Origin of the sequence: Nibrella saemangeumensis (genome assembly GCF_039541915.1) — a bacterium.
GTDB lineage: Bacteria > Bacteroidota > Bacteroidia > Cytophagales > Spirosomataceae > Nibrella > Nibrella saemangeumensis.
In genome coordinates, this window is record NZ_BAABHD010000027.1 from 56,585 (window position 1) to 171,927 (window position 115,343).

General features: G+C 52.4%; 94 protein-coding genes and 2 pseudogenes (1 of these 96 cut by a window edge). 50 read left to right on the top strand and 46 right to left on the bottom strand.

Translation table 11 applies throughout. The annotated features are described in order from the left end of the window. Positions 1–28: 28 nt before the first annotated feature. Positions 29–2,500 (bottom strand): TonB-dependent receptor plug domain-containing protein, encoded by a 2,472-nt coding sequence (locus tag ABD949_RS12040; RefSeq protein WP_345243765.1) that lies wholly within the window; start codon positions 2,498–2,500, stop codon positions 29–31. 73 nt (positions 2,501–2,573) lie between these two features. Between ABD949_RS12040 and ABD949_RS12045 the strand changes: the two genes are divergently transcribed. The 3 genes from ABD949_RS12045 to ABD949_RS12055 all read left to right on the top strand — a co-directional run bounded on the left by ABD949_RS12045 (position 2,574) and on the right by ABD949_RS12055 (position 5,040). Further along, positions 2,574–3,224, top strand: coding sequence for a Rossmann-fold NAD(P)-binding domain-containing protein (locus tag ABD949_RS12045; RefSeq protein WP_345243767.1), 651 nt, complete (start codon positions 2,574–2,576; stop codon positions 3,222–3,224). A gap of 4 nt (positions 3,225–3,228) precedes the next feature. Then, complete coding sequence (locus ABD949_RS12050) at positions 3,229–4,251, top strand: hypothetical protein (RefSeq protein ID WP_345243769.1); 1,023 nt, start codon at positions 3,229–3,231, stop codon at positions 4,249–4,251. A 96-nt stretch (positions 4,252–4,347) separates the two neighbouring features. Next, positions 4,348–5,040: a porin family protein gene (locus ABD949_RS12055; protein ID WP_345243770.1), complete on the top strand. Its 693-nt coding sequence runs from the start codon at positions 4,348–4,350 to the stop codon at positions 5,038–5,040. Between the two features lie 294 nt (positions 5,041–5,334). Here ABD949_RS12055 and ABD949_RS12060 read toward each other — a convergent pair whose 3' ends face one another. Continuing rightward, entirely contained in the window at positions 5,335–7,818 is a 2,484-nt protein-coding gene (locus tag ABD949_RS12060; RefSeq protein ID WP_425576750.1) for a glutaminase family protein, read from the bottom strand. A gap of 60 nt (positions 7,819–7,878) precedes the next feature. Further along, complete coding sequence (locus ABD949_RS12065) at positions 7,879–9,102, bottom strand: DUF6786 family protein (RefSeq protein ID WP_345243773.1); 1,224 nt, start codon at positions 9,100–9,102, stop codon at positions 7,879–7,881. A gap of 85 nt (positions 9,103–9,187) precedes the next feature. Between ABD949_RS12065 and ABD949_RS12070 the strand changes: the two genes are divergently transcribed. The 3 genes from ABD949_RS12070 (at position 9,188) to ABD949_RS12080 (ending at position 11,377) form a co-directional block, all read left to right on the top strand. Next, the gene (locus tag ABD949_RS12070; RefSeq protein ID WP_345243774.1) at positions 9,188–9,634 is read left to right on the top strand and encodes a GNAT family N-acetyltransferase; all 447 of its coding nucleotides are present in this window, start codon (positions 9,188–9,190) and stop codon (positions 9,632–9,634) included. A 235-nt stretch (positions 9,635–9,869) separates the two neighbouring features. Then, positions 9,870–10,778, top strand: coding sequence for a DUF6588 family protein (locus ABD949_RS12075; protein ID WP_345243776.1), 909 nt, complete (start codon positions 9,870–9,872; stop codon positions 10,776–10,778). Then, complete coding sequence (locus ABD949_RS12080; RefSeq protein WP_345243778.1) at positions 10,775–11,377, top strand: hypothetical protein; 603 nt, start codon at positions 10,775–10,777, stop codon at positions 11,375–11,377. Before ABD949_RS12075 ends, ABD949_RS12080 begins: the two co-directional genes overlap by 4 nt. Before the next feature lie 16 nt (positions 11,378–11,393). Here the strand turns inward: ABD949_RS12080 and ABD949_RS12085 are convergent, their stop codons facing one another. The 4 genes from ABD949_RS12085 to ABD949_RS12100 form a co-directional block, all read right to left on the bottom strand. Further along, entirely contained in the window at positions 11,394–16,142 is a 4,749-nt protein-coding gene (locus tag ABD949_RS12085; RefSeq protein WP_345243780.1) for a two-component regulator propeller domain-containing protein, read from the bottom strand. Between the two features lie 133 nt (positions 16,143–16,275). Further along, a complete protein-coding gene (locus ABD949_RS12090) occupies positions 16,276–17,016 on the bottom strand; it encodes a hypothetical protein (protein ID WP_345243782.1) in 741 nt (246 codons plus the stop codon). Between the two features lie 172 nt (positions 17,017–17,188). Further along, entirely contained in the window at positions 17,189–18,682 is a 1,494-nt protein-coding gene (locus ABD949_RS12095) for an amidase (protein ID WP_345243784.1), read from the bottom strand. A 17-nt stretch (positions 18,683–18,699) separates the two neighbouring features. Further along, on the bottom strand, positions 18,700–20,598 hold the full coding sequence (locus ABD949_RS12100; RefSeq protein WP_345243786.1) for an ATP-binding protein: 1,899 nt from the start codon (positions 20,596–20,598) through the stop codon (positions 18,700–18,702). Between the two features lie 524 nt (positions 20,599–21,122). Here ABD949_RS12100 and ABD949_RS12105 point away from each other — a divergent pair. The 6 genes from ABD949_RS12105 to ABD949_RS12130 all read left to right on the top strand — a co-directional run bounded on the left by ABD949_RS12105 (position 21,123) and on the right by ABD949_RS12130 (position 26,416). Next, entirely contained in the window at positions 21,123–22,028 is a 906-nt protein-coding gene (locus ABD949_RS12105) for a dioxygenase family protein (RefSeq protein WP_345243788.1), read from the top strand. A gap of 15 nt (positions 22,029–22,043) precedes the next feature. After that, a complete protein-coding gene (locus ABD949_RS12110; protein WP_345243790.1) occupies positions 22,044–22,337 on the top strand; it encodes an alpha/beta hydrolase family protein in 294 nt (97 codons plus the stop codon). A 70-nt stretch (positions 22,338–22,407) separates the two neighbouring features. Beyond that, positions 22,408–23,502, top strand: a complete 1,095-nt coding sequence (locus tag ABD949_RS12115) for a serine hydrolase domain-containing protein (protein WP_345243791.1) — start codon at positions 22,408–22,410, stop codon at positions 23,500–23,502. Positions 23,503–23,544: 42 nt separating this feature from the next. Then, on the top strand, positions 23,545–24,681 hold the full coding sequence (locus tag ABD949_RS12120; RefSeq protein WP_345243792.1) for a lactonase family protein: 1,137 nt from the start codon (positions 23,545–23,547) through the stop codon (positions 24,679–24,681). 73 nt (positions 24,682–24,754) lie between these two features. Then, a complete protein-coding gene (locus tag ABD949_RS12125; protein WP_345243794.1) occupies positions 24,755–24,898 on the top strand; it encodes a hypothetical protein in 144 nt (47 codons plus the stop codon). A 195-nt stretch (positions 24,899–25,093) separates the two neighbouring features. Further along, entirely contained in the window at positions 25,094–26,416 is a 1,323-nt protein-coding gene (locus ABD949_RS12130) for a M20/M25/M40 family metallo-hydrolase (RefSeq protein WP_345243795.1), read from the top strand. A gap of 22 nt (positions 26,417–26,438) precedes the next feature. Here the strand turns inward: ABD949_RS12130 and ABD949_RS12135 are convergent, their stop codons facing one another. The 8 genes and pseudogenes from ABD949_RS12135 to ABD949_RS12160 form a co-directional block, all read right to left on the bottom strand. After that, entirely contained in the window at positions 26,439–27,617 is a 1,179-nt protein-coding gene (locus ABD949_RS12135; protein ID WP_345243796.1) for a sensor histidine kinase, read from the bottom strand. 153 nt (positions 27,618–27,770) lie between these two features. Next, positions 27,771–28,457 (bottom strand): annotated as a pseudogene (locus tag ABD949_RS30795) (hypothetical protein); the annotation flags it as partial. Positions 28,458–28,460: 3 nt separating this feature from the next. After that, the gene (locus tag ABD949_RS12140) at positions 28,461–30,329 is read right to left on the bottom strand and encodes a tetratricopeptide repeat-containing sensor histidine kinase (protein WP_345243798.1); all 1,869 of its coding nucleotides are present in this window, start codon (positions 30,327–30,329) and stop codon (positions 28,461–28,463) included. Positions 30,330–30,700: 371 nt separating this feature from the next. After that, on the bottom strand, positions 30,701–33,112 hold the full coding sequence (locus ABD949_RS12145) for a TonB-dependent receptor domain-containing protein (protein ID WP_345243800.1): 2,412 nt from the start codon (positions 33,110–33,112) through the stop codon (positions 30,701–30,703). Positions 33,113–33,399: 287 nt separating this feature from the next. Next, positions 33,400–35,376 carry a tetratricopeptide repeat-containing sensor histidine kinase gene (locus ABD949_RS12150; protein ID WP_345243802.1) on the bottom strand — a complete coding sequence of 659 codons (1,977 nt, stop codon included), beginning with the start codon at positions 35,374–35,376 and terminating at the stop codon, positions 33,400–33,402. Further along, entirely contained in the window at positions 35,373–36,608 is a 1,236-nt protein-coding gene (locus ABD949_RS12155) for a sensor histidine kinase (RefSeq protein WP_345243805.1), read from the bottom strand. The genes ABD949_RS12150 and ABD949_RS12155 overlap by 4 nt, the downstream gene beginning before the upstream one ends. Positions 36,609–36,929: 321 nt before the next feature. After that, positions 36,930–37,226, bottom strand: a pseudogene (locus ABD949_RS30800) (tetratricopeptide repeat protein); the annotation flags it as partial. Between the two features lie 137 nt (positions 37,227–37,363). Beyond that, the gene (locus tag ABD949_RS12160; protein ID WP_345243807.1) at positions 37,364–39,388 is read right to left on the bottom strand and encodes an ATP-binding protein; all 2,025 of its coding nucleotides are present in this window, start codon (positions 39,386–39,388) and stop codon (positions 37,364–37,366) included. A 408-nt stretch (positions 39,389–39,796) separates the two neighbouring features. Here ABD949_RS12160 and ABD949_RS12165 point away from each other — a divergent pair, with 408 nt between their 5' ends. Further along, the gene (locus tag ABD949_RS12165; protein WP_345243953.1) at positions 39,797–40,678 is read left to right on the top strand and encodes a serine hydrolase; all 882 of its coding nucleotides are present in this window, start codon (positions 39,797–39,799) and stop codon (positions 40,676–40,678) included. A gap of 16 nt (positions 40,679–40,694) precedes the next feature. On the opposite strand, the gene ABD949_RS12170 is transcribed toward ABD949_RS12165, so the two are convergent. The 6 genes from ABD949_RS12170 to ABD949_RS12195 form a co-directional block, all read right to left on the bottom strand. Continuing rightward, positions 40,695–41,666, bottom strand: coding sequence for a DUF1259 domain-containing protein (locus ABD949_RS12170; protein ID WP_345243809.1), 972 nt, complete (start codon positions 41,664–41,666; stop codon positions 40,695–40,697). A 45-nt stretch (positions 41,667–41,711) separates the two neighbouring features. Next, positions 41,712–42,287, bottom strand: coding sequence for a hypothetical protein (locus tag ABD949_RS12175; RefSeq protein ID WP_345243810.1), 576 nt, complete (start codon positions 42,285–42,287; stop codon positions 41,712–41,714). 62 nt (positions 42,288–42,349) lie between these two features. Next, a complete protein-coding gene (locus ABD949_RS12180) occupies positions 42,350–43,207 on the bottom strand; it encodes a chromate resistance protein ChrB domain-containing protein (RefSeq protein ID WP_345243812.1) in 858 nt (285 codons plus the stop codon). Between the two features lie 43 nt (positions 43,208–43,250). Further along, positions 43,251–45,824, bottom strand: a complete 2,574-nt coding sequence (locus ABD949_RS12185) for a TonB-dependent receptor (protein WP_345243814.1) — start codon at positions 45,822–45,824, stop codon at positions 43,251–43,253. Between the two features lie 180 nt (positions 45,825–46,004). Further along, positions 46,005–46,268, bottom strand: a complete 264-nt coding sequence (locus ABD949_RS12190; protein ID WP_345243816.1) for a hypothetical protein — start codon at positions 46,266–46,268, stop codon at positions 46,005–46,007. Between the two features lie 24 nt (positions 46,269–46,292). Next, positions 46,293–46,874, bottom strand: coding sequence for a peroxiredoxin family protein (locus ABD949_RS12195; protein ID WP_345243818.1), 582 nt, complete (start codon positions 46,872–46,874; stop codon positions 46,293–46,295). A gap of 489 nt (positions 46,875–47,363) precedes the next feature. Between ABD949_RS12195 and ABD949_RS12200 the strand changes: the two genes are divergently transcribed. The 11 genes from ABD949_RS12200 to ABD949_RS12250 all read left to right on the top strand — a co-directional run bounded on the left by ABD949_RS12200 (position 47,364) and on the right by ABD949_RS12250 (position 59,128). Then, a complete protein-coding gene (locus tag ABD949_RS12200; protein ID WP_345243820.1) occupies positions 47,364–48,143 on the top strand; it encodes a MerR family transcriptional regulator in 780 nt (259 codons plus the stop codon). A 145-nt stretch (positions 48,144–48,288) separates the two neighbouring features. Further along, the gene (locus tag ABD949_RS12205) at positions 48,289–49,164 is read left to right on the top strand and encodes an alpha/beta hydrolase (protein WP_345243822.1); all 876 of its coding nucleotides are present in this window, start codon (positions 48,289–48,291) and stop codon (positions 49,162–49,164) included. Between the two features lie 4 nt (positions 49,165–49,168). After that, positions 49,169–50,050: an alpha/beta hydrolase gene (locus tag ABD949_RS12210; RefSeq protein WP_345243824.1), complete on the top strand. Its 882-nt coding sequence runs from the start codon at positions 49,169–49,171 to the stop codon at positions 50,048–50,050. An 8-nt stretch (positions 50,051–50,058) separates the two neighbouring features. Next, a complete protein-coding gene (locus ABD949_RS12215; protein ID WP_345243826.1) occupies positions 50,059–51,630 on the top strand; it encodes a carboxylesterase/lipase family protein in 1,572 nt (523 codons plus the stop codon). A gap of 38 nt (positions 51,631–51,668) precedes the next feature. Further along, on the top strand, positions 51,669–52,007 hold the full coding sequence (locus ABD949_RS12220; RefSeq protein WP_345243828.1) for a carboxylesterase family protein: 339 nt from the start codon (positions 51,669–51,671) through the stop codon (positions 52,005–52,007). Positions 52,008–52,050: 43 nt separating this feature from the next. After that, positions 52,051–53,292: a carboxylesterase/lipase family protein gene (locus ABD949_RS12225; protein WP_345243830.1), complete on the top strand. Its 1,242-nt coding sequence runs from the start codon at positions 52,051–52,053 to the stop codon at positions 53,290–53,292. Positions 53,293–53,304: 12 nt separating this feature from the next. Then, positions 53,305–54,366 (top strand): alpha/beta hydrolase, encoded by a 1,062-nt coding sequence (locus tag ABD949_RS12230; RefSeq protein WP_345243832.1) that lies wholly within the window; start codon positions 53,305–53,307, stop codon positions 54,364–54,366. Between the two features lie 130 nt (positions 54,367–54,496). Further along, positions 54,497–56,179: a hypothetical protein gene (locus tag ABD949_RS12235; RefSeq protein WP_345243834.1), complete on the top strand. Its 1,683-nt coding sequence runs from the start codon at positions 54,497–54,499 to the stop codon at positions 56,177–56,179. Between the two features lie 26 nt (positions 56,180–56,205). Beyond that, positions 56,206–57,501, top strand: coding sequence for a CitMHS family transporter (locus tag ABD949_RS12240; protein ID WP_345243836.1), 1,296 nt, complete (start codon positions 56,206–56,208; stop codon positions 57,499–57,501). Further along, positions 57,498–58,820: an acyclic terpene utilization AtuA family protein gene (locus tag ABD949_RS12245; RefSeq protein ID WP_345243838.1), complete on the top strand. Its 1,323-nt coding sequence runs from the start codon at positions 57,498–57,500 to the stop codon at positions 58,818–58,820. Before ABD949_RS12240 ends, ABD949_RS12245 begins: the two co-directional genes overlap by 4 nt. Then, positions 58,817–59,128, top strand: a complete 312-nt coding sequence (locus tag ABD949_RS12250) for an AtuA-related protein (protein ID WP_345243840.1) — start codon at positions 58,817–58,819, stop codon at positions 59,126–59,128. The genes ABD949_RS12245 and ABD949_RS12250 overlap by 4 nt, the downstream gene beginning before the upstream one ends. A 12-nt stretch (positions 59,129–59,140) precedes the next feature. Here ABD949_RS12250 and ABD949_RS12255 read toward each other — a convergent pair whose 3' ends face one another. Then, positions 59,141–60,214, bottom strand: a complete 1,074-nt coding sequence (locus ABD949_RS12255; protein WP_345243842.1) for a CHC2 zinc finger domain-containing protein — start codon at positions 60,212–60,214, stop codon at positions 59,141–59,143. A gap of 109 nt (positions 60,215–60,323) precedes the next feature. Between ABD949_RS12255 and ABD949_RS12260 the strand changes: the two genes are divergently transcribed. Then, a complete protein-coding gene (locus tag ABD949_RS12260; protein WP_345243844.1) occupies positions 60,324–60,875 on the top strand; it encodes a DUF3575 domain-containing protein in 552 nt (183 codons plus the stop codon). 201 nt (positions 60,876–61,076) lie between these two features. Continuing rightward, positions 61,077–61,613: a DUF3575 domain-containing protein gene (locus tag ABD949_RS12265; RefSeq protein ID WP_345243846.1), complete on the top strand. Its 537-nt coding sequence runs from the start codon at positions 61,077–61,079 to the stop codon at positions 61,611–61,613. 75 nt (positions 61,614–61,688) lie between these two features. Here ABD949_RS12265 and atpH read toward each other — a convergent pair whose 3' ends face one another. The 6 genes from atpH to ABD949_RS12295 form a co-directional block, all read right to left on the bottom strand. After that, the gene (gene atpH / locus ABD949_RS12270) at positions 61,689–62,228 is read right to left on the bottom strand and encodes an ATP synthase F1 subunit delta (protein ID WP_345243848.1); all 540 of its coding nucleotides are present in this window, start codon (positions 62,226–62,228) and stop codon (positions 61,689–61,691) included. Between the two features lies 1 nt (position 62,229). Next, positions 62,230–62,724, bottom strand: a complete 495-nt coding sequence (locus tag ABD949_RS12275; protein ID WP_345243850.1) for a F0F1 ATP synthase subunit B — start codon at positions 62,722–62,724, stop codon at positions 62,230–62,232. 198 nt (positions 62,725–62,922) lie between these two features. Next, the gene (atpE, locus tag ABD949_RS12280; protein ID WP_345243851.1) at positions 62,923–63,192 is read right to left on the bottom strand and encodes an ATP synthase F0 subunit C; all 270 of its coding nucleotides are present in this window, start codon (positions 63,190–63,192) and stop codon (positions 62,923–62,925) included. Positions 63,193–63,232: 40 nt separating this feature from the next. Beyond that, a complete protein-coding gene (gene atpB / locus ABD949_RS12285; RefSeq protein ID WP_345243852.1) occupies positions 63,233–64,318 on the bottom strand; it encodes a F0F1 ATP synthase subunit A in 1,086 nt (361 codons plus the stop codon). A gap of 19 nt (positions 64,319–64,337) precedes the next feature. Continuing rightward, positions 64,338–64,700 (bottom strand): hypothetical protein, encoded by a 363-nt coding sequence (locus tag ABD949_RS12290; RefSeq protein ID WP_345243853.1) that lies wholly within the window; start codon positions 64,698–64,700, stop codon positions 64,338–64,340. Positions 64,701–64,704: 4 nt separating this feature from the next. Then, a complete protein-coding gene (locus ABD949_RS12295) occupies positions 64,705–64,965 on the bottom strand; it encodes an AtpZ/AtpI family protein (RefSeq protein WP_425576747.1) in 261 nt (86 codons plus the stop codon). A gap of 170 nt (positions 64,966–65,135) precedes the next feature. Between ABD949_RS12295 and porW the strand changes: the two genes are divergently transcribed. The 4 genes from porW to uvrC all read left to right on the top strand — a co-directional run bounded on the left by porW (position 65,136) and on the right by uvrC (position 72,897). Beyond that, the gene (gene porW / locus ABD949_RS12300) at positions 65,136–67,376 is read left to right on the top strand and encodes a type IX secretion system periplasmic lipoprotein PorW/SprE (protein WP_345243854.1); all 2,241 of its coding nucleotides are present in this window, start codon (positions 65,136–65,138) and stop codon (positions 67,374–67,376) included. A gap of 94 nt (positions 67,377–67,470) precedes the next feature. Beyond that, positions 67,471–69,816, top strand: a complete 2,346-nt coding sequence (locus tag ABD949_RS12305; protein WP_345243856.1) for a penicillin-binding protein 1A — start codon at positions 67,471–67,473, stop codon at positions 69,814–69,816. Positions 69,817–69,912: 96 nt separating this feature from the next. Beyond that, positions 69,913–71,043, top strand: coding sequence for a glycerate kinase (locus ABD949_RS12310; protein WP_345243858.1), 1,131 nt, complete (start codon positions 69,913–69,915; stop codon positions 71,041–71,043). Between the two features lie 39 nt (positions 71,044–71,082). Continuing rightward, positions 71,083–72,897, top strand: a complete 1,815-nt coding sequence (uvrC, locus tag ABD949_RS12315) for an excinuclease ABC subunit UvrC (RefSeq protein WP_345243859.1) — start codon at positions 71,083–71,085, stop codon at positions 72,895–72,897. 89 nt (positions 72,898–72,986) lie between these two features. Here the strand turns inward: uvrC and porN are convergent, their stop codons facing one another. The 8 genes from porN to sucD all read right to left on the bottom strand — a co-directional run bounded on the left by porN (position 72,987) and on the right by sucD (position 82,220). Next, positions 72,987–74,054: a type IX secretion system ring subunit PorN/GldN gene (gene porN, locus ABD949_RS12320; protein WP_345243861.1), complete on the bottom strand. Its 1,068-nt coding sequence runs from the start codon at positions 74,052–74,054 to the stop codon at positions 72,987–72,989. Between the two features lie 62 nt (positions 74,055–74,116). Then, the gene (porM, locus tag ABD949_RS12325; RefSeq protein ID WP_345243862.1) at positions 74,117–75,712 is read right to left on the bottom strand and encodes a type IX secretion system motor protein PorM/GldM; all 1,596 of its coding nucleotides are present in this window, start codon (positions 75,710–75,712) and stop codon (positions 74,117–74,119) included. Between the two features lie 133 nt (positions 75,713–75,845). Next, positions 75,846–76,661 carry a type IX secretion system motor protein PorL/GldL gene (porL, locus tag ABD949_RS12330; protein ID WP_345243863.1) on the bottom strand — a complete coding sequence of 272 codons (816 nt, stop codon included), beginning with the start codon at positions 76,659–76,661 and terminating at the stop codon, positions 75,846–75,848. 50 nt (positions 76,662–76,711) lie between these two features. Continuing rightward, positions 76,712–77,815, bottom strand: coding sequence for a T9SS ring complex lipoprotein PorK/GldK (gene porK / locus ABD949_RS12335; RefSeq protein ID WP_345243865.1), 1,104 nt, complete (start codon positions 77,813–77,815; stop codon positions 76,712–76,714). A gap of 262 nt (positions 77,816–78,077) precedes the next feature. Next, on the bottom strand, positions 78,078–79,037 hold the full coding sequence (locus tag ABD949_RS12340) for a PorP/SprF family type IX secretion system membrane protein (protein WP_345243867.1): 960 nt from the start codon (positions 79,035–79,037) through the stop codon (positions 78,078–78,080). Between the two features lie 140 nt (positions 79,038–79,177). Then, a complete protein-coding gene (locus ABD949_RS12345; RefSeq protein WP_345243868.1) occupies positions 79,178–79,963 on the bottom strand; it encodes a uroporphyrinogen-III synthase in 786 nt (261 codons plus the stop codon). 42 nt (positions 79,964–80,005) lie between these two features. Beyond that, complete coding sequence (locus tag ABD949_RS12350; RefSeq protein ID WP_345243870.1) at positions 80,006–81,181, bottom strand: DUF4271 domain-containing protein; 1,176 nt, start codon at positions 81,179–81,181, stop codon at positions 80,006–80,008. Between the two features lie 160 nt (positions 81,182–81,341). Next, entirely contained in the window at positions 81,342–82,220 is an 879-nt protein-coding gene (gene sucD / locus ABD949_RS12355; RefSeq protein ID WP_345243872.1) for a succinate--CoA ligase subunit alpha, read from the bottom strand. 213 nt (positions 82,221–82,433) lie between these two features. Between sucD and ABD949_RS12360 the strand changes: the two genes are divergently transcribed. Beyond that, positions 82,434–83,009 (top strand): DUF6962 family protein, encoded by a 576-nt coding sequence (locus ABD949_RS12360; RefSeq protein WP_345243874.1) that lies wholly within the window; start codon positions 82,434–82,436, stop codon positions 83,007–83,009. A gap of 71 nt (positions 83,010–83,080) precedes the next feature. After that, the gene (locus ABD949_RS12365; RefSeq protein WP_345243876.1) at positions 83,081–84,178 is read left to right on the top strand and encodes a DNA topoisomerase IB; all 1,098 of its coding nucleotides are present in this window, start codon (positions 83,081–83,083) and stop codon (positions 84,176–84,178) included. Between the two features lie 8 nt (positions 84,179–84,186). Here ABD949_RS12365 and ABD949_RS12370 read toward each other — a convergent pair whose 3' ends face one another. Beyond that, positions 84,187–85,071 (bottom strand): helix-turn-helix domain-containing protein, encoded by an 885-nt coding sequence (locus ABD949_RS12370; RefSeq protein ID WP_345243878.1) that lies wholly within the window; start codon positions 85,069–85,071, stop codon positions 84,187–84,189. 159 nt (positions 85,072–85,230) lie between these two features. Here ABD949_RS12370 and ABD949_RS12375 point away from each other — a divergent pair, with 159 nt between their 5' ends. From ABD949_RS12375 to ABD949_RS12405, 7 genes are all read left to right on the top strand, one after another. Next, positions 85,231–85,971 (top strand): 3-keto-disaccharide hydrolase, encoded by a 741-nt coding sequence (locus tag ABD949_RS12375; protein WP_345243880.1) that lies wholly within the window; start codon positions 85,231–85,233, stop codon positions 85,969–85,971. Positions 85,972–85,976: 5 nt separating this feature from the next. After that, positions 85,977–87,314, top strand: a complete 1,338-nt coding sequence (locus ABD949_RS12380; RefSeq protein ID WP_345243882.1) for a Gfo/Idh/MocA family protein — start codon at positions 85,977–85,979, stop codon at positions 87,312–87,314. Next, a complete protein-coding gene (locus ABD949_RS12385; RefSeq protein ID WP_345243885.1) occupies positions 87,311–87,733 on the top strand; it encodes a hypothetical protein in 423 nt (140 codons plus the stop codon). The genes ABD949_RS12380 and ABD949_RS12385 overlap by 4 nt, the downstream gene beginning before the upstream one ends. A gap of 44 nt (positions 87,734–87,777) precedes the next feature. Next, on the top strand, positions 87,778–88,209 hold the full coding sequence (locus tag ABD949_RS12390; RefSeq protein ID WP_345243887.1) for a hypothetical protein: 432 nt from the start codon (positions 87,778–87,780) through the stop codon (positions 88,207–88,209). A 38-nt stretch (positions 88,210–88,247) separates the two neighbouring features. Continuing rightward, positions 88,248–89,036, top strand: a complete 789-nt coding sequence (locus ABD949_RS12395) for a phytanoyl-CoA dioxygenase family protein (protein ID WP_345243889.1) — start codon at positions 88,248–88,250, stop codon at positions 89,034–89,036. Between the two features lie 163 nt (positions 89,037–89,199). Then, entirely contained in the window at positions 89,200–91,377 is a 2,178-nt protein-coding gene (locus tag ABD949_RS12400; RefSeq protein WP_345243890.1) for an outer membrane protein assembly factor BamB family protein, read from the top strand. Positions 91,378–91,549: 172 nt separating this feature from the next. Continuing rightward, on the top strand, positions 91,550–92,455 hold the full coding sequence (locus ABD949_RS12405) for a glycoside hydrolase family 43 protein (RefSeq protein WP_345243956.1): 906 nt from the start codon (positions 91,550–91,552) through the stop codon (positions 92,453–92,455). A gap of 58 nt (positions 92,456–92,513) precedes the next feature. Here the strand turns inward: ABD949_RS12405 and ABD949_RS12410 are convergent, their stop codons facing one another. Next, positions 92,514–93,887 (bottom strand): TolC family protein, encoded by a 1,374-nt coding sequence (locus ABD949_RS12410; RefSeq protein WP_345243891.1) that lies wholly within the window; start codon positions 93,885–93,887, stop codon positions 92,514–92,516. Between the two features lie 115 nt (positions 93,888–94,002). Beyond that, positions 94,003–94,896 carry an HAEPLYID family protein gene (locus tag ABD949_RS12415; RefSeq protein WP_345243893.1) on the bottom strand — a complete coding sequence of 298 codons (894 nt, stop codon included), beginning with the start codon at positions 94,894–94,896 and terminating at the stop codon, positions 94,003–94,005. A 132-nt stretch (positions 94,897–95,028) separates the two neighbouring features. Between ABD949_RS12415 and ABD949_RS12420 the strand changes: the two genes are divergently transcribed. Then, entirely contained in the window at positions 95,029–96,660 is a 1,632-nt protein-coding gene (locus ABD949_RS12420) for an amidohydrolase (protein ID WP_345243895.1), read from the top strand. Positions 96,661–96,806: 146 nt separating this feature from the next. Continuing rightward, complete coding sequence (locus ABD949_RS12425; RefSeq protein ID WP_345243897.1) at positions 96,807–97,469, top strand: hypothetical protein; 663 nt, start codon at positions 96,807–96,809, stop codon at positions 97,467–97,469. Positions 97,470–97,574: 105 nt separating this feature from the next. Here ABD949_RS12425 and ABD949_RS12430 read toward each other — a convergent pair whose 3' ends face one another. Then, complete coding sequence (locus ABD949_RS12430) at positions 97,575–98,714, bottom strand: acyl-CoA dehydrogenase (RefSeq protein ID WP_345243899.1); 1,140 nt, start codon at positions 98,712–98,714, stop codon at positions 97,575–97,577. A 382-nt stretch (positions 98,715–99,096) separates the two neighbouring features. Here ABD949_RS12430 and ABD949_RS12435 point away from each other — a divergent pair, with 382 nt between their 5' ends. Both ABD949_RS12435 and ABD949_RS12440 read left to right on the top strand, forming a co-directional pair. Further along, a complete protein-coding gene (locus ABD949_RS12435) occupies positions 99,097–100,431 on the top strand; it encodes a UDP-glucose dehydrogenase family protein (RefSeq protein ID WP_345243901.1) in 1,335 nt (444 codons plus the stop codon). Next, complete coding sequence (locus tag ABD949_RS12440) at positions 100,428–101,408, top strand: UDP-glucuronic acid decarboxylase family protein (RefSeq protein WP_345243903.1); 981 nt, start codon at positions 100,428–100,430, stop codon at positions 101,406–101,408. Before ABD949_RS12435 ends, ABD949_RS12440 begins: the two co-directional genes overlap by 4 nt. 210 nt (positions 101,409–101,618) lie before the next feature. On the opposite strand, the gene rfbC is transcribed toward ABD949_RS12440, so the two are convergent. Then, the gene (gene rfbC / locus ABD949_RS12445; protein ID WP_345243905.1) at positions 101,619–102,164 is read right to left on the bottom strand and encodes a dTDP-4-dehydrorhamnose 3,5-epimerase; all 546 of its coding nucleotides are present in this window, start codon (positions 102,162–102,164) and stop codon (positions 101,619–101,621) included. A 115-nt stretch (positions 102,165–102,279) separates the two neighbouring features. Between rfbC and pyrF the strand changes: the two genes are divergently transcribed. Then, positions 102,280–103,095 carry an orotidine-5'-phosphate decarboxylase gene (pyrF, locus tag ABD949_RS12450; RefSeq protein ID WP_345243907.1) on the top strand — a complete coding sequence of 272 codons (816 nt, stop codon included), beginning with the start codon at positions 102,280–102,282 and terminating at the stop codon, positions 103,093–103,095. A gap of 150 nt (positions 103,096–103,245) precedes the next feature. Further along, the gene (locus tag ABD949_RS12455) at positions 103,246–104,562 is read left to right on the top strand and encodes a DUF2851 family protein (RefSeq protein WP_345243910.1); all 1,317 of its coding nucleotides are present in this window, start codon (positions 103,246–103,248) and stop codon (positions 104,560–104,562) included. Positions 104,563–104,621: 59 nt separating this feature from the next. On the opposite strand, the gene ABD949_RS12460 is transcribed toward ABD949_RS12455, so the two are convergent. The 3 genes from ABD949_RS12460 to ABD949_RS12470 all read right to left on the bottom strand — a co-directional run bounded on the left by ABD949_RS12460 (position 104,622) and on the right by ABD949_RS12470 (position 107,090). Beyond that, complete coding sequence (locus tag ABD949_RS12460) at positions 104,622–105,254, bottom strand: LEA type 2 family protein (RefSeq protein ID WP_345243912.1); 633 nt, start codon at positions 105,252–105,254, stop codon at positions 104,622–104,624. A gap of 123 nt (positions 105,255–105,377) precedes the next feature. Next, complete coding sequence (locus ABD949_RS12465) at positions 105,378–106,055, bottom strand: outer membrane beta-barrel protein (RefSeq protein ID WP_345243914.1); 678 nt, start codon at positions 106,053–106,055, stop codon at positions 105,378–105,380. Between the two features lie 234 nt (positions 106,056–106,289). Beyond that, the gene (locus ABD949_RS12470; RefSeq protein ID WP_345243916.1) at positions 106,290–107,090 is read right to left on the bottom strand and encodes a M48 family metalloprotease; all 801 of its coding nucleotides are present in this window, start codon (positions 107,088–107,090) and stop codon (positions 106,290–106,292) included. A 183-nt stretch (positions 107,091–107,273) separates the two neighbouring features. On the opposite strand from ABD949_RS12470, the gene ABD949_RS12475 reads away from it, so the two are divergent. Continuing rightward, positions 107,274–109,175 carry a DNA polymerase III subunit gamma/tau gene (locus tag ABD949_RS12475; RefSeq protein ID WP_345243918.1) on the top strand — a complete coding sequence of 634 codons (1,902 nt, stop codon included), beginning with the start codon at positions 107,274–107,276 and terminating at the stop codon, positions 109,173–109,175. On the opposite strand, the gene ABD949_RS12480 is transcribed toward ABD949_RS12475, so the two are convergent. After that, positions 109,172–110,173 carry a phosphotriesterase family protein gene (locus ABD949_RS12480; protein ID WP_345243921.1) on the bottom strand — a complete coding sequence of 334 codons (1,002 nt, stop codon included), beginning with the start codon at positions 110,171–110,173 and terminating at the stop codon, positions 109,172–109,174. The genes ABD949_RS12475 and ABD949_RS12480 overlap by 4 nt on opposite strands. Positions 110,174–110,181: 8 nt before the next feature. Further along, positions 110,182–111,291: a tetratricopeptide repeat protein gene (locus tag ABD949_RS12485; protein WP_345243922.1), complete on the bottom strand. Its 1,110-nt coding sequence runs from the start codon at positions 111,289–111,291 to the stop codon at positions 110,182–110,184. Positions 111,292–111,385: 94 nt separating this feature from the next. Between ABD949_RS12485 and ABD949_RS12490 the strand changes: the two genes are divergently transcribed. From ABD949_RS12490 to ABD949_RS12505, 4 genes are all read left to right on the top strand, one after another. After that, positions 111,386–112,630, top strand: a complete 1,245-nt coding sequence (locus ABD949_RS12490; protein ID WP_345243923.1) for a M16 family metallopeptidase — start codon at positions 111,386–111,388, stop codon at positions 112,628–112,630. Continuing rightward, positions 112,627–113,106: a 2-C-methyl-D-erythritol 2,4-cyclodiphosphate synthase gene (ispF, locus tag ABD949_RS12495; RefSeq protein WP_345243924.1), complete on the top strand. Its 480-nt coding sequence runs from the start codon at positions 112,627–112,629 to the stop codon at positions 113,104–113,106. Before ABD949_RS12490 ends, ispF begins: the two co-directional genes overlap by 4 nt. Positions 113,107–113,167: 61 nt before the next feature. Continuing rightward, positions 113,168–114,304: an amidohydrolase family protein gene (locus tag ABD949_RS12500; protein ID WP_345243926.1), complete on the top strand. Its 1,137-nt coding sequence runs from the start codon at positions 113,168–113,170 to the stop codon at positions 114,302–114,304. A 91-nt stretch (positions 114,305–114,395) separates the two neighbouring features. After that, on the top strand, positions 114,396–115,343 hold the 5' portion of the coding sequence (locus tag ABD949_RS12505; protein ID WP_345243958.1) for a mandelate racemase/muconate lactonizing enzyme family protein. Its footprint extends 153 nt past the window's final position; the window shows 948 of its 1,101 coding nt (coding positions 1–948); the start codon lies at positions 114,396–114,398; the stop codon falls past the right edge of the window.

Sequence of the window (115,343 nt, forward strand, 5' to 3'; positions counted from 1 at the left end):
AGCACCTGGAACTTGAAACAATCGAACGTTACTCCACCTTCATCAACTGCCGGCCAGAACCAGGGAGGCCCTCGGCCGTGGCACCCTCGGTGATGATGCGCAGCGTGGTACGGGCGTCGGAGGCAAAGAAGGAGATGGTGGCCTTGCCGTCGGCACCGGTCTGGATCAGGGGTTCCCAGTGCAGGGTAGCGCGGTAATCGGGCCGGTTATGCTCGGGTCGGGATTCGTCGTAGCGGGGTGCGTAGAACTGCCGCACCGGCGTGAAACCGGGGAGCTTGGCGACCAGAATACCCTCAGCTTTATCCTGGCTGGGGTCGTAGGTCGGGTTACCCCGCTTGGTCATGACATTGATAACCCCACCTCCTGCCCGTGAGCCGAAAATAGCGGCTCCGGCACCCTTCAGGACATCGATATAATCGACATCCATCACCGGCAGCGACAGCACAGCCTGTTTATCCACCGGCATTCCGTCGATCAGGAACAGGGGTTCGACCACCCCGGAGAAATTAGCAGCTCCGCGAATCTGCACCGTCGGGTTCATGGGCGAACCGGAAATGTTCAGTCCGGCCACGCGCCCCCGCAGGAGATCCAGCACGGACATGGCTCCGCCGGCCAGTTGCTGGGTAACCTTCACCGTGGCATCGGCCGAATTATAGATTTTCCGGCTATCCGTTTCAATTCGCTTCGCCTTCACCTTTACCTCCTGTAGCAGGATCTCCCGGTTGCGCCGGATCTGCCGCTCAATTTCCAGGTATTCACCGGCCCGTTTCCGAAACTCGGCCAGTTCGTCGCGTTGCACCACCAGCGGATTGTACGGTACCTGCGTCAGGGTTACAGCTGGCTTTACCAGCTGATCGAGGGTCAGGTTGAGATTGCGGTTGCCTTTCTGGGTAATCGCCTGAATCAGGACGTTGGTCGTGTCGGTAAAATCAAGTCCATACAGCCCGTAAAACCCAGCTTCGTTGGTTTCTTCGGTCAGAAAGCTGCGGGCGCTGTCGCGACTTAAGAACATAAACGTCAGCCGCACTTTGCCGGCCTGTTTCTGGTTAGGCCGGACCACCTGCCCCGTGAGCGACAAGCCCGGCTCCACCGGGTACTTTGGTTCTGCGAGGTTGCCGGCCAATACCTCCGGCCAGGTAAACCGGCGCCAGCCCTGGGTCATCAGCAGCAGGTCCAGCTTTTGCAGGCGGTCACGTTTAGTCGGGTCGAAATAATAGCCGGACTGCTCAATAGTCCCTTTCAGGTCTGACGTCAGCAGCAGATGCGACACCAGGGTTGCGTCATTACTGTCGGGTTCCAGCGCCTGCCGGACATCGGTCACAGCCATGGACAGATTAGCCGCTACGGGTTTATTCTGCGCATCGGTTACGCTCACATCCATCGTCACTTTCTCGCGGGGCTTTACCGAAGGCTTCTGTGGGGTAACCGAAATGGTCAGTTTCCCGCCGTTTTCGGTGTACACCAGCCTTTCACAAACCGGGGTATTGGTTTCGTCGAACAACGTCAGTTGGGCAATGCCGTCCGGAAACTTGTCGCGGGGGAGTTGCACCAGCAACGATTTTTTGCTGACGGCTCCCCTGGCAACCTGAATGATAGTGCCTCGTACCTGGGCCACCAGCGTTACCTCGCCGGCGGTGCTGGCCGGTTTGTTGTTGGTAATAAAAGCACGGATGCTGGCTTTGTTGCTAATGTTATCCACCGTCAGCACATAGCCCTGCGGCCGGGCCGCTGGTAAGGCATAGCGGGCATAGGGCTCGGTTCCCTGGCGCAGGTAGGCCGTATAGGTCTGGTCCGGTTCCGGCTTTAATTTAAAAGCTCCCATACCCAGGTGCATGCTGCTGAGCCCCGCAATGGTATCGTTGCGCGAATTGAGGACAAACCCCTCTGCCTCCATCCCCCGCCCGGTAGCATCCACGACCTTAAAGGCAACCCGGCTATCGAGCCCCATGACCAGTTCACCGCCTTCGGGCATGAATTGAACATCAGGCCGGGCCGCGGTGGGTGCTGCCGTTGGGGACAGCGCTCCACCCGGCGGCAGCACAACCAGGGATTTGGTAAAGTAAAAGTCTTCGGAAAAATTACGCATCCAGCCCGTATAGGCCCGTAGCAGGTAGGATCCGGGCGCTACCGTTTCGGGCAGGGTAAGCTGGCCGGGTGCCTGTCCGCCAACCGCTTTCAGCTGGGCCTGCATCACCAGTTTGCGGGCGGCCGGGTCGATCAGATCAACGTAGAGTACTCCACTGATGGAGTCCACTTCGTGGCTCAGGCCGTCGAAGAGGTAGCCCTTCAGCCAGACCGTTTCACCGGGGAGGTAATAGGTGCGGTCGGTCTGCACATACACTTTCTCTTTGGGAAACCGCCGGTTGTAGGTATCCAGCTGCTCCATCAGCCGTTTGATGAATTCATCATTGGTCAACCGGAAGGCGACAGACACCCCGGCAATCAGCGCAACCGCGACACAGGCGGATAGCGGCCGGACACGTTTGGTAAAAAAGAGCATAAGGTAGGTTTTAGGAGGAAGATGTTCCAATTTTGCTTATCGCGCATAAATTAGCAAAAATTCCTGCCCACGTATGACCTCCCCCACCACAAAAACTGCCTTAATTGTCGGCGCAACGGGCCTGATCGGTGACCTGCTGACACACCGGCTGGTTGACTCGACCGTATACGAAAAAGTAAAAGTCCTGGTACGCAAACCCTTAGGCTGGCAGCACCCGCGGCTACAGGAAGTCGCCTACGATTTCGAGCATCCCAATGGGCTGCTGGTGCAGGCCGACGATATATTCTGCTGTCTGGGTACGACCATGGCCAAAGCCGGCTCCAAAGAAGCATTCCGTAAAGTAGATTATCAGTATCCGATGGATGTGGCCCGGCTGGGGCTCGCCAACGGAGCCCGGCAGTACCTGATCGTAACCGCCATGGGAGCCGACCTGAATTCCCGTTTTTTCTACAACCGCGTCAAAGGCGAAGTAGAGCGGGACCTGGCGGCTTTACACTACCCGACGCTGCTCATCTTCCGACCGTCGCTCCTGCTGGGCAATCGTTCGGAGTCTCGGTTGGGTGAGACGCTGGCAGCCGGGTTTATGCGGGTTGCCGCCCCGCTGATTCCGGCGAAATACCGGGGCATCGACGGCCAGAAAGTGGCTAATACCATGTTTACCACCGCCCAGCAGGGACTGACCGGCCGGCATGTCTTCGAGTCGGACGCGCTCCAGCGCTATTAACGATATGCCCGTTATCACAAAAAAAAAGCTGGTTTACCGCATTAGCGAGCCCTTACGCGAATACCTCGTGCAATACAGCCGCGAACAGGCCCTGCCCATCCAGTACGCTGACCTGCTCCGCTATAATGATTCCATAAACCTTTACGACGTCAAAGGCCAGGATACCCTTTGGGAAACGGTATTTTATACGGCTTCGGAATCGGACGACATTCACCTGGCGCTGAAAGCTACGTATGCTCACCTGAAGGCCGACGGTGATCTATCCATCACCAACCACCTGACTATCGACCGGGTCGATCTGTGCAGTTATGGCAATACCAAACCGTTCCGGGTACGCATCCGGAACTTGGTCAACGACAACTTCGACTATTTCTACATCAAAAACGCCGATGCCTCACGGGTATACGGCCTCGAACTGGAGCATATCCTGTCGCCGAACCGCATCAGCTACCTCACCAGCGGCCAGAGCCTGATTGAAGAGCACATTGCCGGCATTCCGGGCGATATGTTTTTCATGATTCATATCCATGATCCTAACCTGAACCCGATCCGCCTGTGCAAAGAATTCATCAAATTTAACGAGCGCTGCTTCGTACGGCTGCTCGGCGATATGCACTCCAGCAATTTTGTGGTGGACATTACGCCAGACTTTGATGAGGTATATTACCGCATCCGGGCCATCGACTTCGACCAGCAGTCGTACGAGGGGCGCAAATCGGTCTATATGCCGCAGTACTACAAACAGAACCTGCCCATCATAGAACTGGGTATGAAATATATGACGCCGGAGAGCGTGCGGCAGTATCAGATTGAAGAACGGTCGCTGATTGCCGGACGGCTTCGCGTGGAAACCGCCCGGATCAGCGATCTGATGCAGGCGATGCGTATTGATCAAATCTCGTTACCCGATAATGTGGAGCAGTTGAAGCACGCCCTCATGCGCCATTACCATCACACCGACTTCCTCCGCTGCCGGACCATGGGCGATCTGGTCTGGAAAAGCTTGGAAATGGTGCAGATGCATTGATTCGGTCGACCGTGAATATTTCCTACTTTTTACTAAATGGTCATAAGAAGATCTCTATTGCTGCTTAACTTAGAATAGTTTCCAAACTATTATATCATGATGCCCTTAAAGTACTTATTTCCTCTTCTAATTTTTCTAATTTCGATGTCTTCTTTACAAACTAAGGCTCAGAATCGTATTGGACTGAGATCTGGAATAAACTGGTCACAAAAGCGGTATCTCCATACTTCAATTCAAAAAGATATAATAGGTGAGCAAGTTCCTTTTGTTATGGGATGGAACATTGGAATACCGTTGGAATTTAGATTATCGAAACACTTTGCTCTTCAACCTGAAGCTACGCTTGTCTCTAAAAGTTTTCAAACCAACGGCCAAACTTTTAGTATTGCTCCTCCCCACGAAAATATTAGTTATTACTTACTCACAGTTAGGCGTACTAGTTTAGAAGTCCCTATTCTGCTCAAATACTACATTTCCAACTCTTCCAGAGGGCTCTATATACTGGCAGGACCCTCATTGGAGTGGTTCTTACGTCAAAAGGACCAGTATCTGACCTTTCCCATTCCACCAGGAGATAATATTTATCAAGTGTTCAAAACCTCAAATATTTTTGACCGTTTCAAAATTGGTTATGGATTTGGTCTCGGCTTTACCGAGCAATTAGGTACTACACCTATTTTTGGAGAGATACGGTATCAAACAAGCTGGATTGATCCTAGTCGCCAACACAGATATGATTCCAATACTAGTTTTACAGTCTCCATAGGGGTTATGCTACCAACTTTGTAAGCGGGTACAAGCCAGTTTAGCTACCGTCTTTCCCACTGAGGTTATCTTTTTTATTCTCTATTAGGCAGTTACATAAGTAGAGTAATGAGCTTCTCGTAACTATAAAGCTTCGATAGGAGCGTAGCCACCAAGCGGCTAATTACGTTCCTGTCGAAGCTTTATAGTTACGAGACTTACCTGAACTGCCGATCTAGAGGCACTAAAAAAGTTGGCACGAATTTCTGATACATGTTCCACAGCTTAACCACCTCAAGGTAAAGCCTGTAGTGAACCACTTATAAATCTTTAGTTCTCTTACTTCTTAAGCCTCCCCTCCAGCATCTTGATGAAGTATCCACCGACAACGGACCGGGCGCGGAACCCGACGTGTTTGCCGTTGGTGGTTTCGTGCCAGTCGCTGAGAGGAATACGGTCGGGGCTTTCGTTCACAAAACGGTATACGGGTTGGATAAACGCGTCAAAGTCGGCCGGACGGTCAGCGAGAGTAGCGGTCCATACAATCCAATCCGACTTGGTGTAGGTTTTGCGGCTGTCCAGCGGCAGGCCGTAGGGCTGCTGTTTGGTGAGGTAATACTGCACTTCTTTCTGCGCCACTTCTTTCGGGAAGATATTAAGCCCGAGCAGTTTATCCCAGACCAGGTTATACTTCTGACTCCACGAGTCTTTTTTGTCGAAGGTAAGGGCGTAATGGTCTCCATCCTGTGCCATATCCATCCACTGTCGGGCCATACTCCGGGCCACTTTGGTATACTCGTCAGCCACGGCCTTCTGACCGAGCATGCCGGCCAGTTTACCGTACGACGCAATGCCCATGATGGCTTTTACCGACAAGTTGGCGTTGCGGGCAAGGTGACCGGCAAAGTCGTCGGTGCAGAGCTGGTTGGCCGGGTCGAAGCCTTCTTTTTTCAGGTACTCCACCCAGGTAGTCAGTGTAGGCCAATGCTGGCGGGCGTAGTCGGGCTTGCCCTCAATGGCTGCTATAGCAGCCGTCAGGATTAGCATGTTGCCGCACTCTTCTACCGGCATATCTTCGCCGTAGGTCTGGCCGTTGGCGATCGGGTAAGTACCTACGTCGTGGGCCGCAAACGGTTTGGTCCACTTGCCGCTTTCTGAATAATAAAAGATCGGCTCCAGCATACCTTTCAGCAGCGTGGGATTGTACAAGAGGAACATTGGAGCCGATGGATACGTCACATCCACCGTACCGATGGAGCCGTTACTAAAGTTCTCTTTGGAGAAGAACAACGGAGTACCTTTCGGATCGGCAACCAGTTTATGAGCTGCAATGGCCTGGCGGTAAGCTAACACGCAGAGGTCGGCGTAAGCATTACCCCCTGCTTTCTGCGCATCGCTGTAAAGTTGTTTGTCAAACGCATCGCAACGGGACCGCAGCGCTGTGTATTCTGATTCAGCCGCCTGCAAAGCCTGTTCGATTGTTTTCTTGCCATCACGTCGCCACCAGGCATTCAGCGGCTGCTGAAAGTATTCTACGGATTTCACATCATCATACCCTACCAGCCAGTGCCGCTCAACAGCCTGCGCGGCTACCTGACCCAGATCAAATGTGGTAGCCAGCACCAGCAGACTGTCCGTTACGGGCCGGGGCATCCGGCTATCATCGGCCCCCGAAACGGTACCCTGCCGGCCGAACTGCGCCAGCGTCGATGTCAATGATCCCATACGGTTGTCAATACCGGCGGCTTTGGGTGTAGCGACGTACAGATGCCCCCAGTCAATGCGAACGTTATCGCCTTTCCGACCCAGTACTTTTTGATCGCTGGTGCCCACACGCATGAAGTTGAGGTTACCGGTTTGGCCCCGGTTCCAGGCCACCGTCTGGTCAGTCGAATTCACGGCCAGTTCAGCCGAAGCGCTGGTATAGAGCTGAACGCTATGCCGCTTGCCGTCTTTAGACCGGGCTTTATACGTGACGTATTGCACCGGACGCGACAGCACATCCAGGTTATCCATCAGCAGGGGAGCCAGAAACGTTACCGTGAGTTCAACGCCGTTGGCATCAAAGGTATACTCCGACTGCGTAGCGGTCAATCGGCGACCCGTCTGGGTGGCAGCGGGTATGTTCAGGTCGTATTCCTGCACCAGCCCCACATCCACAAACCCTTGTCCGCTAAAGTTCTGGCTATGCACGGCAATCACGTTCGGGCCCGGTTTCAGCAGTTCAGATACCTTCCGGTTGGTAGCGGCCATTTCGTAATCGGCCGCGACACCGGCTACGCCCGCTACCCGGACACCGTTGATGAATACCTCGTAATTATCATTGTAAATGGCTTTGACCAACAGTTTACCGTCGGGCACTTTGTCCAGCGTCACCGTCCGGCGCAGCCAGATTTCTTCGGTCTTCCACGGCGTTTTGTCGGTATTGCGGGTTCCGAAGGTTCCCTCCCCGATCTGCCAGGTACTGTCGTCGAAGCCGGGCTGCGCCCAGTTATCCGAGACCGGTTTTGTGGTCAGGTACTTAGCCTGGTAGCGGGCTTGCTGAGTGGTCGGTACAATAGTGCCACCCGCAAACGTGGGGTTGCCCATAAAGCGGAAAGTCTGACCATCAACGCGTACCAGACCGTTCAGTTGGTGCGTCCGACCGGTCCAATGGCGGGTTGGTTCACCGGTCAACTGCTCACCATACGACCAGATGCTGGTGTAGGGATCAATGGTGATCAGCGGTGTTGCCGGTGGGTTTAGCGCCTGCCTGGATTGCGCTGCTCCGGGACTCTGGCTCCCCAGGGTTACTGATGCAAAAATCCACGCAGCTTTAATCATAAGCCGCTTCGCTGCCTTTACTCGGGTGTGCATTGGGTATTCGGTTAGAGAACAGGTAAATTATTGAGAAAATACTTGCTGGATTGCCGGCAGCGACGCGCCCAGCAGCCGCTGTGCAATCGGAGCCAGCTGAGCTTCACTGCCCTGAATATGCATGGTCGTGTGGGTATGGATAAGTCGATTGCCGGGGGCTAAAGCAGCGGCCGGTGAGGAGGTTTCCAGTTCGTAAAACTGGCCCATCTGCGGTTGTCCGGGTTTCATGGGGCCATCGTTATAGGAATTGACGACATCGCCCCCATACGGGTTTTTCTGCTGCTCCCACATAGAGTTGACATACTGCCGGTTAGCGGGATCAAAGGTATACGTTACCAGTGTCAGTGTCTGGGTAGCCGGATCATAGCTGCCCAGCCAGTTTTTGGCACCATCGGGCGACACGCCGATCTTGCTGCGCAGTTTAGCGTCGGCTTTGAAATACGCCACCGTGTCTTTCAGCACCAGCCGGTCCACGGGCACCTTACCAAAGTAGCTATCGTTGATGACTGCTCCTGATCCTTTCCGGAACGGCACGATCACCGTCGTACGCGGAGACGCATTGAACATGCCCAGAATCCAGACCGACAACAAACCCTTATCGGGTGTCCAGGCCTCCTGGCCGCGATTAATCAGGGTATTGTTGGATTGAACACCCACCATTTTTAACCCATCGGCGGACGGGATTTCCAGGAGTTGAGCCAATTCAGGACGGGACAACAGCCGGACTTCCCGCTCTAACCCAACGTTGAAAGCGGTACCGGCGTAATTGGTTAGCTGAAAATTGCGGGAGAACCTGGCCGAACGCTCATTGCTGGTCACCAGCGTAAACGGCTCCGAATCGATGGGCGCGGGGGTTTGCCAGTTGTCACCCGTAAATGCATCGCCTTTTTTGAAAAAGATGGCGTACTGGCCACCTTCCGGCCCCATCCAGAAGCGGTCTTCGCCCCCGAACGCGTTCATGTGCGGCAACAGTTTGCCGGAACGGATGAGGTCGTAGTTGATCCAGCCGTAGCTGGTCTTACCGTCGGCGGTGCTGGTCATGACCCGCCCCTGGTAAGCCGGGAGCACCAGCGCCTGCGCGTCGCCGTCACGCAGCACCACCACATCTTTATGGTGATTCTGCAGAAAGACCTGATCGTAGGCAAACGTGCCCACGGGTGGCCCGGCAACAGTCTGCTCGGTCTTGGTTTTTGACCGGCAGGCGGCCAGACCCAGCAGCAGTGCGGAGCCGGCAATTAGTACTTTTTTCATGGTCGGGTTCAGGATTCGTCGGAAAATCCCGAAATTAACCACACTTTAGCCATATCCCGAAAATCATCGCTATCTTTCTTTGGTCATGAATCCGATTGTCAGCATCCGACCTGCCAAAAGCCAGGATGTGGATATTATCTATGAGTTTATCTGCACGCTGGAAGAAACCGAGCTGGACTATACTCAATTCCGCTCTATCTTTCTGCATAACCTGACCGACCCCCGCGTTCATTACCTGGTTGCCGAAGTGAAACACGAAGTTGTCGGCTTTGTCAGTTGTCACATCCAGTACCTGTTGCACCATGCCGGCAAAGTGGGCGAAATTCAGGAGCTGTATGTGCAGCCGGAATACCGGAATCAGCAGATAGGCACAAAACTGGTGGAGGCCCTGGAGCAGATCGTCATACGGGAGAAGGTGGTTAATCTGGAGGTAACTACCAATCAGAAACGTACAGACACCCATCGGTTCTACGAAGACCTGACCTTTGAGCCCTCCCATTACAAGTTTGTGAAAGGCATGCAGGAATCATAAGCCTTCAGCTAAACAGGTATCGAGATACGGTCCGTCTCGCGATAAATCTGCTCCGGCAGACCGGCAGACGAACGGGGCAATAATTTCCATAATCCGACGGAGACATCAACGTATTGAGCAGGTTCTGTGAGGAGTACAAAAATATACCTAAACAGGTATTGACTTTGGCGTACAAATCACTAAATTCCATATGTAATCCGCTCATTGTACGACACTTACATAACCGCCGGAAATCATGCGATACATTTATCAATTCAGTATACTTGCTGGATTACTATTACCGATACGGTATACGTATTCGCAGAAAATTAACGACTACCTGGACGCCTACCAGGGACCGAACAGAGAGGGGTATCTGCAACCCATGGCCGATCTGGTCATTTCAGGTTTCAACACGGGTCTTCAGCCGTCCGTCAGCATTGATAAACGTTTTTACGTTCGGCTCAACCTGACCGCCCTGGGCGTCATGCCCGTGACGTCGCAGAAGACGTTTACGGCGACCACCGAGGGGAACTTTACCCTTCAGCAGTCGGCAATAGCACCGACCATCGTTGGCGAGAACAGACCCGTTTCGGTGCAGGGTACCAGCGGACTGACCTACGTTTTTTCGGGCGGTTACGGTCTGAAGGCGCTGGCATGGGCGGTGCCGCAACTTAGCATCGGCGGCTTTTACGGCACCGAAATATCGGTCCGGCTACTGCCTTACGATTTTAAGGGTGATTTTGGCAAACTCAACATTGTGGGCGTTGGTGTCCGGCACGACGTAGGACAATATTTCCTGAAGAACTCCCCGCTGGTCCTCAACGTCGGGTACGCCTACAACAAATCGGACATCGGCAACTACGTCGCGCTACAGAGCCACTACGGGTACGTTCAGGCCGGTATTATGGGAAAAACGGCGGGCGCTTTTGTCTGGGCCGGCTATCTGGCTGGTACCTTCGACGTATCCTACACCTACACGGAAAATAATACGCCCCAACCGATAACCGCCAATCTTAAAGTCAAACAGCCATTTCTGGGAGGCATTGGTGCCCACGTGCAGTTGGGTTTCTTTTCGCTGGGAGCCGGCGTAGGCGGACCTGCTCCGCTAACGGGTTACGGCACGATTGGTTTCCGGTTTCAATCCAAAGCTAAACCATCATGAAAAATATAATCTCATGGTTGATGCTGTCCGGCATTCTGCTGCTGACGGGCTGTGAGAAGGAAAAACTGCGGTACCGATTTACGATTCACGACCGGAAGCCGCTGAGTTACGGTTTTAATGGTACAGGCGCGTTCAACGGAAGTGCCTCTTTCCGGGTAGACGATCTGGTAGACCAATTGAAGCGTTACGATAATCCCAAAATCGAAAAATACACGCTAAGGGCTGTCAGGGTGACGCTAACCTCCCTCAGTCAGGGCACGGGTTCCATCAGGCTAACGGGCCTGTACGGAAACGGTACAGTGGTCAATCCGTTTTTCGAGAACTTAGAGATCAGCCTGGACCAAAAAGGAAGTACCCTGGTCAATACTTATTTAAAGGAGGTTGGTGTCAAAGAACTAAGTCAGGCTATTGAAGCCTCCCTGCTCGCACCCACTCGTCCGCCTGTGTTGTTCCAGGTTCAGGGCACGACCATTCCGCAGAGCAGGCGGGTTGTCTTTACCATGAATCTGGACTTGGAATACGACCTGGTGTATACCCGTTGCATAGAAACCAACAGTGGATTAATCTTTTTAGATGATTCCGTCGGCTTCTGCGACTGACAGGGAATTGAACCAACTACCCTGCTAACCGATTGACAAATTCAGACGGCGTGTACTGGTAAAACTCTTTGAAGGCTCGGGAAAAATACTGCGGACTCTCAAAGCCCACCTGATAGGCCGTCTGCGCCACCGGGTAGCCCTGCCGCAACAACTCGGCTGCCCGTTTCAGCCGGTACTGCCGGATCACATCCCCGGCCGATAACTCGATCAGCGTTGTCAGCTTGCGGTGCAGCGTCCGCCGACTCATCGCCAGACCTTCGGCCAGTTGATCCACACCAAAGGTGGAGTCATCCAGGTGAGCGTCCAGCAAACCATACACCTGCTGCAGGAAAGGGTCCTGCACCGCTTCGGGCTGTAGTGGCTCCTCGACCGCCGAGAGCTGACCGGCGTAATACCGGCGCAGCTTCTGCTGATGGGCTACGATGTTGCGCACCCGCATCTGAAGCTCTCCTACATGGAAAGGCTTGGTCAGGTACTCGTCGGCTCCGTACTGAAAGCCTTCCAGGCGGCTCTCCTGCGAGGAGCGGGCCGTCAGCAGCACCACCGCCACATGGTTAGTGGCCGGGTGGGTCTTGAGCTGCCGGCAGAGCGCATAGCCATCCATGACCGGCATCATGATGTCACTGATGACCAGGTCGGGGATCTCCTGCTGGGCCAGTTGCCAGCCCTCCTCCCCGTTGGCGGCCGTGATGACCCGGAACTCGGCAGAGAGGGTCTGGGCCATAAACTCCCGCAGTTCGGTATTGTCCTCGGCCAGCAGTACCACCGGCTTACCCGGTTCGGTTAACGCGTTACTGGTTACTGGTTCATGGGGCAGTACCGGACTGCCATTCATCGGCTCTGGTGCGGTAACGGCGGCTGGTGCAGGCAATTCCTGAGCCGGCCGAACGGGCATAATCAGTTCTACCTGAGTACCCTGATTGACCTGGCTGCGGACGGTAATGGAGCCACCCAGCAGATCGGTGAGTTCTTTGACCAAAGCCAGCCCGATGCCGGTACCCTCGTAGGTGCGGGTGCGGGAATCGTCGGCCTGGTAGAAGCGGTCGAAGATGTGGGGCAGCTTATCAGGGGCTATCCCGATGCCCGTGTCGCTGATGGTTAGCCGGACACTGGTTTCTGTATCGGCTCGCAAACTGACCATAACCGTACCCTGCTCGGGGGTGAACTTAAGGGCGTTGGCCAGCAGATTACTGATAATGCGTTCCCACTTGCCGGCATCAAAGATGTAGTCACCGGGCAGGTCATCAACAGCAAACGTCAGGGTAAGCTGCCGTTGCAGGGCCATGGGCCGGAAGGTCTCGACAAGCTGGCCGACAAATTCGGATAGATTACCCTGTCTCTCAGAGACTGCCATTTTGCCCGCTTCCAGCTTGGAGAGATCCAGTAACTGATTAATCAGGTTCAGCAGTTGCTTCGCGTTGCGTTGGATCGTTGTCAGCAATCCCTGTTTGGCCGGGAGCGTTTCTCCTTCCAGGAGGGTTTCCGTCGGAGCCATGATGAGCGATAAGGGGGTGCGGAACTCATGGGTGATGTTGGAGAAGAAACGCGTCTTCAACTCATCCATCGCTCGCAACTGCTCGGCCTCCCGCCGTTTAAAGGCCATCTCCTGCTGCTGCCTGCCCTGCTCTACCCGATACCGGATGAAGGCCAGCACCAGCCCACCGAAAGCCAGGGCATACAAGGCATAGGCCCACCAGGTCTGCCACCAGGGCGGCAGCACCACCACCTGCACCGATACACCTTTCTGGTTCCACACCCCATCGGCATTGGCCGCCTTGACCCGGAACGTGTAGGTGCCCGGAGCCAGAGCCATATACCGCACCTGCCGGGCCGTACCCAGGGCTACCCAGTCTTTATCATAAGGCTCCAGCCGAACAGCATAGCGGCACTCAGCCGGGCGGGTGTAATGCAAAGCGGCAAAGTGGAAGGTGACATCGTTCTGGTCATGGGCCAGCGTCAGCTTCTCGGCAACGGAAATATGTTTCTGCAGGGGCTCATCGGGTCCTATAGTTGCTTTCTGGTTGAAGATGTCCACCTCGGTCAGCGCCAGCCGGGGCGGCTGCGGATCATCATAGCGTTGGTCAGGGGCCAGGGTGTTGATACCGTGTTCACCCAAAAAAAACAGGGAACCGTCTGCACTCCTGAAGGAGGGGTACCGGAAAATCATCCCGCTAAGCCCATTAGCAGTGGTGTAGGTGCGGAACTGCTGGGTTTTAGGATCAAAGCGGCAGATGCCGTTGTAGGTACTCAGCCATAGCTGCCCTCGCCCATCCGCCTGGATGCTCGTAATGCTGTTGTGGGAAAGACCATCGGCTGTCGTATATTGATTGACGACACCATTGTCAGGATTATGGCGAAAGAGGCCGTTCATATTATCGCCTAACCAAAGAATACCATTGGAGTCCTCGTGGACAGACCTAATACTCACCAGATTGTTTAGCGTGTCGCGATAATGGATAAACCGGCCGGTGCGCGGCTCGAATTGATTCAGACCATTATTGGTACCGATCCAGATACGCCCCTTTTTGTCCTGATGCAGCGCCTGGACAGACCAACTTGACAAACCGTTGTACATCCATCTTTTCTTTAATCGATTCAGGCTATCGGCTTCGGCAGGCGTAATGCGCACCAGTTGAATCCCCCAAAGCTCAGGATAATATGAAGTTGGCTCTGTAGCATAGCCGGTGGCGTTTTTTCCCATGCCCGGAAATATCCGGCTTTTGTAATGCAGGTAGTAGCTACCGGCCCGCAGATGAATGGCGTCAATCTGAATCCGTTTCCTCCGTCCCCCCATCCGGGTCTGTTTATAATTCAACTCCCAGATAACGCGACCAGTAGCGTCCTCCAGCCATCCGTGCTCATTCTTCACGGACGGATAGACAGCTCCCAGTGCCGAAATAGCTACATCAGATGGCTCTTTCAGGGAAAATGTCTGTATAATTTCCGGAGTGACCTCAGAGTGCCGGATCGATGCCAGTTGGCGAACGGGTACCTGAACAGAAGCCAGTAACCGAAACAGGGCCGGATGATACGTTGTATCAGCTTTACCGTAATACGTAAATTGCTTCGTCGTTGAGTTATAGTGATCTAATCCAGTGTTTGACCCAATCCATAAGGTGCTGTCACGGGCAGCCAGCAGCGCCGTGATAACATGGTAGTGCAACCGGTTCGACCTCATCGGATCCTGCTGAAAATGGGTGAAGGTTCCCCGCCGACGATCCATAAGGTACAATCCATTGGTCGTTGCTACCCAAAACTGCCCTCTGGCATCTTCGGTTAACGCCGTGACCCGATTTACACTGTTGATATTAATATGGGTAGCCAGATCAAGCCTGTACTGGATAATTTTTCCGGTTTTCCGGTCAAAACGGTCGAGCCCTCGGGTGGTACCAATCCAGAGTACCCCAGGCTCTGAGGGAGCTTCATAGACTACACTCACCGCCGAAGTAGGGCTATTCCCCTGATCCGTAGCCCGGCTGAGCAAGGGTGTAAAGCGTGTTATTCGGCTTTGCCGGTTTAACCCTGCAAGCTGAAACCCAACGGTCGAAGCCCAGATCAGGCCAGACTTATCGACCAGAAATTTAGAAATTAACTCTCCAATTAATCCCCCCGGATAACCGGCATTCGTTTCATAGCGGGTAAACAGACCGGTCTGCGGATTGTATTCGTCCAGACCACCGACGGTCGTTGTGAACCAGATGTGTCCATTAGCTGTCTCCTCAATGGCATCAACCACCATATCGTGCGGGGTATGCTCATTGGCAGGCTCATATCGATGATGCGTGAAAATGCCAGTTCGGGGATCAAGTTGGTCGAGTCCCTTACGCGTTGATACCCAGAGGTAACCGGCACGGTCTTCATAAACCGTTCGCACCGAATCGCATAATAAACTGCGGTCGTCCCCCGGTACATGCCGGTAATGCGTGATAACCCGGTTGGCAACCGGATCTACCCGCAACAAACCATGCTTGAATGTAGGCACCCATAACGTACTCTTCCGGTCAAAGCGAGGATATTTAATGAATCGGAAGACAGAATCTGACGCAGCTATCCCCTTAGGAAAATAGGGTATAAAGCGATCGTGTGCCCGGTCATAGCGATGCAGGATCGCTTCCGCACCGTCTATTGTTGCAGTCCGGGTAACTACCCAAATGGTACCCAGGGCATCTTCCAGCAGGCAGTTTCTGATATGGCCTGTTGCCGACATGTACAGCACCTGATTATGCATCAGACTGTTGGGGTCGCCTTCCCGATGGCGGTAGTGTGTCCAGGTATCTGTGGTGGGCTCATATCGACTCAGTAACCGTTGCTCTTCGTCGGTATTCACGATGACTACCCAGATACTACCGTTTTTATCTTCATGAATAAATTGTACACTTTGGCGGGCAGCAATGGCGTCTTTCCCTTTGGGTGAATACGAAATAAAGCGTTGGGTTGACCGCTCAAAACGATATAGGCCGCCCCAACAACCTACCCAGATGTTGCCCTGGCGGTCTTCGTATAAACAGGTCACAATTCGCCCTTTCAAACTAAACGGATCACGGGGATTATTCTGAAAAACGGTCATGGTCACGCCATCGTAGCGGACCAGGCCATTTCGTGTTCCCAGCCACATAAAGCCCAGATGGTCCTGCAGGATCACATTAACGGAGTTGTCGGGCAGGCCGTCGGCGGTGGTGAGCTGCTCAAAATATACTCTAGGCTGCTGCCCAACGGCAGTGAGCCAAAAAGAGAGATACACCAGGAGAAAGGATAGCAGACGCATAAACGGCGAGAGGAAGAAGCTTCTATTTTTCTGATACCCAGTACACTACTTACAAGGTACTGATTGACAAAGAGAATTGCTAATGAACAGAGTAAGCGGTAGCCTGCTCCGTTCAGAAGGGCATTAATTTATCTTACTTGCGGGTTATGAGCTGCTGCGGAGCCGTCGGCCAGTCGGTGCCCATGAGCTGCACCAGAGCATCGCGTGAACCGTAGGAAAGTGTAACCGGCTGCTGGTACTGCCGGGTCGCGCTCTTCACCCGAATCTGGTACGTGCCCGCCGGCATGCCCGCCAGATTGATATGGTGGCGGCTAGCGGTCAGGTGGGTGATGTGTTCGTAAACGGCGGTGTGATCTTCTCCCAGCACCGTAATGGTCAATCGCTCCTGAGTCGGATTTACCAACACCAGATGCACGGAGGGTTTGGCGGCCTGGGTGTACCATTGCACTCGTCCCCCGGTCGCGTCCGGCGTATTCGTTACCTCCGGTTCAGCAGTAGCGGGTTTCGGGCGGCTGCGCCGGGTTACCGGTTCGGAGCAGGTAACAGGTATGCCGGAGACCGCAACGGCAGAAGCCACCAACTGATTGTCGACCAACCGGGCCAGCGTCTGATCCAGCCGGCGGGTATTGGCAGACGTGAGTTTAATGTACCGGTTGGGCATTGACTCCTGATACACCAGTTGGCTATCGCCATTGTAGAACCGGATCAGCGTACCCCGGATGGTATGATCGGTTTTAAGATTCCAGTACCCACGGGCGGGTTCGGCGGCTTGGGTGTAATACCCATTGTGCTGCGCCTGAGCGCTTACGGCACAGCCAATAAGGAACAATACACGGATGATAACCTGGTTTGAAAAAGAGGATAACGGTTTCATGATGGTGACCGGTTTATGTGGAAGGACTACCGGACAATATTCCTGAATTAGCCGCTAACGGATGTGTAATCCGGGGACAAAGACGTGTACTTTTGGGCCATCAGTGCTCCATCTGTATAAATCTCATCTATAGGATGCTCCAGCTCTCTGGAAAACACTGAGCATAATACCCTTATTTCAAACTTAGCAAGCCATTTGGATGCTGTTTATGCCAAATAGTGGCTTGCTGGTATTGATTGGCGACAGCCAGCACGATAGCTTCCCCAAAGCGCGGGCCAACAATTTGCAGACCAATGGGCAAGCCATCTGGCGAAAAGCCACAGGGGATGCTAATAGCCGGTAGACCAAGTCTGTTAAAAGGCGATAAGTACTCCAGGGAAAGCGCTGCTGAGCTTTTATCGGCACATTCAAAAATAGAAAGAGGAAGTGTCAGTAGTGTTGGCAACATCAACACATCAACATTCCGGAAAAGGCTGTTAGCCGAATGACGAAGTAGGGCTAACTCCTGATAACCCTGCATCAATTGAACCGGGGTAATGTCCTTGCCCCGACCAATCAGAGGTAATATTTTGGGATGGACGAGCGCACTCTGCTCTTGAACGATGGTGTTAAAAATTGCCCCCGACTCGGCAAAGAGCAGGTTAGAGAGATTCCGCGTGTTTGGCAGCACCGGTGCTGTCTGAATACTAGCCCCAAGACCACGATACACTGATACTGCTTCAGTAATCCGTTGCTGAACAATGTCCATAGTTTTCGTTTTATCCATTAACAGGCCAATCCGAAGGGCAGATTTCTTTTGATAAAGAAAAGCAGGATAATCAACCCTATTTGCTTCTGTACTGGCCGGATCAAGTGGATCAAAACCCACTGATACCTTGAGCATCAAAGCCGCATCCTGCGCCGTTCGGCAGATTAGTCCGACGTGGTCGAAGGAGTAGCTAAGCGGAAAAATACCCCGAACGCTGATTAAACCATAGGTAGGTTTAAGACCGGTAAGATTACAGATCGATGCAGGAATACGGACCGATCCGCCTGTATCGGTTCCAATTGCCGCGATACACATACCGGCGGCCAATGCGGCCGCCGATCCACCGGACGACCCACCAGCAATGTAGTCCGGATTCCAGGGATTATGCACGGGTCCGGTGAAGCCCGTCAGCGAGGTCGAACCATAGGCAAATTCTTCCATACAGGTCTTACCGATCAGTACTGCCCCGGCTTCTTTCAATCGACGAATTACCTCGGCATCTTCCGTTGGGATTCGATCTTTAAAGACAGCACTTCCTACCGTTGTCCGAATGCCTGCCGTATCGATATTATCCTTTATTCCAATCGGGATGCCATGCAAAGGTCCCTTATACTTGCCCTTCCTGATCTCGTCTTCCGCCTGTTTGGCCTGCGCCATTGCCTGTTCGTCCATTATGGTGATAAACGCATTGAGTTTGGGATTTAACAACTCAATCTGTTTTAAACAGGCCTGAGTTAGTTCCACAGGGGAGACTTTCCGGCGATGCACTAAGGTGGCGGCTTCGGCCAGGCTAAGAAACGCCAGGTCAGGTGGCGACGAATGGGCAAAGGAAGAAGGACCCATTAGCGAGAGGCCAACGGCAGCGGTGGTAGATTGACGGAGAAACTCGCGTCGGGAGGAGTAGAAAAAAGGCTTCATATAGACAGCTTTTCTTTTCAATCTCTAGGTAAGTACCTTCCCACGTAATAAGGCTCTCGTTCGGTTGGCAGACTGATGATAAACTCTGTAAACTCCCCTGTCTGTGATTCAACGGTCATAGCTCCACCATGCCCTTTGGTGACAATATCATAACTCAGCGACAGCCCCAATCCTGTACCCTGCCCTGTTGGCTTAGTGGTAAAGAAGGGTTGGTAGATTTTGGTGAGAATCTCAGGCGGTATACCCGTGCCGTTGTCCTTCACTCGCAGTTCCACCCGACCATTCTCCCGGTGCGTACTCACCTCAATCTGCGGTTGGTATCCAATTAACACCTGCTTTTGCTTTTCCTGAATGGCATAAAAGGCGTTGTTGTAGAGGTTAAACAGTACCCGACCCATATCCTGGGCCGCTATATTGACCTTACCTAGACCAGAATCCAGATTCAGTCGCAGGTCGGCGGTGAAACTGTCGTCTTTGGCTTTGAGATTTTGGTAAGCCAGCCGCAAGTACTCATCAGCAAGGGCGTTCAGATCAGCAGGTTCTTTCTGGCCACTACTGGCTTGGGAGTGTTGCAGCATGCCTTTGACAATGCTGTCGGCCCGTTTGCCGTGGTGGTTTACCTTTTCGAGGGTTTCTTTCAAGTCTTCGGCCAATTCCAGTGCATCGTCGGAGTGACCAGCCCGGACTTCATCGATCAACTCTCCGACTAGTTCGGTGCTGACCTCGGAAAGATTGTTGACGAAGTTCAACGGGTTCTGAATTTCGTGGGCGATACCCGCCGTTAGCTCCCCCAGACTGGCCATTTTCTCGCGTTGGATGAGTTGTTGCTGCGTGGTTTTCAACTCAGTGAGGGCGGTTTCGGCTTTAGCTCGCTGGTGATTAATTTCTTCTTTTTGCCGATGTAGCAGCCAATTGGCTTTTTGCTGCTGCCGATTGTTTCGATACAGAATAAAGGCAATGAGCAGTAACACGCCTAACCCCGCCAGCAACGCATATTGCCGGACCTGATTCTGATAGGCTATAGTCCGGGCTTCGATTTCGCGCTGACGTTCTTGTTCATCGGTGACCAGCTTTTGCAGTTCCTGAATCTTCTCGGCCCCATATAGGTCTTCATTAACCGATTTGGCAATTTTTACATACCTGTAAGCCTCCCTGATATTATCGCTGGATTCAAAGACTTCGGCTAACAAGTCGCTGGCCGTTAATACACCCTGGCTATAAGAAAGGCGCTGTGCCTCAGTCAGCGATGTTCTGGCGTAGTAAATGCAGGAATCCTGCCGGCCTGCCTCTCTGTAAAGTTGAGCCAGCTTCAAATCAACGTCAGCCAATGCCCGGCGGTCATGGTTCTGGATAGCTAATCGCCTGATTTTGTGAATGAGTTGAAAATCGGGCTGTTGATTTCCATACTGATTTTGGATATTAACATAAGTCGCCAGAACACCTAAACTTAAACGGGGTGACAGGGGGAATCGGGTGCTTTTTTGGTAGGCTAGCTGGCTATAATATAAGGAGGAATCTTTCTGCTCTAATTTAGAATAAAGTACAGCCAGATTCATGAATGTCGCGGCCAAACCTTCTTCGTTACGAATGGCCTCATATCTCTGTTTAGCCTGTCTGTAGTAAGCTAAAGCGTTAGCGTAATTCTTAATATCACGGTTGATGTTGGCAATGCGCATCAATGCAAACCCGGCATCCAGATCAAGATGATTATCCACGGCAATCTGTAACGATTTTAACTGAAGCTGGAGTGCCTTTGGTAAATCTCCACCTTGTCTCACCACAAGAGCGATTATCCCTAATGCTCTGGATTCTCCTTTTGCAAACTTTATTTTCTCAGCCAGCTTCAGTGCTTGCTGAGCATACTTCATAGACGTATCCGGATTGGCTATATAATAGTCAAAAGCAATGTCTGCCATAGTCAATATCCGACTAGTGTCTGGTTGGGGCTGCGTAAGCAGGCGTCTGAGACTGTCGGTTCGGGCGTTCTGAGCCGGAGCAACGAGAACAGGAAAGATCCACAAAAAGAAGAAAATCGGCAATCGTTTCATGAAGAATACAGCACCGGCAGTGGTGGGTCAAGGAAAGGATTCGTAGCAGCAGGGATAGATGCTGTCCGGCGACAATCCCCGTGTCACTAGCCGGCAGCCGTAGAGCAGGTAACCAACGCGTTACTGTCTTCTAATGTATACATTTTCAGGCAAATAAAGGCAGGCGCGTTTATTAATCGGCTACGGGTCGACTTATTTTCATTCTCCGTCATTAATTCGGGCCGAAACGTTACCATTTTGACCTGAATCACAACATAAAACTTTCATCTTCAGACAGTTGACTTGCATCAACTATTTTGTACATTGCTCTTAAAACTTGAATGTACCAATAGCATTTTTGAAATGCTTCCGGTATTGCTTCCTTATGTTTTCGAACCTTTACTCTTCATTTTATGCAACGCCGAACCTTTCTTCAAAACACCGCCCTGTGCGCCGTAGCGGTTAGCACTACCGGTTTTATCCATTTCAACGGACAGCGTTACGCCGGTGACTGCGAGACTACCACCGACATTCTTGGCCCTTTTTACCGACCCGGCGCTCCACTCCGTACCAACCTGCTCGTACCCGGCGCTCCTGGTCAGGAAGTTGTTTTGCGGGGAACCGTAAAGCACAAAGACTGTGTCACCCCTTACCAAGGTGCCAACGTGGAACTTTGGCACTGCGACGCCAATGGCCAATACGACAATGCGTCGCCCGACTTCCGCTACCGGGGCGCAACCGTCTGCGATGACCATGGAAGCTACGAGTTTCTCACCGTAATGCCGGTCCCCTACGACGATACCGGCAATGGCCAGTTCCGGCCCGCCCATTTTCATTTACTAATTTCGGCACCAGGGTATCAGAGCCTTGTTACCCAGCTCTACTTTACCGGTGATCCCTATCTGACTACGGATGTCTACGCAGCTTCGTCAAAGGCTAAACAACGGGTTCTGACCGTCAAACCAACGGCCAACAACCGAAAACTCGTATCGTTTGATGTGACTATGACCGAAAATCTACTGGCAGAACCCGCAGCTATCGACCGATTAGCAGGCACCTACCTTGATGAAAAAGATAGGAATCTGAAAACGGAATTCTTTAAACGCGACGGTCAGTTATGGCGTAAATCCGGACGTGTTGTTTACGGAATAAACTACGAGTACATCGGCAATAATACGTTTGCCCAAAGCGGCTTACCTCCCGGACTGATCCGCACCTATCTGTTTGAACCCCAGGCTGATGGTTCAGTAAAAGTAACCTCTACCAACATTGATGCGAAGGGTAATAAAGTAGTCACCGTTTCCTTCAAAAAACCATAATCCGATGAAATCTCAATGTCTGAAACTCACCGGCTTTTTATGGCTGATGGGTTTGATACCTATCAGGAAGCTTTCCCGTTGTATTATGTCACCAGTGATGATCCGCCGTTCCTGCTTATCCACGGCGATGCCGACGAGACGGTTCCGATCAAAAACTCCGAAGTCATGGAGCAGGCCCTTCGGAAAGCGGGTGTACCAGTTAAGCTGATCTCCGTTCCCGGTGGGAAGCATGGTCAGGAATTTCCTGGACCCACCTATTACATGCGGGAGATGCCACGCTGGTTCGACCAGTATTTGCTGAAAAAATAAGACACTAAACTTCAAGCAGTATAGAATAGGGTTTAAAATCACCTACTGCCCATTTCAAGCATTTACCATCATGCGACCGACTACCCTCATTCTGACGTGTATCAGCATTTTCATGCTTCAACCGCCAGCCATCGCTCAATCTCAACCTACGAATACCTACCCCGGAAACAGTTGGCAAAAAGCCGATAACAAAGCACTGGGCTGGTCGGACCAGAAACTACAGGACGCGGCTGCCTATGCGCAATCCCTGGGACCGGGTGGACTGATGGTCGTCGACGGTGGACGGGTTGTTATGGACTGTGGTGATACCGATTACCGGAGTAAAATTGCTTCGGTCCGTAAAAGCCTGCTGAGTGCGTTGTACGGGATTCACGTCAGGGCCGGCCGCATCGACTTGAATAACACCCTCGACCAGTTGGGCATCGACGACAATGCGCCTTCACTAAGTCCAACCGAAAAGCAGGCGACCATCCGGATGCTGCTACAGGCACGGTCGGGTATCTATCATAACTCGGTCGGTAATACGCCTTCAATGCAGGCCACAAGACCCGGGCGGGGGAGTCATTTACCTGGCACATTCTGGTATTATAATAACTGGGACTTCAACGCATTGGGCACCCTTTTTGAGCAGCAAACCCACACCAAAATCCCAGTTGCATTTCTTGAACAGATTGCCAGACCACTACAAATGCAGGATTTTACTATAGATGATTTTTATTATTCTCCAGGCGACGAATCTATTCATCCAGCCTATCATTTTCGGATGACCGTGCGCGACCTCGCTCGTTTTGGCTATCTCTACTTGCGAAAGGGGAAATGGCTGAACCTACAAATTATTCCCGCAGACTGGATTCTGGAAAGTACCCAACCCTATTCGGATGCGGGTGAAAGCGGTGGGTATGGATATCTGTGGTGGGTAGCCCAGAATGGTAAGCACTTTCCCGGTGTAACGCTGAAAGACGGGAGTTATAGTGCCTGGGGGGCTGGTGGTAAATTCATTGTGATCCTCCCTGACCGTGACCTGGTTGTGGTCTATTGCACTAACGTTGATTATCCCGACCATGCCGCTCAAATGGCTGCCGCCGATATTCCTAAAGGCGTAAACCGTTCCGAAATGGGTCATTTGCTGAACCTTATTTTTCAGGCAAAGCTAAAACAGTTTTGAAGCACCTATAAAGCAACCCCCAACCATGCCACTGTATACCTCATGAAAAAACTTTTCCTCTTTGTTCTGCTCAGCTACACCGTTTCGGCCCAATCACTGTCGAAGCGCGAATCAAAGAGTACTACGGAATACCATTTATACGTCGGCACCTATACGCTGAGAACCAGCGAGGGCATATACGTGTATCGGTTCAATCCGCAGATCGGCGACTTTGCCCCGGCCGGTGTAGCCAAAGGCATTAAAAATCCATCGTTTCTGGCTATTAGCCCTAATCAGCAGTTTCTGTATGCGGCCGAGGGCAAGTCCGGCGAATCGGTTCGCTCGTTTTCGATTGACCGGCAATCGGGCCAATTAACGTTGCTCAACGTCGAGTCGTCCGGTGGTTTAGGCCCAACCCACCTCATGGTTGATAAAACAGGGAAATGGCTGCTGGTTGGGAATTACACTGCGGGGAGCCTGAGCTGCCTGCCCATTCAGCAAGATGGCCGGTTGGGAAAAGCCGTGCAAACGATTCAGCATACGGGGAGTAGCCTTCACCCCGAACGGCAACGGGAACCGCACGTCCATTCGGTCAATCTGGCTCCCAATAACCGGGATTTGTTTGTACCCGATCTGGGAACGGACAAGATTATGACGTACCTGCTAAATGATCAGACCGGGCAACTAACTCCCGGCAGCCCACCCTTTACGACGGTGGAACCCAGCTCCGGTCCGCGTCACTTCGACTTCCATCCGAACGGCCGATATGCGTATGTAATTCAGGAAATGGGAGGTCTTATCACGGGTTTTCGATATAAGCCAGGTGAACTAACTCCTTTTCAGACCGTAAAAACGTTGCCTGACGATTACACGGGGCTTAATACCAGCGCCGACATCCATATTTCGCCCGACGGACGCTTTCTGTATGGCTCCAATCGAGGACACGAGAGCCTGGTTATCTATAGCATCGACTCTGAAACCGGACAGTTAACCTATGTGGGTCATCAATCTGTCAACGGCAAAACACCACGCAATTTCACCATTGATCCCACAGGCAACTATGTGCTGGTAGCTAATCAGGATACAGACAACATCACCCTTTTTAAGCGCGACCACTATACGGGCAAACTTACTCCGACCGGGAAAGAAATTAGTGTGTCGATGCCTGTTTGTTTGAAGTGGCTACCCGCTATACCCTGACCTTCTTTGAAAGGTCGTCAACATCAACAGCGGCACCCTCAACCTCGAAGGTGTTTGGCAGGTCGACAAACTGATGGCGGCTGAACTGGATAAACTCGGATTCAAAACCGAGTGGGTGTCGATGTCCGACGCGCTCAACCGGGTGGGCCATCTGGTAGCCACCTGGCAGGGCACAAGTGGATGGGCACTTACGGTCAAAGCCCGTTCCGGCCATTAGACGCAGTTAGGCAGGAGAGCGCACAGCATCGAAGAGGCCATTAACCCCAAAGAATGTCTGCTTCTGACCCAGCGGACCGCCTGTTTATTTACCGACTGACGCGGTGAGGTTATTGATCTGGCGATAGCCTCATGCTAAAAATCAGTATCTTGAGATCCGAAAATCACTACCATCAACTAATACTGTAACTGTTTAATGAGAATTTCAACCACCGCATGGGTTACCGGACTACTGACCTGTTTCATTTTATACGCTCCTAATACCAATGCTCAGGAGCTGGAACCGGGCAAAGCCGGCAACGTAGATGCCCGGTACACCAAAGAAATCGACCAACTGGCAAAAGACAAATCCATTCAGAAGGCGTTTCAGTTCATTGCCGCCCAGCAAAAGCAGAACCGTGACGAGCTGATTATGCTCACCGAAATTCCGGCTCCCCCGTTCATGGAAGACAAGCGCGGTGCCCGTTTTGCGGCCATGCTCAAAGAAGCCGGTGCCGACTCGGTCTGGACCGACAAAGTGGGCAATGTACTTGCCCTGCGCAAAGGCAAACCGGGCAAACGCACCGTGGCGCTGGATGCTCACCTAGATACGGTATTCCCGAAGGAGACCGACGTAACCGTCAAACAGAAAGGCGATACCCTATATGCACCGGGCATTGGCGATGACACGCGGGGGCTGGTAGCGGTTGTGGCCGTGTTGCGGGCGCTGGAAAACGCCGGTATCGAAACACAGGCCGATGTGTTGTTTATTGGCTCAGTTGGCGAAGAAGGCCTGGGCGACCTGCGGGGTGTAAAATACCTGTTCAGCGACCAGAGCCGAAAGATCGATTCCTGGATTTCGATTGAAGCGGGTGATATGGGGCGCGTCAGCAACATGGGACTTGGTTCCAACCGATACCGCATTACGGTCAAAGGCCCCGGTGGGCACTCGTGGGGCGCTTTCGGGTTGGCCAATCCACAACACGCCCTGGGTTCGGCTATCCATTATTTCTCGAAAGCGGCCGATAAATTCACCCGAACCGGGGCTCGCACCAGCTTCAATGTGGGCCGCATCGGCGGAGGTACATCGGTCAACTCCATTCCTTTCGAATCGTGGATGGAAGTGGATATGCGCTCCGAGATTCCGGAGAACCTGGCCCTGATCGATTCTCTCTTAAAACAATCTGTTCAGCAAGCCTTGACTGAGCATAACCAGATGCGCCGGTCGGGGCCGGCCCTTACGGTCGAGTATCAGCGAATCGGCGAGCGGCCATCCGGCGAATTACCCGAAACCCTCCCGTTAATTCAGCGGTCGATGGCTGCGGTAGCCTATTTCGGGGTAACACCCAAGACCGGACGCGGCTCTACCAACGGCAACACCCCCATCGCCAAAGGGATTCCGGCGGTTACTATTGGGCAGGGCGGCACCACCGGCGGGAATCATGCCCTCAACGAGTGGTGGTACGATAACGGAGCTTACAAAGCTATTCAGGCCGCGCTGCTCACCCTGGTGGCCGAAGCGGAGATGGCCAAAAGGTAGTCCGATAGTCCAAGTCAACGGTTTACGGCAGATTCTGACCGGAGCTGCCGTAAACCGTTGATTGCGGCAGCTTTATACTAAATATAGTCTGCTCGCCGGCCTGACTCTCCACCGTCATCTCCCCGCCATGCCCTTTCGTCACAATGTCGTAACTCAGCGATAAGCCCAAGCCCGTGCCCTGCCCCGTGGGTTTGGTGGTAAAAAAGGGTTGATAAATTTTATTGAGGATTTCCGGCGGAATACCCGTGCCGTTGTCTTTCACCCGCAGTTCCACCCGGCCATTCTCCCGGTAAGTCGTCACTTCAATCTGCGGCTGATAGCCATTGGACACTACCCTGGCTTTTTCCTGCACCGCATAGAAAGCGTTATTGTACAGATTGAGCAGTACTCGGCCTAAATCCTGCGGAGCTACATGGACGTTACCCAAGGTTGGGTCCAGATTTAGTCGCAGGTCGGCGGTAAAATTATGATCTTTGGCTTTGAGATTCTGATACGCCAGCCGCAGGTACTCATCGGCTAAAGCATTCAGATCGGTAGGCTCTTTCTGGCCGCTGCCGGCGCGAGAATGCTGCAACATACCTCTGACGATGCTGTCGGCCCGCTTGCCGTGGTGGCTAACTTTTTGTAAGGTCTCCTTCAGATCATTTGTTAACTCCAGCACATCGGCGGTATGGCCGGCTTTGGCCTCTTCTTCCAGTTCTTCCACCAGTTCCGTGCTGACTTCGGAGAGATTGTTGACGAAGTTCAACGGGTTCTGAATTTCGTGGGCGATACCGGCGGTGAGTTCACCCAAAGAAGCCATTTTTTCCCTTTGAATGAGTTGGGCCTGAGTAGCTTTCAGTTCGGTGAGAGCGGTTTCGGCTTTCTCGCGCTGACGGCTGATTTCTTCTTTCTGGCGTGAAAGCAAGCCATTGACTCTTTTCTGCTGCTTGTAGTTACGATATAAAATAAACCCAATGAACAACGATAACCCCAGCACTGCCAGCAAGCTGTATTGCCGCAACTGGTTCCGGTAAGCTACCTTTTGCGCTTCAATCTCATTTTTACGCTGATGATCCTGAACAAACATCTGCTGAATAGCCTGCAGGTTGCCGGCACCATACAGGCTATCTTTGTTGGTAGTTGCCATTTTGTAATACCGAAATGCTTCTTTCGTATCCCTCGGCTCGTACAGTTCCGACAGTAGTTTGCTGGCTACCATAACAATTCGTCTGTTCGAAATCCGTTGGCCTTCAGTCAGACCAAGTTTAGCGTAATAAATGCCAGAATCTGGCTGGTTTATTCGTTTATAGAACAGGCCTAAATCGGTTAATGTAAAAGCTATACCGAAGTGAAAACCTCTTTTTTGTGCTATGCTGAGTGATTTATAGGCATACTTAAAAGCTGTAGAATGATTACCCAACTTACTGTAAATACGAGCTAAATTTCGGTATACTAAGGGGTTAACCTGGTTGCTATCCTTACTCTCGACAAACATTCCATTGAAGGCCTGATTTTCGTAGTATAAGGCTGAGTCTAACTGATTTAATTCTTCGAAAGCTCTGCCTAATTGCATTTTTTCGGTAGAAATACCTGCCTTAATATGAGACTTTTCATACAGAGCTAATGATAGCTTATAATATTTTACCGTCTTTGAAAAATCATTTAAATAAGTATACAGATTGCCTATCTGATTGAATGTTAATGCCGACTCCTGGTCCATCTGATTCTCTTCAGCAACCCGCAGAGAATTTAGTGCCATTTGAAATCCTTTCGGGAGATTACCTAATTCGGCATAAGCACGAGCTAAATAGCTCATAGCGCGAATCTCACCCTTCGGGTAGTTGATTTTACGGGCCAGACTCAGGGCTTGCTCACCAAAATAGCGGGCAGAGTCTGTAGAACGGTAGCTATCACATAGCGCTATCATGATCAGCACCCGGCTAGTATCCTGATCGGCAGCAGCCAACTGATGCCTTAAACTATCTACCGTCATCATGTAGGTTTGTGCATTGGCAACGGTTTCATAAAGCAAGGCTATAGCCCAAAGAAGCGATTTCATAAATCAAGCGGGTTTAGCAACTGGCAAGGTGATGACAAACTCTGTATACGTATTTTCCTGACTTTCCACCGCCATCTCACCCCCATGCCCTTTCGTGACAATGTCATAGCTCAGTGATAAGCCTAAGCCCGTGCCCTGTCCCGTCGGCTTGGTGGTGAAGAATGGCTGATAGATTTTGGAGAGAATTTCCGGGGGAATACCCGCGCCATTATCCTTCACACGCAGTTCGACCACCCCATTCTCCCGATGCGTACTCACCTCAATTTGGGGCTGATAGCCATTGGCAGCCGCCCTGGCTTTCTCCTGAACGGCATAAAAGGCATTGTTATACAAGTTGAGCAAGACCCGGCCCAAGTCCTGAGAAGCCACGTTAACTTTTCCTAGATTAGGGTCCACGTTTAGTTTCAGTTCGGCGGTGAAGTCCTGGTCTTTGGCTCTCTGATTCTGGTAGGCCAACCGTAAATACTCGTCAGCGAGGGCGTTCAGGTCAGTAGGCTCTTTCTGGCCGTTGCTGGCCTGCGAGTGTTGCAGCATTCCCCTCACAATAGCCCCGGCCCGCTGGCCGTGGTGGCTAACTTTTTGTAAGGTTTCCTTCAAATCACCCGTCAGATCAAGGGCGTCAGCCGTATGGCCGGCCTTAATTTCCTCCGCTAATTCCTCTACCAGTTCCGTACTGACTTCGGACAGATTGTTGACGAAGTTCAGCGGATTCTGAATCTCGTGGGCGATACCGGCCGTTAGCTCACCGAGGGAGGCCATTTTCTCGCGCTGGATGAGTTGAGTTTGGGTGGCTTTGAGGTTTGTCAGAGCCGTTTCAGCCTTGTCACGTTGACGGTGAATTTCTTCTTTCTGGCGCTGCAGGAGATGATTGGCTTTCTGCTTCTGCCTATTACTGCGGTAGAGAATAAGTGCAATCAGTCCAATTACCGCCAGTCCAACCAGTAAGGAATAAAGCCTTACCTTATTTTGGTATATCTCCTGAGCCGCCAATAACACCTGCTGTCGGTGTTGCTCTCTGAGCGTCAGCAGTTGCAGCTTCTGAAACTTTTCGGGGCCATACAAACTATCACCGGCCGCAGTGGCAATTTGTAAATAATGATAAGCACTGTCGAAATTATTTCTCGATTTGTACACTGACGCCATTAATCGCGCCGTTCGGGGTATATTGGTTTTGTACACAAAGCGGCTGTTGAGGAGCGCCTGCCGGCCATACAACAGACAGGAATCCGGCTGATGAAGCCCCCAAAACAGATCAGCCAGGAAATATTGAATCTGCGACCGGTTCCGGAGATTGTTATCTTCATAGGTAAGCCGAAGCGCCTGCCGGTAATCCGGTAAGGCTGACTGCGGGTTACCGGTCAGAGCTTTAAGGCGTCCCCGATTTCTGATTACCGAACTCTTAACAACGGATTCGGGCAAGTCTTTAACCAAGGGGTAAGCCCTTCGATTGGTAAGCTGGGCCGAATCCAACAAACCCAGACGGATATACACACTCGTCATGTTGTTGAGTTGTATGCCAATATTTCGCTTCTCGCCTAAGTCTTCAAACAGCTTTAAGGCCTGCTTATAATAGGTAAGGGCATTACGATCGTCCCCCAGGTTAACATACACTACACCTATACCATTGATGGCAGAAGCCTTCTCGCTTATCTCACCGATGGCTGTGGTCAGATTGAGGGCTTTGTAAGCATATTCCATAGCTTCAGGTAGCCGCCCGTGCTCACGAAGCGCATACCCCACAGCGTTCAGGGATCGGGCTTCCCCTTTTTTAAAGCCAATCCTGCGGGCCAGGGTCAGGGCACGCTGGGCTATTTGCAGGCTTGAATCGACCGAGTATATGGTGTATGCGCTGGATAACCGCGCTAAGATCATAACACGACCTGTGTCTTGCCGGGTGTGAGCCAGCACACGTCTGAGGCTATCAATCTGGGTATTTTGCGCCGTAGCTAAGGATACAGAAAATATCCACAGACAGAGGAAAATGGGCAGGCGTTTCATAAAGAGGCAGCACCGGCAGGTAATGGGTTAAGGAAAGAGGAAGTATCGGCAGGGAAATATGCTGTCCGGCGACAATCCCTGTGTCAATTAACCGACAGCCGTAGAGTACGTTACGTAAAGCTTACTGTTACCTAATGTATACATTTTCAACTGAATATAGGCAATTACAGGTGCAGAACTTTTTTAGGAGAGTCTGCACCTGTAATTGCCTGAAGCTGAGTATGGCCAACCGCTGAATAAACGCGTTAGTTGTTTACCCTCCGGCGTTCGTCGTCGGAGCCGGTGACGCGGCTGCTGTTTACTTTTATTTTCTGATTGCCGAAGGTCCGGGTGTAGGTCAACCGCAGCAGCCGGTTATGATAACCGCGTCCTCCGGAATGAACCGAGTACCCTTGGGCCGGATTGCTGACGTCGATCACCGCGTAGTTGGTCCAGAAGACATCTTCACCCGATAGGCGCAGGGACCCTTTATGGTTGGGCAACTGCTTTTTGACCCCCAGATTCAGCACCCCAAACGGACGACGGACCATCACGCCGATCAACGTCCGGCTCTGGTAAAAGCCCGACACCTCGGCGGAGAACCCACTCGGCAGCATAAACGTCTGCGTTGACGTTAACCGTCCAAAAATCTGCTGCTGCCGGCGTGTAATCCCCTCCTGCGTAAACTGGTTAGCCTGCCGCACGCTCAACAGACTCGTCTGCATTTGCCACCACTTGGTGACCGCCAACGGAAAACTGAAGCTCACCGATAGGTTACGGGCCTGATCCAGGTTTTCCGGGCTGGTTATTTGCCGGTTCTCGGCCGGAATAACAATCGTGTTATACGAAATCGGGTGATTAAACCAGGTGTGTTCGACAGTGAGTTGGTAGTTTTTCTTAAATCGGTAACTGGCCTGAATATTTGTCGCCAGCGTGGGCAGCAGTCGTTCGTTACCACCGCCGGAGGTAGTCGGGTCAACGAAGTACAGGAAAGGAGCCAACTGACCAAACGAAGGCCGGCTGATACGCTGGCTGTACGCCAGTCGGAAACTGCTCGACGGGCTCAGCGTACGCATCCAGTACACGGTAGGAAACCAGTTGCCGTAATTCCGGTAAACCAGAGGAGTGCCTTCAATCGTCCGCAGATCAGTTTGGGTGTGTTCATACCGGAGTCCGGCCTGCACAACGTCCTTCGGTGTCAGCTTGCCGTTCAGATTGACATACCCGGCCCAGATAGTTTCGTTCATTTGCACGTGCTGGCTCAGGCTGGAATCTATCAACCAGCTATTCTCGCGCAGGTTCTCAAAACGGATCTTATTGTCGAAATGGGCAAGCGTACTTTTTGCACCCAGACTTAGTTTAAATGCTTCGTTCAGGTTTAGGCTGTAATCGGCTTTTGCTACCCAGAGCCGGATGGGTGTCCGCTTTTCATTGCGAACCAGTTCGCTGGTCGTTCTGCCTTCCTGCAAATAATCCGTATCGAACTGATAGCGGTGGGGATTATTGTTGAAAAACCGGATGAAGTCAATGTCGGCGCTGATCTCTCCTTTTTTGAGGGTATGCCGCAGGTTCACATTACCGGTATAAACCCAGGTATCGTTCAGTTCGTCATCGTCAATGTAAGTCTGGGTAAATGGTTGTCCCTCCCGTGTGACGCTGGCGGTGTTAGAACAATACTGGTTCGATTGGAAATTGTATAAGGTAAGCAGGCTGCTGAAGCTCGTACGGCGGCTCAGATTCCACTCCAGGCCGGCCTGCCCATTGTGAATCCAGTCGCGCTCGTCGCGCCGGATCGTTATGTCGGTCCGTACCGGTACCGGTTGGCTAATCAGGCGGTAGGAGTCATAGAGCCGGATCACGTGGTTCATCTGCCCGGAGTAATCGGCAAACAGGCTCAGTTTCTCCGTCCGGCGATTGATGTTTCCCGACATCCCGGCCCGCTCCCAGCGTCCATACCCAAAATTAGCCGACCACGACCCGTTCGTTCCCAAATCCGGACTGCGCTTCGTTACGATATTGATGAGTCCGGCATTGCCTTCGGCGTCGTACTGGGCGGGCGGGGTGGTAATCAGTTCAATTTTCTCGATGTTACCGGCATTCATACTGCCTAACATCTGGATGAGACTGGTCAGCGGAATGCGGGAAAGTTTCCCGTTGAGCATGACCATGACGCCCTGCTTGCCATTCATGGACAGGACTTTGTTCGACCGGTCGACGGTGACGCCCGGCGAACGTTCGAGCACATCGAGGGCCGTGCTGCCGGCCGCCATAATGCTGCTCTGCACATTGATGACCATGCGGTCGATCTGCTGCTCATACAAAGGTTTCTGGGCATTTACCGTCACTTCGTTCAGCGTTCGGGAGGCTTCGGTCAGCGTCAGCGCGGGCACGGTCACATCAGCGGCCACGTCGAACACACCGGACTTCTGCTTCTGGTAAGCCACCGAGGAAGCCGCAATCACATACCGGCCATTGGGCACATTCTCAAAACGATAGCTACCCTGTTCGGTGGTGACAGCCCCTTTGGCCAGGGAAGAGTCCTTTGCATGAAGCAGGGCGATACTCACAAACGGCAGGTCTTTGCCCGTAGGGTCTTTCACGGAGCCCTGCACCCGGTGCTGCGCAAACGTAGTCAGTGATAGCTGGCTGAGGAGGAGAAAAAAGAGGAGAGGTTTCATAAGCTAACCAATTTGAATGGTGATGCAGCCCTGTTTTCAGGCAGGACATACAGGCGGTTTGCCTATGACGAAGATTATAAACGCCTGGGAATAAGATGGTTAATATTGAGACAATTACTATCACTTTTGGGACAGGGTTCAGGAATTTAGAAAAAAAGGAGCAGTATCCCGAATTACATTCCGGGAGCTAATACCAAGGTATCCGACAGCTGGAATTACATCGCTCTGGCGACCCGGTACGGGCTACTCTGTCGCCGGCCTGACTCCGGCCATGGTATGGGAGATTATTAGGCCGGTAAGGCAATGACAAACTCGGTAAATTCACCGGTCTGTGTGTCAACCCGCATCTCTCCCCCATGCCCTTTGGTCACAATGTCATAGCTCAACGACAAACCTAATCCGGTACCCTGCCCGGTAGGTTTAGTGGTGAAGAAAGGCTGGAAAATCTTATTGACAATCTCCTCAGGTATACCTGTGCCGTTATCCTTCACCTGCAATTCTACCCGCCCATTCTCCCGATGGGTCGTCACCTCAATTTGGGGCTTGTAGGCATTCGTGCCCCGGCCGTTATGGGTCAGCTTTTGCTTTTCCTGCACCGCATAGAAAGCATTGTTGTAAAGGTTGAGCAGCACTCTGCCCATGTCCTGCGGAGTTATGTTGACTAGTCCTAGAGTAGAGTCCAGATTTAACCGTAGGTCGGCCGTGAAGCTGTCGTCTTTAGCTCTCAGGTTTTGGTAAGCTAAGCGCAGATATTCATCCGCTAAGGCATTCAGATCGGTAGGCTCTTTGGTACCTCTACTCGTTTTGGAGTGCTGGAGCATGCCTTTGACGATGCCGTCGGCCCGCTTACCGTGGTGATTCACTTTTTCCAGGGTTTCCCGCAGGTCACCCGTCAGGTCAAGCGCATCCTGGGTATGGCCGGCTTTAATTTCCTCCTCCAGTTCCTCCACCAGTTCTGTACTCACTTCGGAGAGATTATTAACGAAGTTTAAAGGATTCTGAATCTCGTGGGCGATACCGGCAGTTAGTTCTCCGAGTGAAGCCATCTTTTCGCGTTGAATCAATTGGGCCTGAGTGGCTTTGAGGGTTGTCAGAGTTTGTTCGACTTTGGCCTTTTGTTCACCGAGGAGTTTATTGGCCTGGTGTTTCTGCCGGTTGTTCCGATAGAGGAAAAAGGCAACCAGCAGCACTACGGCTAACCCGGCTGCAAACGCAGATCGTTCAATCCGGTTTTGATAGGCCATTGCCTGAGCCTGTATTTCGCGTTGCCTGTTTTGCTCATTGATTATTATTTGCTCAACGGCATGAACGTTGGCCTTGCCGAACAGACTGTCCTGGGCTCCGATCATCATTTGCTGATACCCAAAGGCCTGTTCAAAGTTCCGACGCTGCCGGAAGTACTCGGCAAGCAACGTACTAGCGTGTAATACGCCCTCAGTGAAGCCAATCTCATTGGCTTCGTCCAACGCTTTCCGGGCGTAGTAAAAGCAGGAGTCCGGTTGGTGATGCTGTCGGTATAGATAAGCTATGTTTATGTAAATCTGACTACTGTTACGGTGGTCTTGCTGTCTGATCGAGGCTTGAATTCCCTTTCGGAAATAGTACAGCGCTTTATCAGACTGTTTTTTTTTGACGTAACACCGTCCCAGCACATTTAGTACCAGCTGAAGTGCCGTTGTTTGTGAAGACCTAAGCCGAGTTATAGTCCGGTAAGCCGAGTCGGCATAAGCCAAAGCCGAATCTGGCTGATTTAGCTGGATAAAATTGTAAGCGATGTTGCTTTGTGCAATCGCTATATCATGTTCATTCCGTTTCGCTCTAAAAATTCGGAGAGCCTGATAATAGTATTGGCGAGCTTGTTGGTGATTTCCTAACGCATTATTAATTGACCCAAGCCGGTTCAGGGGCCAATCCATCTCGTCGGGCAGGTTGTTTTCCTGGGCCAATTTCAGTGCATCAAACTGGTATTGCAACGCTTTGGGCAGGTTGCCCTGGTCCTGAATGATGCGCCCCAAATTGGTTAAAGCACGAACTTCGCCTTTTACAAAGCCAATTTTACGAGACAGTGTGAGCGCCTGTTGGGCAAAATATAGTCCAGAATCGGGCGACACCACCCGGTAGCTATTTCCTAATTGGGCCAGCACCCAAACTTGACCGGTATCGGTCCGGGTTTGGGCAAGCAACTGTCGTAAACTGTCAATGCGCGGTGTTTGGGCAAAAGCTATATGGCCAAATAACACGATCAAAAGCAGGAGCCGTTTCATAATCCGTTGGAGGTAGGTAAGGTGACAACAAACTCCGTATACGTATTTTCCTGACTATCCACTATCATCTCTCCGCCATGCCCTTTGGTGACAATATCATAGCTGAGAGACAAGCCCAGTCCCGTACCCTGCCCGGTGGGTTTGGTAGTGAAAAACGGCTGATAGATCTTATTGAGAATCTCCGAGGGTATACCCGTGCCATTGTCCTTCACTCGCAATTCGACCCGCCCATTCTCCCGATGGGTAGTCACCTCAATCTGGGGCTGAAAGCCGTCCATGGACTTTCGGGCCTGCTCCTGCGTGGCATAAAAAGCATTGTTGTAGAGGTTAAGCAGCACTCTCCCCATGTCCTGAGGAGCCACGTTGATTAACCCCAGATTAGGGTCAAGTGATAACCGCAGATCAGCCGTGAAGCTGTCATCTTTGGCTTTTAGATTCTGGTAGGCCAGCCGTAAATACTCATTAGCTAAGGCGTTCAGATCGGTAGGCTCTTTGGTACCACTACTCGTTTTAGAGTGCTGGAGCATACCTTTTACGATGCCGTCGGCTCGCTTGCCGTGGTGGTTCACTTTTTCCAGGGTTTCCTGTAGATCGTCGGCTAATTCTAACACATCTTCGATATGGCCAGCTTTTGCCTCCTCCTTCAGTTCTCCGACCAGCTCAGTGCTTACCTCCGAGAGGTTGTTGACGAAGTTCAATGGATTCTGAATTTCGTGGGCGATACCAGCCGTCAGTTCGCCTAAAGAGGCCATTTTCTCGCGTTGGATGAGTTGCGCTTGCGTAGTTTTGAGTTCGATAAGAGTGCGCTGAATCTCTCCGTTCTTTTGCTGGAGAAGTTCATTGGCCCTATGTTTCTGACGGTTGTTGCGCCACAGTATCAAAGCTAGTAAGACCAAAACGCCCAGCCCGGTCAGTACAGCGTAAAATCGCACCTGATTCTGGTACTCTTTTTGGGCTAGGATTAACTCCTGTTGACGCTGTTTTTCAGCGATAGCCAGTAATTGGAGTTGCTGAATTTTCCTGGGGCCGAACAAACTATCGCTGGAGGCTCTGGCTATTTCCAGATAATGAAAGGCGCTATCAAGATTGTTTTTGTCTTTATAGAGCCTGGCCAAAAAATAAGTGATAGACGGAGTTACTAAATTATTGGCCTGCTTACTATTGATAAGCGCCAGATGGGCATAATACAGGCTGGAATCGGCCCGGTGAAGCTTATTGAAAAGTTCAGCCATTGCCAGTAGAAGAGTTGTGCGGTTCCGCCTATCATTAAGGACATAGGTTATCTGCAAAGCCTGTCTGTACAACTGGAGAGCCCGGCTGTTGTTACCTGTAAAAGTCTCAAGACGTCCAGAATTCCTCAGTATACTAGATCTGGCAACCAAATAAGTAAACCTGTCAACTGATTTAGGAAAATGATTACTCAGCCAGTCTGCCTTTTGGTGAACGATACGAGCCGAATCGGGTAAATTCAGAGCGAGAAATGGTCTAACCATATTCCCGTATTCTCTCATAAGCCCATACGTATCACCATGATATTCAGACAGTTGTCTCGACTGCTCAAAGTAACTAAGCGCCTGCTGGTTTTCACTCAGAGCACTATAAATTATTCCAATAACATTCAGTGATTCTACTTCCAGTTGCCAGTCACGAGTATCGCGGGCGATGGTGAGGGCTTTAAGGGCATAATCAAGGGCTTGAGGTAGATTCCCAAGATCCCTTAATGTACCACTATAGTTTCTTAAAACCCTCCCGACTCCTTTAGCAAAACGTATCCTGCGGGCAAGTTGAAGGGCTTGCTCAGCTAGTTTCAAGCTGGAGTCTGTCGAATATATATGATAACCATAGACCAATTCAGCCAGTATCAGTACCCGGCTGGTGTCCTGGCGGGTTTGAGCCAGCAGACGCTTCAGGCTGTCCAGATGCGCATTTTGACCTAACGCAACGGGCAGGCACAAAACCCACAATAGTAGAGTGGCAAACAAGCGGTTCATAACAGATTGGAGGTGGGTAAGGTGACAACAAACTCCGTATACGTATTTTCCTGACTATCCACTATCATCTCTCCGCCATGCCCTTTGGTGACAATATCATAGCTGAGAGACAAGCCCAGTCCCGTACCCTGTCCCGTCGGCTTGGTGGTGAAGAATGGCTGATAGATTTTGGAGAGAATCTCCGGGGGAATACCCGCGCCATTATCCTTCACCCGCAGTTCCACCCGCCCATTCTCCCGATGGGTAATCACCTCAATTTGGGGCTTGTAGGCATTCGTGCCCCGGCCGTTATGGGTCAGCTTTTGCTTTTCCTGCACCGCATAGAAAGCATTATTATATAGGTTCAGTAGCACCCGTCCTATATCCTGAGCCGCAACATTGACTTTGCCCAAACTGGGGTCCAGATTTAACCGCAGGTCGGCCGTGAAGCTGTCGTCTTTTGCTCTCAGGTTCTGGTAGGCGAGCCGCAGGTATTCATCCGCTAAGGTATTGAGGTCGGTGGGTTCTTTCTGCCCACTGCTGACGCGGCTGTGCTGCAACATACCTTTGACGATGCTATCGGCCCGCTTGCCGTGGTGATTCACTTTTTCCAGGGTTTCCTTTAAATCGGCCGTTAAGGCTAAAACGTCCTCGGTATGACCAGCTTTGGTCTCTTCTTCCAACTCCTCTACCAGTTCCGTACTGACCTCCGAAAGGTTAGTGACGAAGTTGAGCGGATTCTGAATTTCATGGGCAATGCCAGCGGTCAGTTCTCCTAAGGAGGCCATTTTCTCGCGTTGGATAAGTTGCGCTTGAGTAGCCCTCAGGTCGGAAAGTGCGGTTTCGGCTTTGTGGCGTTGGAGGTTGATCTCCTCTTTTTGCCGTAAGAGCAACCGGTTGGCTTTTTGCTGCTGACGGTTGGTGAGGTACAGGATAAACGCAATCAGCAAGACGACTACCAGACCTGCCAGTAGGGTATAGATCTGTACTCGATTCTTAAACTTTTCCTGGGTTGCCACCAATTCCTGCTGCTGCTGTTGTTCGTCGAGCAGGAGTAATTGTAGCTGCTGAAACTTTTTAGGCCCATATAAACTATCGTTGGCGGCTCTGGCTATGTCCTGGTAGTACAGAGCACTGTCGGCATTAGGGATAAACTTAAACAGCTGTGACAGTAGATTGCCTGCTTTTAAAACATTGGCTTTGTAGTTTAATTTTTGGCTATTACCCAGGGCAAGGCGGGCATAATGCAGACTGGAGTCGCGTTGGTGAGTCTGGTTGAACACCTCTGCCATATACAACTGAGTCGTAGACTGAATACGAATTTCATTAACCAATAAGGACAGGCGCAACGCTTGCCGATAAAAGCCAATAGCCTCTGCATAATACCCTATTAAGGCAGCAAGTCGTCCCGAATAATTTAAGTTTGTACACTTTAGTGCGTTGTTTTTTGGGAATTGACTGAGCAATTGATGTGCCTGCTTATTGACAATCCTGGCGGAATCCAGTAAAGAAAGGCTTATGTAGGCGTTAGTCATATTAGTCAACACAACAGCAACGCGCATTTTATCAGAAATAGCTTCATGAATTTGCCTGGCTTGGTTATAGTAGCCAAGCGCTTTGCGACTTTCTCCCAAATCGAAGTAAATAAGGCCAATCTGGTTTAGCCGCTGTCCTTCTTCTGAAGGGTCATGTATAGTTCTGGCGATGATCAGCCCTTTATAAGCATACGCCAACGCTTGCGGCAGGTCACCGCGTATCCTTGATACGTTAACCATACGGCCTAAAGCCTGTCCTTCACCTTTCATAAAGTTGCTGCTGTGTGACAGTTTCAATGCCTGCTGAGCCAGATTCATAGAGGAGTCAGGAGAAAAGAAGCTATAAGCATTAGCCAGTTTAACCAACAGCAACACCCGGCTGGTATCCTGGCGAGCCTGAGCCAGCAAACCTTTAAGGCTGTCGATTTCGGCGGGATCAAAGTTCTGCCCCAGAGTAAAGGATACAGAAAGTATCCATAGAAAGAGGAAAACAGATAAACGTTTCATGAGGAGACAGCACCGGCAGGTGACGGGTTCAGGAAAGAGGAAGTAGCCGAAGGGATTCATGCTTCCCGGCGACAATCCCCATGTCATTAGCCGGCAACCGTAGAGCGATAACCAAAGACGTAACTACCACCTAATGTATACATTTTCAGAGAAATAAAAGCAAAAGCACTTACTATTCGGTTCCTGTTCAGACGCTGTTCAACCGAGGAGGATTTGTACACCAGCGCGTGAGCCGGCATAAAAAAGTCAGGTCGCCTTCCTGAGAAAATACGCGCCGGCCTTGTAAGTTTATAGAGCGTTATTGTAAACTCACCGGCGTAACGATTGAATCACCCAAATTCTATGCGCAAACGCTTTACCCCTGCCCTGTTTTTACTGTTCACAATTATTGGTACATCAGGCTGGTATATGGCTCTGGCACAGCACTCCTTTGTGGGTGTCACCAAAGGAGACAAAAAACTGACCCGCCAGATCCAGGAACTCCTGAAAGGTTTCAACGGCGATGTGGGTGTGTATGTGCGCAACCTGAAAACAAACCGGGTCGTTATGGTAAATGCCGATACGGTGTTCCCTACTGCCAGCACCATCAAGATTCCTATTATGTGCGGAGTGTTCGACAAAATTCACCAGGGCGAACTCTCCTACCAGCAGGAACTGGTGTACCGCGACTCGCTTCATTACGACGACGGCATTGTCGGCTCACTGAAAGACGGGGCCAAAATCCCGCTTAGTTACGTAGTGATGCTAATGGAAACTATTAGCGACAATACCGGTAGTCTCTGGTTGCAGGCACTGGCCGGCGGAGGAGCGACCATTAACAACTGGCTGGCAGCAAACGGCTTTCCGCAGACGCGGGTCAACTCCCGCACGCCCGGCCGCGAAGCCAACCGCTCGCGCTACGGCTGGGGCCAAACCACACCCCGCGAACTGGGCGAACTGCTGGTGATGATCCGGCGGGGACGGGCCGTCAGCCCCGACGCCAGCGACCGGATGTATCGCAACCTGGGCCGGCAGTTCTGGGATGGCGAAGGCCTGTCGCAATTACCGCCGGACATTAAGGTAGCGGCTAAAAACGGAGCGGTGAATCAGTCAAAGTCGGAGGTCGTGCTGGTACATGCTCCCCACGGCGAGTACGTGTATTGCCTGATGACCAAAAACCAGAAAGATGAACGCTGGGTCCGCGATAATGAAGGGTATGTGCTCCTGCGAAAACTGGCGACCCTGCTCTGGAGCTACTACGAACCCTCCAGCCAGTGGAAACCGGCCGAAGGGTACGAGAAATGGTGGTAAACGGGGGCTGATACCCTCAGTGCTGCATACCGCTTGTTTTGCCCTTACCTAACTGGTCCAGCGCGGCCCGGAAGCCTTTGGCCAGATCAGTCGCCGGTCCCCGGCCATAGTAGTGCAGAAAGATGGTTCGGGGCTGTTCGCCCAGCATATGGTGGTGCAGGGCTACTATCTCCAGATTATGCTGTCGCAACGCCTTCACAACATTGTTAACCTCCCCGTCGAGCATGGCGATATCGCCCGCAATGTGCGCGTCGCTTTGCTTACCGGCAAATGACGCCCATGAATTCAGTCCAATGGCTGCCGTCATCTCGGCTCCCATGGCGACAATCTGTACGTCGTCGCGCCCAACGGTATACTTATACGTCGGTCCGTTGACAACCCCTTTGTACTTGACCACACCATCCAGAGCAGCTAAATCGAATAAGTCTGAACCCGTTGAGGCCGGGGCACCGGCGGTAGCGCCCCCACTGGCCTGGTTTGCCGGAAATAGTTTGGTGTTGCGGATGGCTTTTGCATACTTCTCCGCCAATGCGGCTGTGTCGCCCATGCCGTGCAGGTGCATGTAGAAGATGCGCGGCTGCTCGTAAAAAAAGTGGTTGTGAATAGCCCCGACCTCCAGCCCGGCTGCGTGGGTAGCGTCGATGAGCGGATTCACCTCAGCCTCCAGCAGTACCGTATCACTCATCATAACGGTCTGTTTGCCGTCGAGCGTTTTCTTGAAGGCCACCCAGCCCCCAAAACCGAACGGAATCGGTACCGGATTATTCTTAACGGTAACGGTCAGGTCATTGCGGGGCAGCGGTACCGAGTAGGTAGACTGCGCTTCGTTATAAGTTCCCTTCCTGCCTAATGCCGTGGCAATGGCATCCTGTTCCTGCGTCGTTAAAGGCGGTGTTTTCAAGGGCATCCCCATCTGACCGACCGGTGCGCCACAAAAAGGAATGGCACCGGCTACCCCCGCTGTTTTCAAAAAATTTCTCCGTCTCATAAAAGGGTTTGTTTCGATAACGTTAATCAGCCCCAAGCTAGCTATTTAGAAAACAATACCAAACTGGAAGCCCAGGGTTACCGAAGCAGCCCGGTTGTTGCCAAACCGGGCCGGAATGGGCACCGCGACAAAGTAACTGTTGGTCTTCGTACGCTTCACAATCTTGTTGAGGACCGGCGTTACCCCATACCGGCCGGAGGTTTCGAACGCCAGCCGGCCGGCGAAGGTAAAATCATGGCCTAAATTGACCAACACGCCCGGATGGAACAGCACGTTGGTCACCCGGCCAGTTCCGTTTTCGGCCCGGATAGTAGGTACTATTTCTACCGAAAAGCCCAGTTGCTGCGTCTTCCAGATGTTCATTCCGATGGGGAAACCCACTACATAATGGCTGCTGAAGTTGGTTTCACTCCGGTTTCGCTCGACAGTCACCAGCGGATGCAGAACGCCCAGGTAACCGGCCATACGGGGATAGACGTGAGCCGGGAGTGTAGTAACCGGGGAGGTAGGGGCTGGGGTGGTCTGCGCCAGCGTACGGGATGTGGTCAGAGCGGAGAGTAAAGCAGCAAGGAAAAATACAGCTTTACAAGAAATCCTTCTTAGTTGGTAAAAGCCAGACATAGGTGCTAATTGTGTTATAACCGCAAGAATACCGCCCACTGAAACCGGAAAATAGAACGCATTTAACCTTTTGCATCCGCTTTACCTTTTTGCCGTTTTTTTCGGTATTCGGACGGGTTCTGGTTCATCAGCTTCTTGAAAATCCGGGTAAAATGGCTCTGGTCCGAAAAACCGGTCAGGTACGCTATTTCGGAAAGCGTGTAAGACGTTGTCTCCAGCAACTGAACGGCTTTCTCAATCCGGAGCTTCCGGATGTACTCACCAAACGACAGGTTGTCGAAGTAGCGGGAGAACACTCTGGATACGTAGGCCGGATTGACCGCTAAACTATCGGACAGGTCGGTCAAGCTCAGCGACAGGTTCGTATCAATCTGGTCCTGAATGAGTTCCTTCAGCTCACTCACCCAGGCCGGTGTTCTGCGTTTTTCGGCCGATTGCTGATAGGTATGGAGCACTTCCAGCAACAGCCGTTCGGTTGGGCTTTGGGTGTGCTTTTCCTGCTGTAGGTACCGGGCCCAACTGTACAGCGCATCGTAGAGGAGCATGCCCCGCTCCAGCAGTTCATGGTCGTTGCGGATGTTAAACGCCAGTCCCGCCGAGATGGCCCACAGTCCGGCAGCCTGGGGAGCCAGCGCATGCGTGTCGGTATCTGCCCCGCGTACAATGGGAGCCAGCACGTGCAGCGCCGGATCTGTAAGCGCATGTTTCTGCAACAGATAATCGAAGGTGCAACGGTCTTCGTAATGGGTATATTCTACCCCCGGCACATCAAACGGAATGGCATCCAGCTCCTTTGCCTGGGGAATAACCTCCTTATCGGAGACAAAGAAAAACTCGGCTGCCGGATCAATAAACCGCCTGATGAGCCAGGGGCAGGCAATTCGGTCAATCTTGGGGCGTTCGCGGGTAATCCATTTCATAGGTTTTCGGCCGACTGCCCAAAATTAAAAGTGTATCCCGGATTTAGAATGAGTACCGCAGCGTTACCCCATACGTTCTAGGGTCGCCCAACACCCCGGCGTAATGACCGGCATTGCCGGCCGCCGGCAGCAGTTGCTCAAAATAATCCTTATCCAGCAAGTTACGTCCCCAGAACAAAAGCGACACCCCGTTTGAGGCCCGGAATCCCAGCCGGGCATTCACCAACGCATAGCCGTCTATGTTCAAATACGCCGAGGGCGACGGACTCGATGAGAACGAAGAGCGGTAGTAGTTATCAATGGCCAGGAAGAACCGGCCCTCCTCATTCAGAAACTTGCCGTAACCGCTGATCTCTCCCCCCAGTGAGCCAACCCATTTGGAGATACCCGGCAAAGCACCGCCCGAGATGTCCTTAAACGCCGACTCACCACCCGTTTCTTCCAGAGGCACCGGTGCGTTTTTAAATGAGATGTATTTGCCGTCGGTATAAGCTACTGCCCCATAGAGGGTTAAAAAGTTATGCACCCGGAGGTTTCCGTCCACCTCAACACCCACCACCCGTACACGCTCGGCATTGGCCAGGTAGCCCCGGTTTACCCCCACCTCGGCCGTCTGTACCTGCGTCTGGTAATCCCGGATGTCGGTGGTATGGAACACCACATTCAGCGTCGATTGCGGTGTCGGGCTGGTCTTCACCCCCACCTCATAATGCGTAACGTACTCCGGCTTAATCCGCGCCAGTTCGGTCATCACCCGGCCATTGGCTGTAGGCAGTCCACCCAGGTTGACCCCAACCGGCTTATAGCTATTCGAATACGTGGCAAAGGCATTGAAGCGTTTGGCGGCTTTGTAAGACAGCGTGAGTTGACCCGACAGGTTACTTTCGTCGACATCAGCCGCAAACGCCTGGTTGGTATAGACCGCATTCTTCAGCGCAATCAAGGCCGGATCGGTGGTTTGCAAACCGCCGTAAGTCTGCCGGTTAAAGTCGACCTTCTTCTGGTCATAGTTGTACCGAAGACCGGGCAGCAGGTGCAACCGGCTGGTAATGGCCCAGTCGACCTGGCTGAACACTGCCGCCCCGAAGGACTGCAGCCGGGAGGTAGTCCGGATACCGTAGCCGTCGAAAAGGCCCGGTGTCTTCCACAGCGCACTGGTCGAACTCTGCGAGAAGCGCCACTGGGTTGCCCCCGACTCTTCGGTGTGAACGGGGTCGGTTTTGAGGTCCTGCCCAATCAGAAAGACGCCCACAACCCCGCTTAGGCGCGAAGACAGATTACCGGCGTAGCGAACCTCCTGAGTCCATTGCTGGTGCCGGGAGGTAGCTGCCGATCTGGAGAGTACCGGCAGGCCGGTAAAGTCGCGGTCATTGGAGGGGTCCCAGTTCCAGTACCGCCAGGCGCTGGTCGAGGTCAGCGTACCCGGTCCTACTTTGGCGTCGACGTTGAGCGACACGCCACCGAGCTGGTTACCCGAGCGCCACGGTGTGTCATGGTCGATAAGGCGGTCGAAAGGATTCTGGCTGGGTAGCTGATAGCCTAAATCGGCAATGATCTGGTTGAACTGCCGGTAAGCCGGACGTTTGGTGGGGGCCACACCCGCCACTACCTGAGCAAAGCCATCCGGCTTCTGATCCGACACATCACCGGCCAGCGTAATCCGAATCTGGTCGGTAGGGGTAAATAACAACTGACCACGGAAACCCAGGTTATTGAGAGTGTTGACGTACTTCTCCGTTCTGACGTTGTAGAGCAACCCGTTGCGGTGCGTGCCTGAGAAGGAAATCCGACCGGCCAGGTTTTTACCCAGAGGACCGGTAAGGGCACTCCGGGCTTGAATGTAGCCATAGTTGCCATAGCTGACCTCGAAGGTACCGCCCGACTGAAAACTCGGTGCGCGGGTGGTAATGTTGAAGGCCCCGGCCGTGGTGTTCTTGCCGAAAAGGGTACCCTGTGGGCCACGCAGCACCTCAATCTGCTCAATATCGATGAAATCGAGCGTGGTAGCCGCTGGCCGGGCGAAGTACACGCCGTCGACGTAAAAGCCGACACCGGGGTCAATACCGTCGTTGGTCAGGCCGAAGGTCGAGCCCAGCCCCCGAATATTGAGCGTCGTGTTGCGGGGGTTGGAGGAATAGAGCTGCACGGTGGGCACCAGTTCCTTCATACGATTTACGTTGAAGGCCCCGGCATCCTCTACCAGCGGCCCCTTAATCACGGAAATAGGAATGGGTACCTCCTGCGCCGACTCCTGCCTGCGCCGGGAGGTGATGACTACTTCCGAGAGTACTTCGGAGCTCTCCTCCAGCTTGATTTCCACAAACTCTTCGCTGACGAGGACTTCTTTGGTTTTGTAACCAAGGTGCGAAACCAGCACGGTAAACGGCAGTTTCTGGCCGGTAATCAATCCGAACTGGCCGTTTTGGTTAGTGGGCGCACCGTTGGTTGTGCCTTTGATAGCAACAGTAGCCCCCACCAGCTTTTTGCCGGTCCGGTTGTCGATAACCCGTCCGGAGACGGTGGCGTTGATCACGGGGTTGTTCTGAGCGGCCAACAAGAAGGAGATGAACAGGAAGCTGGCCAGAAAAGCTGCCCGCGTGAGTACAATTTTTTTCATTACTTTGTATTGGTTTTGTGAAAGATGAGGCCGGCCCGACGCGTCGGTGCCCGTGCCTTGTTTAAAACCAGCCGCTACGGCGGTCCGACGGAACGGTTGCCGCCGTTCCGTCATTTTTATGGGTACTGTACCAGTTGCCGCTGGTACAGTACCGTAATCAACAAATTGATTTTAATACGCTTACTGAATTTCATTCACGCTAACTACCCCACGAACGGCCAGCAGCCGCCGGGTAATCCCGGAAAGTTGCCGGTTATCAGACGAGCGCACCGTCAATTGTCCGCTGACCCGTACGCCGTCACTCTCAAAACGCAGTTCCGCCAGGCGGCAGGTTTCATCCTGCGGTACAGCCTCCGCTACATCGCTTACAAACGCCAGCCGCTCGAAGCCGATGACCTGAAAGACCGTCTGGAGCCAGTCTTCGGTAGGGTGGGTTGCTTTCATCGGGAAGGTTTGTTGATGGTTTGGTTACTGCGTTACCAGCACTCGCCGGGCTGCGTCAACAACCGCTTCGGTCGGGATAGTTTTGTCAAAATCCTCGTCCAGGAAATGGTACGTAATCTGACGCTCCCCACCAATCACGTAGAGTGCCGGGGTAAAGACATCCTCCGAAATACCTGATACCCGGTCCCAGATGGGATTCGCTTCGGAATACACCCCGAACTGACGGGCCACCGTAAAGCCCGCGTCGTAAACGACCTGGAAGTTCAACTGCGGGAACTGAAGCAGCAGCGAGTTTACCGGTTCATTGGAAAAAACGAGCAGACTAGTTCCCTCCGCCCGCAGTTGCTCCGCGAGTTCGATGAGTTGCAGCAAATAGGGGCGGGCGTAGCGTCCCCAGCACGGGCAGTAAAAACTGACCACCAGCGGCTGCTCGTCGGTTGGTTCAGCCACCTGTACGGGCGGGTGCCCATTGGCAGCAAACGCAGCAAAGCTGGCGAAAGGGGCTTTCTCGCCCGTTATGAGCGGACGGACATGCGGGGCCGACTGCCGGTCTATCGAGACGACTGAACGGATGTCGCCTAATTCGTTTTCAAATTCAAGAATCATAAGACTAACTGGTTTACGTGTTCATTAGTATTAATATATTATCTATAGAATATATAGATTAATACATTAACTTAAAATTTATGGGTACCATAAGCAGCCGATGGCTACTTAGTTGAGTTGATTTATTTCCTGACGAAGGGAAAACGGGAGACCTGAGGAGGTCGGGAAATTACATACAACAACAGAAAACCGCCGACATTCGGTGGAACGAAGCAGGATTCATGCCGATACGTCCGGGCGATGAATGAAGTTGCTGCGCGATTTTCATGGGTACTAATGAGTTGGTGTACTACTCCGGTTGATTGATGGGCAAAGGTGAATACACAATTTTAGTTTTCCAAATTATTTTGAAAAAATTGATTATCAGCCATTTAACTAATAGTCTATCTAGTTTAAGGACTAATAAATTGTAAAAAGTGAAAATTTCTCTTGACTCTCCCCTTACGTCATAGCCTACCTTTCGCCCGTCAACCAACAAATTACCTGACAATGAGACAATACACGGTCCGGCAACTGGCAAAACTGGCGGGCGTGAGTGTGCGCACACTCCACCACTACGACGAGTTGGGCCTGCTGAAACCTTCCATTCGTACGGAAGCGAAGTACCGACTCTACGGCCCAAAAGAGCTCATCCGACTGCAGCAGATTCTCTTTTATAAGGAGCTGGACTTTGCACTTGTCGACATCAGGCAAATTCTGGAAGACCCGAACTTCGACGTGCTGACGGCCCTGCACAGCCACAAGCAGGCCCTACAGGCACGAAGAGACCGGTTATCCGAATTGTTGGTGACAATTGACAAAACAATTTCAACCTTAAACGGAGAACAAACTATGTTAACTGACGACGAACTGTACCAGGGTTTCTCTAAGGAGCAAGCCAACGCGTACCGGCAGGAGGCTGCCGAAAAATACGGCCGTGAAGTGGTCGAAGAATCGGAAAATAAGCTGCGTGGGATGAGCAAGGAGGCATTTGCACGGCTGGGTGCCGAAAGTAAGGAAGTAGCCCTGAAAATAGCCAACCTGATGCACCTGGAACCAACCGACCCGGCCGTGCAGCAGCTAATAGCCCGACATTACGCCATTATCCGGCAGTTCTGGGGCGACTCGGTCGGTCAAAACGGCTCCATCGCTGACGCCTACAAAGGGCTGGCGCAGACGTACGTTTACGACCTTCGTTATACGGCAAGCTACACGGGTGAAGAGAATCCGGCTTACGCGGCTTTCATCAGCAAAGCAATGATTCACTTCGCTGACACGCAACTAAAATAACAGAACTGGATTACAGGAGAATTGGGTATTGGCTCAGTTCTCCTACTTTATAGGGTTATACATCGTCATTAAATTTTGCAATTATACCGTTGCCGGTTTGTTACGTATGCATTCTTTATGTACTTTTGACATAAAGAACCTAACCATGCGTTTACCTCGTCTATTTCTCGCTCTTTTTCTGCCTCTCCTTCCTCTGGTTGCCTTCAGCGCCAAAGTTGATACGCTCGATGTGCCGAGTGCCGCGATGAAGCGTAACCTGCGTGCGGCTGTGGTCCTGCCGGAGTCGTATGCGAAGAGTAAAGCCAACTATCCCGTACTATACCTGCTGCACGGAGGTGGTGATCAGTTCAGCGACTGGCTGAAAAAGACACCCGACAAGTTGCTGCTGCACAAACTGGCCGACCAGAATAACCTCATCATCGTCACCCCCGAAGGCGACCGACTCGGCGGATACCTGGACAGTCCGGTTCAGAAAGACAACCTGTTTGAAACCTACATCGCCAAAGAAGTCGTCGAGAAAATTGATAACACCTACCGGACCATACGCGACCGCAAAGGGCGGGTCATTACCGGCCTGAGTATGGGTGGCCACGGAGCCATGTACTTGGCGGCCCGCCATCCGGAGCTGTACTGTGCAGCCGGCACCATGAGTGGCGTGATGGACCTGAATTACAAAACCTGGCGCATCGACCCAACCTTTGAAACGAGGATTCAGCCGGGATTTGCCCGTATCCTGGGCACGCTGGGTTCAACACCCGATTACTACGCGGCTAACTCGGTGGTCAATATGGTCGACAAGATTAAAGCCAACGGCCAAAAACTGATTATCGACTGTGGCGTCGATGACTTCCTGATTGAGCCGAACCGTGAACTGCACCGGCGGCTGGTCTACAGCAAAGTTGAACACGATTATACCGAACGGCCCGGTGGTCATACCTGGGATTACTGGCAGAACTCCCTGCCCTACCATGTGTTATTTTTTACCAATATCCTGAAAGCTAACGGCGCTGCTGTTCAATAATCCAATGCTCAGATTACCCGTGAAAACCCTACCCTTACTGCTTGGCTGCCTGCTGTCGCTGTCTGCAATGGCAGCCAAAGTTGATACCCTGGATGTGCCAAGCGCCAGCATGAACCGCACCCTGAAGGCCGCCGTGGTACTACCGGAACGGTATAAGAAAGCCATACAACCCCTTCCGGTATTATACCTGCTGCACGGCGGGTCGGGCAGTTTTCGGGATTGGCTCACCAAAACGCCCAACAAAACGCTCTTGCACCGGCTGGCCGATCAATATAACCTGATCATTGTAATGCCCGATGGTGACCCGACCAGCTATTATTTCGATAGCCCACTGGTTAAGACCAGCCAGTTCGAGACCTTCATCTCGAAAGAACTAATCGACAAAGTTGATAATACCTACCGTACCATTCGGGAGAAGAAAGGGCGCGTAATCGCGGGTTTGTCCATGGGTGGACATGGGGCTATGTTTATTTCGTCGCGCCATCCGGAGTTGTTTGCAGCCGCCGGGAGCATGAGCGGAGTAATGAATATCAATACCGCTACCTGGAAAGTACCCGCCGATTTTGCCAAGTCCCGATCAGAGAACTTTGCCAAGCTATTGGGGCCACCCAAAGAAGGCGAGGCACCTTATCCGGGTTACACGATGGTCACGCTCGCTGACCAGCTGAAAGCCAATAACCTGCCCATTATCCTGGATATTGGCGTAGATGATTTTCTCATCGAAACCAACCGTGACCTGCACCGCAGACTGCTTGAAAACAAGACCCCCCACGATTACATCGAACGTCCCGGCGGCCACACTTGGGAATATTGGGAGAATGCCTTACCTTATCAGGTGCTGTTTTTCAGCAAGATTCTTAAAGCAAACGGAGTTACTATACCCTAATCTGGCTTATGAAAACGACACTTTCCTTGTTTAGCCTCGCTTTGCTGTTGTTCGTGGGCGTTGTGGCATTTGCACCCGCAACCGGTGATCTGGATACCGTAAACGTTACGGGTGGCCGTATCTCCGGCACCACCAGCAAAGACGGCAATGTGCAGATTTTCAAAGGCATTCCCTTTGCCGCTCCGCCCGTTGGCAACCTGCGCTGGAAAGCTCCCCAGCCCGTAATTCCCTGGTCGGGTGTTCGTAAAGCTGATACTTATGGGCCAAGCCCGATGCAGAATTCACCGTCTCCCTTCGGTCCCTGGAGTGCAGAATACCTGATTCCGAAAGAGCCGATTAGCGAAGACTGCCTGTATCTGAACGTGTGGACGGGGGCGAAATCCGCTAAAGAAAAACGCCCGGTCCTGGTCTGGTTGTACGGGGGTGGTTTCAACAGCGGAGGCACCGCCGTACCTATTTACGATGGCGAAGCGACCGCTAAAAAGGGAATTATTTATGTCAGTACGAATTACCGCGTAGGGCCGTTCGGCTTTTTCTCTCATCCGGAACTGAGCAAAGAATCTGGCCATAACGCATCAGGTAATTACGGACTGATGGACCAGATTGCCGCTCTCCAATGGGTGAAGCAAAATATCGCCCAGTTTGGTGGTGACCCCAACAACGTCACCATTGCCGGGCAGTCGGCCGGTTCCATGGCTGTTAGTTGCCTGGTGGCGTCTCCGCTGGCGAAAGGCCTGTTCAACAAAGCCATTGCCCAAAGCGGAGCCGGTTTTGGCCGACGCTACCTGCCGCTTCAGCAGGCCGAGGAAAGCGGCCTGAAAACTATGCAGACGCTGGGAGCCGCGTCGCTGGCGGAGCTACGCGCTAAACCCGCCGGGGAAATTCTAAAAAAAGCCCAGGGCCGTGGTGTTGTCATCGACGGCTACGTCCTGCCTCAGCCCATCGCCGATATTTTTGCGGCCGGTAAACAAAACAACGTAGCGCTACTTACCGGCTGGAATCAGGATGAAGGCCTTAGCGGTGCGCCTAAAAGCGCGGAAGAGTTCCGGAAGCAACTGGAGCAGCAATACGGTAAAGACGCGCAGAACCTGATGCTTTACTACCCCGCCAATTCCGATGCCGAAGCGGCCAAATCGCAGAATTATCTGTCGCGGGATATGACCTTTGGTGCGCAGAACTACACCTGGGCCAATGTCGCCAGCAGCAAGGGTGGCAAGGTGTACGTGTACCGCTTCACCCGCGTGCTGCCTGCCACCGGTGAATACGCCAAATACGGGGCTTTCCACACCGGCGAAGTCGCTTACGCCTACGATAACCTCAAATTCATTGACCATACCCTGCGGCCATTGGATGCCGCCGACACCGAACTGGCCCGTCATATTTCTACGTACTGGGCAAACTTTATCAAAACCGGTGACCCAAACGGGAACGGTCTGCCGCCGTGGCCGGCGTACTCAGCCCAGGACAAGCGGGTGATGATGCTGGGCGATATGATAAATGCCAAGCCGTTACCGGATGCAGTTGCACTTGATTTCCTCTCCGGATTACTGAGTAAGGGACAGCCTACCCAAACAAAATAACAATTAATAACCAGTACCTAACCTCAATTTATCAGTTGATGCATACCAAGTCCATGTTATTTTCGCTGGCCGTGCTTGCACTGCCGCTGCTTTCTGTTGCCCAGGCCCCCAAGTCAGCCACCACCCCCATCGTGGCCGGCAAAGACATCGCCGTTGTTTCTACCGAATCCGGCAAAGTGCGCGGCTACATCCACAATGGTACCTATACGTTCAAAGGCATTCCCTACGCGAAAGCAGAACGGTTCCTGGCACCAACCAAGCCGGATTCGTGGACGGGCGTCAGGAGTTCAATGACCTATGGTCCGGTTTGCCCGACGGATCCTACCACCACCGTTAATGATGTAATTGAGTTTTCGTTTCAGCTGTCAAAGCCTTAATGTCTGGAGTCCTCAGTTAACAGACGCCAAGAAACGTCCTGTGATGGTCTGGCTCCACGGGGGTGGGTTCACGGCGGGTTCATCGGTTGAGCTACCGTCATACGATGGCGAAAACCTGACTAAAAAGGGCGATGTGGTCGTTGTTACGGTGAACCACCGCCTGAACGTACTGGGCTATCTGGATCTATCGGCGTTCGGAGAGAAGTACAGGAACTCGGCCAACGCCGGTCTGATGGATCTGGTCATGGCCCTACAATGGGTGAAGCAGAACATCACCCAGTTTGGTGGTGATCCAAACAACGTAACCATTTTCGGCCAGTCGGGCGGGGGCGGTAAAGTAACCAGCCTGATGAATGCGCCTTCGGCGAAGGGTCTGTTCCACAAAGCCATTGTGCAGAGTGGCAGTTACATCACCAGCTTTACCGAGAAAAAACTGGCTCAAAAAGTCGGCGCAGCCCTTCTGGAAGAATTGAAGCTGCAACCCAATCAGGTTGACTCCCTGCAGAAGATCTCCTATGAGCGCCTGAACGCAGCTAGCAAAAAGGCGCTGCGCAAAGTGAGTGAGAGCCTGAAAGGAGAAGGTCGGCCCGCCTTTGGTATAGGCTGGGGGCCTGTTCTTGACGGCAACTTCCTGCCTTACCAGCCTTCAGAGCCGGCTGCCATTGAATTATCAAAGAATATTCCGCTGCTGGTGGGCACGACTAAGACCGAATTTGGCCCGTTCAATCCGGCTAATCGCGCAAATACTATGGAGGAAGTCAAAACCAGTCTGCAAAAGCGTTACAGCGACAAGGCCGATTCGTATATGGCGGCCGTTAAAAAAGCCTATCCGGAAACGTCGAAGCCCTCCGACTACCTGGATGTAGAGATTGGCTTCCGGGCGGGTGCTATTCGGCAGGCGAACCAGAAAGCGGCCGTTGCCGGAGCGGCTCCGGTGTATATGTACCTCTTTACATGGAGTTCACCGGTAAACGACGGTATGTATAAGTCGATGCACTGCATGGAAATTCCGTTTGTGTTTAACAATATCAGCCGTTGTGAAGAAATGACCGGGGGCGGACCCGAAGCCCACGCCCTGGCAGATAAAATGAGCCTGGCCTGGATAAATTTTGCTAAAACCGGTGACCCTAACCATAAGGGCTTACCTAAATGGCCGCAGTACAATGCCGGGAACGGTTCCGCTATGATATTCGACACTGCAAGCCAGGTAAAAAATCACCACGACAAAGAACTGATTGACATTGCGACCGGCAAACCTGTAGTGGCCTCAGCTGCTACCCGATAACTACCTTATTTTATGAAATTTCTGACAATTGTTTTTGCCTTTGTTTCCATAGCCGTTACCAGTTGGGCCCAATCCCGTCCGCAGGCATCGGTTAGTGTCAGCCAACCGCCGGTAAAAGAGCGTTTCATCAAAGTCAGTGATATTGTCTGGGCCTCACCCAAAGGACAAAACCTGACGATGGACATCTACACCCCGAACACGGGCAAAGCCAGTTACCCGGTGATTGTTATGTTCCACGGTGGGGCCTGGCTCATCAATAACAAGAGCATCATGGAAGAAGCATCGGCGTATCTGGCCAATAATTCAGACTATGTCGTTTGCAATGTAAATTACCGGCTGCTGCCCGACCAGAATAATACCGTGAAACTAAACGAGGTTGTGGAGGATGTTTTTGGAGCCGTACTGTGGGTAAAAGACAATATCGCCAGATACAAAGGTAATCCCGGTCAGGTTATTGTGACGGGCGACAGCGCGGGTGGACACCTGGCGACAATGATTGCTACCCAGGGCAATAACCTGGAGTCTGACGGCTTTGCCGGGCCTACGCTGGGCTTTACACCAACCTATCTGCCTAAGGGAAAAACAGCCGAACAGGTAGCCAAAGAAAACGGTCTGGCTGTACAGGCTGCTATCATCAGCTACGGCGCTTTCGATCTGTATGGCAGTGCCCTGGGTGGTTTTGAAAAAGACTCCAACTTTTTCTGGGCGATGGCTAAGGCTAAGTCCAGAGGTTTGTTTGGCGATGGCATCAACGCAACCGATAATCCCGCTCCGTACAAGCAGGTATCACCGCTGTATAACATACCCAAAGCCAGCGAGCGCAAACTGCCACCGCTGTTATTTACCGTGGGATCGAAAGACAATCTGACCACCCCGGCTTCCATTGAAGCGTATATTGCCAAACTAAAAGAAGCAGGGCATACGGAGATTGAGTATTGGGTGCATGAAGGCCGGCCTCATGCTTATCTGGATTCAGGGTCGAATGAGTTCTTAGGAATAAGTTTTAAGAAAGACGCGCCCCAGGCTCTCGACAAAATGATTGCCTTCCTGAACAAAATCTTTTACCAGGGTTGACGTTTCAACCGGCAGGAAAGCGGTTTGGTGGATGAAATATGAACGGTAGATGGGTACGGTTACAGGCGATGTTGTAACTTGTTCACCTAAACAACGACCTTGATTTTCATCCACCAACTCCTCTTTCGCTATGAAACGTTTCTACCGCCTTTGTCTGTTGCTGAGCCTTGTTCTGTTTGCTCAGCACTCGTTTAGCCAGGCACCGCTATCGGCTAGCCTTAAACAGATAGCCACTCAGCTAAAACCGGTCCATGGCTCGTCTCAATCCTTTGAGCAAAGCATGACGTTCGACGCGGCCCGTCCGTATCTGATCAGTGCTTCCGTCAAAGAAACGGATAAAAAAGGCCAGGCTACAGTCAGCGAGTACACCTTTAATCTGGCCGACATAGACCCAGGTAGCATCAACTTTGAAGCGAAGAAAGAGTTGATGACCCTGACGCTGAAGACCCGCTCCAAAATGGCGTTTATTGGCCTGAAAGAAAATGGCACCCAGAAAAATAACACCGCTCAACTGGTTTTATACGGAACCGACGCCGACAATGCCCGCGCCTTAGTCGAACTGTTCCGTAAAGCCGTACCGCAGGCCGACGCTCAGTTTCTGGCGGATATAAAGCTGCCCGAAACATATGAAACCCTGGTAAAATGGATTAGCAGTAATCTGGATTCGGCACCCGGTGGTTCCGATGGCCTACAGCAATCCACCGAGTTGGATAAAGCAAACCCACTGTTGATGAAACTGGTACAAAAGCGTTCCGAAAAGGGAAAATCAATTGAGCAACTGTATCAGTTCAACGCAGCGGACCTGAGCCCGCAGCGCGTTACTCTGGATGTAGATGGTTCGGTGATCCTTGTGAAGCTGGAAAATAAAGACCGCTTTATCCGGTCGCAGAAAAACGGGCAATGGGAAAAGAATACAGACGTGGCAGAAGTGCGGTGCCTGACTGCCGACAAGGCACGGCGGATGCAGATGGCCTGGCAGAAATTACTGCCGCTAGCAAGTAAGCAGCTCGATGCCCAACGCGCAAAATATATTCAGTACGCGTCGCTGAACGATGGCCTGAAGCGGGTAGCGGCCGCCGTGCAACCAGCCGACGATGGTACGGAACATATTGAGCAGCAGCTCACTCCCACTTGCCTGTCCACTCTTAGCCGGAAACTGTCGGGGCGTAAGTCACTCGGCCAGACGTACCGCTTCTACTGGAGCGACCTTGATGGTCAGAATGCCAGAGTTCGTTCCGACGGTAACGCCTTTGTACTTGCTGTGCCAACCAAAGACAAAGGCAAGTGGATCACTACGACCCAGAACGGGCAGCGCGGCAGTTACGAAAACACAGTAGAAATCAGAAGCAACGATCTGGAAACGATTCGATTTGTGCCGGCGCTGCTGGCGAAACTGACGTCTGAATGCCAGAAAGCAACAGCCGCTTCGCTACCAGCCGGGAGAATGACCTGGGTAACGGATAAAATAAATGCTGTTCAGGACCCGAAAGGACAAATGACGTACCAGTTTCAGAAGGTAGACAACTGCAACTATACCTATACCGCCCGTCAGAATGGAGGTAAGAAAAGCACTGAACTCCGCTGGGACATCAACCTGGCCGATCTCAACCCATTAGGGGTGAAAATTAATGTTTCAGGCAGTGAACTGGCCATAGACCTGGCGACGAACGGCAAAGACAAATTGATTAAAGCCTATAAAGACGGGCAGCCCACCAGTTATGCCAACCAATTAAGTCTGCTGATCAATGACCTCGAAGTTGCCCGCCCGATGGCCGATATTTGGCAGCAGAGTATTGCGGGATGCCGCCGGTAACCAGTCCGATTTCCTAAACCTAACCTATGCTCTCTTTTTTCGGCTTTGCCACGATTGTTGTTTTTCTGACACTGATTTTCACCAAGCGGCTATCGGTCCTTACGGCACTGGTGATGGTACCTCTGGTGATGGGCTTACTGGCCGGCTTCACGCCAACTGAATTAGGAGAAATGATTCTGGCCGGAATCAAACAGGTAGCCCCTACGGGTATTCTGCTGATGTTTGCCGTGCTGTACTTCGCCACCATGCTCGACGCCGGCTTGTTTGACCCCATCATTGCCAGCATCATCCGCTCTGTAAAAGGCGACCCGCTGAAGGTAATCATCGGTACCGCCATTCTGACGATGATCGTTCACCTCGATGGAGACGGAACGGCTACATTCATGATTGTGATGTCGGCGTTTCTCCCGATCTACCGGCAACTAAAAATCAATCGGTTGATCTTGCCGGGCATTGTGGCGCTCAGTGTCGGACCGCTTCATCTGGTCCCTTGGTCCGGTACATCGGCGCGGGCCATCTCAACGCTGAAGACGGACGCTACCCAACTATTCAACCCGAATATTCCGGCTATCCTGGCAGGTATTGGCTGGGTGCTGGTGGTAGCCTACTGGTTTGGCCTGAAAGAACGGAAACGTTTAGGCGTTGCCGACCTGCAATACGTCCATCACGAAAGCCTGACCGATGAGCAGCGGGCGTTTCGTCGCCCAAAACTCTTCTGGGTAAATGCTGTGCTGACGGTGGGGCTGATTGTTACGCTGATGAAAGGCTGGTTTCCGGCTCCGGCCTTGTTTGTGGTGGCTGGCGTAGTGGCGCTCGTGATCAATTACCCCAGACTGGCCGACCAGCAGAAAGTGTTGCGGAGTCACGGTAACAATATTTTTATGGTATCGAGCATGATCTTCGCGGCCGGAGTGTTCTCGGGTATCCTGACCGGCTCCAGGATGATTGACGCCATGGCCACATCGCTGGTGTCGTTGATTCCGCAGCAGCACGCGGCCTGGCTACCGACGCTCACCGCCATTACCAGTATGCCGTCCAGCCTGCTGTTTACGCCTGATGCCTATTATTTTGGGGTAGTGCCCATTCTTAGCAGCACAGCTACCCAATTTGGCATTGATCCGCTGGAGATCGGTCGGGCGGCTCTGCTGGGACAAATGACCGTCGGCTTTCCGGTGAGTCCGCTCACAGCGTCTACCTTTCTGCTGGTCGGTCTGGCCGAAGTAGACTTGGGCGACCACCAGAAGTTTATTCTGAAATACGCTTTCGGTACCACGCTGGTGATGACGCTGGCTGCACTCTTAACCGGGTCGATTCATTTATGAAAGAACACGTACGCATCGGCTGCGGGGCCGGATTCTCCGGCGACCGGCTTGAACCGGCCGTCATTTTGGTGCAACAAGGCCAGTTAGACTACCTGGTGCTGGAATGTCTGGCCGAGCGAACCATTGCGCTGGCCCAAAAGCGGAAGCGACAGGACCCCACGCAAGGTTACGATCCGCTGCTGGAGCGCCGGATGGAAAGTCTGTTACCCCATCTGCTGGAGAAAAAGGTGCGCCTGATTACCAACATGGGAGCCGCTAACCCTTTAGCAGCCGCCGAAAAAGTTCTGGCCATAGCCCGCAGACAAAAGGTATCGGTAACCGTAGCGGTAGTAACGGGCGACGATGTACGTAGCCAACTAACGGGTGACGAACCATCGCTGGAAACGGGGAAACCCCTGAGCGATTCAGGAACGTTGATTTCAGCCAACGCTTACCTTGGTACAGATGCTATTCTACCCGCTCTGGCTACTGATGCCGACATCATCATTACAGGCCGCGTAGCCGACCCTTCTCTTTTTGTAGCTCCACTGGTGCATGAGTTCGGTTGGTCGATGGATAACACCAATCAGATTGGGCAGGGAACCGTAATTGGACATCTGCTGGAATGCGCCGGCCAATTGACCGGTGGCTACTTTGCCGACCCTGGCCGAAAGGATGTACCGGATATGGCTCACCTGGGGCATCCGTTTGCTGATGTTTCGCCGGATGGCATGGCCGTTTTCAGCAAAGTGGATGGCACAGGTGGCGTAGTTAGTGCCGCAACGGCCAAAGAACAACTCCTGTATGAAGTAATGGACCCCGGCCGCTACATCACCCCCGATGTAATTGCCGACTTTACGCAGGTACGGTTAGCAGAAACTGGCCCTAATCAGGTCAGGGCTACAGGGGGTCGCGGGCAAACCCGCCCCGATACCCTGAAGGTTAGTGTGGGCTATGACGCAGGGTTCATCGGCGAAGGGGAAATATCTTATGCCGGTTCCAACGCATTGGGCCGGGCAAAACTGGCGGGTGACATTATTCAGGAGCGACTACAAGACCGTTTTCCTGACCTTCGCGTTGATTACATCGGCAGCACTTCCGTGCACCGAACAAGCTTCGGCCATTATCCCGACCCGTACGAAATCAGGCTGCGGGTAGCCGGCCGGGCCGCTACCGCCAAAGATGCAGCCCTGGTGGGCGAAGAGGTGGAAGCCCTCTACACCAATGGTCCGGCCGGTGGCGGAGGAGCCCGGAAATATGTGCATGAAATTGTGGGTATCATCTCAACCCTCATCGACCGAAACAAGATTACCTCCAACGTTACTGTACTACATACATGAAAACCAAGCTACATGACGTCGCCCACAGCCGGGCTGGCGACAAAGGCAATACATTAACGCTTTCGCTTATACCCTACAAACCTGACGATTACACGCTGCTGTGTGACCAAGTAACGGCCGAGGCAGTAAAAAACCATTTGCGGGACATTGTAGCCGGCGAAGTCACCCGCTATGATTTGCCCAACCTGCCTGCCCTTCAGTTTGTGTGTCAGCGGGCACTGACGGGTGGCGTCACGACCTCGCTCACTATGGATACGCACGGCAAAAGCCTGAGTTATGCCTTGCTGGAGATGACGATCGACATCTAATTCTTCCCTGCTTTAGAGGAAATCGGGTTTTGGCCGGTTAGTGAAGTAGTCATTGACATCTTTATAGCCATCAGGTACCGTTCGAGGTTGGGTGTGGATGCTGATGCCATGCTGTGTAAATGTCCCGGAAAATTCGATGGCGGCCTTTTTACCAGCGTCATCGTTGTCAAAATAGAAAAAGACTTCTACCCGCCTAAAGAGTTTAGCCCATTCGCGTTTGAACATGGTTACACTGCCCAGGCTCACAGCATGAAGGCCCAGCTGAGTCAGCGTCATACAGTCGAAGGCCCCCTCAGTTACGTATACCCTGTTTCTCGGCCCAAGTTTAGGCAGAATATCCTGGTTGAACAACTCAACGGGCACTCCGCTCAGAAACTGGTACCGGGAAATAGTGTCGGCGGGAGCGCCAATGACCCGTGCCTGCAAAAAGACAATACGGCCGTTGCGGTAATAGGGTATAATAATGGGGTGACGGTAAAAGATCAGATTACCCCGCTCATTATAAAGGCCACTCTCCTGTAAATCCAGCAAGCTAAAGGTATTGCGGAGATGTGCGTGCACGGTCTCATAATCCGTCACCACAAAGATCCGGAAATCGCGGAGGGTCTTTTCAGTAAAGCCCCGGCTCTGCAGATAGTCTATTGCATCAAGACCAATCTGGTGAGCGGGCTGCCGGTCGCAGATGCGCTGAAATTCTTCGTAGATGTCGCTGTGGTATGACCGGTAGACATAAGTACCAGCATTGGGTGTCGCTATCTTCTTCGCTCTGACGCGCTCCGGGGCTACCTTCTGCAACCCTTTCTGCTTATACCCACCGATCTGGTACCCTGGCAGGTAATTAGCGGCCAGTTCATGCATAGCGGTGCGGTATTCCTGTTTTGAAATATCGGCGTAAAAGCTCACGACATCGCCATGCTTCCCGCAGCCGAAGCAATGAAATGTGTTGGTCTGGGGGTACAGCACCAGTGAAGCCGTGTTCTCGTCGTGAAAGGGACAAAGAATTTTGCGATTGAACTGCAATTGGTAGCCCAGGTCGGTGGCTACCTGTATAATGCTGATGTCGCGAACTTGCGCCAGAAGGTCCATGCAATAAGTCTCCGTTTGTAAATGCGCCAATCTATAACCCCTTACAGATTTTGTTGGTTATTGACTCATGAGCACCGCAGACGCTTTCCAAGATACAACGATTGCCGGCATGAAAAAAACAATTCACAGACTTATGCTTACCGGGTTGGCCATGCTTTGCAGTACCGCTTTTGCCCTGGCACAGTCTGTTTTGAAAGCAAATCTGATCAGCCCCTTCTTCCGAACGGCCAATGTATCTTTCGAAAAAGTAATAAAACAGGACCGAAGTCTGCAGGTTGGCTTTTACTACACCGGACTGCGGTATAAAAACACCCGCTTTAACGGCTATGGCGTTACGCCCGAATACCGCATGTACCTGTCCGTTGACCGGAAAGATGCCCCCCAGGGATTTTACCTGGCCCCTTTTCTCCGGTACCAGCAATTCAGCCTGACTCAGGTAGACACCCGTGTTGGCGGCTCATTAACTACCTACGGAGGTGGCGTAACAGCCGGTTACCAGGCTTTATTCAGCGACCGCATCACCCTCGACGCTTTTCTGGGCCCCTCTTACAATAATGGTCGTGTCCGGGCTGATGCCGGTCTTGTGCAGTCACCATTCGCTATCAGTATTTTTACGGGTTTTCTGGTACGGGGCGGCTTAAATATAGGCATAAAGCTGTAATTGTATTCTTTAAAGAGACTCTCATTTTTTACAACGATACTTATTCTATTACTCCTGCAAACTATGCTTACAGGGAGTGATATTTACCGATTACTAAATCAGGATTCCATTTGCCAGTTCCTTCTTGTATTTGTCTTTTTCCCAGATGATCTTTGTCGCAGAATTTATCATATACTAAATATCCACATCATGAAAAAGCTAATGAGATCTGCACTACTGGCCGCAGGTGTATTGGGTAGTGTGTATACTGCCAACGCACAAAGCCAGACTGTTATAAAAGCTAACATCTTCAGCCCGCTTGTTCGCACCGGTAACTTTGCCGTTGAACGTGCCCTTAGCGAAAACCACAGCTTCCAGGTTGGCTTCTACTTCACCGGCTTCAAAGTCGATGACACCCGTTTTAACGGAATTGGGGTAACACCGGAATATCGATTCTATCTATCTGAGTCCAAAGATGCGCCAGCCGGCTTCTACGTCGCCCCTTTCCTACGGTATCAGAACTTCAAGCTTACCAGCGTCAACAATAGCGCAGAGGGTTCTTTATCTACCTTCGGCGGGGGTGTTACAGCCGGTTATCAGGTGCTGCTGAAAGATCGGATAGCGTTCGACTTCTTCCTGGGCCCATCCTATAACGCAGGTTCTGCCAAATCCAAAGACGGGTCAACAGAGTCTTTCTCCACCGGCCTTTTCAGTGGATTTGGTCTGCGCACCGGTATCACCTTTGGGATTGCTTTTTAAAACTATTTCAGCCAAAAAGAAAGTCGCTGCCCCAGTGGGGCAGCGACTTTCTTTTTGGCTGAAATAGAAACCGGCTTAGTGCATAAACTCCAGCCGGATCTCATTCAACTGGTGACGAATCGACGCATCGACCTGCCTGTCACCAATTCGGAGAATATACCCGCCAATCAGTTTAGGGTCAATCTTTTCCTCCAGTTGTACGGTTTTACCGGTAGTTTTTGCCACCATCTCCGTAAACTTCCGGCGCAACTCTTCTGTGAGCGGTACTGTCGTAACGACCTGAGCTTTCTGGATACCCTTTAATTCGTTATACAACCGGATAAATTCGTCAGCGATGGCATCGATGATCGACTCCCGGTGTTTACGGGTGATGATCTCAAAAATTGCCATCGTCATCGGGTTCAGGCGATTGGCGAAAATTGCCTTCAGCACGGCGTACTTCTTATCCTTCCGGACGATTGGGTTCTTAAACATCAGCAGTAACTGGCGATTTTGGGCCAGCGTCTGCCGGAAGAACTGCATATCTTTATGGATCTCTTCCGTCAGCCCTTTTTCTTTGGCTAAGTCGATCAGCGACTTGGCATAACGGAACGCTACCGATGATTCAGATGCCATTTTAATTCAGATTGGATTCGGCTACGAGATTTTGAACAAGCTGCTCCTGGGAAGATTTGTCCCTCAATTCTTTGCGAAGTACCTTCTCGGCGATGTCAAGGGACAGGGCGACCACTTCTTTCTTCACCTGCGCCATCATAGCCTGCCGTTCCGTCTGCATAGCTTCCCGAGCCTGCTCCAGCATCCGCTGTCCTTCGGCCTGTGCTTTTACCTGAGCGTCGGCCACCATTCTATCGGCAGTTTCTTTGGCTCCGCGCAGGATGGTATCCCGCTCAACACGAGCCTGCGCCAGTAACTTCTCATTATCTGACTTCAACTGCGCCATTTCGGTCCGCGTCTTCTCAGCCAGATCAAGGGCGCTCTGGATGTTGTCTTCCCGCTCTCTCAGACTTTGAGCGATGGGCTTCCAGGCAAATTTGGTAAGCACAAACAACAGAATCAGGAAAACAACTAACTGCCAGAATAAAAGACCAATATCCGGGGTAAGTAAGTCCATGGAGGTATAAAAATGATAAGTGTATGCTAAATCAGTTGATTCAATCTTTTGCTACTAGCCCACCCTCGCAGGCTGGGTTTGGATGGGCCCGTCAGCCGACTAATCCGGTCTGACGGGCGTTCTCCGATTTTTTGGGCTTCCCGGCCAGTGCCTAATGCAACCGACCAGCCCGTAACGTTTTACCGACTCATTTCCTGATTACAGGTTGAACGAGATCAGCAGACAGATTACCGCTGCAAACAGGGCCACGGCTTCGATAAGAGCCGCGATGATCAGCATGGCAGTCTGGATACGGCCAGCCGCTTCCGGCTGACGGGCGATACCTTCCATGGCACTACCACCGATACGGCCGATACCCAGACCAGCACCGATCGCTGCCAAACCCGCACCGATACCGGCGCCCATTACTGCCAGACCTACGCCGTTATCGGCCGCCTGCAACAAGATTGATAGCAACATTGCTAACATGATAAACAGATTTATTTAGGTGAAACAAAAGATTGCATTATTAATGATGCGGCTCCAGACCAGCTTCCAGGCCTGAACCGCCACCGTGGTGGTGCTCTTCAATGGCGCTGCCGATATACATCGACGTCAGCAGCGTAAAGATGAACGCCTGCAGGAACGCGACCAGTAATTCGATCAGGTTCATGAAAATCGTAAACGGCGTTACGATCAGACTGACGCCCCAGCCCGTGCCAGGTCCACCCAGGTTACGGGCAATAAAAATCAGGCCCAGCAAACTCAGGATGATAATGTGACCCGCCGTAATGTTGGCAAACAACCGGACCATCAGCGAGAAAGGCTTCATCAGAACGCCTACTATCTCTACCGGAATCATGATCGGCAGCAGTGCGATGGGTACCCCCGTTGGTTTAACAAGGTGCATCCAGTAATCTTTATTGGCGCTGAAATTGACAATCAACGCGGTGATGACTGCCAGGGAAAGGGTAATGGCAATGTTGCCGGTTACGTTGGCACCACCGGGCAGCAGACCCAGCAGGTTATTGACCAGGATAAAAAAGAACAGCGTGAGCAGATAAGGCAGGTACCGTTCGTATTTCGGACCCAGGTTCGGCCGGGCAATTTCGTCCCGCACAAATAGGATGATCGGCTCCAGGAACGACTGCAGGCCTTTCGGCGCGCGTCCCTTGTTTTTCTCATATCCGTTCCGGACCGAGAAGAACACCAGCAGCAGGATCAGCGCACTCAGCAGCAGCGACGCTACGTTCTTGGTAATCGAGAAATCGTAGACTTTTACGCTTTCATCAGCCTTACCATCGGTACCGGCGCGGTAGATGTGACCATGATCCTGGATGTACCCATTGTGCGCATTATCACCATGGAAATTGGCCGAAGAAAATACCTCCACACCCCGGTCCTGGGTATACAGAATAACCGGCAGCGGGATGATCAGGCCGTGAGCGAGTTCCCATTCGTGGGCGTCTTTAATGTGGTGCATAATCATCTCACCAACATTGAAATCTTTGCCTTCGGCGCCTTCTTCGTGGGGGTCTTCGGCCTGTACCGCAGCAAACGTGCTCATAACCAGGGCAGAAGCGAGGAGAAACTTATGAAACAACGAGCGAATCATATGAAATTGGGGTGCGGTCTTACAAATCGCGTCGCAAGTTACGACTCAAACCGTATATTTCAAAACCCGTGTAACATATATATAGTACAAGAAAGGTAACGACAAAGAGCTGTTTCTGCTCCACCTGCCGGTATAAGTAGAAGGCAACAAAGGCAATACTGAGCAACAGCCGCACTACGATAGATGCCATGTAAAACTGGACGAATTTCTCGCGTTTGTTCTGAAAACCAGTCTCCATCAGCCGGTGCAGCAGGAACGAAACACTCAGAAAAAAGAGAAGGATTATCTTCCAGGCCGGATGCACCCACCGGGCCTGCATAAAATATTCGGCTGCGAAAAATACAATTGCCAGGACCGCCGTAAACAGGACACTTCGCCACATAGGGTCAGGGCTGTTTGGGTAGTTGGCGGATAAACAGATACAGCGATGCACCGATGGAGGTAAGCGACAGGATGATGGTCCAGATCGGATTTTCATTACCCTGCCATTCGTCCAGCTTCATTCCGCCCCAGACACCCAGGCCAATGGTACCAAGCATCTGAAAGGCGATACTGCTGTAACGGGCGTACATCGACGTTTTGTCGCGGGCATCATCAAACTTATCTTTATAGTTTTTATTCTCCTGATTACTAGGTTCCTCAGCCATGCAACGAAGGGATTATCTGGTAGTTTTCCGTAAAAATCACTAATTTAGCATAATTTCAATACGGGATGCCGGGCCAAAAACGTTTATGTTAAGGCGTTGCGAAGGTACTGCCCCAGCGGTAGGTTACCAAGCCGTAGCGGCACAATCCATCCGAACCAATGCGAGGTACAATGAATAAACGGGCAGGCCAAATGCTGGCGATGGCACTAGTCATGGCAGGCGTCTGCAATGGCTTGCTCTCCTGTTCGCAATACAGTAACAAGCCCATCAGTAAAGCTTATCATAACCTGACGGCCCATTATAATGCCTACGTTATTGCCAGGGACCGGCTGAAGGAAGCAGAAACGATCCTCTTTAAAACCCGGCAGGAAAATTACAACCAGATTCTCCCAATCTATCTGCCCCTTGATTCCACGGTCAGCCAACCAGTGAAAGCCCAGCTGGATGACGCTATCAAGAAAGCCTCAATGATCGCGGAGCGGCACCAGAACAGCAAATGGCTCGACGACGGCTTTGTCATCATTGGTAAAGCCCGGCTCCATAAGCAGCAGCTTGATGACGCCATGGAGGTATTCAAATACGTCAATACCCGAGGCACCGATGAAAACGATAAACACCAGGCCCTGATTGGTCTGATGCGAGCTTATGTCGAGACCGGCGATTACGGAAACGGTCTGAACGTGGCCGAATACCTGCGGGCGCAGCCGCTTACCAAAGCCAATACCCGCGACTATTACCTGACCAAAGCCTACCTCCATCAGAAGAAAGGCGAATACGCTGTGGCTGCGGCCATCCTGGACGCTACCTTCCCGATGCTGAAGAAAGGCGAAAGCACCGCCCGGCTCCACCTGATTGCGGGTCAGCTCTACGATGTAATCGGACAATCCGCTAAAGCCTCGGAGCATTTTGCCTCCGTACTGCAATCCCGGCCTACTTACGACCAGTCGTTCTACGCCAATATCTACCTGGTGCAAAGTCAGGGCCTGACCAGCGACGGCAAACGGGCCGCTCAGGCAACGAATACGTTTAACCGAATGCTGGAAGACCGCAAAAACGCCGACTTACAGGATAAGATTTATTACACAATGGGCCTGGTGGAAGCCCGTCGGGGGAATTACGACAAGGCCGTTGACTACTACCGCAAGTCGATCCAGACGACTACCACCAACACCGCCCAGATCCCCTATACCTACCTGGAACTGGGAAAGTTGTATTTTGAGCATAAGAATGACTACGTCCGGGCGCGAATGTATTACGACAGCAGCCTGGCGCTGCTACCGGCGCAGGCTCCGCAATTTGCCGAGGTTGCCAACCGGAAGAAGGTGCTGGACGAGTATGTCGACTATTACACGACCATTCAGACACAGGACAGCCTTCAGCGCCTGGCCCAGATGAATCCGGCTGCCCTGGATAAATTCCTCGATAACGTCATTGCCCAGCGCGAGCAGCAAAGTCGCACGCAGGCCGCCCTGGCCCAACAGGCGGCCAACCGTCCGTCGAATGCCAACAACGCGCTGGCCACCACGTCCGATCTGCAACCGAATGAGCGGTGGTATCTGTACAATCCGGTGCGGCTCTCGCAGGGCCGTCAGGAGTTTACGCAGCGCTGGGGTAATCGGCCGCTGGAAGACAACTGGCGCCGGAGTACTAAAGAAGCATCAGCAGCCCTGGCTGGTGATAATAACCCCCTCACGGGTGCAAATCCCGCCAATGCGGTTAACCCAGTTCCGGCTATAACGGCCAATCCCGCCACCGATGGAGTCGCCGGAGGACAGGGCGCGGCTGCCAGAACACAGCGAGATGCCTTATACGCGCAGATTCCGCTCACGCGGGAAGCGATGGAGCAATCGAAGTTCCGAATGGAAAACGCGTACTATGGCTTGGGAAAACTCTACAAGTTTCAACTAAACCAGCCGGCCGACGCCATCAGCACGTTTGAGCAGATGCTGACCCGCTTCCCGAATTCAGGCTACAAACCCGAAGTGTATTACCTGCTTCACCTGTCCAATGAACAGGCTGGCCGGACATCAGGCTGGAAAGAAAAACTGCTGGCCGAGTTCCCGAATTCATCGTACGCCCGGCTGGCGGGTCGCTCGGCGGAGGGTACCCCATCGGCTAATTCGGAGATAAAGGCGCAGCAGGTGTATACCGATGCGTACGCGCAGTACAAAGCCGGAAATTATCCGGAATCGCTTTCGCAGGTTCAGAGCGCCCTGGCTACCTTTGCCGGTAGCCATGTAGAAGATAAGTTGGCGCTGTTGCGCGTAATGCTGATTGGCCGCGTAGACGGTGCTGATGCGTACCGGCAGGCGCTGTCGGAGTTTATTCGTGATTACCCGGCCAGTTCGCTGGTGCCTCATGTAAAGGAGTTGCAGGCGGCCGCCGACGGGCCAACCGCCAAGCGGAGATAAGCCGAAAAAACGTTTTTGTATACGAAGCGGTAAACACGGCCGGCTGCTTACCGGCGGCCAAACGGTTACCCAACTATAAACTTGATCGTAAAGAATGATTCAACTACAGCCTGGTCTGTACCGGAATGTCATCCGAAGTCTCTGGAGAGTTACCCTGGTTGCTATTACCCTGCTAATTTTTTATGTGGTGGCTGTCAGTTACAACTTTTTGTACCTGTTTGGCGGCATGCCGAGCCTGAAAGCCCTCGAAAACCCCCAAAGTGAATTAGCCTCGGAAGTCTACACCGAAGACGGACAGCTCTTGGGAAAGTATTACCTGGAAAACCGGACGCCGGTGGAAATTACGCAGGTATCGCCCAACGTCATCTCTGCCCTGATTGCCACCGAAGATGCCCGGTTTGTGAAGCATTCCGGCATCGACCCCCGCTCGGTGTTCCGGGCGGCTTTTGGTTTTATGCTGGGCAGCAGTGGTTCCGGGGGTGGAAGTACCCTGACGCAGCAGGTAGCCAAAAACCTGTTCGAAACCCGTAGCGAGAAGTACAGGGGTGTCCTTGGCAATATTCCATTGATACGGACCGTCATTGCCAAAACGAAGGAGTGGATTCTGTCGGTCCAGCTTGAACGCAACTACACCAAACAGGAAATCATGATGATGTACCTAAACACGGTGTCGTTTGGCAACAACACATTCGGTATTAAGACAGCAGCTAAAACCTACTTTAACAAAGAACCCTGGAAACTGGATATTGAAGAAGCTGCCCTGCTGGTAGGGATGCTGCAAAATCCGTCTAGGTTTAACCCGCGACTGTATGAAGAGCGGGCCCTGCAACGCCGTAACGTAGTGCTGGGCCAGATGCGCAAATACAAGTTTCTCAACGACGAGCAGTTTGCACTCTTCCGGCAGAAGCCCATCAAGCTGGATTTCAGCATTGAAAACCATAATACGGGTATGGCGGCTTACTTCCGGGCGGTTATCAAGGATGATCTGATCAAGTGGGTGGATGAATACAACGAGAACAACCCGAACGCCGAATTGGACCTCAACACCAGTGGACTGAAAATCTATACCACGATCGACTCCCGTCTGCAGGCCTACGCCGAGGCTGCGGTGATGGAACACATGCGGACGCAACAGCGCCTGTTTTACGAGCATTGGCGCGGCCGCAATCCATGGGTATTCAAAGACAAAAACGGCAACTGGAAAGAACTACCGAATTTTATTGAGCAGGTAGCCCGCCGGACCCCCCGGTATGCGCAACTGAAGAAAGAGTTTGGCAAGGATGAACAGGCTATCTGGCGGGAGATGCGAAAGCGTAACAAAATGAAAGTATTTGTTTACGGGGGCCCGCGTAATGAGAAAGATACGACCATGAGCTCTCTGGACTCAATCCGGTACTATAAGCGTTTGCTGAGTACTGGATTTTTGTCGATGGACCCCAACACCGGCTATGTGAAGGCCTGGGTAGGTGGTGTAAACTTCAAGCACATGAAGTTTGACCACGTTCGTCAGGGACGCCGGCAGCCCGGCTCTACCTTTAAGCCATTCCTGTACCTGGCCGCATTGGATAAGAACTTTATGACCCCCTGTGACCGCCTGACCGACCAACCGGTTACCTTCGCGCATGGGGAGGATAATAACGGCGGCCCATCCTGGACTCCCCAAAACTCAACCGGTCGATATAGCTACCGGGATTTGTCATTGAGGGAGGCTTTAGGGCAGTCTATTAACTCCATTAGTGCGCAGTTGATCAAGAAGACAAAGGCCCGGTCCGTTGTTGAATACGCTCGTAAATTAGGTATCGAAAGCGACCTGCCGGAGAACCCGACGCTAAGCCTGGGAACGGGTGAAGTTTCCGTCTATGAAATGGTAGCGGCCTACTGTGCTTTTGTCAACGGCGGGCATCGGGTAAAACCGCTGACGATTCTGCGCATCACCGACAAGAACGGAAACATCCTGAAAACCTTTTCGCTGGAAGCCAATCAGGTCATCAGCGCCGATAAGGCTTACGAAATGCTGTATCTGATGCGTGGTGCGGTCGAAGAAGGTAATGGCACAGCCGCCCGGCTCCGCTTTATGTATAAACTCCTGGAAGGCGGTAACCAGATTGCGGCCAAAACGGGCACTACCTCAAGCTACTCCGATGGCTGGTTTATGGGTATGACCCAACACCTGGTATCGGGTCTGTGGGTCGGTGGCGATGATCGCAGTATCCACTTCCGGAGCATCGAGTTTGGTCAGGGAGCCCGCCTGGCCATGCCGGCCTGGGCGCTGTACATGAAGAAGGTGTACGCCGATCCCAGTCTGCCACGTTATAAACCGGAGCCTTTCCGCAAACCCAACAATTTTCAGATTGATTGCGGAGGCTACTACATCGATTCAACCCAAAAATATACGCCACCTAAGGTGGTGCCGACGGAAGAAGAGGAAATTTTAAACTAGTAGGCTGTACTCAGTAGGCAGTTGGCAGATTGGGTTGAGCTAACCTCTTTGTTTGCCTATTGCTAACTGCACACTGCCTACTGCACACTGCCCACTATGAAACTCCTCCTCGCTCCCGATAAATTTCGTGGCTCCCTGACCGCCCGGCAGGTATGCGATGCTATGACCGAAGGCATCCGGCTGGTTAAGCCTGACGCAGAAATAGTAGCGCTACCACTAGCCGACGGTGGAGAAGGAACGGCTGAGGTACTGACCGACGCGACAAACGGCCACTGGCATACCGTTCCGGTGCTTGATCCGCTCGGCCGGAGTATTCAGGCTGGGTTCGGTGTTTCGGCCGATGGGCAAACGGCGTTCGTTGAAATGGCGCAGGCGTCGGGCTTAAGACTGCTGGACCGGTCTGAGTACAACCCGATGCAGACCAGTACATTCGGTACGGGGCAGCTGATTCAGCAGGCGGTGGCGATGGGTGTCCAACATATCGTGCTGGGTATCGGCGGCAGCGCGACAAATGACGCGGGCATCGGGCTGGCCGCAGCGCTGGGATGGCAATTCCTCGATCAGCATGGACAAACGCTTACTCCTTGCGGTGCTGCTTTACAGCAGATTCGATCCATTAAAGCACCCATATCGTCTCTCTTACCCGACAATTTGACGGTGTCGGTCGCCTGCGATGTCACCAATCCGCTATACGGGCCTAATGGAGCAGCCGCCATCTATGGACCGCAAAAAGGGGCATCTCCGGCAATCGTAGCTGAGTTGGATGCCGGTCTGCACCACTTCGCGGAGGTAATAAAGCAGCAGTTTGGCACAGACCTGGCGCAGGTCCCCGGCGCCGGCGCTGCGGGAGGCTTAGGGGCCGGCGCCTTATTTTTCCTGAATGCTGAACTGAAAGAAGGTGTTCGCCTGATCATGCACGAGGTACAGTTTGACCAGCATCTCGCCGGCTCCCACCTGGTGCTGACCGGTGAGGGAAAAACCGACCGGCAAACGCTTCAGGGTAAACTGCTGAAAGGCATAGCCGACCGGGCCAACGCATCTGGTATACCCGTGGTAGCTTTGTGCGGTACGCTGGAACTAACACCCGAGGAAGTGGCCGCCACCGGGCTGACAGCCGCTTTTTCTATCCTGAACCGGCCTCAACTGCTGGATGAGGCCCTTCAGCATGCCTACACCGATGTACGACAGGCAACCTTTCACATCTGCCGCTTGTTTTTACAACGGTAACCTGCCCAGCTACTCGTTTCTGGTAGTTACTAGCCGCTTATGTCTGAAGCATTCGACTATAAAAAGGAATTAGCCAAATTACCCGAAGAACCCGGCGTTTACCGGTACTTCAGTGCCGAGGGAGAAGTTATTTACGTCGGTAAAGCCAAAAACCTGAAAAACCGGGTTAGCAGCTACTTTACCAAATCCAGTCAGCACGACCGAAAAACGCTGCGGCTGGTCAGCCAGATCCGTAAGATTGAGTTCACCATTGTGCACACCGAGTTCGACGCGCTGCTGCTGGAGAACCAGCTCATTAAACGCTATCAGCCAAAGTACAACATTCTGCTGCGCGACGATAAAACCTACCCGTTTATCTGTGTTACCAACGAACGTTTTCCCAGGGTAATCACCACCCGACGCATCGATCGCAAGATGGGAACATTCTACGGCCCTTTCGCCAACCTGAGGCCAATGTATACAGTGCTGGAGATGTTCAGCCAACTGTTTACTATCCGCACCTGCAACTATAACCTGAGCCCGGAGAATGTTGAAGCCGGCAAGTTTAAAGTTTGTCTGGAATACCATATCGGCAACTGCAAAGGCCCCTGCGAAGCCCGGCAATCAGAAGAAGACTATAATAAGGATATTGAACAGGTGCACTCCATTTTGAAAGGACACCTGGGACCGGTACAGAATTACTTTAAAGGCAAAATGGTAGAGGCTGCCCAGGAACTGGCCTTTGAGCAGGCCCAGCAGTATAAAGAGAAGCTTGATGTGCTGCAGCGCTTCCAGAGCAAATCAACGGTCGTTAATCCCAAGATCGCCGATGCTGATGTCTTTACCATCGCGTCGGATGAATCGGCGGCTTATATCAATTTCATGAAGGTGGTCAACGGCACCATTATTCAAACCCATACTGTAGAAGTAAAAAAGAAGTTGGATGAAACTGATGCCGACCTGTTGGCCATGCTGATTATTGAGTTCCGGGAGCAGTACGGCAGCGACGCCAGGGAGATTATTACCAATATCCCGCTTGATATGGATCTGAAGGCGGAAATCACGCTGCCCCAGATTGGTGATAAGAAGAAACTGCTGGATATGTCGATGAAAAACGTGCTGTACTTTCGACGCGAACGGGCTGAGCAAGCTAACGCCGAGGCTACTGCCAACGCCAGTAAAAAAGACCGGGTGCTGATCCGGCTCAAGCAGGATCTCCAGTTGAAGAATATTCCCCGCCGGATCGAGTGTTTTGATAACTCAAATATTCAGGGCACGAATCCGGTCTCGGCGATGGTCTGCTTTATTGATGGCAAACCGTCCAACAAAGACTATCGCCATTTCTCGATCAAAACCGTTATCGGACCAAATGATTTTGCCAGCATGCATGAGGTAGTTACCCGCCGGTACACACGCGTTCTGGAAGAAAACTCAGATCTGCCTGATCTAATCGTGATCGATGGCGGTAAAGGGCAACTTAGTGCCGCCTGTGATGCGCTGAAAGAACTAGACCTATACGGCAAAATCCCTATCATCGGCATTGCTAAGCGGCTAGAGGAAATTTACTTTCCAGAGGATAGTTTGCCGCTGTATATCGACAAAAAATCAGAGTCCCTCAAATTAATCCAGCGTATCCGCGACGAAGCACACCGCTTTGCTATTACCTACCACCGCGATAAACGAAGCCGCAACAGCCTGATTAGCGAACTGGAAAACATTGAAGGCATTGGTAAGGTGACAGCCACTAAATTGCTAAAGTACTTTAAAGGGGTCAGAAAGATCCGCGAAGCGCCGTTGGAAGAAATAGCCGAAGTGGTCGGCAGCGACAAGGCTCAGAAGATCAAGCAATACTTTGAAACGCTTGCCGCTCTATAAGCATTCGTTGTAAAACAGACTATCGGCGGCAAATTGATTATAAATAAAAAAGGCAGCTTTAGGCTGCCTTTTTTATTTATTTTATGCTGTTAGTATTCCCACAGGCCATGCTCCATCTCCATCAGATCATGTTCAATCTGATAAGAACGAAGCAACCCTTCTTTGTCGCCAAACATCCCAATCAGGTCTCTGTCTTCAGGGTTGGATACTTTCGTAATCCGGCCGTAGAACAACCGCAGGTCAAAAGCATCAGCCAGGTTTCTGTGCTGTGCCTGGTTCTGCGGGTTATACCAGATAAACTTCTTCGGGTCGCTGCGGAACAGTTTTTCCAGATCCTTGTATTTAAAAGAAGCAACCGGAACTTCCAGACCAGCTGGGTTCTTGTCAGCAGGCAGATACAGCGTTACGGTCTGGACATCATACACTAGCCGTGAACGCTTGCGATCAAAAATCCAGTCTTCCTTGATTTCCAGAATATTCAGGTCACGGGCAAAATACTCATCACCCTGAATAGCAGGAGCCTTAGCTACTGTATCTACTTTAGGCTGCTCAACCGGTTGGGTCGTCTTGGCACCCTTTTTACCTTTAGCGTTCTTGGCAGTTGCCGTCGACTTTTTAGGTGCCGGAGTTCCCCAGCCGTCATCTACCGGACCTGTGGTAGCCTTCTTCAATGAAGGTGTACCCCAACCGTCATCAACGGGCGGTTTTTTAGCTGCATTCTTATCCTTCGGTGCGTCGCCCCAACCATCATTGGCTTTGGCACCTTCCTGACCAAAACCAGCCGCGATTTCTTCCGCCGACAGACCACCACCCGTATTAGGCATGATGATTTTCTGCTGGAATTTCTCCGGCGTCATTTTGGTCTTCACCGAATCATTTTCGTAAGCATCCAGCAGACCCGCTTTCACGGCTTCCATCAGATACTTCGATAATTCATTATTCTTCGAAAACATCGATTGATTCTGCTTCTCCTTCAGGTCGATCCGACGCCAAAGAGTCTTCTTCATCATGATGTCCTGATCGTTGATCGGCCGAACCGACAGATCGTTCGCGCTACTGGTAGGCTTCTCCTGCGCCATCACACTCCCACCGGCCATAGCCAGCAACGCAGCGGCTACGGCACCTACAGAAAACCGCAATGTTTTCGTCTGCTTCATTGTCAATTCAGTCTCTTTATTCGTGCAATGTATTAACGAATCTGTTGCCTGTTTAGTGCAACTTAGTTCAATGGAATGTTAACAATCGGACGGCCCATCGGCACATCACTGATTTCACCCCGGAAGTTGCGACGCTGTACACCTTCAATCTCCACTACATAGCGGTCACCTGGCTGGGCTTCGGCAGCTAAGCTTCCCAAAGAGCCTCCACCGGAACCTAACGTAACGGGGTTACCCACCCGCCGTGAACCACGGGCCAGAGAGACCGTAACGCTGGATACCCGGAAGTTGGCATCATCCGGTGAGTAGTTGCGGAAACTTTCGTCGGCGATCGCCTGTACCCGAACACTACGGACGGCAGACGCCGGCATACCCCGGCGCTCATCTATTTTAGAGCCACCAGCATAGACTTCCAGCGTCGGCCGTGGTACGCGGTTTACACGGAAGCGCTCGGTACCTAACAGGTTTCCACCGTTGCTGATATTCAACGCTACCTGAGCAGAGCTCGGCACAATAGTAATTTTGCCCCGCTCACCGCCCGATAAAACATCAGCGCCATTAGCCGAAAAGTTTGGGTTCCACAAAGCGCCTAACTGCGGGCTCTGAATACTCAACTTGTTGGCACAGCCCAGGTATAACGGCGGCATTGTTCCGGTTTCGATCTGGTAAGACGGCTTAGCCACAAAGTACTCCTGCTGCAGCGGTACCGTTTTAACCTCACCATTTGGCGCCTGGTACGAGATAGAGCCTGTCAGCACCCGACGTGCCAGACCGTTCTTATCATAAGCGCCACCCTGTGCGGTAAACTCAATAAGACCACGTCCATCCTGCACCCGCACGGCCCCACCGTTCAGGCTCATCCGGGGAGTAACCCCTGATGATGAAGCCGCCAAGAACATTTCACCTTTTACTTTTGTCCCGGCAACAACGACCTTTGACTCCATGCTCAGCATGGCCATAATCTTGTCGAACTTAACGTCCTGCGCACCTACTTTAGACGCCAAAACATCAAGCACTTCACCTTCCATCCGGCGAATGTCCATCTGCCGCTGGCTCAATACGGCCAACGCAGCCGGAACCGGCGTCTGCGCAAAGTTCAATTCGGCAAAGTCCTTGTTACGCTGCTCCGGAGCCCGACTAGCGATGGGGTCATCCTTCGCGTCCAGCGCCAACGGCGTAAACTTAGCGGTAGAATACTTTGATAACTGCTCAACGTACTGGTTAAGCTTGTTTTTCATCTCGTACGCTACGCCATTTTTGTTGCCACCGATCATAATGATGGCTACTTTATCTTCTTCGTTCGGGTTTTTGATATTACCCTGTTCGTCGAGACCGCCACCAGCTTCGGTAATGAGCCGCTGTTTTACGGCATCAATTTCGCTGACAACGCCTGAGGTTAACTGACGAACTTCTTCGGCTTGTTTAACAATTGCGAGGTCAGCTGCCCGGTTTCCGGACTTCTCAACTGTACCTTTAATGTTTTGTAAGGTGGCCTGGTTTACCCGGTTAGCGGCCCCCGTAGACGTCTCCAAACTATTGTTGAGCAGGATGAATTTCTCCAGCAAAGCCGAGCTGACCTGCAAGGCCAGCATCGCGGTCAATACCAGATACATCATCCCGATCATTTTCTGACGGGGTGTCTCTTTTGCGCCTGCCATAAATTATGGTACTTGTTACTTTTTAAGGTAGTTTCAGAATTATTTCAGATTTCAAGTTTCAGGTTTCATGTCCGGATTAGCCTACTAGCCCAACCCTGGAACATGAAACTTGAAACCTGAAGCAAATAGAAGATTACTGTCCACGCATGGCAGTCAGCATGCTGCCGTATACGTTGTTCAGAGAAGCCAGATTGCTGGTCAGTTTGGCCATTTCATTCTTGAACTGCTGCGCGTCACGGCTGGCATCGGCCATATTTTCCATCGCGGTTGTCAGGTTTCCGTAGAACGCATTCATGGCCTTCAGGTGCTTATTGGTATCCTGAAGCTCCAGTTCGTACACGGCGTTCAGCGCACCCATGCTCTGAGTAACCTTCTGGAACTGGGTCCGGTAATCTTTGGCATCCGTGGTTGCATCAGCCATCGAGGTCATTGCCGTAATAGCCACACCATACGACTTGTTCATGTCATTGATAGACTGAGCAGCCGTCTTTACATTGCGGGCGTACTCATTGGTAGCTACAGTAGCATCGGTAATATCATTCATCTTGGCAACTGTATCACTCAGGCTCCGGAAGCCGGTACCCAGGCGCTCAAAAATATCCGGCGTTACTTTCGCATCGGCCAGCATTTTATCCAGCCCGACCGTCAGGCCGTTGCTCTGACCGTTAGCCTTGGCACGTGAAGGCAGTTCGCCCTGATAATCGTCGGCCAGTTCAGGGTATACACGGGACCAGTCCGGCTCTCGTTGAGCAGGCTGGGCAAAGGTTTGAAGAGCATAAAGGGCAAAAATGGCAGCCTCAACCATAAGACCAATGGTTAACATGGTTCCACCACCTTCCCAGTGTTGTATTTTAAAAAGAGCGCCTAATACAACGACAGCCGCTCCTAAGCTATACGCAGTTGGCAAAAATTTGTCAAAGAAAAAACTTGAACCGTTACTCTTAGCCATGTTACAAAAATTGAATTGGGATGTATTGAATTGTATTTTAGATTAAGTTACTAGCGACGCTTAGCGTTAGTCCGAACGCCCCGGTTGCGGGCAGATGCTGTCCGGCCCTCCAGGTTATCCATCACACACCGGAAACCAATGTAAGAGCGCTTCTGATTTTCGTACTCGTAGTAACGCGTACCGGTTTCCAGATAGTAAGCAATATCTTTCCAGGATCCACCACGCACCACTTTACGCGGCTCATCGGGATTCTGGTTATCCGGGTTCATATCCCAAACAATGGCATTTGAGTTTTCGGCAAAGGCATCGCGGCACCACTCAGCTACGTTACCTGCCATGTTATACAGACCATAATCGTTTGGATTGTAGGCATTGGCCGGGGCCGTATACGGATAGCCATCGGCGTCGAAGTTACCCCGCTGTGGTTTGAAGTTAGCCAGGTAACAGCCCTTGCCGTTGGCTACATAGGGATTACCCCACGGGTATTTGGCACCAGGCTTACCACCACGGGCAGCCCACTCCCACTCGGCTTCCGACGGCAACCGGAAACGGGGTGACAGCACCATACTTTCTTTGGTCCGGTAGTCATTATACAGATTCGTACGCCATTGGCAGAAGTGCTGGGCCGATTGCCAGCTGACGCCTACAACCGGATAGCTATCAAATGCCGGGTGAGCAAAGTAATACTCCAGCATCGGGTCACCATTGTGGTAGGTAAAGTCATTTTTCCACACGGTGGTATCCGGATAATACTTGGCAATGATTTCCTCCTCACCCATCACTGACACCGAATCAGCCATCAGGGCATTCACGTACTGCCGGTACTCATGGTTGGTAATTTCCGTATCGTCCATATAGAACGAACTGATGGTTACCCGGCGGTTCATGTTGATCTGAGTGGCCGCCACATCTTCGTCGGCCTGACCCATGATAAATGAACCCGAAGGAACCAGCACCATACCATACGGTGTCGTTTGCTTATAGCCTTTTCGGGCCGTAGCGGTAAGTTCACCATTGGTAATTCCCACATCACCACCTTTTCCTTTACCGCCACCAAACTTGGACTTCAAAAACCCGCAACCCTGCATGAGCAGAACCGTAGCCGCGACCAATAACACACGAGTTGCGTAAATAGTATAACCGTTGTACTTCATAATTGTAGTGTACATTAAGAACCTGTGCAAGACCAGTCTAAAAACGAAAATCCGTTGGGTTATTGTATGATTACTTTTTTTTTGGTTAAAAACGTAACAAGGCCATTCAAAAGTATGCGTTCGCCGACTACGGTTGCTTAGTTTTGACGAGTTAGTATCCCCAAAAATACAACGTTATCTGCAAACTGCCTAACAATAAGGCAGCCAAATTGTTAAGCGCATAAAATCACTTCTAAGTAGCCTTCTGTTTTTTAATTGTTTATTAATACCGGAAACGAGGAGTACGAATAATCGGCTTCCGGCGGGGGTCCGGTGCCGGTAACGAATAGCTAAGCAGAACCTCGTGAGACGTCGGACTTTTCACATCCTGACCGCCAACGGTAAAATCAAACGCATACCCAAAACGTAACGCGTTGTTTCGCAGCATACTAAGCCCTATGGTTGCAATCAGCGCGTCCTGCTGGCGATACGACAGGCCGGCCCAGTAGCGGTTTTCGTAGGTAGCAATTACGCTTCCCTCAACCGATACGGTATTCAGGTCGGTCTTCACCAGCAGCGAGGGTTGTACATCCAGGTCGTAGCCGATGCCCAGCCGGTACCCACCGGTCAGGTAAGCGGTACGGACCTGCGGATTAGTACCCCGCTCGGTGCCCAGCCGGTATCCGGCCTGATTGATATGCATCATACTAACGCCAAACCAATAGTCTGTCGTATTATAATAAACGCCGGCTCCCAGATCTGGCTGCGTCTCGGCAATCCGGCCGGTTTGAATCAGCGGATCACCACCTTCACGCGGCCGTAGCCGCCCATAGTCAATTGCCTTACTGTATACCCCACCCTGAACACCCAGCGACAGCGTCCCGTTTTTCAGCGCCATCCGGTACGCATACGACACCTGCAATGCCTGATTGGTCATCGGGCCGAGCCGGTCGTTCATTACGTAGAGGCCCACTCCGCTCTTGATGCGTGCCAGGGGCATGTTAAAGGAAAACAACTGCGTACTCGGTGACCCGCCATCGTCGAAGGTAGGCTGATACCCCGCCCACTGCGTCCGGTGCATGAGCTGAAAGCGCGTGACGCCTTCGGAGCCGGCTGCGGCCGGGTTGTAGTACAGCGGGTTGAACATATACATACTAAACTGAGGATCCTGCTGCCCAAAAGCAGCGCGGCCCGTCAGAAGTACGAACAGAAAAAACGCAGAACAGTAAAGCTTACAAATCATATGGAGCCGAAGCGAATGGTGCTAGTCGTATTTTTTTTTGCCTTGGCCGGCATTTTATCAAGTAAACGCCGGATATGCAAAATTATTGAGACAAAAAAAGAGGCTGGACGTCACGCCCAGCCTCTACATAACCTGTCCGTTCAAAGATTGTTGGCTTTTTTGATGTACAGCTCCAGCGCCCCCGTCATGGACGGTGCGTTGGGTAACGGAGCCTGAATATCAAGGATTAACCCGCCATCGGTAACCGCTTTGGCCGTCGTTGGCCCAAAAGCCGCGATCCGGATCCCGTTCTGCTTAAAATCCGGAAAGTTGTTGAACAACGATGTCACTCCCGACGGGCTGAAAAAAGCGATAATGTCGAAATTATGAATAGTCAGATCAGATACATCTGACGAAACCGTTTCGTACATCACTGCTTCGGTAAAATGCAATCCACTGGTGTCCATAAATTCCGGAATATCATTGCGCCGGATATTGGAACATGGAAACAGAAACTTCTCATTCTTATGCTTTTTGATCAGATCAAATAATTCCGAAGCTGTTTTAGTTCCCGAAAAAATCTTCCGTTTCCGAATCACAATATACTTCTGCAGGTAATTGGCGGTTTGCTCAGAAATACAGAAATATTTCATATCAGCCGGCACCTCAATGCGGGCTTCCTGACAAATGCGAAAGAAATGGTCGATGGCATTCCGGCTGGTGAAAATAATTGCCGTATGATCGAGAATATTGACTTTTTGCTTACGGAAATCTTTAAACGATACGCCGTCGATCTGGATAAAAGGTCGGAACTCGATAGTTAGATTGTACTTACTGGCTAAGTCGAAGTAGGGAGAATTTACGTCGGCCGGTCTGGACTGGGAAATCAGGATATTGGAAACTTTGGTCATCCGCTCCTGCGCATTCTGCGTGCTTGTTTCGTTCATTGAATAAACCTCGTTTAAGGGTCGAAGCTGAACCCGGTTGCCTTACAGCGCGAACCGTACACCGATTATCAGCGGGATCAATTCAATGATGCAAAGGTACGAAAATAAATAGAGATTTTTAATGGAAGTTACATTTGTGATAACCAGATACAGCAGGGCAAGCCGGGTCAGGTAGAATGTAACAAACGGAATCATCAGGTAGGCATTGAGCCAGGAAATGTCAGGCACATTGTAAGTAATGATGGTCAGCAGAAGGACAATGGCGGTAAAGAATAAAAGTGATGATTGTAAAGCCTTGAAATAGTGAATATTAGTGATTCCTTCCAGACGATACAGATTCCCCAGCGCATAAAGCACGAAATATTTACTGAGCAATAAAGCAAAAGCAACCGCACTAATCAGGAAGAAATCGGCAATAAGTTCAGGCAGTTGCTGGCCCGCTAACAACAGCGACCGCGACGAAAAAAGATTGATATTACGGCTCTGCACAAACATCACCAGAAAAGCCGAAACAAAGCTGAGATTCAGCAGAAACAGCATAGTAATCCGGCTCAACGGCTTATTGATCAGAAAGGTTTCTTCCCTGACCCGCAGCGAGAGCAGATCCCGAAGGCTGTAAAAACGCAGGAACGCCCGCCGGTTAAAACTATACAAAAAGGCGTGGGTGGCCAGTAAAAAAACCAGACATAAGCCGAAAAAATCATCGTAAACGGATGAAGGTCGTGGACGGATATTCAGTCCCTCATCGCTGAGCACGACCGGATTTTCCGTCGCCGATTTGGGGTAACCGAGGAAGAGTTGCTTGCCCTCAATACCGGGCGATCCGTAAATAGTCAGAAATATCTCCGGCTGGTGATAAATCTGATAGAGACTATCAATGTTGAGAACCTGCCACTGATTAGCTGGCAGCTTGCGCTTGAGTGCCGCGTTAATAAAAAGATAGGCGTCTTGCTGAGCAGACAGCAGAATACTATAGTTCCGGTTGCTCTCCAGATCAATAAATACACTGGTTGCCGGTATGGTGCTATGCTGCTCGTTCAGAAAAGGTACATAGGTTTTAAACGACTCATCGTACACCAGGTAATCGTCGCGGAAGTCGTAGACCGGATAGAAGCTTCGGTCGGGGCCGATACCCTCCTGCGTCTGTGCCAGCAAAGACGGTGTGAGGCCAACCCAGGCCAGTACGATAATCCAGAAAATTTTTACTCCAGCAGGCATACGAAAAAGCCGGAACGAACACACCGTTCCGGCTATCACAAAATTATATAAAACTTCGAAAAGTCTCCCCGATTCCAGCCACTACCCAGTTTCTCTGCCCGATCAAACCTGGGTCAGACCGCCGTTTCAACCAGGGTGGCAAAACCGGCTCCACATTGATTTATGCCTGGCCCAGCGCCTTCAGCATGGTTTCACCGATCAGCGCCGGCGATTCGACGACGTGAATACCGCACTCGCGCATAATGGCCATCTTAGCCGCAGCGGTATCATCGGCTCCGCCGATAATAGCACCGGCATGGCCCATCCGGCGACCTTTCGGAGCAGTCTGACCAGCAATGAACCCGACGACCGGCTTTTTATTACCATTCTCTTTAATCCAGCGGGCGGCTTCTGCTTCCATCCCACCACCAATTTCGCCGATCATGACAATACCTTCCGTTTCAGGGTCACTCATCAGCAGTTCAACGGCCTCACGGGTAGTCGTACCAATAATGGGGTCACCACCGATACCGATAGCCGTAGTCTGACCCAGACCGGCTTTGCTCAGCTGGTCAACGGCTTCGTAGGTCAACGTACCGGATTTTGAAACGATACCAATTGTACCTTTCTTGAAAATAAAGCCGGGCATGATGCCTACTTTACACTCTTCGGCGGTCATGACACCGGGGCAGTTGGGGCCGATCAGGCGGACATCTCTACCCTGCAGGTAATTCTTCACGGCCACCATATCCTTGGTTGGAATACCTTCTGTAATGCAGACGATCACCCGAATACCGGCGTCGGCAGCTTCCATAATCGCATCTCCGGCAAAAGCGGGGGGTACAAATATGATGGATACATCGGCCCCGGTTTGCTCCACAGCATCACGAACGGTGTTGAAAACCGGTCGGTCGAGATGCGTCTGACCACCTTTTCCGGGCGTTACCCCGCCGACTACATTGGTACCGTATTCCAGCATCTGCTGCGCGTGGAAGCTCCCCTCGGAGCCGGTAAATCCCTGAACTATGACCTTTGAGTTGCGATTGACTAAAACACTCATGACAGTTGGTAGATCGTTGGCGATAATTCTTCGCTGAAGAAGGATATTGTAAAACTGGCGTAAAAGTAGAGCGAAACTGCCAAAGTACAAAAGTATTATCCGGACTTGCGCACCAACCGGGGATCGTATTTGGTTATAACTATTGTTGGTCGCCTGTCATATAGTATAGCGTTCCGGCGGTTTTCTTTTACTGGTAAAACCCTAACTGAAGAAATGATTTTTTCCCATGTTTTGTCTGAAGCGGTCCTGGCCGGTACCGGTTTCGGCGTTTTCTGGCATTATTATCAGCGCATGGCCCGGTATAACCGACTCCTGTGGGGCTTCTTCTTACTGACGATTTCGCTGGCTGCCGTGGCCGGTCTGTTGTGGTTTGCCGGTTACCATCCCATCGAACAAATTTATCATTCCCTGATTACCCTGGCCGGAAGCCTGGGGATTGTCAGCGTCGTGACGGCGGTATGGGCGTTGCTTAATAACCTCACCGTTGGCGTCCTTAGCTTTGCCATAACCCTGATTCTGGGCCTGGTCCTTTTTATTGTGCTGCGCCTGCCGCCAATCAGCGATTTTGCGCCTGTGGTTACGGCCCTGTCTATCCTGATTGTCATGCTGATGGCGGTTTATGGCCTGATGCGACGAGATCCCCGCTCTGTCTGGATTATTTTTGCCGTCATGCTGATGGGCCTGTCCACCAAAGCGCCCTCGTTCTACCGATACATCCATCCTACCGATTTTTACCATTATACGGTAGCCCTGTCGCTGCTTTGTTTTGGGAAGGCCGCCGAGATGTAGAGAGTTTAAAACCTCCGCCTGGCATAACCAGTTATTAGCAGGTCAACGTATGACTTGCTTTTTATTTTTATATGGATTTACTGGAACTGGCCAGCGACCCGGTGAAGGCGGCAAAGGCTGTTAAACTGGTTTATGTGAACGATATCATGCCCGGCATCAGTCGCCGGCAGGAAAGGGACCGCTTTGTTTATCTGGATAGAGAGGGCCAGGAAATAGACGATGAAGAAACACTGGCCCGCATCCGGAAGATGGCCCTGCCGCCAGCCTGGACCAACGTATGGATCTGTGCCAAACCAAACGGCCACCTGCAGGCCACGGGCACCGATACAAAAGGCCGGAAGCAATACCGCTACCATGCCGACTGGAACGCGATCCGCAGTGAAACCAAGTTCTTTCGCATGATCTCCTTCGGCGAAAAACTACCGCTACTCCGCACCCGTATTGTAAAAGACCTGAAGCAACGTGAACTGACCCGCGACAAGGTAATTGCCATTGCATTAAGCGTGATGGAGCAGACACTGATCCGGGTAGGAAATGCGGCCTACGAAAAAGAATACGGATCGTACGGCCTGACTACCCTGAAAGACCGGCACGTAAAGACCGAGGGCAGCGCCATGCGCTTTGCGTTTAAAGGAAAGAAAGGTATCTACCACGATATAACCTTGGAAGACCGCCGGCTGGCTAAACTCGTGAAGGCCTGCCGCGACATACCCGGCCGTGAACTCTTTCAGTATTATGACGAAGACGGGGAGCGCCGGAGCCTAGACTCCGGCATGGTAAACGAATACCTGAAGGAAACCATGGGCGAGGATTTCTCGGCAAAGGACTTTCGGACCTGGGCGGGCACCGTTAACGCGCTGCGGCTGCTGGTCGACCTTGAACCCTGTGATACGGAGAAAGAATTAAAGAAGAACGTTAATTCGGTATTGGATGAGGTATCGCACCGGCTGGGCAATACCCGCACCATCTGCCGGAAGCACTATGTTCACCCCCAGATTCTGGAAGCGTATGAATGTCAGGATCTGAACCCCTACATCCGCAACAAAAACCGCTACCGGCAGACGAGCGCTCATGGCCTTGATGGTACGGAAAAACTACTCCTGCAATTCCTGAAAGACCAAGTAAAAAAAGTGGTAAAATCACCGGCTGTTCGCAAAGCAGCCGCGTAAGTGAAGCCTTACCCCAACGATAAATTACGTAACCTTTTCCGGTACACCGAGGGGGCCTCTCCCATTACCAGCCGGAACGAGTGGTAAAAATGGGAGAAGTTGGGAAACCCTGCCTCAAGGGCCACCTGTGAGATACTCATGGTGCTTTCCAACAGCAGCCGGCACGCATAGGCGATCCGCACTTCGGTCAGCACCTGCGTAAAGGTCTTCCGGGTCTGGGCTTTGAAAAAGCGGCAGAAGGCAGCCTCGTTCATACAGGCTATCTGAGCGACATCGGCAAGTGCGATGGGATCACTGATATGCCGGTGAATGTAATCCAGCACCCTCGTCAAACGGTCCCCCTCCTCAGATAAACCCTGCCCGCCGTACTTCTTTTTCGACAACGGGCGCACATCCGCCTGACCAGCTAAATTTTGGAAAATTAGGAGCCAGAGCGCCAACCGTTCGGGACCCTTTGCGCTTACTAATCGCTCCAGCAATGGCTGCACTTCCTTAATGGCTTTTTTTCCAAACGACAGGCCATGCCGGGCCCGCTCAAACAGCTGTTGGATGGATGTCATCTCGGGCAGTTTCAAAAACTCCTTCCCAAATACATCCGGCCTGAACCGAAGGATAATAGCCTGCGCCACCTCGTGCTGCGGATTGTCGTAATAAGGCTGATGATTCCGCCAGAAATGAGGTACCTGCGACCCAAGTAAGATCAGGTCGCCCGGTTCAAAGACTTCAATGCTGTCGCCTACAAAGCGAAGGCCCTGGCTCCCGATCACCATCGTCAGCTCCAGTTCGGGATGGTAGTGCCAGGGATTGTTGAAAAAGCTGGCTTTCTCCCAACGAATGTGAAACGAATGATCTTGCCCGGCTTCAACCGGCAAAAGGACAGGGGCAGCCTTCATATAGTGTCTAATTTGCTGATACCCGACATGACAGGCAAATATAGTACATACTATGGCAAACCCAATGCAAGTAAAACAGCAGGTAGCATCGGAACTTTGCAAGCAAATCTTAGAAAGTTTCAATATATTTACTAAGCCCCTCCTATCCTCCCTACCCGTATGCTCGATCGGATGCTAATTTCCTGTCTGCTGTTCGTCACTGTGACCGCACCGTCGGCCCGGTCACAGACAGACCTGAATCAATTAACCCGCCAGGAACAGCGCGAGGGTTGGCAACTTCTGTTCGACGGAAAGACGACCCAGGGCTGGCGCGGAACGTACGCAGAGACATTTCCCGCCCGGGGCTGGCTTGTCAGGGATGGCGAATTGCGGGGTGAGCTAACGGAAGGAGCCGAGTCGGGCGATGCCGGCGATATCGTCACCCTGAAAAAGTACCGCCACTTCGATCTTCGCTTTGAGTGGAAGCTGGGACCGGGAGGCAACAGCGGGGTAAAATACTTTATAGAAGAGCGGCTACCCAAACCGCAGCGGGGTTCGCAGGTGGGCTACGAATACCAGCTTATCGACGATGCCAACTACATCTACAATGGCGAACACCTGCCCGCCGACCTGAAAACGGCGTCGATTTACGATGTAGTGCCAGCCCGGAAACCAGACGTTCAGACCGGTGTCTGGCACCAATCGCGCATTAGGGTGCAGGAGAACCGCATCCAACACTGGCTCGACGGCGTGAAAGTGCTGGACGTTGACCGCCGGTCGGAGGCCTTCCGCCGGGGCGTAGCCGACAGCAAGTATAAAGATTATGCAGGCTTTGCTGATATACCCGAGGGCCATATTCTCCTGCAGGATCATGGCCACAATATTGCTTTCCGAAACCTAAAGATTAAAGAACTCCCTTAGCTTTCATGCAACGACGACAATTTCTTACCCAGGCCTCTCAGGCCGCAGCGGTACTCGCACTGCCTACCCTGGTACCGGCGTCGGTGCTGGGCAAACAGGCCCCTTCAAACCGAATTACCGTCGCCCTGATAGGCACCGGCCGTCAGCTCATGGGTGTCAATCTGCCGCAGTTGCTGGCCTTACCCGATGTGCAGGTAGTTGCCGTTTGTGACGTAGACAGCTGGCGTATGAACGGAGCCAAACAGGCGGTGGAGGCCCACTACGCCCAGCTTACCAAATCCGGGCAGTACAAAGGCTGTCTGGCGGTGAGTGATTTTCGGGAACTGCTGCAACGGCGGGACATCGATGCCGTGATGGTGTCTACTCCTGACCACTGGCACGTGCCGATGGGGGTAATGGCCGCCCGGGCCGGAAAACACCTGTGCATTGAAAAACCGCTGAGCTTAAGCGTAGCGCAGGGTCGGCTGCTGACGCAGGTGGTGGAGAAGCAGCGGATTATTGCCAGGGTCGATAGTGAGTTTCGCTCCCTCCGGCCGTACAACCAGGCAGTGGAATGGGTGCGGAACGGGGCCATTGGCACCCTTAAGAAAATAGAGATCGGCCTGCCGTCGGACCCGGAGCCGGTTCGGGTGGTACCCGATATGCCTGTTCCTAAAGAGCTGAATTACGAAGCCTGGCTGGGGCCCGCGCTGGTAGTACCCTATACCGAAGCCAGGGTGCACAAGCCCTTCGATGTAAAAGGGCGACCCGGCTGGATGCGCATCAGCACATACGCCCAGGGGATGATTGCGAACTGGGGAGCCCACCTGTTCGACATTGCTCAGTGGGCCAACAACAGCGAGTACACGGGTCCCGTCGAGGTAGAAGGGAAAGGTAAATTCCCGCGCGGGCTGTGGGACACGATGATAAACTTCACGGTCCGCTACCGCTACGCCAACGGCGTTGAAATGACGGCCCAGCAGCAACCCGATTACCATCCTTTCATCCGGTTTGAAGGCACCGAGGGCTGGCTATTGCTGGATGGCTACCCCCCCAAGGTATCCGCCAGTAATCAGGCCCTGCTCGCCCGCCAGCCAAAAGCAGGTGAACTAAACCTGGGCGGTACCTTAGGCGACAAAGCCGACTTCATTGAGGGTATTAAAAACAACCGGCAAACGCTTGAGCCCATTGAAGTCGGGCACCGGACCATCACCATCAGCCAGCTTGGCCTGATTGCCTGCCAGGTGGGTGAAAAGCTCAACTGGAATCCCGAAAAAGAACAATTTACCGGCAATAACGCAGCAAATGCCCTGCTGGCGGCACCGCTGCTCCGGGAACCCTGGCGCATCAACGAAAAGGTATGATCGTACGCATCTGGATACTGGCAATCAGCCTGATTAGCTATCCCCTGCTGGCTCAGCAGAACGCCAGGCTGGTGAGAAATCCCTTCTTTACCCTGCACAACGGTATTCGGGGCGATTCGATTTATAACACGCCGGCCAGACAAGTCAAACTTGCCAAAGAGCTTGGCTACGACGGCATGGAGATCAACCAATTGGAGAGTTTCCCGGCGTTCAAAGCCGAAATGGACCGCCAGGGGCTGCCGGTAACCTGTGTTTACTTTAAAGTAGACCTGGACGAACCAACGCTGGACGTCCGCCTGCCGGAGTATATCCGGTCGCTCCGCAACAGCGGCACCATCCTGCTGCCGTATGTCATCAGCAGTAAAAAGACGTATGCCCCATCGGATACCAAAGGTGACTCCGTAGCCGTCCGGCGCTGAGTGAACTGACCGATCTGGCTCAGGCTAACGGATTACAGGTAGCCTTGTACCCCCATATCTGGTTCTGGCTGGAACAGGTGCCCCATGCTCTGGCGCTGGTCCGGCAGATCAACCGGCCACAACTGGGTCTGGCTTTCAACCTGCCGCATTACCTGGCATTGACCAACCGGGAGGAGCAGCGTGCGCTGACCAGCCTACTCACCGAGTGCAAGCCTTATCTGAAGCTGATGACGATTTGCGGAGCTACGCCCACCGATGAAACTGACTCCAGGAAAATTTGGAACTACCTGATCCAGCCCCTGGGTCAGGGTAGTTTTGACACCTTCGGGCTGGTGCAATTTGCTATCCGGGAGGTTGGTTTTAACGGTCCAATAGGACTGCAGAGCTATAACCTGAAAGGAAACAAACCGAATAATATGCGCCGGTCTTTAGCGGTATGGAATACCTGGAAGCAAAAACTGGAAGCCCAGCCTTAATCAACTCATCTACCACTCCGATTTGACAGCATACGCGTATGACGTTTACAACTGAACACCTGGAAGCTTATCACCGCGATGGCTACGTGATTGTCCGCAACCTGTTTTCACGGGAAGAAGTAGACCTGCTGTACGCCCTGGCCGTAAACGATCAGGTCCTGCGCCAAAAGACCTACGCCCGCGTTGATGCCAGTGGCCTCCAGACCCGACTGGCCCTGTGGTATACCCTCGACAATAGCCTCTACAGCAAATTTGCCCGCTCGGCTCGCATCGTTTCGGCCGTAGAGCAGATTCTGGGCGGAAAAGCCGCGCACTACCATTCCAAACTGATGCAAAAGGAACCCCGAACGGGTGGGGCCTGGGAGTGGCACCAGGATTACGGCTATTGGTACAAGAACAACGGCTTCCTGTTTCCCGACATGCTGTCGGTGCTGACAGCCTTAACGCCGGCTACGCAGGAAAATGGTTGCCTGCAAATGATCAAAGGTTCTAACAAAATGGGGCGGATAGAGCACGGCTTCTCTGGTGAGCAGGTAGGGGCCGACATGGAGAAGGTGGATGAAGCCCTGAAGATAATGCCGCTGGAATACCTGGAAATGGGCCCCGGTGATACGGCCTTTTTCCACTGCAACACGCTGCATGCTTCGGCGGCCAATCTGTCGGATAAACCCCGCTGGTCAATTATTACCGCATACAATCTGGCAACCAATAAACCTTATAAAGACATCCACGAAAGCAGTTATACCCCCATTGAAGCCTACACGGGCAACCTGCTGACCGAGGCAGCCGCCGGCATTTCTCAGGAAGCCGACTTCCTGGTCAAGTGACATTATTATGTTAGGGATAAATCAGTTTAGTCCCCCGGCATTGCCGGGGGATTTTCTTTAAGTATGCGACAGGGATTTTATTCTTTAGTAGAAAGCTGGGGATCTTTTTCAGAATTTCTGGGAGCTATCAGCCAGTTAGCCGCGGAGTAACCCGCTTTACTTCATGTTCCGAAACCTTCTCTATTTCGTTTTGCCGGCAACGGTGACGTTCCTGCTGATCAGTAGCCAACCTGATCAGCATGCCCCCGTGGCTGCGACCGCTTCCGCTAAATCGACCCCGGCCGACCCTGGGCATGATTGGCCGGAGTACAATGGCGGCCCCGACCGGAATCACTTCTCTCCGCTTACTCAGATCGACACCGGCAATGTCTCAAAACTAACGGTAGCGTGGGTATACGCATCAGGTGGTGCTGATACGGTCAGAAATACCACCCAGATTCAATGCAATCCGATTGTGATTGATGGAGTACTCTACGGCGTATCGGCCGGTTCCCAGGCCTTTGCCCTGAATGCCGGTACCGGGCAGGAATTATGGAGAACAGCCTTCACCGAAGAAACCTTCAGCATGACCAGCCGAGGGTTAACGCACTGGACCAATGGCCGGGAAAGTCGTATATTCTTTGCCTACGGCTCCCACCTCTACGCGCTGAACGCCCGTACCGGCAAACCGATAACTTCGTTTGGAACTGGCGGGAAAATAGACCTGAAAGAAGGCCTGAACCGCCCCGGTGCCGACGACTACGTCATCTCAAATACCCCCGGTGTCATTTTCAAAAACTTCATTATTATGGGTACCCGCGTCAGCGAGAACGCGGCGGCTCTGCCGGGCGATATTCGGGCCTATGACGTCAGGACCGGCCGTCTGGCCTGGACGTTTCGGACGGTACCCCGTCCTGGTGAGTATGGCTATAACACCTGGCCCAAAGATGGATATAAAAATGTAGGGGCGGCTAACAACTGGATGGGAATGGCTATCGACCGGAAACGGGGCATCGTTTATGTACCAACGGGATCGGCCGCGTCTGATTTTTACGGAGGCAATCGTCACGGAGCCAACCTGTTTGCCAACTGCCTGCTGGCGCTGGATGCCGCCACCGGCAAGCGGCTGTGGCACTACCAGACCGTTCACCACGACATCTGGGACCGTGACATTCCGGCTCCGCCCAATTTGTTTACCGTTACCCATAACGGCCCCGACGGTCGGCCCCGGCAGATTGATGCGGTGTCGGTACTGAGTAAGCAGGGCTTTCTGTTTGTCTTCGACCGGGTAACGGGTAAGCCGCTATTCCCCATTGAAGAAAGACCCGTCCCGGCTTCGGACATCCCCGGCGAGCAGGCCTGGCCAACACAACCCATTCCGCTGAAACCCGCCCCCTTTACCCGGCAACGTTTTACCGAACAGGACCTTAGCCCCTATTTGTCCGATAAAGACAGAGAAGAAATACTGGCCGAAGTACGAAAGGCAAGAACAGGGCAGCCGTTCCTTCCCCTGGGGCGGGAGCGTACCATCTTCTTTCCGGGTACCAGCGGAGGTCCGCAGTGGGGCGGTGCAGCCGTAGATGAGAACAGTATTCTGTATGTACCGGCCAAGGAAAACCCCGTGTATACCTCCCTTAAGGAATCGCCTGTCCAGGAGGCTGTCGGGCGCTCACTTACCGGTAAAAAACTCTATGAAGTGAACTGCGGGTCATGCCACGGCACTACCCGGGAAGGCAGCCACGACGGTACTTATCCGTCCCTCGTGAACGTATCCGCCCGCCAGAATGAGCCAGCGGTCCACCAGCTATTGGTAAAAGGACGCGGCATGATGCCAGCGTTCACCCACCTGAAAGAAGCCGAGCGGAAAGCTATCGTCGATTTCCTGTTCGGGAGAGAATCAGCCGTTGTGGCAGACGCCCGTCCGGTCCACACAACGGTGCCCTATTCCGCAACGGGCTACAACCGTTGGTACGACTCCAAAGGTTATCCCATAAGCCGGCCGCCCTGGGGTACCATGACAGCCATCAATATGCATACTGGCGCACACCTCTGGCAGGTAACCCTGGGCGAATACCCGGAGTTAACGGCAAAAGGGATTCCTCCGACCGGTACCGATAACTACGGCGGGGCAGTAGTTACCAGGGGGGGCCTGCTTTTCATTGCGGCCTCCCGCGATGAAAAAATTCGGGCTATAGACCGCAGGACCGGCAAGACCCTCTGGCAGGCCCCCCTGCCCGCTGCAGGTTACGCGACACCGAGTACCTATTTTGCCAATGGCAGGCAGTACCTGGTCATCGCCTGTGGGGGCGGCAAACTCAAAACAAAATCAGGCCATAAATACGTGGCCTTTGCCCTACCCTGATTTTTACCCTGCAAGTATCCCGGAAGCCCGCAACCAGTTAACTATTCGCATAAAACAACCATTGATGAAGACGTTTTTATTGATTTCCTTTCTGTTCGGAGCAATGGTTCCGGCCTTTTCTCAAGTGCCGGCACCCGTCCGTCAACCCGCTAATTCACCAAAGAACAAAAACATGTCGGGCAATCCGGTCTTTCCCGGCTGGTATGCCGACCCCGAGGGTATCGTTTTTGGAAAAACGTATTGGATATATCCCACTTACTCGGCTCCATATGAGCAGCAGGTCTTCATGGATGCCTTTTCATCGCCCGATCTGGTTACGTGGACAAAGCACAGCCGCATAATCGACACGACAGCCATCAAGTGGGCGAAGCGGGCAATGTGGGCCCCGGCGGTAGTCGAAAAAGGCGGAAAATATTACCTGTTCTTCGGGGCTAACGATATTCAGAACGACAAAGAGATGGGCGGCATTGGGGTAGCCGTGGCCGATAAACCAGCCGGCCCCTTTAAAGATCACCTGGGCAAACCGCTGATCGCGCAGTTTCACAATGGTGCCCAGCCCATCGACCAGTTTGTGTTTAAAGACAAAGACGGCCAGTACTATATGATTTACGGTGGGTGGCGCCACTGCAACATCGCCAAATTAAAAGACGATTTCACCGGTTTTACGCCCATGGCCGATGGCACCACGTTTAAAGAAATTACACCGAAAGGTTACGTAGAAGGGCCATTTATGTTTATTCGCAACGGCAAATACTACTTCATGTGGTCTGAAGGTGGGTGGGGCGGTCCTAACTATTCGGTGGCCTATGCCGTGGCCGATTCTCCTTTTGGGCCTTTTGAGCGTGTAGGCAAGATTCTGCAGCAGGACCCGACCGTAGCGACCGGGGCCGGGCACCATTCGGTGATTCAGGTTCCAGGCAAGGACGAGTGGTATATCGTTTACCACCGTCGGCCGCTGACGGAAACCAAAGCCAATCATCGCGAAACCTGCATCGACGAACTCCGGTTTGACGAAAATGGAGCCATTTTGCCGGTTAAAATCACGGTTGAGGGCGTACCAAAAAGACCCCTTCGTTAATACAGTAAACAAAAAGTGGGGCCATCCGGCCCCCTTTTTTGTTTAGAATGCGCTGCCTCTACCGGACATTCTGCACAATGGTGCTGCTCAGACGGAGGAGTTCAATTTCGGCGGCTTTGGCGTTAAACAGGGCGTCTATAAGCCGGGTCTGGGCGGCCACGGCGTTGCGCTGCACATCCCGGAATTCAACGGCCGTAGAGTTGCCAACCCGGTAGCGTTCGTAGGCGATATCGACGTTCTGAATCGCAATCTGGTAGTTCTGTACTTCCAGATTTACCAGCTTCAGGCTGTTCTGGTACTGGTTAAACGTCTGATCGAGTTGCGATTGAAGCTGGAGCCGCTGATCGGCTTCCTGGTACTCGGTGACCATGGAGTTGATCTTGGCATTCTGGATCAGTCGTCGCTGATTTAAACCATTGAAAATGGGTACCGAAATCCGGATACCATACGTCAGCACATCATTACGTGCCTGCCGGATCCCGAAGCCTGCTTCGTTGTTCTGGGCAATAAAGTTATAAGTAGCCAGCAGATCCACCTGCGGCAACTGCTGTGCCTGCAGCAGGCGTATGTCATGGTAGGCTACCCGACGGTTCAGCGCAGCGACTACCAGTTGCGGATTGTTGGCGAGAACAGACTGCCGGAGGTTCTCCAGCGCCAGGTCTGTGCGCACAAGAATGGTATCCCGCACCGCAAACTCAGTGTTCGGGTCGCGCACCAGCAGGGTATTCAGCAGGATTTTTGAATTACGGACGGCCTGTTCCTGCGCAATGTAAGCGGCACTATCGGCATTGTAGTCGACCTGCGCACTCAGAAAATCCACCCTAGAGCGGGTTCCTACTTCATAATTCGCCTTGGCCAGTTCGAGTCGATCGCCGGATATGTCGAGCGCCTGTCGGAATGCCAACAGCCGCTGCAACTGCCGGATCACGTCGTAATACGCCGTGGTGATATCGGCAACGGTTGCTTCAACATTGGCGCGGGTATTGGCTTCACCCAGTCGCACCAGTTCATTCAGCCGGTCATAGGCGATAAACATACCCAGTCCATTGAAGATGGTCCACTGGACAGACGGCCCAACGGTCAGGTTGTTGTTGTTTACCCCGTAAATCCGCTGCGGGGGTTGCAGGGCATTAAAAAATTCCTGCCGCAGATTCTGGTTAACGTAGTTCCGTTGGAGGTTAGCCGTCACCAGCGGAAAAAAGCCGGCGTTGCCGTAGGTATTGTTGTTGTTGGCGATCCGCTCCTGAGCGCGGGAAATCCGGATCGAATAGTTTTTTTCCAGGGCCGACGAAATTGCCTCCGGCAGGGTAAGCTGTTCTCCCTGCTGCACCAGCGTCGTTTGCTTAACCGCCCTTTGGGCTGGATTTCTTAGTTGCTGGGCAACAAGAGCATATGGAGAGACAAGTAGAAAGAGAATTAAAGAGAAGCGCATCCGTGCAATATAGTTGTAGTTAACGGGCAAATTTACACTTTATCTGACCACGCCTACAAATAAGAAGCAAGAGAGAATTATATACTTGAATTTTTTGATGATATCAGGCGGATCTTTACCCGACAAATACCGGCTTTCGATTTTTGTGCGCCGGTTCGTAAATGATCCGCAAAAACGAACTAAGCCGCTGATCCTGCCGACTAAACGGTATACCCGCCACAATCCCGATCAGCAGATTATCGGAAACACCTAACCGGAGTTGCGGCCGGGCTACCCCGTTTACCTTATTGTGCGCAATATTTTTGTTAAACTCGATTCCCAGAAAGTTACGTGTTCCAGGAATCATCAGGTGAAAATTGGTATTGATTTCGTAAGATCTATGCCATTCTCTCCTACCGAACAGCCGCTCAAATCGGGGGCCCGTGTACACCAGCGTGTGAAAATTGTTCCCCCACCGTTTGGCGGCAACGAAGAAAGGATTGAACTCATTACCCATCAGCACCGGCTCGGCGCGCAGGCGCGCAAGGTCAGTAAACTTCAGCTCATTGATGTAGCCAAGGGCCAGCGTCGTTTTCATCCGCTCCGATACCAGAAATGACCACTGAATGGCCGTTTTCAAACTCTCAATACGGTCGGAGGGCCTGCTTTGGTTCGGCTCGTTCAGCGTGTACAGCGTAATGGGGATCTCTACCTCGAACCCTACCCGGTTTATCGGGGCAAACTCGTACTCAATCAGGGCCTGGTACGTATCAAACCGGAGGTTGTCGATCAATCCCAAACCGATGTTCCATTCACGTTCGCCTTTTCGGGCTCCCAGATCCCGGATCAGGTCAACGTAAAGCGGCTCGGCATGCAGAACCTTGTCGGGCTCCTTGCGGTCTTCTACCTCATAAATATACCGGCTGTCCAGCTCCTCATTGGTGACCTTGAGGGAATCAGCCGAAACCTGAGAAAACACCTGAATTGAACTACCTGCTACCAGAAAAAACAGAAGGACAAACTTCTTCATAACGCTACTAAATTCGATGATGTGCTTCCTATTTGGAACGGTCGGTTGTCCGGCAGATTGCCCAACGGGACTAAAATTGACGGTTTCCCTCGCAACTTTTGCTTACTTTTAGCCCACTTCAAGAAACCCACAATGAAACAAACTCACTACCTGCTACTTGTACTAACCACCTTATTTTTCAGTTGTTCAACCAGAAAAAAAGCGGACCTGATCGTCCGCAATGCCACCGTTTATACGGTCGACTCTGCCTTCAGCACCGCCCAGGCGTTTGCCCTTCAGGACGGAAAGTTTCTGGCCGTCGGCTCCAATACGGATATCCAGAAGCAGTACGAATCGGATAGCGTGGTAGACCTCGGCGGCAAACCTGTATACCCCGGCTTCTACGACCCCCATGCGCATTTTATGAACCTCGGGCAGGTGCTTTACCAGGCCGATCTGGTGGGAGCCACTTCATACGATGAAGTGATTCAGCGGCTGAAAGAGTATCACCGGCAGCATCCCGACGCCATGTGGATCATTGGCCGGGGCTGGGATCAGAACGACTGGCCGGAAAAGCGCTTCCCAACCAAAGTAAAACTGGATGCTGCTTTTCCAAATATCCCGGTGGCCCTGACACGGGTAGATGGCCACGCCCTGCTGGTCAACACCAAAGCCATGCGGCTAGCACAGCTCACCAGCGGCTCCCGGGTAGCCGGCGGAGAAGTGGTGCTGGAAAACGGACAACCCACCGGCGTGCTGGTGGACAACGCCATGCAACTGGTCCGGCGGGTGATTCCCCAACCCGACGCAGCCGACAAGGAGCGTATGCTGCTGGCCGCCCAGAAGGCTTGTCTGGCACAGGGTTTAACTACCGTATCGGACGCCGGCCTGAACCGCCCAGACATTGAACTGATCGAACGCCTGCAGAAAGAAGGTAAGCTGAAAATCCGGGATTATGTCATGATCAGTCTCGGTGAACCTAACCTCGACTACTACCTGAAGCGGGGCCCGTTTCAGACCGACCGGCTGACGGTCCGCTCGTTTAAACTCTACGCCGACGGGGCGCTGGGCTCACGCGGGGCCTGCCTGCGGGCACCCTACAGCGACCGGCCCGACACACAGGGTTTTCTGCTGCTGAGCCCCAAAGAATTGGAGCGAGTTCTGACCTTGCTGGCCGACAGTAAGTTTCAGGCCAACACCCACTGCATCGGCGACTCAGCCAACCACCTCATTCTGGATCTGTATGGCAAGTTGCTGCAAAAGCAGAACGACCGGCGCTGGCGCATTGAACACGCCCAGGTGGTAACGCCCGATGATTTCTGGAAATTTAATCGCTATTCAGTCATTCCATCGGTGCAGCCTACCCACGCTACCTCCGATATGTACTGGGCCGCCGACCGGCTGGGCAGCGCCCGCGTGAAAGGAGCCTACGCCTTTAAAGACCTGATGAAGCAGAACGGCTATATCACCTTCGGCAGCGATTTTCCGGTTGAAGCGGTAAACCCGCTCTACGGTTTTCATGCTGCGGTGGCCCGCGTCGACGAAAAAGGCTTTCCGGCCGGTGGCTTCCAGATGGAGAATGCCATTGACCGAACATCTGCGTTGCGGGCCATGACCAGTTGGGCTGCTTACGCCAATTTTGAAGACCACCTGCGCGGCAGTATTCAATCCGGCAAGCAGGCCGATTTTGTGGTGATGGAGCAGGATCTTATGAAAGTACCCAATCAGCAGCTCCGCACCGCCAAGGTGCTGCAAACATGGGTTGGGGGGGAACGCTTGTTTTAGGGTATCAGGTTGTTTACCTGGCCGCCTAACCTGAAAATTGAGACAATTGTCTTACCGTTCACGAACAAGCCTGGCCTTCGTGGTAGGTTGGTTTGTAGTTTTGCGTTAAATAATCAAAATACTATCCATACCAAAAAAATAAGAGGATGAAACTAGCAGCATTACTGGCCGGCCTGCTTCTGAGCACAGCTGCCTTCGCACAATACCAGCCACTGGGGGCCATTACCTTCTGGACAGACGGTTATGTGGTAACTCTGGAGAACGATACTATTCGCGGTCAGGTCCGCGTCGGGTCAATGGTGAATGACTCCCCCATGGGCATAGTTGTTCGGACCGACGATAATAAAAAGATTAACCTGAAAGGCAGCCAGATAAAGATACTGGCGCAGAAGATCCCCGGCTATGCTTATGCCACAGGTAGTATTCCCCGCAGCCGGCAGATGGTAATTTTTGAGCGTGTCGCCAATCCGAGACGGAATAACAAAGAGATGCTGATCGAACGGCTGACCGTTCCCGGGGGCCGGATGGTCCTGTATTTTGACGCTTCCGGCTGGAAATCGAACCGTGAAATCACCTTTGGCAACTTCACGATTGAAACGCTGCCCAAAGATCTGAGTTATATCGTGCTAAAGACTGACGGTAGCACGATGGTGGTTAAGCGTGGCAACTTCGACGATGCGCACGAGACGCTGTTTGGCGACTGCGCGGAGTTTGTTAAGCGATACCCAGCCGCAACCCGCCGGGACTGGAGCCGTTTTGGCGATATGGTCGATGCCTACAACCAAAGCTGCTTTGTAGCTATAAATTAAGCCATTGACAGCAAAAGCCACAGTGCCTGTCTTCGTCGTTAAGTGAAGACAGGCACTGCCTATATGTACCCGTTAACAAATCAACCAGTTAACCAGTCAACCAACTTACCCCAGCAACTGCCGCGAGATCACCAGCTTCTGGATTTCGCTGGTGCCTTCGCCAATAGTGCATAGCTTGGCATCGCGGTAATACCGCTCTACCGGAAAATCTTTGGTAAAACCATAGCCCCCATAAATCTGCACAGCCTCATTGGCAGCTTTCACGGCCACCTCCGACGCATACAGCTTAGCCATCGCCGACTCTTTGGTAACCGGCTTACCGGCATCTTTCAAGTCGGCGGCCTGGTACGTCAGGAGCTTAGCGGCTTCAATCTCCGTAGCCAGATCGGCCAGTTTGAATTGGATAGCCTGGAACCGGGCAATGGCCTGTCCGAACTGCTGCCGCTCCTGCGAATAAGCCAATGCATGCTCGAAAGCGCCCACTGCAATCCCCAGACTCAGGGCGGCAATGGAAATCCGGCCACCGTCCAGAATCTTGAGCGACTGCACAAACCCTTCTCCTACCTCACCCAGGCGCTGGCTATCCGAAATCCGACAATCCTGAAAGATCATCTCGGCGGTTTCTGAAGCGCGCATCCCCAGTTTATCTTCCTTCTTACCGGCCGAAAAACCGGGTGTACCGCGTTCTACCACGAAAGCGGTGGCATTGCGGGAGGTATTGGGTTCACCCGTACGGGCAATCACCACGGCCACGTTGCCGCTCTTGCCGTGGGTAATAAAGTTTTTTGCGCCATTCAGCACCCAATGATCCCCATCCCGAACGGCGGTGGTCCGCATGTTACCCGCGTCGGAGCCGGTATTGGGTTCGGTCAGGCCCCAGGCCCCTATCCACTCACCGGAGGCCAGTCGGGGCAGGTATTGCTGCTTCTGATCTTCGTTACCAAACATCAGAATATGGTTAGTACACAGGGAGTTATGAGCGGCCATGGACAAGCCGATGGAGCCGTCTACTTTTGACAGTTCTACGATAGCCGTCACGTATTCGCGGTACCCCAAACCGGCACCTCCGTATTCGGCAGGCACCAATACACCCATCAGGCCCAACTCGCCTAACTGGTGAAACACATCAATAGGAAAATACTGCTCCTCGTCCCACTGACGGACGTGAGGCAGGATATGCCGGGCGGCAAAGTCGCGCACGGTCTGCGCAATTAATTCTTGGTTTTCTACAACTTCGGCAACCATAAAGTCTGGCAATGTCTTTGTAAATGATGAAGTGGTAATACAGAAATATCTGTAATATCACATAAATAACGATTTGAGACAAGCGCTTGTTATTAAGCGGGATGCCCGCAAAATGTTTACCACTCACTAAGTTTCCAGCTTCAGACCTAAAGAACCCCTTCATTTAGCATTTATTCTGATTATCAAGCATTTAACAACCCTTAATAAGCTTTAAAGAGGGTTTTTACCGAATAGATTAAACCATTAAATTAATTTCATTAGTTAGCGAATGGCCGGACAGGTATACCTTTTTCGAAAAACCTCTATTTTTGTGACCGAAGTAGCCCGGCTATTCAAATAATACAATCTCATACGAGTCAGACATTATCTCAACCTTATACATATGAAATTAGCAGTAGTTGGCACCGGCTATGTAGGTCTTGTTACAGGCACCTGCTTTGCCGAAACGGGTAATCAGGTAATATGCGTCGATATTGACGAACGTAAAGTTGAAAAGCTCAACAACCGCATTATACCGATTTACGAACCGGGTCTCGACGTCCTTTTCAATCGGAATGTAGACGAAGGCCGGCTCCGGTTTACCACCAACCTGGCTGAAGGCATAAAAGACGCCGAGGTAATCTTTCTGGCGCTGCCCACTCCTCCGGGCGAGGATGGCTCTGCCGATCTTAAATACATTCTGAAAGTGGCTGATGATTTAGGACCGCTGCTCGAAAATTACGTGGTGGTTGTCGATAAAAGCACGGTCCCGGTGGGTACCGCCGAACTGGTTCAGGATCACATCAGCCGCAATACCGACCAGGAATTTGATGTGGTATCGAATCCGGAGTTCCTGCGTGAAGGGGCCGCCGTTGAAGACTTCATGAAGCCCGACCGGGTGGTGATTGGCACCCGCTCCGAACGGGCTCAGGCAATGATGAACAAGCTGTATGCTCCATTGGTCCGGCAGGGCAACCCCATCATCTTTATGGACGAACGTTCGGCCGAAATGACCAAATATGCGGCCAACGCATTCCTGGCGACCAAGATCACGTTCATGAACGAAATTGCCAACCTGTGCGAACTGGTGGGGGCCAACGTCGATGATATTCGCCGGGGTATTGGCACGGATAGCCGGATTGGTAAGCGTTTCCTGTTTGCGGGCATCGGCTACGGCGGTAGCTGCTTCCCCAAAGACGTACAGGCCCTGGCTAAAACAGCTAAGGACTACCAGTATGATTTCAAGGTACTGAAGTCTGTGATGGCGGTTAACAACTACCAGAAGACCAAAATGATCCCCATGATCAAGGAGCATTTTGGCGGAGAACTGCGGGGTAAGTGTTTTGCCGTTTGGGGCCTGGCCTTCAAACCGTATACCGATGACATCCGGGAAGCGCCGGCGCTGGAAAATATCCGGATTCTGCTGGAAGAAGGGGCCAAAGTAACCGTTTATGACCCCGAAGCCATGGATAACGTCCGCAACGTATTCGGCAACGCTATTCATTATGCCCATACGCAATATGCTGCCCTCGACGATGCCGACGCGCTGCTGATTATGACCGAATGGCCGCTGTTCCGCACGCCCGACTTCGATAAAATGAATCTGCTGCTGAAAAACAAAGTCATTTTTGACGGACGCAACGTCTATGAACTGGACCAGATGCGTGAGATAGGCTATACCTATTACAGCGTTGGTCGCGAAACTGTAAACGCTGTCGTCACTGCCCCTGTCTCATGAAACGTATTCTGATTACCGGCGGAGCCGGCTTTCTGGGCTCGCACCTCTGCGACCGCTTTATCAAAGAAGGGTATCATGTCATTGCGATGGACAACCTCATCACCGGGGACATCCGCAATATCGAACACCTGTTCCACCTGCCCAATTTTGAGTTTTACCACCACGACGTTTCCAAGTTTATTCACGTGCCGGGTGAGTTGCACTACATCCTGCACTTTGCCTCACCAGCCAGCCCCATTGACTACCTGAAGATTCCAATTCAGACGCTGAAGGTAGGTTCACTGGGTATCCATAACTGCCTGGGACTGGCCAGGGTCAAAAGCGCACGGGTGCTGATTGCCTCCACCTCGGAAGTTTACGGTGACCCAACGGTTCATCCGCAGAACGAGGATTACTGGGGGAATGTGAATCCGGTGGGACCGCGCGGTGTGTACGACGAGGCCAAGCGGTTCCAGGAGGCTATGACCATGGCCTACCATACCTACCACGGTCTGGAAACCCGTATCGTGCGCATCTTTAATACCTATGGTCCACGGATGCGGTTAAACGATGGCCGGGTGCTGCCGGCTTTCATCGGGCAGGCGCTCCGGGGTGAAGACCTCACGATCTTTGGTGATGGCAGCCAGACGCGTTCGTTCTGCTACGTTGATGATCTGGTGGAAGGTATTTACCGGCTGCTGCTGAGTGACTACCCCTATCCGGTCAACATCGGCAACCCGTCGGAGATCACTATCAAAGAGTTTGCCGAGGAGATTATCAGGCTGACGGGAACCACGCAGAAAGTCATTTACAAGCCGCTGCCGCAGGACGATCCCAAACAGCGTCGGCCGGACATTACCCGGGCGAAAGAACTCCTGGGCTGGGAGCCGCGGGTACCCCGTGCTGAAGGCTTACGGGTCACGTATGAGTATTTCAAAAGCCTGCCGGAAGAGGAACTTTACCGGGCGGCTTACCACCGGGAATTCGTGAAACATTAGACAAAATCTAAGCTGGTATTTTCGAGTATTTTTAATACCTTTGTTGGGTAAATGCCTTGAGCATTACACCTTTAGCTGTCTGATAAAAACCTGCGGGCCATGTCGTGCGCAGGTTTTTTTATGCCTCAGCCGTACGGTCATGTATGGCATAAAAAACTGCTTTGGAGTATGTATGTGCATACCCCAAAGCAGTGCTGATTCGTTGGTGGCTTAAACAGCTATATGCGGGTAAAGTGCTCGCAACGACGGCAGTATCTGATCTTTTTCCGATACAATCGGGCTATCGATCCCCCAGTCGATATTCAGATCCGGGTCATTCCAGATCAATCCGGACTCAGCGGTTTTGTTGTACACATTCGTGCACTTATAGCTGAAGATACTGTCTTCCAGCGCCACGAATCCATGCGCAAAACCTTCCGGAATATACACCATGTTGTTAATTTTAGCGTCGAGCAGGAAGGCCTCATGCTGCCCAAACGTGGGCGAATCTTCTCGCAGATCTACGGCTACATCGAGCACCTGACCGGCAATAACCCGTACCAGTTTTCCCTGCGCGTAGGGTTCCCGTTGAAAGTGCAGTCCCCGCAAAACACCCTTTGTGGAGAAGGACTGATTGTCCTGCACAAATTCCATAGACAGCCCCAGCGAGGCAAACAAAGGTTTATTATATGATTCAAAGAAGGAGCCGCGTTCATCTTCAAACACACGCGGTATCAGTTCGATGAGTCCTTCGAGCGACGTTTGACGGACTTGCATGAAGCTTTTTTTACTTGAATAACAATGTGCCTAATCGGACAAATTTATGAAACGCTGGGGTTAGTTCTTATTTTTGACCGGAAAACCTTTTGTATAACCCCGGCAGTACTTGACAATGACCTACGAAGAACTTTATCTTCAGATTCGCCATAAACAATCCTACCTCTGCGTCGGCCTCGACACCGATATCCGCAAGATTCCGGCTCACCTCCAGAACGACCCCGATCCCGTTTTTGCCTTTAACCGCCAAATCATCGACGCCACCGCCGAATTTGCCGTAGCCTATAAGCCGAATATCGCCTTCTATGAAGCACAGGGCCCCCGCGGCTGGGAGAGTCTCCGGAAAACGCTGGCGTATATACCGAAATCCTGTTTTACCATTGCCGACGCCAAACGGGGCGACATCGGCAATACCTCCGACCTGTACGCCCGCACGTTCTTCGACCCCTCTGCCGCCGGTCTCGATTTCGACTCTATTACCGTTGCGCCCTATATGGGCCACGACTCCGTCACGCCCTTTTTGAACTACAACGGAAAGTGGGTGATTCTGCTGGCGTTGACGTCCAATCCCGGTAGCCAGGACTTTCAGGTGCAACACATTGGAAACCAGCCGCTGTTTGAGTACGTGATGCAAACCGCCCAGACCTGGGCCAGCCATGACCGGCTGATGTTTGTGGTTGGCGCTACGCAGGCAGAGCAGTTGGGACGTATCCGCCAGATAGCCCCTAACCACTTTCTGCTGGTTCCGGGCGTTGGCGCGCAGGGAGGCTCCCTGGCCGAGGTTTCCCGCTACGGCCTCAACGAACACGGCGGCCTGCTGGTCAATGCCTCCCGGAGTATTCTCTACGCATCCAGCGGCACTGACTTCGCCAGGCGCGCTGCCGGCGAAGCGCATAAGCTTCAGCGGGAAATGGCGGGCTTTTTGAGTTAAGAATTATGACGGGAACGCCCGGCGGTTAAGAGTGATGACTTGAGAATGAAGAGGGGCAGTCTGGCTGGTATTTGGGCTGAGGGAAAGTTGTAGTAGCTGGGTTACCCAACGCTGACAAATCCGTCAAAACCAAAAACTCATCACTCCTCAATGCCCGAATCTTTCCTCTATTTCCTCTGGCAGTACCAGTATTTTTCGGCATTAGGGCTGTCCACCACGGAGGGGGAGCCGGTTCAGGTGTTGCATCCGGGTTTCCGGAACCCAAACGCCGGTCCGGATTTTCTGAATGCCCGGCTGATAGTCGGTGATGTAGAGTGGGGAGGCACGGTAGAAGCTCACACAAAAACGTCGGACTGGCTGGCGCACCGGCATCAGCATGACCCGGCGTATGATAATGTCATTCTCCACCTCGTTTGGGAGAATGACCGGCCCAGGCCTCAGCAGGCTATTGCGCGAACAGACGGCACACCGATTCCAACCCTGGAGCTGAAGGACCGCACAGCTGGTGACCTCCTCCAGCGGTACCTGCAACTGGCAGATTCGGGCGAATCGATTCCCTGCGCCGGTCAGTTTCAGACGGTACATCCCCTCCGCCGGACGGCGATGCTCGACAAAGCCCTGATGCAGCGACTGGAACAGAAAGCAGGCCTGGTATACCAGATCTATGAAGCTACCGGCCAGGACTGGGAAGAAACCACCTACCGGCTGCTGGCTATCAATTTCGGCTTTCGCATCAATGCCGACCCCATGGAGCAGCTCAGCAGGGCCGTTCCGCTCAAGGTCATTCAGAAACACCGCAACACCCTGATTCAGGTAGAGGCCATGCTCTTTGGAACGGCGGGTATGCTCAGGAACCTTACCGAGCGTGATGAGTACACGGAAGCCCTGTTGCGCGAATACCGGTTTTTGTCGGCAAAGTATAACCTGGCCGATAAGGAACTTCCGGGCTATATCTGGAAGTGGTCACGGCTGCGCCCTGCCAATTTTCCTACCTTACGGCTGGCTCAGATAGTGTCCCTGCTTACCCTGCACCGGAGTTTATTCTCCGTTTTCATGGATACGACGGAAGTAGCCGATCTGCTGCGGGCCTTACAGATCCATCCCTCCGACTACTGGCGAACTCACTACCGGTTTGGCAAAGCAACCGAAAAAGCAGCGCCTATGCTGGGCTCATCCTCTGCCTCGACCCTTTTGATCAACACCGCCGTACCACTCCTGGCAGCCTACGCTCACCACCGAAACCAGCCGCACTACATCGACCGGGCGGTAGGGCTGCTGGAGCAACTACCAGCCGAGAAAAACAACATCATTACCCGGTGGACAGAACTTGATCTGCCAATAACGTCAGCGTTCGATTCGCAGGCGAGTCTCGAATTGTACAATGAATTCTGTCTCCCTAAAAAGTGCCTGAACTGCCAGATCGGTTTGGCGCTGGTAAGACCGGGAGGTATATTGGTAGACAAATAAACCCCCGGTGTCATGAGCCTAAGGCTGACAACTCCGGGGTTTTTCTTGTTTCTGGCCTTTTAGCGCCCTCCAGTCAGTATTTTGTTGGTCACCTGCTGGTTGATGGTGATATAACCGGGGTAATCAACCTGCTTATTGCCGAGCGCCAGCGTCGGCTTTAGTTTAATCGTAAGTGTCGAGGGGCTGTTATCTGGAGTCCCCGCCAGGTTGCGCACAAAGTTGATGAACGCATCGCTGGTGTTGGGATCAGTAATCAACCGGTAAGCATTTGTTCTCAACCTGACCGGCACTACGGTACGTCCTCCTCCCGGCGCTACCTCGATCCGCTGGTTCAATAAGCCATTCACCAGTTCTACATCAGCCAGCAGCACCCTATACTCCAGCTGGTTGATCGCGGCCAGACGGTTATTGGGATTGGTAATTTCGAGGTTTATAAGCGCATCGACCGGAATGTTCTGCAGCAGCAGTCCAGACGCAATCCGAGGGTACTTGAGCGGATTGAAATCCTCCAGATTGCGAATATTGCGAAACTCCCGGATGTTATAGCCGGACACATAGACGCTATCCGCCGATAAGATATTAAACTTACAATCGCCTAATGCCTTGGCTTCGGCAAGCTGTTTATTAACACTGCACTGGCTCAGCAGCAGCGGTATCGCCACCAGCACCAGTAAATACGCAATTTTTTTCATGGTCATCATAGATTTATAAGGCTAACGGAAGGCCACAGCCCACCGTTCCGTGTTGTGTCTACAACTTAGACAGGAAACCAACTGTTTGGTTTACTACCCGGCCGGCGTTTTGAGAAAGTTGCCTTAAAAGCCAAAGCCGGCGGTGATTTGCCACAGACTGGTCCGGGCCGAAAAGCGCTCGTCGGTGGTACTGGTTTTTATGCCGTAAGCGGCCAGATCAGAGAAGTTGCCCTCCCGTCGCAGATCCAGCTGTAGGCCAAAAAGGCTTAGTCCTACCCCCGCCTGGTAACCAAATACCGCCTGCTTATAGGTGTCGCCAACGGGCTGATTGGTATACTGTCGAAAAGCATCTTTGAGCGTCTGGTTGTCGGAAATTCTCAGGGAAGCCATCGGGCCGGCATTTAGCCGCAACGGCCCCAGTTTCAGACCAACCAGCACCGGAATATCAAACGTTGTCATTTTTACATCCACGCGCTGGGTAGCCAGCCCCTGGCGCACCAGATCGAATGAGCCGCCTTTCGACGATAGCAGCAGTTCGGGCTGAATGTACAGCGTACTGCCCAGACGGAGGTAGGCACCGCCAACTAAGCCAGTAATCTTCGAATCATTGTTTTGAAAAAAGTCATACACCACCTGCCCCGACCACATCACCGGCATACCACCGGCATCCAGCCGGGGGGTGCGTACCTCCAGGGTATTGAGTTGGGAAAAATTGGCTCCTACTTTCAGACCGAACGCGATTTTTTTCTGGGCCAGAGCAAAGGTTGGCAGCAGGAGTACCAGTAACAGAAGACGCTTCATAGATAATATGGTTAATATGAATAGACGCTGTAAAATAACGGAAGACTTCCCGAAAGCAGTCAGTTTTGTGTATAAACGGCCCTAAGTTTTCCTGAACTGTGTGTATTTCTCCTTAATCAGGTTTAAGAAAAGCACTAGTCCGGCACCGCTTCCCATATGGCAGGAAGGCTTTTTAGCGGGCAGTTGGTTGAGCCTGAAGAGAAACAGGCATTCCAAAACAGCACTCATTAGTGCCTACCGAGAACTGCCTGCTGGAGCCTGTCCCCTATACGTCCCAATAGCCTCCCGAATTCGCTGAATGCGGTTATCCGGATTCGGATGCGTACTGGCAAATTCAGTAGGCTGGCGGGAGCCGCCGGCAGCTTTCAGAATCTCCATTACCTCAACCATCGCTTCCGGGTTGTAGCCGGCTTCGATCATCCATTTAACGCCAAGTTGGTCAGATTCAATTTCGTCGTCGCGCCCGAATTTAAGCGTTACTAGGTTGGCCGCGTAGCGGGCAATGGCGGCACTGGCACCAGGGGCGTCGGGGTTCGAAAGCGCCACGGCAGCTGCGCCCGCCAGGCCCTGCGTAAGCTGCTGCTTAGCCATCTGTTCGGCTGAGTGACGGCCTACAACGTGGGTGATTTCGTGGGCCAGCACGCCGGCCAACTGGTCTTCGGTCTTCATGCGGCTGAGCATGGCTGCGGTGATAAAGATCTGCCCGCCGGGTATGGCAAAGGCATTGACGGTGCGCGGATCGGCCAGAACATGGAAGTCGAACTGATACGGCGAATCGCGGACGCTGGACTGCCGGACGAGCTTCTGCCCTACCGCTTTCACCTGCTGCTGCACCTGCGAAGCCGGATGCAAGCCGCCAAACTGTTTGGCCACCTGTGGGGCACTCTGGATGCCCAGCGCGATTTCCTGCTCCGGGGTCATCCGGACGTGTTGCTTCTCTCCGGTAATCGGATTTTCCTGGGTACTGGTGAAGTAGGTAAACAGCGCTACGATAGCCGCAATAATCCCAAACAAAAGCCGGGCTATGAATCTCATAAGTCGATTAGTATTAGTTGATTACCTGTTTTCATTGTTAAAACGTAAAACGTATAGGCATCATCTTAACTAAAAAGCAGCTGAATAGTCCCAGCCTGAAAGCTGGTTTTTCGGTGTCGAACCGGCCTGCTTATTCTGGGCCCGTTACGTTTGAAATCCGGGGCGGAGGTGCTAACTTGCAGCATGGAGAATTTTGTGGTGTCGGCCCGGAAGTACCGTCCGGCTACCTTTGATACGGTAGTTGGGCAGGGGCATATTACAACAACGCTGAAAAATGCCATTCGTACCAATCACCTGGCGCAGGCGTTCTTGTTTTGTGGTCCGCGGGGGGTTGGCAAAACGACCTGTGCGCGTATTCTGGCGAAAACCATCAACTGCCAGAACCTGACCGAAGACGTAGAGCCCTGCAACCAGTGCGAGTCCTGCGTCAGCTTCAACCAGAGTGCTTCCTTTAACATTCACGAACTCGACGCGGCTTCCAATAACTCCGTCGAGGACATCCGGAACCTGATCGATCAGGTGCGGTATCCGCCCCAGTCGGGCCGGTACAAAATCTACATCATTGATGAGGTGCATATGCTCTCGCAGGCCGCTTTCAACGCCTTTCTGAAGACGCTGGAGGAGCCCCCTTCGTACGCCATTTTTATTCTGGCTACCACCGAGAAGCATAAGATTCTGCCGACTATCCTGTCGCGCTGCCAGATCTTTGACTTCAACCGGATTCAGCCCAAAGATATTGCCGACCACCTGGACAACATTGCCCGGAAGGAAGACATTGGGACCGAATACGAAGCGCTGGAACTGATTGCCCAGAAAGCCGACGGTGGTCTGCGCGATGCCCTGTCGATGTTCGACCTGAACGTTACCTTCTCGGCCGACCGCACCATTCGGTACAAGGAAGTGCTGGATAACCTGCACATTCTGGATTACGATTATTACTTCCGCCTGACCGACCTACTGCTGGACGGCAACCTGCCGCAAAGCCTGCTGACGCTGGATGAGATTCTGCGCAAAGGGTTCGACGGTCATCAGTTCGTGGTCGGCCTAAACCGCCATTTCCGCGACCTGCTGGTTTGTAAGGATGCCGCCACGGTGCAACTCCTTCAGGTTACCGAAAGCGTACAGCGCAAATACCTGGAACAGGCCGCCCGCGCCCCAATGTCGTTCCTGCTCTCCGGCCTTAGCATTGGCGGACAGTGTGATCTGACCTATAAAGCCGCCAAAGATCAGCGTCTGCATACGGAGTTATGCCTGATGAAGCTGGCGAATCTGCGTAATGTGCTCAACTGGGACACCCTGCCCGAGCTACCTGTTAATGGTGAACACCATACTGGAGCTGTAAAAAAAAACGGCATACCAGCCCCTAGTGGTCAGTCTTCAGTAGGCAGTGAGCAGTGGCGGTCCGACACCGGTGGTTTGCCAGTAAGTAATGGGCCGTCTGCTGGAAGTAAACCCCTGGAATTAGAGCATCAGCCGATTACGAGTGAGCCCGTGAATGGGTACACCCCATTGGGCAACGGCAACGGGCATTCGGCTGCTTTGCCGGTCACAAACGGTACTGCCGTTGCGGCCCAACCAACGGCCACCGCCATACCACCTGCGCGTCCGGCCCTGCCGACCAGCAGCCGCTTGCGCTCTACCGTCAACCTGGCACCCAATGCCGCAGCCAACGGAAAAGCGGAGGCACCGACAGCCACGCTGGCCCCGCCCAAACCCGACAAGCCCTTTATTGTAGAGCAGCTCAAAGCCGCCTGGGCCTCGTTTGCCAAGATCCGTCAGGCACAGAACGACTCCATGAGTGAGCAGTTGATCCTGAACCGGGAGATTGCACTCGACGGTACCACCATCCACATTGTGCTGGATAACCGCCTGCAAGCCGACCTGATGAACGAAATCAAGCCGGATCTGCTGGGTTACCTGCGCGAGAACCTGCAAAACAGCAAGATTCAGGTAGAGCACCGCGTGGAAGTACTGGAAACAAAAAAAATGATCTACTCCCCCCAGGACAAATTCAATTACCTGGCTCAGAAAAACCCGGCCCTGCACGACCTCAGAAAGGCGTTGGGGTTAGAGGTGGATTATTAAAAAGACAAGACTGTTTTCGGATTCTCCTCCAGCAACAGCTTCCAATCTTTTTTGGTAAAGCCCTGCCTGTTCAGATCAGGCATCAGGCGTTTAAAGAGAACGGTATAATCGCGGCTGACGGGACCGCCATCCGGCTTGGCAGGGTCGTACCAGCCGGCATCGTGCGAGAGTAAAGTCCGGTGCAGCAATTTGTTCTCCTTCATCAGCAGCAACGTTTCGGCGTATTTGTCTACATTACCGCTATCCAGTCCATCCAGGCTCACCCAGGCCCCTTCGCGGACGGCGCGGGCGTAATGCACCATGTTCTGTCCCTGAGCATGTACCCACACAAAAGCGCTGGGGTTAACTCCCTCCTGCTTCAGAATCTCAATCTGCTCAAAAGCCGGTACATAGGGGCCGGTATGTGAGTAGATGGTGAGACCAGTGCGTTTGTGGGTGCGGGCGGCTGCCGTTACCAGTTTCCTGTGCAGGTCGGATAAGGGGCCGGGGTTTACGCTGATCTTCATGAAGCCGGGCCGGATACCAGTACTTTCGATACCGTTTTCGTACTCAGCCACCCAGCGGTCGGCGAGCTGGTCGGCGGTTTCGGTAAAGGCGTGGGGCGGCAGGAATTTATTGTCGACGGCTCCGTAATAGCCGACATTGGTAATGATCTGAATGCCGGAGCGTTCGGACAGCTCGCTGAGCAATAACGGGTCTTTGCCCAGGTAGGAGGGCGTACACTCCACCAGGGTGCGACAACCCAGCCGTTTCAGCTCCTGCAGATACGGTAGCATCCGGGCTACTACGGCAGCCCGTTTCCAGCGGTGTGGTCCGGTCTCGCTGGCCCCAATAAAATCGACCAGAATGTGCTCGTGAATCAGCGTAAGTCCCAGCTGATTGGTCCTGATGGGGCCGCGAACCGTATGCACAATGCCTGATGGTTTCAGCGCCGGCAAGATCAGACTGCCTGCGGTAGCTTTCAGAAAACAGCGCCGGGTGTATCTTTCCTTTCCCATACGTTTAACTAGCTTTTGGAATAGGCTTTGGCTTCCTGGTGAATTATCCGGTACTCAGCCATGTCAGCAGCTTTTTTATAATAAGCCTTAGCCTGGTTCCGATTACCGGCGCGGGCGGCAATGCGGGCCAGCCCGGCATAGGCGAAGGCGTGATACTCCTTTGTATTTGCTACATCAAACGGCATTCTGAGAGCTGCCTGGTAACTCTCAGCGGCTGCTTTGTCGTTTTTGGCCTCCTTTTCCAGCAACAGACCCTCAAATACCTTTACCGCCATCGGCAGTATTTTCACCGGCGACTTTCTCAACCGCTCAATATGCGGCTCAGCTTCATTGTACCGGCCGGCCAGCAACAGGGCTTCAGCATGGCGCATCCGGTACAGCGGGTTATTCGGGTACTTATCGACCAGCCATTTGGAGTAAAGAGATGCCCGGTTTGGCTGGTTTTCGTTCTTCAGAAAAATCTGGGCTAGGTAATACGAGGCTTCCGGGCGGGTGAACAGCCCCCGCTTAACCGAAGTTTCCATCTGTCGAAGACCCTGCTGCATGTTCCCACTCTGAAAAAAAAACATGAACGGTTTTACAACGGGGTGATCTTCCGGATAACGCTCCACATAATAATTATACAAACCGGTGGTGAAGTAAAACTCACCGTTTTTTTCCATCAGGTTGAAGCCATCGATCAGGTATCCATAGGCTTTTTTAGCCTCGCTGACGCCTTTTAGGAATTCCTCATCATAATGGTATTTGAGGGCCAGATAGCCGTGCGCTGTCAGGGCAAAAAACACCCCCTCGGGATCTTTCTTATCTTTGTCCAGCAGCTTTTTGGCCAACTCCAGGCTTTGCGTCAGGTATTGCGTATACTGGACGGTGGCGTTTCGGTTATCCGTTAACGGCAGATACTGCCACTGAATCTGAATGGCTTTCAGCATGGGGGCTACCGGATGTTGCGGGTAGCGGTTACGAACCTGACGGATGAACGGTTCTGCTTCGTCAAACTCGTAGTTGTAGATGTTGTCGAGCGCCGACAGAATGGTCTGCTGGATATCTTTATCCGTCAGGATTTGCCCCTGCGCCAGCGTGGGCATCCAGAGCAGCAGCCACAGCCCGAATTTTTTCATTTGCCTTAGTGTTGAAAAAAGAGGTAGTTTGATAGTCTACAGGTCGCTCGTTACTTTTGCTTTCCAATCGCTTCACCGCGGAAATCACAACCGAATGATTCATTACGAACACTTTGTGTTAGATAACGGCTTGCAGGTATATGTCCACGAAGACGCCACCACGCCCATAGCCGCTGTAAATATACTCTATAACGTTGGTTCGCGCGACGAAGACCCCAACTGCACGGGGTTTGCGCACCTGTTTGAGCACCTGATGTTCGGGGGTTCTAAACATATACCTGCCTACGACGAGCCGCTCCAGAAAGTGGGGGGTGAAAACAACGCCTTCACCAGTCCGGATATCACCAATTATTACATCACCCTGCCGGCGGCCAATCTGGAGACGGCGTTCTGGCTGGAATCGGACCGGATGCTGAGCCTGTCGTTCGACCCGCAGGTGCTCGAAGTGCAGCAGAAAGTGGTTATTGAAGAGTTCAAGCAGCGGTACCTGAACCAGCCCTACGGCGATGTCTGGCTGAAGCTCCGGCCGCTGGCGTATCAGGTGCATCCGTACCAGTGGGCCACCATAGGCAAAGATATCCGCCATATCGAAGAGGCTACGCTGGACTACGTGCGGGACTTCTTTTATAAGTTTTACCTGCCCAACAACGCCATCTTGGTGGTAGCCGGCAATGTGACGGTAGAGCAGGTGAAGCAGTTGTGCAAAAAGTGGTTTGAGCCCATACCGGCGGGTACGCCCTACGGCCGCCAGTTGCCGCAGGAGCCGCAGCAGACCGAAGCCCGGTTTCTGGAAACGAGCGCCGACGTACCGCTGAACGCCCTATACAAGGTATACCATATGCCCGGCCGGTTCGACAGCAATTTTTACACCACCGACCTGCTCAGTGATGTGCTGGGCCGGGGCAAATCGTCGCGGCTGTACCAGCGGCTGCTGAAGCAGGAGCCGATATTCAGCAACATCAATGCCCACATCACCTCCTCCCTTGACCCTGGCCTGCTGATCGTTCAGGGCACGCTGAACCAAGATGTGACGCTGGAAGAAGCCGACGCAGCCGTAGAAGCTCTGATGCAGGAGCTGATTGACCAGCCGGTTGGCGAAGACGAACTGAGCAAGGTAAAAAACCAGGCCGAAGCCACGCTGGCTTTCTCGGAAGTAGAATTGCTGAACCGCGCCATGAACCTGGCGTATGCCGCCAACGCCGGTAATGCCGACCTGGTGAATCAGGAAGCCGAAAAAATTCAGGCCGTTTCCGTGGACGATATTCAGGCCGTGGCCGGGCAGGTGCTGCGGAAAACGAATTCATCGACAATGTACTACCGCGCCGAACCACAATCATGAAAATACGCGTAGGACAGGGCTATGATGTCCACCAACTCGCCGAAGGCCGGGATTTCTGGCTCGGCGGTATAAAAATCCCCCATACCCACGGTCCTGTTGGCCATTCCGATGCCGATATTATCTGCCACGTGCTCTGCGATGCCCTGCTGGGGGCCGCCAACATGCGCAACATCGGCTACCACTTTTCCGACAAGGACCCGCGCTGGAAAGGCGTTGACAGTAAGCTTTTGCTGGCCGAAGTCATGAACATGATTCGGGCGGCCGGTTATGAGGTCTCCAATGTGGATGTAACAGTCGTGCTCCAGGAGCCGAAACTGAACCCGCACATTCCGGCGATGAAGACCTGCCTGTCTGGCGTGATGCAGATCCCGGAGGAAGATATCTCGATTAAGGCGACGACCTCGGAACATATGGGTTTTGTTGGCCGGCAAGAAGGTATAGCCGCCCATTGCGTGGCGCTGCTAGTTAACCCATAATTTCGTAACTTGCTGGTTGCAGAACACCTGCCGAACTGATTTTAACTTTTTTATTTAGTATATGCGTTTTGTTTCCCCATTAACTACTGCGATCCTATCCTGTATTACCGTAGTAGCCCTGGCTCAACCACAGGCCAAGCAACCCGAGGCCCCACTGGGCTTTGAAGAATACGATCCGGTGTCGACCCTGAAAGTACCGGAACATAAGCTGACCCGCGCCAAATACCCGTTTATCGACGTTCACAACCATCAGTTCCAGATGGACAAGGGCGACCTGAACAAACTCATTGGCCAGATGGACAGCCTGAACATGGGTATTATGGTTAATCTCAGCGGACGCGGCTTCACGGGTAACATGTCTGAAAGCACCGCCTTTTTTGACGGTGCCCTGTCAAACATCGGCCGGACCAATCCTAAGCGGCTGGTGCTGTTCACCAATATCGACTTCTCAAAGGTAGGTGAAAACGGCTGGGCCGATCGGGCCGTCAGAACGCTGGAAGAGGACGTAAAAAAAGGCGCTAAGGGTCTCAAAATTTACAAGAGCCTTGGCTTTAACGTGAAAGATGTTGACGGCAAACGTGTGCGCGTTGATGACCCGCGACTGGACCCGATCTGGGCCAAATGCGGCCAGTTGGGCGTTCCGGTCCTCATCCACACCGCCGATCCTAAATCCTTTTGGGATCCCATGGATCGATACAATGAGCGCTGGCTGGAGCTGAAACTAAACCCCAACCGCAAACGCTCCGACAATAACCCGGTTGACTGGACGCAATTATTGACCGAGCAGCACAACGTTTTCCGCAAACATCCGAAAACCACGTTCATTAACGCCCATATGGGCTGGTACCCCAACGACCTAACGAAGCTGGACAGCCTGATGCAGGCGTTCCCGAACATGGTTGTTGAGATCGGTGCCGTCATCGCCGAACTGGGCCGTCAGCCCCGTGCCGGCCGCCGGTTCTTTGAGAAGTACCAGGATCGGATTCTGTTCGGCAAGGATAGTTGGGTGCCGTCGGAATACGCAACCTACTTCCGGGTGCTGGAAACCGACGACGAGTACTTCCCTTACCACAAAAAGTACCACGCTTTTTGGCGCATGTACGGCATGGCGCTGCCCGATGAAGTCCTGAAAAAAGTGTATTACAAAAATGCCCTGCGCATTATTCCGGGGCTGGACAAATCGCAGTTTCCGCAGTAATATAGGCTTATGTACGGCCCCCCGTCCCGGTGGTCCTTCCTCAATTACGCTTACTACCTAAATGGACCACCGGGACGGGGGTCCGTACAGCATGCGCATTACCCACATCGACCTGTACCGCTACGACATTCCGCTGAAAGCGCCGATTGCCATTTCGCTGGGTATCATTGACCATGCCCGAAACCTGCTGATTCGAATTCATACCGATGAGGGCCTTATTGGCTGGGGGGAGGGCTCACCGTTCTGGATGATCGTGGGCGAAACGCAGGCGTCGGGGCTGGCGGCCGCGCAGGACATGGCCCGGCTGCTGCTGGGCCGGAATCCGCTCGATATCGAAGGGTGTCTGGAGGCCCTGCTCCGGTACCTGCCGGGTCACCCGACTACCCGCAGCGCGTTTGATATGGCCTTGTATGACCTGGCCGCCAAAGCCGCCAATATGCCGCTGTACCACCACCTGGGTGGATCAAAGCGCACGCTCACCACGGATGAAACCATCTACATTAATCCGGCCGAACGGATGGTAGAGGATGCGCTGCGCATTAAAGAAAAGGGCGGTGAGGCCGTAAAAGTAAAACTGGGTACCAACCGGCGAGACGATATTCGACGTGTGGAGGCTATCCGGCAGGCCATTGGCGACGAGATCCCCATCCGCACCGATGCTAACCAGGGCTGGGATACCGTTACAGCCTCCTCCGTGCTGCAAGCCATCGGTAACCTAAATGTCGAATACTGCGAACAGCCCATCAAACGCTGGGACATAACGGGTCTGAAACGGATACGGCAGCAATCGCCGGTACCGATCATGGCCGATGAGTCGCTGTTCGACTCCCGGGATGCCATCCGGCTGATGCGGGAAGAAGCCGTTGATTATTTCAACATCAAGCTCTCAAAAAGTGGGGGGATGTACGAGGCACTGAAGATAAACGCCATTGCCGAGGCTGCCGGTATTGCCTGCATGATCGGTTGCATGTCGGAATCGCGGCTGGCGATAACGGCCAACGCCCACTTTGCCTCTGCCCGTACCAACGTTACCTTCTTC

What these genes read in the sequence shown, in the direction of transcription:
- ABD949_RS12040 (WP_345243765.1), bottom strand. Translation starts at nt 2,500, where the DNA reads ATGCTCTTTTTTACCAAACGTGTCCGGCCGCTATCCGCCTGTGTCGCG.
- ABD949_RS12045 (WP_345243767.1), top strand. Translation starts at nt 2,574, where the DNA reads ATGACCTCCCCCACCACAAAAACTGCCTTAATTGTCGGCGCAACGGGC.
- ABD949_RS12050 (WP_345243769.1), top strand. Translation starts at nt 3,229, where the DNA reads ATGCCCGTTATCACAAAAAAAAAGCTGGTTTACCGCATTAGCGAGCCC.
- ABD949_RS12055 (WP_345243770.1), top strand. Translation starts at nt 4,348, where the DNA reads ATGATGCCCTTAAAGTACTTATTTCCTCTTCTAATTTTTCTAATTTCG.
- ABD949_RS12060 (WP_425576750.1), bottom strand. Translation starts at nt 7,818, where the DNA reads ATGATTAAAGCTGCGTGGATTTTTGCATCAGTAACCCTGGGGAGCCAG.
- ABD949_RS12065 (WP_345243773.1), bottom strand. Translation starts at nt 9,102, where the DNA reads ATGAAAAAAGTACTAATTGCCGGCTCCGCACTGCTGCTGGGTCTGGCC.
- ABD949_RS12070 (WP_345243774.1), top strand. Translation starts at nt 9,188, where the DNA reads ATGAATCCGATTGTCAGCATCCGACCTGCCAAAAGCCAGGATGTGGAT.
- ABD949_RS12075 (WP_345243776.1), top strand. Translation starts at nt 9,870, where the DNA reads ATGCGATACATTTATCAATTCAGTATACTTGCTGGATTACTATTACCG.
- ABD949_RS12080 (WP_345243778.1), top strand. Translation starts at nt 10,775, where the DNA reads ATGAAAAATATAATCTCATGGTTGATGCTGTCCGGCATTCTGCTGCTG.
- ABD949_RS12085 (WP_345243780.1), bottom strand. Translation starts at nt 16,142, where the DNA reads ATGCGTCTGCTATCCTTTCTCCTGGTGTATCTCTCTTTTTGGCTCACT.
- ABD949_RS12090 (WP_345243782.1), bottom strand. Translation starts at nt 17,016, where the DNA reads ATGAAACCGTTATCCTCTTTTTCAAACCAGGTTATCATCCGTGTATTG.
- ABD949_RS12095 (WP_345243784.1), bottom strand. Translation starts at nt 18,682, where the DNA reads ATGAAGCCTTTTTTCTACTCCTCCCGACGCGAGTTTCTCCGTCAATCT.
- ABD949_RS12100 (WP_345243786.1), bottom strand. Translation starts at nt 20,598, where the DNA reads ATGGCAGACATTGCTTTTGACTATTATATAGCCAATCCGGATACGTCT.
- ABD949_RS12105 (WP_345243788.1), top strand. Translation starts at nt 21,123, where the DNA reads ATGCAACGCCGAACCTTTCTTCAAAACACCGCCCTGTGCGCCGTAGCG.
- ABD949_RS12110 (WP_345243790.1), top strand. Translation starts at nt 22,044, where the DNA reads ATGTCTGAAACTCACCGGCTTTTTATGGCTGATGGGTTTGATACCTAT.
- ABD949_RS12115 (WP_345243791.1), top strand. Translation starts at nt 22,408, where the DNA reads ATGCGACCGACTACCCTCATTCTGACGTGTATCAGCATTTTCATGCTT.
- ABD949_RS12120 (WP_345243792.1), top strand. Translation starts at nt 23,545, where the DNA reads ATGAAAAAACTTTTCCTCTTTGTTCTGCTCAGCTACACCGTTTCGGCC.
- ABD949_RS12125 (WP_345243794.1), top strand. Translation starts at nt 24,755, where the DNA reads ATGGCGGCTGAACTGGATAAACTCGGATTCAAAACCGAGTGGGTGTCG.
- ABD949_RS12130 (WP_345243795.1), top strand. Translation starts at nt 25,094, where the DNA reads ATGAGAATTTCAACCACCGCATGGGTTACCGGACTACTGACCTGTTTC.
- ABD949_RS12135 (WP_345243796.1), bottom strand. Translation starts at nt 27,617, where the DNA reads ATGGTAGCCAGCAAACTACTGTCGGAACTGTACGAGCCGAGGGATACG.
- ABD949_RS12140 (WP_345243798.1), bottom strand. Translation starts at nt 30,329, where the DNA reads ATGATCTTAGCGCGGTTATCCAGCGCATACACCATATACTCGGTCGAT.
- ABD949_RS12145 (WP_345243800.1), bottom strand. Translation starts at nt 33,112, where the DNA reads ATGAAACCTCTCCTCTTTTTTCTCCTCCTCAGCCAGCTATCACTGACT.
- ABD949_RS12150 (WP_345243802.1), bottom strand. Translation starts at nt 35,376, where the DNA reads ATGAAACGGCTCCTGCTTTTGATCGTGTTATTTGGCCATATAGCTTTT.
- ABD949_RS12155 (WP_345243805.1), bottom strand. Translation starts at nt 36,608, where the DNA reads ATGGCTGAACTTTTCAATAAGCTTCACCGGGCCGATTCCAGCCTGTAT.
- ABD949_RS12160 (WP_345243807.1), bottom strand. Translation starts at nt 39,388, where the DNA reads ATGAAACGTTTATCTGTTTTCCTCTTTCTATGGATACTTTCTGTATCC.
- ABD949_RS12165 (WP_345243953.1), top strand. Translation starts at nt 39,797, where the DNA reads ATGGCTCTGGCACAGCACTCCTTTGTGGGTGTCACCAAAGGAGACAAA.
- ABD949_RS12170 (WP_345243809.1), bottom strand. Translation starts at nt 41,666, where the DNA reads ATGAGACGGAGAAATTTTTTGAAAACAGCGGGGGTAGCCGGTGCCATT.
- ABD949_RS12175 (WP_345243810.1), bottom strand. Translation starts at nt 42,287, where the DNA reads ATGTCTGGCTTTTACCAACTAAGAAGGATTTCTTGTAAAGCTGTATTT.
- ABD949_RS12180 (WP_345243812.1), bottom strand. Translation starts at nt 43,207, where the DNA reads ATGAAATGGATTACCCGCGAACGCCCCAAGATTGACCGAATTGCCTGC.
- ABD949_RS12185 (WP_345243814.1), bottom strand. Translation starts at nt 45,824, where the DNA reads ATGAAAAAAATTGTACTCACGCGGGCAGCTTTTCTGGCCAGCTTCCTG.
- ABD949_RS12190 (WP_345243816.1), bottom strand. Translation starts at nt 46,268, where the DNA reads ATGAAAGCAACCCACCCTACCGAAGACTGGCTCCAGACGGTCTTTCAG.
- ABD949_RS12195 (WP_345243818.1), bottom strand. Translation starts at nt 46,874, where the DNA reads ATGATTCTTGAATTTGAAAACGAATTAGGCGACATCCGTTCAGTCGTC.
- ABD949_RS12200 (WP_345243820.1), top strand. Translation starts at nt 47,364, where the DNA reads ATGAGACAATACACGGTCCGGCAACTGGCAAAACTGGCGGGCGTGAGT.
- ABD949_RS12205 (WP_345243822.1), top strand. Translation starts at nt 48,289, where the DNA reads ATGCGTTTACCTCGTCTATTTCTCGCTCTTTTTCTGCCTCTCCTTCCT.
- ABD949_RS12210 (WP_345243824.1), top strand. Translation starts at nt 49,169, where the DNA reads ATGCTCAGATTACCCGTGAAAACCCTACCCTTACTGCTTGGCTGCCTG.
- ABD949_RS12215 (WP_345243826.1), top strand. Translation starts at nt 50,059, where the DNA reads ATGAAAACGACACTTTCCTTGTTTAGCCTCGCTTTGCTGTTGTTCGTG.
- ABD949_RS12220 (WP_345243828.1), top strand. Translation starts at nt 51,669, where the DNA reads ATGCATACCAAGTCCATGTTATTTTCGCTGGCCGTGCTTGCACTGCCG.
- ABD949_RS12225 (WP_345243830.1), top strand. Translation starts at nt 52,051, where the DNA reads ATGGTCTGGCTCCACGGGGGTGGGTTCACGGCGGGTTCATCGGTTGAG.
- ABD949_RS12230 (WP_345243832.1), top strand. Translation starts at nt 53,305, where the DNA reads ATGAAATTTCTGACAATTGTTTTTGCCTTTGTTTCCATAGCCGTTACC.
- ABD949_RS12235 (WP_345243834.1), top strand. Translation starts at nt 54,497, where the DNA reads ATGAAACGTTTCTACCGCCTTTGTCTGTTGCTGAGCCTTGTTCTGTTT.
- ABD949_RS12240 (WP_345243836.1), top strand. Translation starts at nt 56,206, where the DNA reads ATGCTCTCTTTTTTCGGCTTTGCCACGATTGTTGTTTTTCTGACACTG.
- ABD949_RS12245 (WP_345243838.1), top strand. Translation starts at nt 57,498, where the DNA reads ATGAAAGAACACGTACGCATCGGCTGCGGGGCCGGATTCTCCGGCGAC.
- ABD949_RS12250 (WP_345243840.1), top strand. Translation starts at nt 58,817, where the DNA reads ATGAAAACCAAGCTACATGACGTCGCCCACAGCCGGGCTGGCGACAAA.
- ABD949_RS12255 (WP_345243842.1), bottom strand. Translation starts at nt 60,214, where the DNA reads ATGGACCTTCTGGCGCAAGTTCGCGACATCAGCATTATACAGGTAGCC.
- ABD949_RS12260 (WP_345243844.1), top strand. Translation starts at nt 60,324, where the DNA reads ATGAAAAAAACAATTCACAGACTTATGCTTACCGGGTTGGCCATGCTT.
- ABD949_RS12265 (WP_345243846.1), top strand. Translation starts at nt 61,077, where the DNA reads ATGAGATCTGCACTACTGGCCGCAGGTGTATTGGGTAGTGTGTATACT.
- atpH (WP_345243848.1), bottom strand. Translation starts at nt 62,228, where the DNA reads ATGGCATCTGAATCATCGGTAGCGTTCCGTTATGCCAAGTCGCTGATC.
- ABD949_RS12275 (WP_345243850.1), bottom strand. Translation starts at nt 62,724, where the DNA reads ATGGACTTACTTACCCCGGATATTGGTCTTTTATTCTGGCAGTTAGTT.
- atpE (WP_345243851.1), bottom strand. Translation starts at nt 63,192, where the DNA reads ATGTTAGCAATGTTGCTATCAATCTTGTTGCAGGCGGCCGATAACGGC.
- atpB (WP_345243852.1), bottom strand. Translation starts at nt 64,318, where the DNA reads ATGATTCGCTCGTTGTTTCATAAGTTTCTCCTCGCTTCTGCCCTGGTT.
- ABD949_RS12290 (WP_345243853.1), bottom strand. Translation starts at nt 64,700, where the DNA reads ATGTGGCGAAGTGTCCTGTTTACGGCGGTCCTGGCAATTGTATTTTTC.
- ABD949_RS12295 (WP_425576747.1), bottom strand. Translation starts at nt 64,965, where the DNA reads ATGGCTGAGGAACCTAGTAATCAGGAGAATAAAAACTATAAAGATAAG.
- porW (WP_345243854.1), top strand. Translation starts at nt 65,136, where the DNA reads ATGAATAAACGGGCAGGCCAAATGCTGGCGATGGCACTAGTCATGGCA.
- ABD949_RS12305 (WP_345243856.1), top strand. Translation starts at nt 67,471, where the DNA reads ATGATTCAACTACAGCCTGGTCTGTACCGGAATGTCATCCGAAGTCTC.
- ABD949_RS12310 (WP_345243858.1), top strand. Translation starts at nt 69,913, where the DNA reads ATGAAACTCCTCCTCGCTCCCGATAAATTTCGTGGCTCCCTGACCGCC.
- uvrC (WP_345243859.1), top strand. Translation starts at nt 71,083, where the DNA reads ATGTCTGAAGCATTCGACTATAAAAAGGAATTAGCCAAATTACCCGAA.
- porN (WP_345243861.1), bottom strand. Translation starts at nt 74,054, where the DNA reads ATGAAGCAGACGAAAACATTGCGGTTTTCTGTAGGTGCCGTAGCCGCT.
- porM (WP_345243862.1), bottom strand. Translation starts at nt 75,712, where the DNA reads ATGGCAGGCGCAAAAGAGACACCCCGTCAGAAAATGATCGGGATGATG.
- porL (WP_345243863.1), bottom strand. Translation starts at nt 76,661, where the DNA reads ATGGCTAAGAGTAACGGTTCAAGTTTTTTCTTTGACAAATTTTTGCCA.
- porK (WP_345243865.1), bottom strand. Translation starts at nt 77,815, where the DNA reads ATGAAGTACAACGGTTATACTATTTACGCAACTCGTGTGTTATTGGTC.
- ABD949_RS12340 (WP_345243867.1), bottom strand. Translation starts at nt 79,037, where the DNA reads ATGATTTGTAAGCTTTACTGTTCTGCGTTTTTTCTGTTCGTACTTCTG.
- ABD949_RS12345 (WP_345243868.1), bottom strand. Translation starts at nt 79,963, where the DNA reads ATGAACGAAACAAGCACGCAGAATGCGCAGGAGCGGATGACCAAAGTT.
- ABD949_RS12350 (WP_345243870.1), bottom strand. Translation starts at nt 81,181, where the DNA reads ATGCCTGCTGGAGTAAAAATTTTCTGGATTATCGTACTGGCCTGGGTT.
- sucD (WP_345243872.1), bottom strand. Translation starts at nt 82,220, where the DNA reads ATGAGTGTTTTAGTCAATCGCAACTCAAAGGTCATAGTTCAGGGATTT.
- ABD949_RS12360 (WP_345243874.1), top strand. Translation starts at nt 82,434, where the DNA reads ATGATTTTTTCCCATGTTTTGTCTGAAGCGGTCCTGGCCGGTACCGGT.
- ABD949_RS12365 (WP_345243876.1), top strand. Translation starts at nt 83,081, where the DNA reads ATGGATTTACTGGAACTGGCCAGCGACCCGGTGAAGGCGGCAAAGGCT.
- ABD949_RS12370 (WP_345243878.1), bottom strand. Translation starts at nt 85,071, where the DNA reads ATGAAGGCTGCCCCTGTCCTTTTGCCGGTTGAAGCCGGGCAAGATCAT.
- ABD949_RS12375 (WP_345243880.1), top strand. Translation starts at nt 85,231, where the DNA reads ATGCTCGATCGGATGCTAATTTCCTGTCTGCTGTTCGTCACTGTGACC.
- ABD949_RS12380 (WP_345243882.1), top strand. Translation starts at nt 85,977, where the DNA reads ATGCAACGACGACAATTTCTTACCCAGGCCTCTCAGGCCGCAGCGGTA.
- ABD949_RS12385 (WP_345243885.1), top strand. Translation starts at nt 87,311, where the DNA reads ATGATCGTACGCATCTGGATACTGGCAATCAGCCTGATTAGCTATCCC.
- ABD949_RS12395 (WP_345243889.1), top strand. Translation starts at nt 88,248, where the DNA reads ATGACGTTTACAACTGAACACCTGGAAGCTTATCACCGCGATGGCTAC.
- ABD949_RS12400 (WP_345243890.1), top strand. Translation starts at nt 89,200, where the DNA reads ATGTTCCGAAACCTTCTCTATTTCGTTTTGCCGGCAACGGTGACGTTC.
- ABD949_RS12405 (WP_345243956.1), top strand. Translation starts at nt 91,550, where the DNA reads ATGTCGGGCAATCCGGTCTTTCCCGGCTGGTATGCCGACCCCGAGGGT.
- ABD949_RS12410 (WP_345243891.1), bottom strand. Translation starts at nt 93,887, where the DNA reads ATGCGCTTCTCTTTAATTCTCTTTCTACTTGTCTCTCCATATGCTCTT.
- ABD949_RS12415 (WP_345243893.1), bottom strand. Translation starts at nt 94,896, where the DNA reads ATGAAGAAGTTTGTCCTTCTGTTTTTTCTGGTAGCAGGTAGTTCAATT.
- ABD949_RS12420 (WP_345243895.1), top strand. Translation starts at nt 95,029, where the DNA reads ATGAAACAAACTCACTACCTGCTACTTGTACTAACCACCTTATTTTTC.
- ABD949_RS12425 (WP_345243897.1), top strand. Translation starts at nt 96,807, where the DNA reads ATGAAACTAGCAGCATTACTGGCCGGCCTGCTTCTGAGCACAGCTGCC.
- ABD949_RS12430 (WP_345243899.1), bottom strand. Translation starts at nt 98,714, where the DNA reads ATGGTTGCCGAAGTTGTAGAAAACCAAGAATTAATTGCGCAGACCGTG.
- ABD949_RS12435 (WP_345243901.1), top strand. Translation starts at nt 99,097, where the DNA reads ATGAAATTAGCAGTAGTTGGCACCGGCTATGTAGGTCTTGTTACAGGC.
- ABD949_RS12440 (WP_345243903.1), top strand. Translation starts at nt 100,428, where the DNA reads ATGAAACGTATTCTGATTACCGGCGGAGCCGGCTTTCTGGGCTCGCAC.
- rfbC (WP_345243905.1), bottom strand. Translation starts at nt 102,164, where the DNA reads ATGCAAGTCCGTCAAACGTCGCTCGAAGGACTCATCGAACTGATACCG.
- pyrF (WP_345243907.1), top strand. Translation starts at nt 102,280, where the DNA reads ATGACCTACGAAGAACTTTATCTTCAGATTCGCCATAAACAATCCTAC.
- ABD949_RS12455 (WP_345243910.1), top strand. Translation starts at nt 103,246, where the DNA reads ATGCCCGAATCTTTCCTCTATTTCCTCTGGCAGTACCAGTATTTTTCG.
- ABD949_RS12460 (WP_345243912.1), bottom strand. Translation starts at nt 105,254, where the DNA reads ATGAAAAAAATTGCGTATTTACTGGTGCTGGTGGCGATACCGCTGCTG.
- ABD949_RS12465 (WP_345243914.1), bottom strand. Translation starts at nt 106,055, where the DNA reads ATGAAGCGTCTTCTGTTACTGGTACTCCTGCTGCCAACCTTTGCTCTG.
- ABD949_RS12470 (WP_345243916.1), bottom strand. Translation starts at nt 107,090, where the DNA reads ATGAGATTCATAGCCCGGCTTTTGTTTGGGATTATTGCGGCTATCGTA.
- ABD949_RS12475 (WP_345243918.1), top strand. Translation starts at nt 107,274, where the DNA reads ATGGAGAATTTTGTGGTGTCGGCCCGGAAGTACCGTCCGGCTACCTTT.
- ABD949_RS12480 (WP_345243921.1), bottom strand. Translation starts at nt 110,173, where the DNA reads ATGGGAAAGGAAAGATACACCCGGCGCTGTTTTCTGAAAGCTACCGCA.
- ABD949_RS12485 (WP_345243922.1), bottom strand. Translation starts at nt 111,291, where the DNA reads ATGAAAAAATTCGGGCTGTGGCTGCTGCTCTGGATGCCCACGCTGGCG.
- ABD949_RS12490 (WP_345243923.1), top strand. Translation starts at nt 111,386, where the DNA reads ATGATTCATTACGAACACTTTGTGTTAGATAACGGCTTGCAGGTATAT.
- ispF (WP_345243924.1), top strand. Translation starts at nt 112,627, where the DNA reads ATGAAAATACGCGTAGGACAGGGCTATGATGTCCACCAACTCGCCGAA.
- ABD949_RS12500 (WP_345243926.1), top strand. Translation starts at nt 113,168, where the DNA reads ATGCGTTTTGTTTCCCCATTAACTACTGCGATCCTATCCTGTATTACC.